This is a genomic window from Nonomuraea longicatena, assembly GCF_039525605.1.
In the GTDB taxonomy this organism is placed as follows: Bacteria; Actinomycetota; Actinomycetes; order Streptosporangiales; family Streptosporangiaceae; genus Nonomuraea; species Nonomuraea longicatena.
The window spans coordinates 55284-170626 of the sequence record NZ_BAAAHQ010000035.1 but is presented as its reverse complement, the minus strand read 5'-3'; the positions used below and the strand labels follow the sequence as shown (position 1 = coordinate 170626).

General features: G+C 70.6%; 101 protein-coding genes (1 of these 101 only partly in view). 62 read left to right on the top strand and 39 right to left on the bottom strand.

The features are described from left to right. On the top strand, positions 1 to 2488 hold the 3' portion of the coding sequence (locus ABD120_RS28350; RefSeq protein WP_343953180.1) for an AfsR/SARP family transcriptional regulator. It extends 596 nt beyond the left edge of the window; the window shows 2488 of its 3084 coding nt (coding positions 597–3084); its start codon lies off the left edge, out of view; the stop codon is at positions 2486 to 2488. A 3-nt stretch (positions 2489 to 2491) separates the two neighbouring features. On the opposite strand, the gene ABD120_RS28345 is transcribed toward ABD120_RS28350, so the two are convergent. Beyond that, positions 2492 to 2935, bottom strand: a complete 444-nt coding sequence (locus ABD120_RS28345; protein WP_343953179.1) for an SRPBCC family protein — start codon at positions 2933 to 2935, stop codon at positions 2492 to 2494. Positions 2936 to 3015: 80 nt separating this feature from the next. Continuing rightward, on the bottom strand, positions 3016 to 3981 hold the full coding sequence (locus ABD120_RS28340) for a hydroxyacid dehydrogenase (RefSeq protein WP_343953178.1): 966 nt from the start codon (positions 3979 to 3981) through the stop codon (positions 3016 to 3018). A gap of 84 nt (positions 3982 to 4065) precedes the next feature. On the opposite strand from ABD120_RS28340, the gene ABD120_RS28335 reads away from it, so the two are divergent. The 12 genes from ABD120_RS28335 (at position 4066) to ABD120_RS28280 (ending at position 14911) form a co-directional block, all read left to right on the top strand. Next, on the top strand, positions 4066 to 5685 hold the full coding sequence (locus ABD120_RS28335) for a TIGR04028 family ABC transporter substrate-binding protein (protein WP_343953177.1): 1620 nt from the start codon (positions 4066 to 4068) through the stop codon (positions 5683 to 5685). After that, on the top strand, positions 5682 to 6584 hold the full coding sequence (locus tag ABD120_RS28330; RefSeq protein ID WP_343953176.1) for an ABC transporter permease: 903 nt from the start codon (positions 5682 to 5684) through the stop codon (positions 6582 to 6584). Before ABD120_RS28335 ends, ABD120_RS28330 begins: the two co-directional genes overlap by 4 nt. Beyond that, positions 6581 to 7348, top strand: coding sequence for an ABC transporter permease (locus ABD120_RS28325; protein ID WP_343953175.1), 768 nt, complete (start codon positions 6581 to 6583; stop codon positions 7346 to 7348). Before ABD120_RS28330 ends, ABD120_RS28325 begins: the two co-directional genes overlap by 4 nt. Next, positions 7345 to 8868, top strand: a complete 1524-nt coding sequence (locus tag ABD120_RS28320; RefSeq protein ID WP_343953174.1) for a dipeptide ABC transporter ATP-binding protein — start codon at positions 7345 to 7347, stop codon at positions 8866 to 8868. The genes ABD120_RS28325 and ABD120_RS28320 overlap by 4 nt, the downstream gene beginning before the upstream one ends. Next, complete coding sequence (locus ABD120_RS28315) at positions 8865 to 9854, top strand: putative FMN-dependent luciferase-like monooxygenase (protein ID WP_343953173.1); 990 nt, start codon at positions 8865 to 8867, stop codon at positions 9852 to 9854. The genes ABD120_RS28320 and ABD120_RS28315 overlap by 4 nt, the downstream gene beginning before the upstream one ends. Then, positions 9851 to 10420 (top strand): CMD domain protein, encoded by a 570-nt coding sequence (locus ABD120_RS28310; protein ID WP_343953172.1) that lies wholly within the window; start codon positions 9851 to 9853, stop codon positions 10418 to 10420. Before ABD120_RS28315 ends, ABD120_RS28310 begins: the two co-directional genes overlap by 4 nt. Then, positions 10417 to 10968 carry an alkylhydroperoxidase domain protein gene (locus ABD120_RS28305; RefSeq protein WP_343953171.1) on the top strand — a complete coding sequence of 184 codons (552 nt, stop codon included), beginning with the start codon at positions 10417 to 10419 and terminating at the stop codon, positions 10966 to 10968. The genes ABD120_RS28310 and ABD120_RS28305 overlap by 4 nt, the downstream gene beginning before the upstream one ends. Continuing rightward, positions 10965 to 11585, top strand: a complete 621-nt coding sequence (locus ABD120_RS28300) for a VOC family protein (protein ID WP_343953170.1) — start codon at positions 10965 to 10967, stop codon at positions 11583 to 11585. The genes ABD120_RS28305 and ABD120_RS28300 overlap by 4 nt, the downstream gene beginning before the upstream one ends. 69 nt (positions 11586 to 11654) lie before the next feature. Continuing rightward, positions 11655 to 12404, top strand: coding sequence for a hypothetical protein (locus ABD120_RS28295; protein WP_343953169.1), 750 nt, complete (start codon positions 11655 to 11657; stop codon positions 12402 to 12404). Then, positions 12404 to 13552, top strand: a complete 1149-nt coding sequence (locus ABD120_RS28290) for a sensor histidine kinase (protein ID WP_343953168.1) — start codon at positions 12404 to 12406, stop codon at positions 13550 to 13552. The genes ABD120_RS28295 and ABD120_RS28290 overlap by 1 nt, the downstream gene beginning before the upstream one ends. Beyond that, positions 13552 to 14190, top strand: a complete 639-nt coding sequence (locus ABD120_RS28285; protein ID WP_343953245.1) for a response regulator transcription factor — start codon at positions 13552 to 13554, stop codon at positions 14188 to 14190. The genes ABD120_RS28290 and ABD120_RS28285 overlap by 1 nt, the downstream gene beginning before the upstream one ends. 34 nt (positions 14191 to 14224) lie before the next feature. Continuing rightward, a complete protein-coding gene (locus tag ABD120_RS28280) occupies positions 14225 to 14911 on the top strand; it encodes a helix-turn-helix domain-containing protein (RefSeq protein ID WP_343953167.1) in 687 nt (228 codons plus the stop codon). 4 nt (positions 14912 to 14915) lie between these two features. On the opposite strand, the gene ABD120_RS28275 is transcribed toward ABD120_RS28280, so the two are convergent. Beyond that, complete coding sequence (locus ABD120_RS28275) at positions 14916 to 15815, bottom strand: sugar kinase (protein WP_343953166.1); 900 nt, start codon at positions 15813 to 15815, stop codon at positions 14916 to 14918. A 185-nt stretch (positions 15816 to 16000) separates the two neighbouring features. On the opposite strand from ABD120_RS28275, the gene ABD120_RS28270 reads away from it, so the two are divergent. The 3 genes from ABD120_RS28270 to ABD120_RS28260 all read left to right on the top strand — a co-directional run bounded on the left by ABD120_RS28270 (position 16001) and on the right by ABD120_RS28260 (position 17786). Continuing rightward, positions 16001 to 16720 (top strand): hypothetical protein, encoded by a 720-nt coding sequence (locus tag ABD120_RS28270; protein WP_343953165.1) that lies wholly within the window; start codon positions 16001 to 16003, stop codon positions 16718 to 16720. 88 nt (positions 16721 to 16808) lie between these two features. Further along, on the top strand, positions 16809 to 17501 hold the full coding sequence (locus ABD120_RS28265; RefSeq protein WP_343953164.1) for a maleylpyruvate isomerase family mycothiol-dependent enzyme: 693 nt from the start codon (positions 16809 to 16811) through the stop codon (positions 17499 to 17501). Between the two features lie 54 nt (positions 17502 to 17555). Next, positions 17556 to 17786 (top strand): DUF6343 family protein, encoded by a 231-nt coding sequence (locus ABD120_RS28260; protein WP_343953163.1) that lies wholly within the window; start codon positions 17556 to 17558, stop codon positions 17784 to 17786. A gap of 4 nt (positions 17787 to 17790) precedes the next feature. Here ABD120_RS28260 and ABD120_RS28255 read toward each other — a convergent pair whose 3' ends face one another. Together ABD120_RS28255 and ABD120_RS28250 are read right to left on the bottom strand one after the other, a co-directional pair. Beyond that, positions 17791 to 18033 (bottom strand): type B 50S ribosomal protein L31, encoded by a 243-nt coding sequence (locus tag ABD120_RS28255; protein WP_343953162.1) that lies wholly within the window; start codon positions 18031 to 18033, stop codon positions 17791 to 17793. 28 nt (positions 18034 to 18061) lie between these two features. Then, entirely contained in the window at positions 18062 to 18553 is a 492-nt protein-coding gene (locus tag ABD120_RS28250) for an SDR family NAD(P)-dependent oxidoreductase (RefSeq protein ID WP_343953161.1), read from the bottom strand. Between the two features lie 173 nt (positions 18554 to 18726). On the opposite strand from ABD120_RS28250, the gene ABD120_RS28245 reads away from it, so the two are divergent. From ABD120_RS28245 to ABD120_RS28235, 3 genes are read left to right on the top strand one after another with little or no spacing between them, the layout of a single operon-like run. Continuing rightward, positions 18727 to 19875, top strand: coding sequence for an MFS transporter (locus tag ABD120_RS28245; RefSeq protein ID WP_343953160.1), 1149 nt, complete (start codon positions 18727 to 18729; stop codon positions 19873 to 19875). 22 nt (positions 19876 to 19897) lie between these two features. Beyond that, positions 19898 to 21784 (top strand): DNA helicase RecQ, encoded by a 1887-nt coding sequence (gene recQ, locus ABD120_RS28240; RefSeq protein WP_343953159.1) that lies wholly within the window; start codon positions 19898 to 19900, stop codon positions 21782 to 21784. Then, a complete protein-coding gene (locus ABD120_RS28235; RefSeq protein ID WP_343953158.1) occupies positions 21785 to 22309 on the top strand; it encodes a carboxymuconolactone decarboxylase family protein in 525 nt (174 codons plus the stop codon). Positions 22310 to 22369: 60 nt separating this feature from the next. Here ABD120_RS28235 and ABD120_RS28230 read toward each other — a convergent pair whose 3' ends face one another. From ABD120_RS28230 to ABD120_RS28215, 4 genes are all read right to left on the bottom strand, one after another. Then, positions 22370 to 23764: an LCP family protein gene (locus ABD120_RS28230; protein WP_343953157.1), complete on the bottom strand. Its 1395-nt coding sequence runs from the start codon at positions 23762 to 23764 to the stop codon at positions 22370 to 22372. A 15-nt stretch (positions 23765 to 23779) separates the two neighbouring features. Further along, complete coding sequence (locus tag ABD120_RS28225; protein ID WP_343953156.1) at positions 23780 to 24775, bottom strand: LacI family DNA-binding transcriptional regulator; 996 nt, start codon at positions 24773 to 24775, stop codon at positions 23780 to 23782. Between the two features lie 316 nt (positions 24776 to 25091). Next, complete coding sequence (locus tag ABD120_RS28220) at positions 25092 to 25988, bottom strand: serine/threonine-protein kinase (protein ID WP_343953155.1); 897 nt, start codon at positions 25986 to 25988, stop codon at positions 25092 to 25094. A gap of 371 nt (positions 25989 to 26359) precedes the next feature. Further along, on the bottom strand, positions 26360 to 27610 hold the full coding sequence (locus ABD120_RS28215) for an N-6 DNA methylase (protein WP_343953244.1): 1251 nt from the start codon (positions 27608 to 27610) through the stop codon (positions 26360 to 26362). Between the two features lie 2007 nt (positions 27611 to 29617). Between ABD120_RS28215 and ABD120_RS28210 the strand changes: the two genes are divergently transcribed. The 3 genes from ABD120_RS28210 to ABD120_RS28200 all read left to right on the top strand — a co-directional run bounded on the left by ABD120_RS28210 (position 29618) and on the right by ABD120_RS28200 (position 32534). After that, complete coding sequence (locus ABD120_RS28210) at positions 29618 to 29992, top strand: hypothetical protein (RefSeq protein WP_343953251.1); 375 nt, start codon at positions 29618 to 29620, stop codon at positions 29990 to 29992. Positions 29993 to 30260: 268 nt separating this feature from the next. Beyond that, complete coding sequence (locus ABD120_RS28205; protein WP_343953154.1) at positions 30261 to 31031, top strand: PP2C family protein-serine/threonine phosphatase; 771 nt, start codon at positions 30261 to 30263, stop codon at positions 31029 to 31031. A 228-nt stretch (positions 31032 to 31259) separates the two neighbouring features. After that, positions 31260 to 32534: a CHAP domain-containing protein gene (locus ABD120_RS28200; protein ID WP_343953243.1), complete on the top strand. Its 1275-nt coding sequence runs from the start codon at positions 31260 to 31262 to the stop codon at positions 32532 to 32534. 421 nt (positions 32535 to 32955) lie between these two features. Here ABD120_RS28200 and ABD120_RS28195 read toward each other — a convergent pair whose 3' ends face one another. Next, positions 32956 to 33849, bottom strand: a complete 894-nt coding sequence (locus ABD120_RS28195; protein WP_343953153.1) for a dihydrodipicolinate synthase family protein — start codon at positions 33847 to 33849, stop codon at positions 32956 to 32958. 197 nt (positions 33850 to 34046) lie between these two features. Here ABD120_RS28195 and icmF point away from each other — a divergent pair, with 197 nt between their 5' ends. Both icmF and tpx read left to right on the top strand, forming a co-directional pair. After that, positions 34047 to 37250, top strand: coding sequence for a fused isobutyryl-CoA mutase/GTPase IcmF (gene icmF / locus ABD120_RS28190; protein WP_343953152.1), 3204 nt, complete (start codon positions 34047 to 34049; stop codon positions 37248 to 37250). Between the two features lie 52 nt (positions 37251 to 37302). Beyond that, positions 37303 to 37800: a thiol peroxidase gene (tpx, locus tag ABD120_RS28185; RefSeq protein WP_343953151.1), complete on the top strand. Its 498-nt coding sequence runs from the start codon at positions 37303 to 37305 to the stop codon at positions 37798 to 37800. On the opposite strand, the gene ABD120_RS28180 is transcribed toward tpx, so the two are convergent. Further along, positions 37793 to 38590, bottom strand: coding sequence for an SAM-dependent methyltransferase (locus ABD120_RS28180; RefSeq protein ID WP_343953150.1), 798 nt, complete (start codon positions 38588 to 38590; stop codon positions 37793 to 37795). The two genes, tpx and ABD120_RS28180, sit on opposite strands and share 8 nt — an antisense overlap. Before the next feature lie 109 nt (positions 38591 to 38699). On the opposite strand from ABD120_RS28180, the gene ABD120_RS28175 reads away from it, so the two are divergent. Beyond that, a complete protein-coding gene (locus tag ABD120_RS28175) occupies positions 38700 to 39464 on the top strand; it encodes a helical backbone metal receptor (RefSeq protein WP_343953149.1) in 765 nt (254 codons plus the stop codon). A gap of 39 nt (positions 39465 to 39503) precedes the next feature. Here the strand turns inward: ABD120_RS28175 and ABD120_RS28170 are convergent, their stop codons facing one another. From ABD120_RS28170 to ABD120_RS28155, 4 genes are read right to left on the bottom strand one after another with little or no spacing between them, the layout of a single operon-like run. Next, a complete protein-coding gene (locus tag ABD120_RS28170) occupies positions 39504 to 40667 on the bottom strand; it encodes an ROK family transcriptional regulator (RefSeq protein ID WP_343953148.1) in 1164 nt (387 codons plus the stop codon). A gap of 2 nt (positions 40668 to 40669) precedes the next feature. Then, positions 40670 to 41515, bottom strand: coding sequence for a carbohydrate ABC transporter permease (locus ABD120_RS28165; RefSeq protein WP_343953147.1), 846 nt, complete (start codon positions 41513 to 41515; stop codon positions 40670 to 40672). Beyond that, a complete protein-coding gene (locus ABD120_RS28160; protein WP_343953146.1) occupies positions 41502 to 42407 on the bottom strand; it encodes a carbohydrate ABC transporter permease in 906 nt (301 codons plus the stop codon). The genes ABD120_RS28165 and ABD120_RS28160 overlap by 14 nt, the downstream gene beginning before the upstream one ends. Further along, positions 42404 to 43780, bottom strand: coding sequence for an ABC transporter substrate-binding protein (locus ABD120_RS28155; protein ID WP_343953145.1), 1377 nt, complete (start codon positions 43778 to 43780; stop codon positions 42404 to 42406). Before ABD120_RS28155 ends, ABD120_RS28160 begins: the two co-directional genes overlap by 4 nt. A gap of 698 nt (positions 43781 to 44478) precedes the next feature. On the opposite strand from ABD120_RS28155, the gene ABD120_RS28150 reads away from it, so the two are divergent. The 4 genes from ABD120_RS28150 to ABD120_RS28135 all read left to right on the top strand — a co-directional run bounded on the left by ABD120_RS28150 (position 44479) and on the right by ABD120_RS28135 (position 49093). Next, complete coding sequence (locus ABD120_RS28150; protein ID WP_343953144.1) at positions 44479 to 45264, top strand: sugar phosphate isomerase/epimerase family protein; 786 nt, start codon at positions 44479 to 44481, stop codon at positions 45262 to 45264. Next, the gene (locus ABD120_RS28145; protein WP_343953143.1) at positions 45261 to 46583 is read left to right on the top strand and encodes an MGH1-like glycoside hydrolase domain-containing protein; all 1323 of its coding nucleotides are present in this window, start codon (positions 45261 to 45263) and stop codon (positions 46581 to 46583) included. The genes ABD120_RS28150 and ABD120_RS28145 overlap by 4 nt, the downstream gene beginning before the upstream one ends. A 420-nt stretch (positions 46584 to 47003) precedes the next feature. Beyond that, positions 47004 to 47942 (top strand): glucosyl-3-phosphoglycerate synthase, encoded by a 939-nt coding sequence (locus tag ABD120_RS28140; protein ID WP_343953142.1) that lies wholly within the window; start codon positions 47004 to 47006, stop codon positions 47940 to 47942. Beyond that, positions 47939 to 49093 (top strand): glycosyltransferase, encoded by a 1155-nt coding sequence (locus ABD120_RS28135; protein WP_343953141.1) that lies wholly within the window; start codon positions 47939 to 47941, stop codon positions 49091 to 49093. Before ABD120_RS28140 ends, ABD120_RS28135 begins: the two co-directional genes overlap by 4 nt. Here ABD120_RS28135 and ABD120_RS28130 read toward each other — a convergent pair. Next, positions 49043 to 49840 (bottom strand): universal stress protein, encoded by a 798-nt coding sequence (locus ABD120_RS28130; protein ID WP_343953140.1) that lies wholly within the window; start codon positions 49838 to 49840, stop codon positions 49043 to 49045. The two genes, ABD120_RS28135 and ABD120_RS28130, sit on opposite strands and share 51 nt — an antisense overlap. Before the next feature lie 123 nt (positions 49841 to 49963). Between ABD120_RS28130 and ABD120_RS28125 the strand changes: the two genes are divergently transcribed. The 3 genes from ABD120_RS28125 to ABD120_RS28115 all read left to right on the top strand — a co-directional run bounded on the left by ABD120_RS28125 (position 49964) and on the right by ABD120_RS28115 (position 52258). Further along, positions 49964 to 50221, top strand: a complete 258-nt coding sequence (locus ABD120_RS28125; RefSeq protein WP_343953139.1) for a hypothetical protein — start codon at positions 49964 to 49966, stop codon at positions 50219 to 50221. 107 nt (positions 50222 to 50328) lie between these two features. Then, a complete protein-coding gene (locus ABD120_RS28120; protein WP_343953138.1) occupies positions 50329 to 51285 on the top strand; it encodes a phosphatase PAP2 family protein in 957 nt (318 codons plus the stop codon). Between the two features lie 55 nt (positions 51286 to 51340). Then, entirely contained in the window at positions 51341 to 52258 is a 918-nt protein-coding gene (locus ABD120_RS28115; RefSeq protein WP_343953137.1) for a threonine ammonia-lyase, read from the top strand. A 95-nt stretch (positions 52259 to 52353) separates the two neighbouring features. On the opposite strand, the gene ABD120_RS28110 is transcribed toward ABD120_RS28115, so the two are convergent. Continuing rightward, complete coding sequence (locus tag ABD120_RS28110; protein ID WP_343953136.1) at positions 52354 to 52926, bottom strand: hypothetical protein; 573 nt, start codon at positions 52924 to 52926, stop codon at positions 52354 to 52356. A 578-nt stretch (positions 52927 to 53504) separates the two neighbouring features. On the opposite strand from ABD120_RS28110, the gene treY reads away from it, so the two are divergent. The 8 genes from treY to ABD120_RS28070 all read left to right on the top strand — a co-directional run bounded on the left by treY (position 53505) and on the right by ABD120_RS28070 (position 65547). Next, on the top strand, positions 53505 to 55886 hold the full coding sequence (gene treY, locus ABD120_RS28105; protein ID WP_343953135.1) for a malto-oligosyltrehalose synthase: 2382 nt from the start codon (positions 53505 to 53507) through the stop codon (positions 55884 to 55886). Continuing rightward, positions 55876 to 57654, top strand: a complete 1779-nt coding sequence (gene treZ / locus ABD120_RS28100; protein ID WP_343953134.1) for a malto-oligosyltrehalose trehalohydrolase — start codon at positions 55876 to 55878, stop codon at positions 57652 to 57654. Before treY ends, treZ begins: the two co-directional genes overlap by 11 nt. 162 nt (positions 57655 to 57816) lie before the next feature. Next, the gene (locus ABD120_RS28095; protein WP_343953133.1) at positions 57817 to 58794 is read left to right on the top strand and encodes an ABC transporter permease; all 978 of its coding nucleotides are present in this window, start codon (positions 57817 to 57819) and stop codon (positions 58792 to 58794) included. Position 58795: 1 nt separating this feature from the next. Next, entirely contained in the window at positions 58796 to 59641 is an 846-nt protein-coding gene (locus tag ABD120_RS28090; RefSeq protein ID WP_343953132.1) for an ABC transporter permease, read from the top strand. Beyond that, complete coding sequence (locus ABD120_RS28085) at positions 59638 to 61707, top strand: ABC transporter ATP-binding protein (protein WP_343953131.1); 2070 nt, start codon at positions 59638 to 59640, stop codon at positions 61705 to 61707. Before ABD120_RS28090 ends, ABD120_RS28085 begins: the two co-directional genes overlap by 4 nt. Beyond that, complete coding sequence (locus tag ABD120_RS28080) at positions 61704 to 63407, top strand: ABC transporter family substrate-binding protein (RefSeq protein WP_343953130.1); 1704 nt, start codon at positions 61704 to 61706, stop codon at positions 63405 to 63407. Before ABD120_RS28085 ends, ABD120_RS28080 begins: the two co-directional genes overlap by 4 nt. A gap of 321 nt (positions 63408 to 63728) precedes the next feature. Continuing rightward, on the top strand, positions 63729 to 64652 hold the full coding sequence (locus tag ABD120_RS28075; RefSeq protein ID WP_343953129.1) for a hypothetical protein: 924 nt from the start codon (positions 63729 to 63731) through the stop codon (positions 64650 to 64652). A 124-nt stretch (positions 64653 to 64776) separates the two neighbouring features. Next, positions 64777 to 65547: an SAM-dependent methyltransferase gene (locus tag ABD120_RS28070; RefSeq protein WP_343953128.1), complete on the top strand. Its 771-nt coding sequence runs from the start codon at positions 64777 to 64779 to the stop codon at positions 65545 to 65547. Here the strand turns inward: ABD120_RS28070 and ABD120_RS28065 are convergent. Further along, positions 65498 to 65773: a hypothetical protein gene (locus ABD120_RS28065; RefSeq protein WP_343953127.1), complete on the bottom strand. Its 276-nt coding sequence runs from the start codon at positions 65771 to 65773 to the stop codon at positions 65498 to 65500. The two genes, ABD120_RS28070 and ABD120_RS28065, sit on opposite strands and share 50 nt — an antisense overlap. A gap of 377 nt (positions 65774 to 66150) precedes the next feature. On the opposite strand from ABD120_RS28065, the gene ABD120_RS28060 reads away from it, so the two are divergent. The 3 genes from ABD120_RS28060 (at position 66151) to ABD120_RS28050 (ending at position 68395) form a co-directional block, all read left to right on the top strand. Next, positions 66151 to 66915, top strand: coding sequence for a GntR family transcriptional regulator (locus ABD120_RS28060; protein ID WP_343953126.1), 765 nt, complete (start codon positions 66151 to 66153; stop codon positions 66913 to 66915). Between the two features lie 22 nt (positions 66916 to 66937). After that, on the top strand, positions 66938 to 68023 hold the full coding sequence (locus ABD120_RS28055) for an alanine racemase (RefSeq protein ID WP_343953125.1): 1086 nt from the start codon (positions 66938 to 66940) through the stop codon (positions 68021 to 68023). A 171-nt stretch (positions 68024 to 68194) separates the two neighbouring features. After that, on the top strand, positions 68195 to 68395 hold the full coding sequence (locus ABD120_RS28050) for a DUF397 domain-containing protein (RefSeq protein ID WP_343953124.1): 201 nt from the start codon (positions 68195 to 68197) through the stop codon (positions 68393 to 68395). Between the two features lie 194 nt (positions 68396 to 68589). Here the strand turns inward: ABD120_RS28050 and ABD120_RS28045 are convergent, their stop codons facing one another. From ABD120_RS28045 to ABD120_RS28000, 10 genes are all read right to left on the bottom strand, one after another. Further along, positions 68590 to 69789, bottom strand: a complete 1200-nt coding sequence (locus tag ABD120_RS28045) for a serine hydrolase domain-containing protein (protein WP_343953123.1) — start codon at positions 69787 to 69789, stop codon at positions 68590 to 68592. 4 nt (positions 69790 to 69793) lie between these two features. After that, entirely contained in the window at positions 69794 to 70678 is an 885-nt protein-coding gene (locus ABD120_RS28040) for a serine hydrolase domain-containing protein (RefSeq protein ID WP_343953122.1), read from the bottom strand. A gap of 471 nt (positions 70679 to 71149) precedes the next feature. Next, positions 71150 to 71479: a hypothetical protein gene (locus ABD120_RS28035; RefSeq protein WP_343953121.1), complete on the bottom strand. Its 330-nt coding sequence runs from the start codon at positions 71477 to 71479 to the stop codon at positions 71150 to 71152. A 41-nt stretch (positions 71480 to 71520) separates the two neighbouring features. Further along, a complete protein-coding gene (locus ABD120_RS28030; RefSeq protein ID WP_343953120.1) occupies positions 71521 to 71811 on the bottom strand; it encodes an MTH1187 family thiamine-binding protein in 291 nt (96 codons plus the stop codon). A gap of 77 nt (positions 71812 to 71888) precedes the next feature. After that, positions 71889 to 72206, bottom strand: a complete 318-nt coding sequence (locus ABD120_RS28025; RefSeq protein WP_343953119.1) for a hypothetical protein — start codon at positions 72204 to 72206, stop codon at positions 71889 to 71891. Between the two features lie 10 nt (positions 72207 to 72216). Beyond that, entirely contained in the window at positions 72217 to 72894 is a 678-nt protein-coding gene (locus tag ABD120_RS28020; RefSeq protein WP_343953118.1) for a uracil-DNA glycosylase, read from the bottom strand. 73 nt (positions 72895 to 72967) lie between these two features. Further along, complete coding sequence (locus ABD120_RS28015; protein ID WP_343953117.1) at positions 72968 to 73849, bottom strand: carbohydrate ABC transporter permease; 882 nt, start codon at positions 73847 to 73849, stop codon at positions 72968 to 72970. After that, positions 73846 to 75186 (bottom strand): carbohydrate ABC transporter permease, encoded by a 1341-nt coding sequence (locus ABD120_RS28010; RefSeq protein ID WP_343953116.1) that lies wholly within the window; start codon positions 75184 to 75186, stop codon positions 73846 to 73848. The genes ABD120_RS28015 and ABD120_RS28010 overlap by 4 nt, the downstream gene beginning before the upstream one ends. A gap of 12 nt (positions 75187 to 75198) precedes the next feature. Beyond that, the gene (locus ABD120_RS28005; RefSeq protein ID WP_343953115.1) at positions 75199 to 76512 is read right to left on the bottom strand and encodes an ABC transporter substrate-binding protein; all 1314 of its coding nucleotides are present in this window, start codon (positions 76510 to 76512) and stop codon (positions 75199 to 75201) included. Between the two features lie 7 nt (positions 76513 to 76519). Next, positions 76520 to 77761 carry an ABC transporter substrate-binding protein gene (locus ABD120_RS28000; RefSeq protein WP_343953114.1) on the bottom strand — a complete coding sequence of 414 codons (1242 nt, stop codon included), beginning with the start codon at positions 77759 to 77761 and terminating at the stop codon, positions 76520 to 76522. 113 nt (positions 77762 to 77874) lie between these two features. Between ABD120_RS28000 and ABD120_RS27995 the strand changes: the two genes are divergently transcribed. From ABD120_RS27995 to ABD120_RS27985, 3 genes are read left to right on the top strand one after another with little or no spacing between them, the layout of a single operon-like run. After that, positions 77875 to 78381: a PadR family transcriptional regulator gene (locus tag ABD120_RS27995; protein ID WP_343953113.1), complete on the top strand. Its 507-nt coding sequence runs from the start codon at positions 77875 to 77877 to the stop codon at positions 78379 to 78381. Next, complete coding sequence (locus ABD120_RS27990; RefSeq protein WP_343953112.1) at positions 78378 to 79103, top strand: ABC transporter ATP-binding protein; 726 nt, start codon at positions 78378 to 78380, stop codon at positions 79101 to 79103. Before ABD120_RS27995 ends, ABD120_RS27990 begins: the two co-directional genes overlap by 4 nt. Further along, positions 79100 to 81370, top strand: a complete 2271-nt coding sequence (locus ABD120_RS27985; protein ID WP_343953110.1) for an FtsX-like permease family protein — start codon at positions 79100 to 79102, stop codon at positions 81368 to 81370. Before ABD120_RS27990 ends, ABD120_RS27985 begins: the two co-directional genes overlap by 4 nt. Before the next feature lie 600 nt (positions 81371 to 81970). On the opposite strand, the gene ABD120_RS27980 is transcribed toward ABD120_RS27985, so the two are convergent. Further along, positions 81971 to 82450: an ATP-binding protein gene (locus tag ABD120_RS27980; RefSeq protein ID WP_343953109.1), complete on the bottom strand. Its 480-nt coding sequence runs from the start codon at positions 82448 to 82450 to the stop codon at positions 81971 to 81973. 322 nt (positions 82451 to 82772) lie between these two features. On the opposite strand from ABD120_RS27980, the gene ABD120_RS27975 reads away from it, so the two are divergent. Beyond that, positions 82773 to 83603 carry a helix-turn-helix domain-containing protein gene (locus ABD120_RS27975; protein ID WP_343953108.1) on the top strand — a complete coding sequence of 277 codons (831 nt, stop codon included), beginning with the start codon at positions 82773 to 82775 and terminating at the stop codon, positions 83601 to 83603. Further along, entirely contained in the window at positions 83588 to 83821 is a 234-nt protein-coding gene (locus tag ABD120_RS27970) for a DUF397 domain-containing protein (protein ID WP_343953106.1), read from the top strand. Before ABD120_RS27975 ends, ABD120_RS27970 begins: the two co-directional genes overlap by 16 nt. 110 nt (positions 83822 to 83931) lie before the next feature. On the opposite strand, the gene ABD120_RS27965 is transcribed toward ABD120_RS27970, so the two are convergent. After that, the gene (locus ABD120_RS27965) at positions 83932 to 84657 is read right to left on the bottom strand and encodes an ABC transporter permease (protein ID WP_343953105.1); all 726 of its coding nucleotides are present in this window, start codon (positions 84655 to 84657) and stop codon (positions 83932 to 83934) included. Then, on the bottom strand, positions 84654 to 85574 hold the full coding sequence (locus ABD120_RS27960; protein ID WP_343953104.1) for an ABC transporter ATP-binding protein: 921 nt from the start codon (positions 85572 to 85574) through the stop codon (positions 84654 to 84656). The genes ABD120_RS27965 and ABD120_RS27960 overlap by 4 nt, the downstream gene beginning before the upstream one ends. 134 nt (positions 85575 to 85708) lie before the next feature. Between ABD120_RS27960 and ABD120_RS27955 the strand changes: the two genes are divergently transcribed. Both ABD120_RS27955 and ABD120_RS27950 read left to right on the top strand, forming a co-directional pair. After that, complete coding sequence (locus ABD120_RS27955; protein WP_343953103.1) at positions 85709 to 86821, top strand: sensor histidine kinase; 1113 nt, start codon at positions 85709 to 85711, stop codon at positions 86819 to 86821. Next, on the top strand, positions 86818 to 87408 hold the full coding sequence (locus tag ABD120_RS27950; protein ID WP_343953102.1) for a response regulator transcription factor: 591 nt from the start codon (positions 86818 to 86820) through the stop codon (positions 87406 to 87408). The genes ABD120_RS27955 and ABD120_RS27950 overlap by 4 nt, the downstream gene beginning before the upstream one ends. Here ABD120_RS27950 and treS read toward each other — a convergent pair. Continuing rightward, positions 87405 to 89096 carry a maltose alpha-D-glucosyltransferase gene (gene treS, locus ABD120_RS27945; RefSeq protein WP_343953101.1) on the bottom strand — a complete coding sequence of 564 codons (1692 nt, stop codon included), beginning with the start codon at positions 89094 to 89096 and terminating at the stop codon, positions 87405 to 87407. The genes ABD120_RS27950 and treS overlap by 4 nt on opposite strands. A gap of 269 nt (positions 89097 to 89365) precedes the next feature. Beyond that, positions 89366 to 91012, bottom strand: coding sequence for an asparagine synthetase B family protein (locus ABD120_RS27940; RefSeq protein ID WP_425564046.1), 1647 nt, complete (start codon positions 91010 to 91012; stop codon positions 89366 to 89368). A 95-nt stretch (positions 91013 to 91107) separates the two neighbouring features. On the opposite strand from ABD120_RS27940, the gene ABD120_RS27935 reads away from it, so the two are divergent. The 6 genes from ABD120_RS27935 to ABD120_RS27910 all read left to right on the top strand — a co-directional run bounded on the left by ABD120_RS27935 (position 91108) and on the right by ABD120_RS27910 (position 98270). Further along, the gene (locus ABD120_RS27935) at positions 91108 to 92946 is read left to right on the top strand and encodes a hypothetical protein (protein ID WP_343953099.1); all 1839 of its coding nucleotides are present in this window, start codon (positions 91108 to 91110) and stop codon (positions 92944 to 92946) included. 4 nt (positions 92947 to 92950) lie between these two features. Continuing rightward, on the top strand, positions 92951 to 93550 hold the full coding sequence (locus ABD120_RS27930) for an anticodon-binding protein (RefSeq protein WP_343953098.1): 600 nt from the start codon (positions 92951 to 92953) through the stop codon (positions 93548 to 93550). Positions 93551 to 93665: 115 nt separating this feature from the next. Continuing rightward, entirely contained in the window at positions 93666 to 95048 is a 1383-nt protein-coding gene (lysA, locus tag ABD120_RS27925) for a diaminopimelate decarboxylase (RefSeq protein WP_343953097.1), read from the top strand. Further along, entirely contained in the window at positions 95045 to 96325 is a 1281-nt protein-coding gene (locus ABD120_RS27920; protein ID WP_343953096.1) for a homoserine dehydrogenase, read from the top strand. The genes lysA and ABD120_RS27920 overlap by 4 nt, the downstream gene beginning before the upstream one ends. 296 nt (positions 96326 to 96621) lie before the next feature. Further along, a complete protein-coding gene (locus ABD120_RS27915; protein WP_343953095.1) occupies positions 96622 to 97107 on the top strand; it encodes a cation:proton antiporter regulatory subunit in 486 nt (161 codons plus the stop codon). A gap of 8 nt (positions 97108 to 97115) precedes the next feature. After that, the gene (locus ABD120_RS27910; RefSeq protein ID WP_343953094.1) at positions 97116 to 98270 is read left to right on the top strand and encodes a cation:proton antiporter; all 1155 of its coding nucleotides are present in this window, start codon (positions 97116 to 97118) and stop codon (positions 98268 to 98270) included. Here the strand turns inward: ABD120_RS27910 and ABD120_RS27905 are convergent. Beyond that, positions 98245 to 99219 carry a hypothetical protein gene (locus tag ABD120_RS27905; RefSeq protein ID WP_343953093.1) on the bottom strand — a complete coding sequence of 325 codons (975 nt, stop codon included), beginning with the start codon at positions 99217 to 99219 and terminating at the stop codon, positions 98245 to 98247. The two genes, ABD120_RS27910 and ABD120_RS27905, sit on opposite strands and share 26 nt — an antisense overlap. Before the next feature lie 112 nt (positions 99220 to 99331). Between ABD120_RS27905 and ABD120_RS27900 the strand changes: the two genes are divergently transcribed. Further along, complete coding sequence (locus ABD120_RS27900; protein WP_343953092.1) at positions 99332 to 100531, top strand: sensor histidine kinase; 1200 nt, start codon at positions 99332 to 99334, stop codon at positions 100529 to 100531. After that, the gene (locus tag ABD120_RS27895; protein WP_343953090.1) at positions 100528 to 101172 is read left to right on the top strand and encodes a response regulator; all 645 of its coding nucleotides are present in this window, start codon (positions 100528 to 100530) and stop codon (positions 101170 to 101172) included. Before ABD120_RS27900 ends, ABD120_RS27895 begins: the two co-directional genes overlap by 4 nt. Positions 101173 to 101187: 15 nt before the next feature. On the opposite strand, the gene ABD120_RS27890 is transcribed toward ABD120_RS27895, so the two are convergent. The 5 genes from ABD120_RS27890 to ABD120_RS27870 all read right to left on the bottom strand — a co-directional run bounded on the left by ABD120_RS27890 (position 101188) and on the right by ABD120_RS27870 (position 108635). After that, positions 101188 to 102861 (bottom strand): glycosyltransferase family 2 protein, encoded by a 1674-nt coding sequence (locus ABD120_RS27890; RefSeq protein ID WP_343953089.1) that lies wholly within the window; start codon positions 102859 to 102861, stop codon positions 101188 to 101190. Then, positions 102858 to 104735, bottom strand: coding sequence for a glycosyltransferase (locus tag ABD120_RS27885; protein ID WP_343953088.1), 1878 nt, complete (start codon positions 104733 to 104735; stop codon positions 102858 to 102860). The genes ABD120_RS27890 and ABD120_RS27885 overlap by 4 nt, the downstream gene beginning before the upstream one ends. After that, positions 104732 to 106228, bottom strand: a complete 1497-nt coding sequence (locus ABD120_RS27880) for a glycosyltransferase family 2 protein (protein WP_343953087.1) — start codon at positions 106226 to 106228, stop codon at positions 104732 to 104734. The genes ABD120_RS27885 and ABD120_RS27880 overlap by 4 nt, the downstream gene beginning before the upstream one ends. After that, complete coding sequence (locus tag ABD120_RS27875) at positions 106225 to 106653, bottom strand: hypothetical protein (protein ID WP_343953086.1); 429 nt, start codon at positions 106651 to 106653, stop codon at positions 106225 to 106227. The genes ABD120_RS27880 and ABD120_RS27875 overlap by 4 nt, the downstream gene beginning before the upstream one ends. A 437-nt stretch (positions 106654 to 107090) precedes the next feature. Further along, on the bottom strand, positions 107091 to 108635 hold the full coding sequence (locus tag ABD120_RS27870) for a glycosyltransferase family 2 protein (protein ID WP_343953085.1): 1545 nt from the start codon (positions 108633 to 108635) through the stop codon (positions 107091 to 107093). Positions 108636 to 109007: 372 nt separating this feature from the next. On the opposite strand from ABD120_RS27870, the gene thrC reads away from it, so the two are divergent. The 4 genes from thrC to ABD120_RS27850 all read left to right on the top strand — a co-directional run. Next, on the top strand, positions 109008 to 110066 hold the full coding sequence (gene thrC, locus ABD120_RS27865) for a threonine synthase (protein WP_343953084.1): 1059 nt from the start codon (positions 109008 to 109010) through the stop codon (positions 110064 to 110066). Between the two features lie 566 nt (positions 110067 to 110632). Then, positions 110633 to 111538, top strand: a complete 906-nt coding sequence (gene thrB / locus ABD120_RS27860; protein WP_343953083.1) for a homoserine kinase — start codon at positions 110633 to 110635, stop codon at positions 111536 to 111538. A 457-nt stretch (positions 111539 to 111995) separates the two neighbouring features. Next, positions 111996 to 113987, top strand: a complete 1992-nt coding sequence (gene rho / locus ABD120_RS27855; RefSeq protein ID WP_343953082.1) for a transcription termination factor Rho — start codon at positions 111996 to 111998, stop codon at positions 113985 to 113987. Positions 113988 to 114230: 243 nt separating this feature from the next. Next, the coding region (locus ABD120_RS27850; RefSeq protein WP_343953081.1) for a sensor histidine kinase at positions 114231 to 115343 on the top strand (1113 nt) is incomplete at its 3' end.

Genomic DNA, 115343 nt, shown 5'->3' with positions numbered 1-115343 from the left:
CGCCTACGCCGAACTGCGCGAGCGGCTGTCGGACGAACTCGGCCTCGACCCGTCGCCCGAGCTGGCCGAACTGCAGGAGCGCATCCTGCGCCAGGACCCGGAGCTGAACGGCCCGGTACGTCGCTCGCTCAGCAACCTGCCCGCCGCCGTCACCGAGCTGATCGGCCGGGAGGAGGCCGAGACCGGCGTGGTCGACCTGCTCGGCAGGAGCAGGCTGGTCACTTTGACCGGTTCCGGCGGCGTGGGCAAGACGAGCCTCGCGCTGTCGGTCGCCACCGGCCTGAGCGCCGCCTCCGACGCGCGTTTCGCCGACGGCGCGTGGCTGGTGGAGCTCGCCGCCTACGACAAGGACACCGACTCGCTGGCCGACGCGGTGCTGAGCGCGCTGGACATCAGGGACGGCGGCGGCGCCGGCGACGCCCTCGACCGGCTGGTCGACGCGCTGCGCTCCCGGCGGCTGCTGCTGGTGCTCGACAACTGCGAGCACGTGGTCGACCAGGCGGCGACGCTCGCCGACCTGCTGCTGCGCGCGGCTCCCGGGCTGCGCATCCTGGCGACCAGCCGCGAGCCGCTGAGCGTCGCGGGCGAGGCGCTGTGGAGCGTGCCCCCGCTCGACCTGCCGGAGGGCGAGGACATCGCGCAGGTCGAGAAGTCCGACGCGGTGCGGCTGTTCATGGCCAGGGCGACGGCCTCGGCGCGCGGTTTCGCGCTCGACGAGGGCAACGCGGCGGCCGTGGCCCAGTTGTGCAGGCGGCTCGACGGGCTGCCGCTGGCGCTGGAGCTGGCGGCGACGCGGGTGCGCTCGCTCGGCGTGCACGAGCTGGTGGCGCGGCTGGACGACCGCTTCAAGGTGCTCGCCGGGTGGCAGCGCGGGGTCTCCGACCGGCAGCAGACGCTGGTCGGCATGATCGACTGGAGCTGGAGCCTGCTGTCGGAGGAGGAGCGGGTGGTGCTGCGGCGGCTGTCGGTCCACGCCGACGGGTGCACGCTGGAGGCGGCCGAGGCGGTGTGCGGCGGCGACGGGCTCGACGTGCTCGACCTGCTGGTCAGGCTGGTCGACCGGTCGCTGGTCGGCGTGGTCGAGGGCGCCGCCGGGGTGCGCTACCGGCTGCTGGAGTCGGTGGCGGCCTACTGCAGGCGGCGGCTGGAGGACTCGGGCGAGGAGGCGAGCGTGCGCGCGGTCTTCGTCGAGCACCACACGCGCCTGGCGGCGCAGGCGGAGGGCATGTTGCGCGGGCCGGAGCAGGCGGAGTGGCTGCGCAGGCTGGACGCCGAGGCCGCCAACCTGCGCGCCGCGCTCGACGCCGCCCCGGGCCCCGTCGGGCTGCGCCTGGTCAACGACCTGGCCTGGTACTGGTTCCTGCGCGGACGGCTGCGCGAGGCCCGCAGGGCCTTCGACACCGCGCTGGCCGTCCCGGCCGAGGACGGCGCCGATCCCGCAGACCGCGAGCAGGCGGCCGCCTGGCGGGCCGGGTTCGCGCTGCTGCTGGGCGAGGACGTCGACTGGCGGGCCACGCTGAAGATCACCGACCCGGGGGTGCGGGCGCGGGCGGAGTTCTTCTTCTCGCTCGGCCAGGCAGCCCTGCCCGCCAGCCGCGAGCTGACCGAGGACGCGCTGGTGACCTTCCGCGAACTCGGCGACAAGTGGGGCGAGGCCGCCGTTCTCAGCAGGCACGCCCGCGACGCCTTCGCGGTGCGCGAGATGGACCTGCTCGAACAGGTCGGCGGAGAGAGCGCCCGGCTGTTTCGCGAACTCGGCGACGGGTGGGGGCTGCTGCAGGCGACCGAGTGGCTGGGCGGGCTGGCCGAGATGCGCGGGCGCTACGACGAGGCGGTGCGCACCTTCGGCGAGGCGCTGAGCGTGGCCCAGGACCTCGGGCTGTGGTCGGACGTCGCGCGCAGACTGGCGTGGCTGGGCTGGCTGACGATGCACCACGGCGAGTACGCCCGCGCGATGGACGTGTGCGAGCAGGCGCTGGCCCTGGCGGTCGGCCAGGGCTACCTCGACGGCCAGTACTTCTCCCGCATGGGGCTGGCCTTCGCCGCCCGCCGCGCCGGCCGGCTGGAGCTCGCGGAGGAACACCTGAACCGGATGCTGCACAAGGTCTCGCGTGATCCGGCGGCCGAGCCGCCGCTGTTCATGCCGAGCGTCCTCGCGGAACTCGGCTACGTGCAGGAACGGCGGGGCGACGCGGACGGCGCCCGCGCGTTGTTCCTCGAAGCGCTGGCGGCGGGCCGCAAGATCGGCGACCCGCGTTCGCTGACCTCGGTCACCGAGGCGCTGGCCGTGGTCTCCCCGCCCGCTGAGGCCGCCCGCCTGCTGGGCCTCGCGGCCGCCGCCCGTTCGGCGGGCCGCAACCCGGCCAGCGTCTCCGAGCAGGCCGAGCTCACCCGTACGGCCGAGCGCGCGATCGCCGCGCTGGGCGAGGCGGAGTTCGAGGCGGCCCGCGCCGGCGGCGCGGCGCAGACCTTCGACGACGTCCCGTGAGGGTCAGGGGCGCGAGAGCTGCTCGTCGAGGCGCTCGAAGAACTCCAGCCACCCGGCCCTGGACTGCTCGGCGTGGGAGGTGCTGGTGTTGACCCCCCGCTGCCGGAAGGTCATCACGGTCACGTCGCCCCGGTCGGTGAAGCCGACCGTCACCACGGAGGCGGGTCCGTCACCGGGCGCCTCGGGGTCGCCCGTGGTGAACACCAGCCGCTCGGGCGGGCACACCTCGCGGTAGACGCCGTCCAGTGTCAGGGAGTAGCCGTCCTCGCCGACCAGCGTGGCCTGCCATTTGCCGCCCGGCCGGCAGTCGAGGACCACCCGGTCGGCGGGGGTGGCGAAGATCCTCGGCCCGAACCAGCGGGCGAACCGCTCGGGGGTGGTCCAAGCGGCGTACACGCGTTCGCGGGAGGCGGCGAATTCGCGGACGATCTCGTAGTCGGATGTCATCTGTCCCTCTTGTGGCGGTTGTCGGCGATGACATGACGATCCGTGAATCCGCTTATGCTCCCCTTCCCGCGGCCTTAAGGTCAGGCGAGCAGTGCCGCACTCCGCTCTGTCAGTGCGTGGCGCAGCGGCTCGCCGGCGAGGAACCGGGCCAGTTCGTCCACCACGAGTTCGCCGAGCGCGCCCCGCTCGCCGCCGAGCGCCCCCGCGATGTGCGGGGTGAGCATCACGTTCGGCAGGGTGAACAACGGTGAGCCGGGCTCCGGCGGTTCCGGGTCCGTGACGTCGAGGGCGGCGAACAGGTCGGGCCGCTCGGTAAGCACGTCCACCAGCGCGTGCTCGTCGATCACCGCGCCACGCGCGGTGTTGATCAGCGTCGCGCCCAGCTTCATCGAGTCGAGCAGTTCCCTGCCGACCAGCCCGCGTGTGGCGGGCAGCAGCGGGGTGTGCACGCTGACCACGTCGCAGGTGGCGAACAGCTCCTCGATCCCGACCAGGCGTACCCCCGGGTAGGAGCGGGCGTAGGGGTCGTGGGCCAGTACCTCGACGTTGAACGGGCGCAGCCGGTCGGCCACCATCCGGCCCACGGCGCCGAGTGAGAGCAGTCCGACGCGGGAGCCGTACAGGCCGGGGCGCTCGACCAGGGTGGCGGGGGCGCGGTCGGCGCGGGCGCGCAGCGCGTACTGGAAGGCGCCCTTGAGCGCCAGCGTGATCTGGGCCAGCGTGAAGTCGGCGACCGGTACGGCGTTGCCCTGGTAGGCCGACACCAGCGGGATGCCCCGGGCCCAGAACTCCGGGGTGGTGATCGCGCGGACGGAGCCGGCGGCGTACAGGACGATCTCCAGCCTGGGGGCGGCGTCGAGCAGCGTCTGGTCGAGCACGGGCGCGCCCCAGCTGCTGAACAGCACGCGCACGTCGGCCATGTCGGCGGGGTCGATCGGGCCAGGGGGTTCGTGCATCACCTCGGTCATCGTGCGGATCCGGGCCATCGACGGGCCGTAGACGTCGTCGAAGACAGCAGGGCTAAGGACAAAGGCCGCTTTTCGCACGAGTGAGATCTTATATTTGCCTACTATTCCGGTAGGTATTAGGGTTTTGTCGGGTAAGGCCGCAGAACGAAGGGTTGTCGTCCCATGTCCTCATCCAGACCCGCGATCCTCAGCGTCGCAATGCTCGCCGTCGTGGGACTGCTGAGCGCCTGCGGCGCCGCCCCCGCCCCGCGCGCCGCGGCGGCGGACGGCACCCCCGTCCGAGGCGGCACCCTCACCTACCTGGAGCATCAGCCGCCCACCTGCCTGTACCTGCCGGCGGCCGGCTTCTATCCCAACGGCGGCGTCCTCAACCAGCTCACCGACAAGCTCACCTGGCAGAACCCGCAGACCCTCGCGGTCGAGCCGTGGATCGCCACCAAGTGGACGGTCGACGACGACGCCACCGAGTACACCTTCCACCTGCGCGACGGCGTGACCTTCAGCGACGGCAGCCCGCTCGACGCCTCGGCGGTCGCGGCCAACTTCGACGTGTACGGCAAAGGCGACGCCCGGCTGAAACTGCCGCCCGCCGAGTTCGTCAGCAACTACGCGCGCAGCGAGGTCGTGAACCCGCGCACGGTGAAGTTCTTCTTCGACCGGCCCTCGCCCGGCTTCCTCCAGGGCACCTCCGTGATCGGTGCCGGCCTCGTGTCGAAGAAGACGATCGGCCTGCCGTACGAGGAACAGTGCCAGCTCAAGAACGTGATCGGCTCCGGCCCGTTCACCGTCGCGGGCCAGGTCGTGGACAAGGAGATCGACCTGCGCGCACGCGAGGACTACGACTGGGCGCCGCCGTCGTCGCAGCACCAGGGCCGCGCCTACCTCGACCAGATCAAGATCATCGTCACGCCGGAGGACAGCGTCCGCGTCGGCGCCCTCACCAGCGGGCAGGCAGACTACGTCCGCTACGTCCAGGCATATGACGAGCGCACGGTCGCGGCGGCCGGGTTCACCGTACGGGCCGAGCCGACGCGCGGCGTCAACAACGGCCTCTACCTGCGTCCGGACAACGAGCTGCTGAAGGACGCCCGCGTCAGGAAGGCACTGGTCAAGGCCACCGACGCCAAGGAGGTCGTGGACACGCTCTTCACCGCCAACTACCCGCAGGCCACCTCGGTGCTCAGCCACCTGGCCCGAGGCCACGTGGACCTGTCGAAGGACCTCGCCCACGACCCGGCGCAGGCCGCGCGGCTGCTCGACGAGGCCGGCTGGACCAAGGGCGCGGACGGCCTGCGGGCCAAGGACGGCCGGCCGCTGAAACTCGGCGTCTTCGTCTCAGGACCGCAGCCGCTGTCCAAGCAGACGCTGGAACTCGTCGCCCAGCAGTGGGCCAAGCTCGGCGTCACCCTGGAGATCCGCCCCGCCGACGCGGGCACCCAGGCCGTGGACATCAAGGACGCCCAGAAGACCGCCGTCAGCCACAGCATGGTCGGCCGCGCCGACCAGGACGTGATCAAGAGCCAGTTCCACAGCGAGAGCCGCGACGTGCTGCTGTCCACGGACAAGCGCCTCGACACGCTGCTGGAGGAGCAGTCGGCCCTCGCCGACCCCGCCGCGCGCGACGCCAAGGTCGGCGAGATCCAGCGCTACCTGGTCGAGCACGCCTACGCGATCCCGCTGTTCGAGGAGCCCCAGGTGTACGGCATCGCCCCGCACGTGCGCGGCGTCGCGTTCGAGGCGGTGGCCCGGCCCAGCTTCTACTCCGTCTGGCTCGCCAGATGACCGCGCACCTGCTCAGAAGGACGGGGCAGGCGCTGCTCGTCCTCTGGGCCGCCTTCACCGCCGCCTACCTCCTGCTCCAGGCCATGCCGGGCGACGCCGTCCTGATCAAGTTCCAGAACCCGGAACTCGGCCTGTCGCCCGAGCGGATCGCCGAGATCCGCTCCTACTACGACGGCGGCGGCTACCTGCACACGCTCCTCGGCTTCCTCCAGGGCGACTTCGGCTACTCCGTCGAGACCGGGACCCCCGTGCTCGACCGGCTGGCCGAAGGGCTGCCCGCGACCGCCGAACTCGCCGGTGCCGCGTTCGCGCTCGCGGTGCCGCTGGCCGTGCTCATCGCCTTCGCCTCCTGCCACAGCACCCGGCTGCGCGGGCTGCTGCTGGCCGTGCCGTCGCTGATGGTCTCCGTGCCGGTGTTCCTGCTCGGCATCCTGCTCGTCCAGCTCTTCTCCTTCCGGCTCGGCCTGGTGCCTGTCATCGGCGGCAGCCGGGCTCAGCAGCTCGTGCTGCCGGTGCTGACGCTCGCCGTGCCGGTGTCCGCGCCGATCGCCCAGGTGCTGGCCCGCGCCCTGGACCACGCGCTGGCTCAGCCGTACGTGCCGGTCGTGGCCGCCAAGGGCGCCTCGCGCTCGCGGATCCTGTGGCGCCACGCGGCCCGCAACGCGCTGCCGCCCGCGCTCACCGTCGCCGGGCTCACCTTCGGCGAACTCGTCGCCGGATCGGTCGTCACCGAGACGGTCTTCGGCCGCAACGGCGTCGGCCGCCTCACCGAACAGGCCGTCGACAGCCAGGACACCCCGGTGCTCCTCGCCGTCGTCGTGCTCGCCGCCGCCGTCTTCGTGCTCGTCAACCTGCTGGTGGACGTGCTGTTCCCGATCCTCGACCCGAGGCTCGCATGAGGGCGCCGGCCTGGCTGACGCTCGCGCTCGCCGTCCTGTGGGCCCTCGTCCCCGGCCTGTTCACCGGCCACGACCCGCTCAGCGGCGTCCCGGCCGACAAGCTGCTGCCGCCGAGCGCCGAGCACTGGTTCGGCACCGACGCCGTCGGCCGCGACCTGTTCGCCCGCGTGGTCCACGGCGCCGCGCAGTCGCTGTCGGGCGCCGCCGTGGCCGTCGCCGTCGGCCTCGTGCTCGGCACCCTGCTCGGCCTCGCGGCGGGTACGGCCGGCGGCCTGCTCGACGGGCTGGTCATGCGGCTCATGGACGTCCTGCTGGCGGTCCCCGGACTGCTCCTCGCCCTGACCGTGATCGTCCTGCTCGGGCCCGGCACCGTGAACGCCGCCGTCGCGGTCGGCGTCGGCTCCGTCGCCGCCTTCGCCCGGCTCACCAGGGCCGAGGTCGTCCGCGTGCGCGGCAGCGACTACGTCGAGGCCGCCTACGGCAGCGGCGGCACCGTCACCGCCGTCCTGCGGCGGCACGTGCTGCCCAACTCCCTCGGCCCCGTGATCGCCTTGGCCGCCCTCCAGACCGGCGTCGCCGTCCTCGCCCTGTCCACCCTCGGGTTCCTCGGCTACGGCGCCGAGCCGCCCACCCCCGAATGGGGCCTGCTGATCGCCGAGGGCCGCGACTACCTGGCCACCTCCTGGTGGCTGACCACGCTGCCGGGCGTCGTCGTGGTCGCCGTGGTCCTGGCCGCCGGGCGCCTGTCGAAGGAGCTGCGATGACCCTGCTCGACGTCAGGGACCTGCGGGTCCGCCACGGCCGCAAGGAGGTCGTCAAGGGCGTCTCCTTCACCGTCGAGGAGGGCGAGTGCGTCGCCGTCGTCGGCGAGTCCGGCTCGGGCAAGACCACCACGGCCGGCGCGCTGCTCGGTCTGCACCCACCGGCCGGCGGCCGGGTCCTGCTGCACGGCACCGACATCGCCCGCTGGTCGCAGCGCCGCCTGCGCGCCGTCAGAGGCACCGGCATCGGACTGGTCCCCCAGGACCCCGGCGCCTCGCTCGACCCGGTCATGCGCGTCGGCCACCAGATCGGCGAGACCCTCGCCATCCACCGGGCAGGCGACCGCGCCGCGATCCGCCGCCGCGTGCTCGACCTGCTCGACCGCGTCGGACTCGACGACCCGGCCCGCCGCGCGAGGCAGTACCCGCACGAGTTGTCCGGCGGCATGCGCCAGCGGGTGCTGATCGCCGCCGCCGTCGCGCTGCGGCCCAGCCTGCTCATCGCGGACGAGCCCACCAGCGCGCTCGACGCCACCGTGCAGCGCCGCGTCCTCGACCTCCTCGACGACCTCAGGCACGAGTACGGCACCGCCGTCCTGCTCGTCACCCACGACCTCGGCGTTGCGGCGGCCCGCTCCGACCGGCTGGTCGTCATGCGCGACGGCCGGATCGAGGAGAGCGGCGGCACCCCCGAGATCCTCGCCGCACCGGCCGCCGAGTACACCCGGCGGCTGCTGGCCGACGCGCCCGCCCTCCGCGCCGGCGACTTCCGCGAGCCGCCCGTGAGCGGACCCGCCGTCGTCGTGGCCGACCTGGTCAAGCGGTTCGGGGACCATACGGCCGTCGCCGGGGTGTCCTTCGAGGTCCCGAGAGGAGGCACGCACGCGCTGGTGGGGGAGTCCGGCTCCGGCAAGACCACCACGGCCAGGATCGTCGCCGGGTTCACCCGGCCGACCTCGGGCGCGGTCACGCTGCCCAGGGCGCCGCAGGAGCGGGCCTTTCGCAGGCACGTGCAACTCGTCCACCAGAACCCGTACGGCTCGCTCGACCCCCGCCAGAGCGTGGCCGCGATCGTCGAGGAGCCGCTGCGCAACTTCCGCCTCGGCGACCGGGCCGCCCGCAGGCGCCGCGTGAAGGAACTGCTCGACCGGGTAGCACTCCCTGCGGAGCTGCTGGAGCGCAGGCCGAGGGAACTGTCCGGCGGGCAGCGGCAGCGGGTGGCCATCGCCCGCGCGCTGGCCGTCGAACCCGAGGTGATCGTGCTCGACGAGGCCGTGTCCGCGCTGGACGTCACCGTGCAGGCGCGCATCCTCGACCTGCTGGAGGAGCTCCAGCGCGAACTCGGCCTGACCTATCTGTTCATCTCGCACGACCTCGCGGTGGTGCGCCGGATCTCGCACACCGTTTCCGTCATGAGCAAGGGACGCATCGTGGAATCAGGAACGACCAGACAGATCTTCGACAGCCCTCGGCACGCCTACACCCGCGAGCTGCTCGACGCGGTGCCGGAGCCCGCCCGATGACCCGCCTCGGCTTCTTCACCCGGCTGCTCGACGACGCGCCGCCCGCCGAGCGCTACCGCCTGGCCACCGAGCAGATCACGCACGCCGAACGCCTCGGTTTCGACACCGCCTGGGTCGCCCAGCACCACTTCGACGGCGCGGAGGGCGGCCTGCCCGCACCGCTGGTCTTCCTCGCCCACGCCGCCGCCCGCACCGAGCGCATCCGGCTCGGCACCGGCATCATCACCCTCCCGCTGGAGCAGCCGGTACGGGTCGCGGAGGACACCGCCGTACTCGACCTGCTGTCCGGCGGCCGGCTGGAGGTCGGCGTGGCGGGCGGCGGCACCCCGTCGGCGTTCACCGCCTTCGGCAAGGACCCCGCCGAGCGCGCCGCCGTCTACGCCGAGCACCTGGACGTGCTGCTGCGCGCCTGGTCGGGCGAGGACCTCGGCGGCGGCAAGCGGCTCTACCCGCCCGCGCCCCGGCTCACCGGCGCGCTGTGGGAGGCCACGTTCTCCGCGAGCGGCGGCGCACGGGCGGGCCGTGCCGGGCACGGGCTGATGCTCTCGCGCACCCAGCCGCGCCCGGACGGCGCCCCGCACCTGTCGCTGGCCGACCTCCAGCGGCCGATCGTGGAGGCCTACCTCGCCCACCTGCCCGACGGGGTCGCGCCGCGCATCATGGCCTCGCGCACCGCGTTCGTGGCCGACACCAGGAAGGAGGCGCTGCGCTGGGCCGCCGCCGGCCTGTCCAGGCCCGGCCTGCCGCAGCCCGACGGCGGCGGCGTGGACGAGCTGATCGCCGCATGGGACGCCCACGTCGGCACCCCGGAGGACGTCGCCGCCGGGCTGCGCGCGGACCCCACCCTCGAACACGTCACCGACCTGGTCTTCCAGGTCCACTCCATCGACCCGCCGCACGAACTCGTGCTGCGCTCAGCCGAACTGCTGGCCACCGAGGTGGCCCCCGCCCTGGACATCGCCCCCGCGAAGGGATCCGCCCTGTGACCGCCGACCTGATCGACCGCCTGGCCGGAATCCGGCCCGGCTCCCGCCTCGACACCCTGCGCGGCCGCCGCCCCGACACCCGCGAGCACGCTCAGCACGCCTACGAGGCGCTGTTCTGCCCCGACGTCGAGGACGACGTCACCATCGTCGAACGCGACGCCGTCGCCGCCTTCGTCACCGGACTGCACGGCGAGAGCGCCGTCGCCGCCCACTACGCGGAAAGACTCGGCGAACTCGCGCCCGACCTGCTGGCCAGAGTGCGGCAGGAGATCGACGCCGGCCGCACCAGAGGACCCTACGGCGCCTACAGCGACCCGGAACTCGCCGGTGAGAGCACCGTCGGGCCCTCCCACGTCTCCAAGCTCGACGGACGGCTGGCCGCCGCCTTCCAGCACGCCCACCTGCTGGTGTTCCGTCCCCGCGAGGCCCAGCGGGAGGACCTTCGCGCCCTGCTCGACGCGGGCTGGAGCGCCACCGCCGCGATCACGCTGTCGCAGCTCGTCTCGTTCCTGTCCTTCCAGGTCCGCGTCGTCGCGGGGCTGCGTCTGCTCGGAGGCACCGCGTGAAGTTCACCCTCGACCGCCTGTCCTGGACGCCCTGGCTGGAGCCGCCGGAGGAGGACGCGCTGACCGACGAGCAGCTCGACGCGCTCGTGGACCGGGCGCGGGCGGCTTCGCCGTACTTCCGGCTGCTGGCCCGCGACCCGCACGTCCTGCACGCGCGGACCATGACCGACAACGACATCTTCTACAACGCCGACGGCGGGTTGCCTCGCGCCGAGCGCGAACTGGCGGCGACCGCGACCTCGCGGCACAACGGGTGTGTCTTCTGCGCCTCCGTCCACGCCCGCTTCGCCGCCCACTACGGCAAGCGGCCGGAGGACGTGCGGCGCCTGCTGGACGACGGCGTGGACGCGCCCCAGGACGAGCGCTGGCGGGCGATCGTCGACGCCGCCGTGGCGCTGACCGCGACCCCGTCCGCGCTCGACGCCGAGCACCTGGCCGCGCTGCGCCGCGCCGGGCTGGACGACCTGGCCATCGCGGACGTGATCCACTCGGCCGCCTTCTTCAACTGGGCCAACCGGCTCATGCTGTCGCTGGGAGAACCGGAGTGAGCGCCCTCGACCACCTCGTCTACGCCGTCCCCGACCTGCTCAAGGGGGTGGCCGACCTCGTCGAGCGGACCGGGGTCGCGCCCGTGCCCGGCGGCGCGCACCCCGGCGGCACCGCCAACTACCTGCTCGGCCTGGGGGAGGGCGCCTACCTGGAGGTCATCGGCCCCGACCCGGACGCCGGGGGTGAGCGTCCGCGCGCCTTCGGGCTCGAAACGCTCACCGCGCCCGCGCTGGCCGCCTGGGCGGTTCGCACCGGCGACCTCGACCAGGCGGTACGGCGGGCACGGGCGGCCGGGTACGACCCGGGTCCGGCCGAGCCGCTGTCGCGCCGCAGACCCGACGGGACCCTGCTGGAGTGGCGGCTGACCCGCCGCGAGGACCCGGCGGCCGTGCGGCCGGTGCCGTTCCTCATCGACTGGGGCACCACCGCGCACCCGGCGGACTCCGGCCTGCCGGAACTGTCCCTCGTCTCCTTCACCGCCACCCACCCCGACCCCGGCGCGCTCCGCCGCGACCTCGCGACCGTGGGCGCCACCGCCCTCACCGTGGCGCGCGGTGACACCGTGGCGCTGCGTGCCGTCCTCGCCACCCCGCGCGGCGAGGTGGTGCTGGAGTAGAGGTTCTTCTACCCCGGTCCGGTGAAAAGCTCCATGGCCGCCGCGCCCGGCGGCCGTGAAGATCGGGACATGGACGAATCCCAGGAGATCGCCCGCGTCAAGCGGCAGCTCAGGCAGACCCGCATCCTCATCGGCGGCATGTTCGCCGTCGTGGTCACCGGCGGGGTGATCTTGGCCACCGGCGGCACCGCCGTCGCGGGCGGCGACGGCAAGGCCCGCTTCGAGGAGATCGACGTACAACGGATCAACGTTCTGGAGGCGGACGGCAAGCCACGGATGGTCCTCGCCAACAAGGCGAAGTCACCCGGTGTGATCATCGACGGGCAGGACCTGGGCAACGCAGGGCAGCGGGCGGGCATCGCCTTCTACAACGGCGAGGGCGACGAGGCCGGCGGCCTGGGCACCGACAGCGGTGTCGTGGACGGCACGAAGCAGGCGCACGGGATGCTCGCCTTCGACCAGCACAAACAGGACCAGACCCTGGTACTGCAATACGCCCAGAACGGCACCGCCCGAAGCGTCGGGCTGCGGGTCCAGGATCGGCCGGAGGCCGGGATGACCGAGTACGTGCGCGAGTGGAAGCGGATCGAGCAGATGCCGCCGGGGCCGGAGAAGGACGCCGCCATCGCCGACCTCAAGAAGCGCTACCCGAGCCCGCAGCGCGTCTTCATCGGCAAGGAGCCGGACAAGGCCTCGGCCGTCACCCTCGCCGACGGCAAGGGCATCCCCCGCATCGTGCTCCGGGTGGGCGCGAACGGCGATCCGCGCATCCAGTTCATGGACGCCGACGGCAAGGTGACCCGTACGATCAAGGGCTGATGAACGCCTGGCAGACGATCACGAGCGACCCACTGCGGTTCCTCGTCTCCGCGTGGCCGTGGCGGGCACTGCTCTACCTGCTGACCGGCCTGCCGGGCGGTCTGGCCTGGATCGTGATCGTCGTGAACGGGCGGCAGGCCGGGATGGTCACCGCGAGCGCCGTCCTGCTGGTCGCCGCCTGTGTGCTGAGCCGTCCCATCGCCGCACTGGAACGGCGGCGGCTGCGCTTGGTCGACCCGGAGGGGCTGCCCCCGCCGCCCGCCCGTGCGGGGCTCGCGAGCCCCGCCACCTGGCGTGAGATCGGCCACGCGCTGCTGTGGGCGACGCTGCTTCCCACCGCCAACGGCACGATCTTCGTGCTGGTGGGGCTCACGGTCCACTCCTACGTCCTGGCGCTGCCCGCCGTGTTGTCACCCCTGTTCGTCGTGGCGACCGCCGCCGGGTGCGCCTACCTGTTCACCGTGCTCGCCGTGGCGCAGGCGGCGCTGGCCCGCAGCCTGCTGGCGGCACCGGAGGAGGAGAGCCTGGTCGAGCTGACCCGCTCGCGGGCCCGCCTGGTGGACGCCTTCCAGGCCGAGCGGCGGCGCATCGAGCGCGACCTGCACGACGGGGCGCAGCACCGGCTCACCGCCGTACTCATGCACCTCGGTCTCGCCCGGCTGGACGTCGAGGAGGACCCCGTGCGCACGGCACAGGCCATCGGCCTCGCCTACGAGCACGTCCAGGCCGCCCAGGAGGAGCTGCGCCGCGTCATCAGGGGCATCCACCCGTCGGCGCTCACCGACCGGGGGTTGTGCGCCGCGCTCACCGACCTGGCCCGCCACTGTCCCCTGCCGGTGGTCCTCGATCTCGACGTGCCGCGCCGCCCGTCCGCCGGGGTGGAGGCCGCGGCGTACTTCTGCGTCGCCGAGAGTCTCACCAACGCGGTCAGGCACAGCGGCGCCGGGCGGGTCACGATCACCGCCCGTGAGTCCGGCGGGCTGCTCGTCGTCGAGGTGGGCGACGACGGCGTCGGCGGCGCCGACCCGGCGGCGGGCAGCGGCCTGGCCGGGCTGGCCGACCGGCTCGCGGTGTTCGACGGCACGTTGTCGTTCAGCAGTCCGAGAGGAGGCCCGACGGTGGTCAGGGTGGAGTTGCCGTGCGCGTGATGATCGCCGAGGACTCCGTCCTGCTGCGGGAGGGCCTCACCGGGATCTTCACCCGGTTCGGCCTGGAGGTGACGGCCGCCGTCGGCAGCGCCGTCGAACTGCTGCGCGCGGTCGCCGAGGACGTGCCGGACGTCGTCGTGGTGGACGTGCGCATGCCGCCGGACTTCACCGACGAGGGCCTGCGGGCCGCGATCCGGCTGCGCGGCGAGCATCCCCGGCTCGGGGTCGTGGTGCTGTCGCAGTTCGTCGAGGCCGCCGCGGCGGGCGAACTGCTGGAAGCGGGGGTACGCGGCGTCGGCTACCTGCTCAAGGACCGCGTCGGCGCCGTGTCCGGGTTCGTCGAGTCGGTGCGCGCGGTGGCCGGCGGCGCCACGGTCATCGACCCGGACGTGGTGCACCAGCTCCTGGTCCACCGCCGCGCCCACGACCCCCTCGACGTGCTGTCGCCGCGTGAGCGTGAGGTGCTGACGCTGATCGCCGAGGGCAGGTCCAACGGCGCCATCGCCGGGCGCCTGTACGTCTCGGAGGCGGCCGTGGCCAAACACGTTACCGGCGTGTACACCAAGCTCGGACTCGGCCCCGACCCCGGCGACCACCGCAGGGTGCTGGCCGCTCTGACGTACCTGCGTTCACGGTGATATCCCGATCTGGCGTGAAGTATGGTGACCAGTCGTGACCGAACTCAAGATTCAGGTGCGAGAGCTGCGCATCCAGGGCAAGTCCCCGAAGGAGATCGCCCGTGCGCTCGGCGTCAAGCCGTCGGTGGTCGCACCCCTGGTCCGCGAGATCGCGGCAGAGACCGCCACGACCGCCGAGCCCGAGCTGATCGGCTGCTGGATCAGCACCGGCTGGAGCGCCGGCCTGTCCTTCGACCCCGCCCACGGCTGGCACGACGAGGGGGCGGGACAGTCGGTCATGCCCGGCTGGGTCAGCGTGCTCGTCGCCCGCAGGCACGGCCGCGACCGCGCGTCCATCGCCGGGTTCCTCGCCGACGTCCACTGCCTCGGCGTCAAGTTCACGCACGGCCCCGAGGTCATGGACGAGGTGCAGTTGCGCAGCGCCCGCGACTTCGTCTTCAGCGACTACCCCGGCTACCAGGAAGCGCCCATCGAGCTGGCCAGGCAACTCGTGTGGGGCTCCACCGCGTACGCCGAGAGCCTCGGCTTCGAGGCCCACACCGACCTGCCCGAGCTCGCGGGTCACCTCGGCGCCCTGGAGGGGCCGTCGGTGATCACGTTCGGCCGCGACGGCAGGCCGTTCTACACACCGAGCCCGCAGGACGACGCCGACAAGGTCGTCAGGAGGCTCCGGTCGAGGGTCGGCGACGACTTCGGCTACGTCGTCCTCGACGCCGGATAACGCATCAGAGGGGTTTCTGCGGTGAGAAGCGGCGCAGGTCGGCACGGGCGGGCAGGGCCTGCCACTCGCTGGCGGCCGTCGTGGCGGCGGCGGCCAGGTGCGTGGCCCGCCGCAGGCGCTCGGACGGCGTGAGGCCGTCCAGGGCGCCCGAGATGTAGCCCGCGCAGAACGCCTCCTCCGCCCCGGCCACGTCCACCACCGGCACCTGCACCATGGGCACGTCGTAGCGGATGCGGTCGGCGCGGACGCTGGCGCCCTTCGCCCCCCTGTTGACCACGACCTCGCGCTCGCCCGTGAGCGCGGGCTTGACCAGGTCGAGTTCGTCCTGGTTGACGAACAACAGGTGGGAGGCGAGCGCGAACTCGCCGAGCACCTTCTCCGCCTCGCGGACCGAGGCCCAGAGCTCCGGCCGGTACGTCACGGAGAAGGACACCATCACCTCGGCGTTCCTGGCCGCCGTGACCGCCGCCCGCATCGCCTCCAGCACCTCGGGTCCGAGCGCCGCCGACAGCCCGGTCAGGTGGAGCATGCGGGCGGCGCCGATCCGGTCGATCGGCACGTGCCCCGGCGTGAGCCGGGAGCCCGCCGAGCCCGCGTGGTAGTAGGACGTCAGCACCGGGTAGCCGACCCGCGACTCCTTGACCAGCAGGCCCGTGATCGCGTGCTCGTCCACGCGCAGGTCGGCGATGTCCACGCCCTCGCCGCGCAGCACCGACAGGATGCGCGAGCCCAGTTCGTCGGCGCCGACCTTGCCGAGGTAGGCGACCGAGTGACCGAGCCTGGCCAGCCCGACGGCCAGGGTGAACTCCGGTCCGCACACGTCGAGCCTGGCCTCGCTGTCATGGCGGATCCGGCCGCTGGCGACCACGCCCAGCGCCGCGCCGAGTGTGTAGACGTCGGTCATGGGGCCTGACTGTATCCGGCCTGCGCGATAATTCGGATTTTTCGCCGTCTCTGCAGGTCAGCTCCATGATCAAATAATTTTCGCGATTTTAGTCAACCTTTTCCCGATCCTGAGCCTCAAAGTAGTAGAGCGGATCGGCAATCCCGAGTCGATCCCGCGATACGGGGAGAGGACTCAGCACCCTCATGAAGAAGATCGCACTTGGGCTGGTCGCGGCCACCGTCGGCGGCGCCATGCTCCTTTCCGGCGGTTCGGCTCTGGCGCAGCAGCGCACGTCCAGCGTCGAGATCAAGGACATCACCCCCAACCCGGTCAGCGTCAAGCAGGGCGGGGAGACCACGGCCTACTTCAAGGTCGGGGCCAGCAGCGACGTCGACAAGGTGACCCTGCGGGTGCGCCTGGACGGCCAGTTCAGGACGCTCAGCGAGAAGACCGTCAGCGACCGCAACTGGCGCTTCTCCGTCGACTTCAACGACAGCGACGAGGGCCGGTGGACCGCCATCGCCGAGGCCTTCAAGGACGGCAAGAAGGTCGCCGAGGACACCGCGGCGTTCGCCGTCGAGGTCGAGGACGCCGGCAAGGCCGACACCCGGATCACGCGCTTCACCGCGGACCCGTACAAGGTCCGCAAGGGCAAGTCGATCCACATCTCCGGCCGCCTCCAGGCCGACGAGGACGGCTGGGAGGGCGCCAGCGGCGAGAAGGTGGGCATCTACTACCGCGCCAACGGCAACAGCGGCTGGAAGCACATCGGCACCACCACCACCAAGTGGGGCGGCAAGTTCAACGCGAGCACCCGCGCCTGGAAGTCCGGCAGCTTCAAGGCCGTCTTCGAGGGCACGGACGAGCTGAACGGCTCCGAGAGCGGCTCCGACTACGTCCGCGTGTACAAGCGCTGGCACTGACACATCACCAGGTAGCGCCCGGTCCCCGCACCTCGGGGGCCGGGCGCCGCTTCTTTTGCGGCTGTTCTGAGCGGGTAGCGCTCAGGGTATGGACCTGCTGAAACGCTACGACCCGTTCGACATCTTCGACTTCGAGGCGGCCCGGCTCGACAGCTTCTTCGCCGGGCTCGACGCCGAGGGGTGGGCCCGGCCGTCCCGGTGCGAGGGGTGGACGGTGCGCGACGTGCTCGGGCACCTGGCGGGCGAGGAGATGTACAACCACGCCGCCCTCGACGGCACCGTGAAGCAGCTCATGGGCCGGATGAGCAGCGAGGGCATCACCGGGTTCAACGAGTTCAACGAGTGGTGTGTGGCCGGGCGGCGCGGTCTGCCCGTCGAGGAGGTCCTCGCCGAGTGGCGGGAGAAGAACGCGCAGACGCGGGCCCGCATGCGCGGGCGCGGGCGCGACGGCACCCTGGACACGATGGTGGGCGACTACCCCGTGGGGGCGCAGGCGTTCCACTACGACTCCGAGTACGCCACCCACGCCGACGACGTCGGTGCCCCGGTCTCCGGCGAGGAGCGGGCGGCCCGCGACGCGTGGCGGGTGGCCGTGGGCCGCTTCGCGCTGGCCGAGCAGGAGGCCGAGGTCGAGATCGAGCAGACGGCCGACCAGGTCAGGGTACGAACGGACGGCGCCTCCGCCGACCTGTCGTACCCGGAGTTCGTGGCGGCGACGGTGGGCAGGGCGGGCGACGCGCTCGACCCGCGCCTGGCCGCCGCGCTGCGCTGCCTGGCCTGACGGGGTCGCCTGGTCTGAAGCCGGGTCGCCCGGCCTGAATGGGGGGAGGCGGTCATGGGGCGACGGGACCGTGAGGGCAGCGAGCCACTGAACGCCCGCAGCCCGGTGCGCGCCCGGCGGATCATGTCGGTGATCGCGCTGGTCGTCTTCACCGCGCTGGGGGTGTTCTTCGTCGTGCGGGCCACGGCGACGGGGCAGCCGGTGTGGAGCGTGGAGGCCGTCATCGCCGGTGTCGCCGCCGTCGTCGCGCTGATCGACCTCGTCGTCCTGCGGGGCCGCTGCTGACCGGCTACCCGCCGTAGCGGCGCTTGAAGCGCTCGACCCGGCCCGCGGTGTCGAGGACCCGGCCCCGGCCGGTGTAGAAGGGGTGGCTCGCCGACGAGACGTCCACGTCCACGACCGGGTAGGTGCGGCCGTCGGTCCACACCACGGTCTTGTCGCTGGTCAGCGTTGAACGCGTCAGGAACGCGTAGTCCGCGCTCGGGTCGCGGAAGACGACGGGGCGGTACTCGGGGTGCAGGTTCTTCCTCATGGCCCCTGCAACCGAGGCGCAATGGTTTTCATTCCCGAATGGGTCGGGCTTCCGGATCGAGGCCGAGCACCGTGCGGCCGCCGTCCACGGGGACCGTCGCGCCGTTCACGAACGAGGCGGCCGGTGAGAGCAGGAACACCACCACCGCCGCGATCTCTTCCGCCCTGGCCACGCGGCCGAGCGGGTGCAGGCGGGCCATCTCGGCCTCGACCTGGGGGGTGACGGTCTCGGTGTACCTGCCGGTCGCGACGGAGCCGGGGGCGACGGTGTTCACCCTGATCCCTCTGGTGCCGTACTCCACGGCCAGAGACCTGGTCAGGCCCTCGACGGCGGCCTTGGCCGTCGCATAGGGCAGCGCGCCGGGTACCGCGCGGGCGGCCTGGTGGGAGGTGAGGTTCACGACGGCTCCGGCCGTACCGGCCGCGAGAAAGGCCCTGACCGCGACGCCGCAGCCGACGACGGCGAGGTCGAGGTTGGCGGCGATCAACCGCCGCACCTCCGCGAGCGGGGCGTCATGCACGGAGGCGTCGCTATCGCCTGGCCGATCCCCTTTCCTCCTCCGGTGACTACATGGGAAGAACTCATGAGGTGATGCATATCACCGTATAAGTGCATTTGTGGTTGGGAAGGGCTTCTGGTGTGATCGTTAGGGTCCGTCCGGGGTGTGTTCCGGAGGTTCCGGGCGGGCGGCGGATGGTCCTGGCGCTGGCGATCACACAAACTGCCGGATACGGCGTGCTTTATTACGCTTTTTCGGTGTTTATTACCCCGATGGCCCGGGAGCTCCGTACCGGGGTTCCGCAGGTCACCGGGGCGATCACCCTCGCCGTTCTCGTGTCCGGACTGGTCGCGCCGCTCATCGGCGGCAGACTCGACCGGCGCGGCGGGCGCGGGCTGATGACCGCGGGCTCCGCCCTGGGCGCCACGGCCGTACTGGCCTGGTCCCAGGTCCAGGATCTCGTCCAGCTGTACATCGTGTGCGCGGTGCTCGGGGTCGCGTCCGCGATGACGTTGTACGAGGCGGCGTTCGCGGTCATCGTGGCCTGGTTCGACGGTGCGCGACGGCCGCGCGCGCTGCTCGCCGTCACCATCGTGGCCGGATTCGCCTCCACGGTCTTCCTGCCGCTCACCGGGTTCCTCGTCGAGCGGTACGGCTGGCGGGCCGCGCTGGTGGTCCTGGCCGTGCTCTACGGGGCGGTGACCGTACCGCTGCACTGGTCGGCCGTGCGCGGGAGCGGCACCGGCGGGCGGCCCGCCGCCTCGCGGGCGGCGGTGCGCGCGGCGCTGGGCGAGCGGCCGTTCTGGCTGCTCGTGCTGGCCTTCCTCACCCAGACCGGCGCCGTCGCCGTCATGGGCGTGCTCCTCGTCACCTACCTGATCGGGCTCGGGCACCCGCCGGTCTTCGCCGCCGCCGTCGCCGGGCTGCTCGGCGTGCTGTCCGTGACCGGCCGCGTCGTCACGACCGGGCTGCAGAGCAGATTCCCTGTCGCGCTGGTCGCGGCGGCCGTCTTCGCCCTCCAGGGGCTCGCCGCCGTCCTGCTGCCGCTGGTCGGGCGCGGCCAGTGGGGCGCCGTGAGCGCGGTGGTCCTGTTCGGGCTGGGGTTCGGCGTGGCCACGATCGCGCGGCCCGCGCTGCTCGCCGAGAGGTACGGCACCGCCGCCTTCGCCGCCGTCAGCGGCGCGCTCACGCTGCCCGTCACGGTGTCCAAGGCGCTCGCCCCGCCCGCCGCGGCCCTCCTCGGATTCCCGCTCGCCATGGGCGCCGTCGCGCTCTGCTGCCTGGCCGGGGCCGCCGCGCTGGTCGCCTACGATCGCCGTGGGCGAACTCGCGGTCCAGCCTGACCGACCCACATAAGGTAGCCGCATGGATACGCCCCTCGACGCCCTCCGCCGTGTCTTCGGCTACGACTCCTTCCGGCCCGGCCAGCAGGAGATCATCGAACATGTGGTGGCGGGCGGCGACGCGCTCGTCCTCATGCCGACCGGCGGCGGCAAGTCGCTGTGCTACCAGATCCCCGCCCTGGTGCGTCCGGGCACCGGCGTGGTCGTCTCGCCGCTCATCGCGCTCATGCAGGACCAGGTCGACGCGCTGACCGCCCTGGGGGTCAACGCCGGATTCCTCAACTCCACACAGGACTTCGGCGAGCGCCAGCGCGTCGAGGCGGCCTTCCTGGCGGGCGAGCTCGACCTGCTCTACCTCGCGCCCGAGCGGCTGCGCGTCGAGGCCACCCTCCGCCTGCTCGAAAAGGGCGACATCGCGCTGTTCGCCATCGACGAGGCCCACTGCGTCTCCCAATGGGGCCACGACTTCCGCCCCGACTACCTGGGCCTGTCCGAGCTGCGCGAGCGCTGGCCCGAAGTGCCGCGCATCGCCCTCACCGCCACGGCCACACCCGACACCCACGCCGAGATCTCCACCCGCCTCGGCCTCGACCGGGCCCGCCACTTCGTCGCCAGCTTCGACCGGCCCAACATCCAGTACCGCATCACCCCCAAGAGCGAGCCCAAGAAGCAACTGCTCGACTTCCTGCGCACCGAACACGCGGGCGACGCCGGAATCGTCTACTGCCTGTCGCGGTCCTCGGCGGAGAAGACCGCCGAGTTCCTTTCCGAGCACGGCATCCCCGCGTTGCCCTACCACGCCGGGCTCGACACCCGCACCCGCGCCCTCCACCAGTCCCGCTTCCTGCGCGAGGAGGGCATGGTCGTGGTCGCCACGATCGCCTTCGGCATGGGCATCGACAAACCGGACGTCCGCTTCGTCGCCCACCTCGACCTGCCCAAGTCCGTCGAGGGCTACTACCAGGAGACCGGCCGCGCAGGCCGCGACGGCCAGTCCGCCACCGCCTGGATGGCCTACGGCCTGCAAGACGTGGTCCAGCACCGGCGGCTGGCCCTCGAAGGCGACGAGATCCACCGCCGCCGCCAGTCCCTGCACCTCGACGCCATGCTCGCGCTCTGCGAAAGCGTCACCTGCCGCCGCGCCATCCTGCTCGACTACTTCGGCGAGCGCGCCGAGGGCTCCTGCGGCAACTGCGACACCTGCCTCGCCCCGCCCGAGACGTGGGACGGCACGGTCGCCGCCCAGAAGGTGCTGTCCACGGTGGTGCGCCTCGACCGCGAGCGCAGGCAGAAGTTCGGCGTTGGCCAGGTGGTCGACATCCTGCTGGGCAAGAAGACCGCCAAGGTCGAGCAGTTCTCCCACGACTCGCTGTCCGTCTTCGGCATCGGCACCGAACTGACGGCCGCCGAATGGCACAGCGCCGTCCGCCAGCTCCTGGCCAGAGGACTGCTCGCGGTCGAGCCGCAGTATGGCGCGCTGGTCCTCACCGACGCCAGCGCCGAGGTGCTGCGCGGTCAGGAGAAGGTGCCGCTGCGGCGCGACCTGAAGCCGCGCACCTCGCGCTCCTCCTCGACGGCCAAGTCCGCCCGCCCGGCGGCCGAACTGCCGCCCGAGGCGGCCCCGGTCTTCGAGCGGCTGCGCGCCTGGCGCGGCGCCACCGCCAAGGAACTGGGCGTTCCCGCCTACGTCATCTTCCACGACGCCACCCTGCGCGAGATCGCCACCCACCGGCCCACCAGCCTGTCGGCCCTCAGCGCGATCAGCGGCGTGGGCGACTCCAAACTCGCCAAATACGGCGACCAGCTCCTCGAAGTCCTCGGCACAGAGGGCGGCGATCAGCTCCTCGAAGTCCTCGGCACGGAGAACGGCGATCAGCTTCTCGATGTCCTCGACACGGAGGAGCGCTAGATGACGCGGCTGCCCGCCTTCGACCCCGCCCGCCTCGGCCCCGAGGCCCGCGCCGTCCACCGGCGCATCACCGCCGGGCCGCGAGGGGCGTCCGCCGTTGACGCCGACGGGCGGCTGGTCGGGCCGTTCAACGCGATGCTGCTCAGCCCCGCGCTGGGCGGTCCGCTGCAGGAGCTCGGCGCCGCCGTCCGCTACGGATCACGGCTGAGCGACCGGTGCCGCGAGATCGCCGTCCTCACCGTCGCCGACCACCAGGCCAGCGCCTTCGAGTGGGCGACCCACGAGGCCGTCGCCCGCTCCCACGGCATCACCGACGCCGAACTGGCCGCCCTCCGCTCCGGTGAGTCACCGTTCGACGACCCGCAGGAGGCCGCCGTGCTGCGCGTGGCGCGGGCGCTGACCCGCAGGGGCGACCTCGACGACGACGAGTACGGGCTGCTCGACCCCGACCTCGTCTTCGAGCTCACCACCCTGGTCGGCTACTACACCACGCTCGCCCTCCAACTACGGGTTTTCCGTGTCTGAGGCACACCGGGTCGCGGGTGCACGGCTGCGGTTCGAAGGTCTCGGGCCGCAGCTTCGTGGTCACTTGCAGGGGTCGGTGTTGCTGTCGATGACCTTGTCCTTCATCGAGTCCGGGATCGTCGACAGCACCCGCACCCCCGGCCAGTCGGTGCCGATGACGAGCTGCACCAGCGGGGTCTTCAACGTAGCGGGCGCCTTCTTGTAGACCTCGCGGGTCTGCGGCCTGACCATCCCGGCCACCGGGGTGCGCTTGTCCTTCGACAACCGGGCGGACACCGCGTCGGCGTACGGCGCGGCGTCCGCCCGCTTCTTGCCGTACCGGATCGAGGTCTCGGCCGTGGTCGGCACGTTGCCCGTCTCGACCACCACGAAGCCCTGTGCGGTCAGTTCCTCGGCGATCCGGCCCGCCCGGCCGCTCTCGCCGGTGCCGTTCAGCACCTGGACCCGCACCTGGTCGCGGGCGATCTTCGGCGCCGCGCTGGCGCCGGTGGTGGCCGGCGGCGTGACCTCGACGTCGTTCACGATCCGCTGGAAGAAGTCCTTGGCGTCCGGCTCCTTGAACTGCACCAGCGCTTCTGGTTTGGGGGGGTATGCCTCGACCGGCACGGTGGTGCCCTTCAGCTCCTTGGCGGTCAGGCCGCTGACGCTGTTGGCGATCTCCAGCATCCGTTCGAACGTCAGCTCGCTGTCGACCGTCACCGCCTTCGTGGCCGCACGCAGGAACCCGTCGAGCCGCACGGGGTTGGTGAGCAGGCCGCCGCTGGTCGCCTTCGCCATCACCTGGTTGAGGAAGATCTGCTGGCGCTCGATGCGGCCGAGGTCGCTGCCGTTGCCGAGTTGCTTCCTCGTGCGCACGTACCCGAGAGCCTGCTCGCCCTTCACGACGTGCTTGCCCGCGCCGAGCACCAGCTTCGCCAACGGGTCGTTGACCGGCTTGGGCAGGCAGATCTCGATGCCGTCCAGCGCGTCGACGATGGCCTTGAAGCCGCTGAAATCGACCTTGATGAAATGGTCGAGGTGAATGCCGGTCAGCGACTCGATCGTCCGCATCGTGCAGTCGATGCCGCCTTCGTTGAAGGCCGAGTTGATCGCCCTGACCCCGGCGGGGACCGTGCCGCACTGCGGGATCAGCACCATCGAGTCACGCGGAAAGCTGACCATGGTGGCGTTGTCGCGGTTGGGGGAGATGTGCAGGACCATCATGGTGTCGGTCCGCTCGCTCAGGTCGGTGGTCGTGGCGCCGTACTTCTTGTTGGCGCCCTTACGGGAGTCCGAGCCGATCAGCAGGATGTTGAGCGCGCCCGTCTCCTTCGGGCGGGGGCCCAGGTTGCCGACCACCACCCGTTCGATACCGCTGTCGATACTCCGGTAGTAGACATATCCGCCGATGGAGCCCAGGGCCACCAGGCCCACCAGACCGACGGCCACCCACTGCCAGACAAGCAGATGTTTCATCACCGTTGTTTCCGTTCAGGCTGATTGGCGGACGACCAGCTCCGTGGGGAGGATCACCGGGTCCGCAGTGCCGTTCTCGTAGAGGCCGAGCAGCAGCCGCACCATGGCCGAACTCTGCTCGAAGATCGGATGCCGCACCGTGGTGAGCGGCGGTTCGGTGTACTCGGCGGCCTCGATGTCGTCGAAGCCGATCACCGCGACGTCGTCGGGGACCCGCCGTCCCGACTGGCGCAGCGACCGCAGCGCACCCATGGCCATCAGGTCGTTGGCGGCGAAGACCGCGTCCAGCCCCGGATCGGCGGCCAGCAACCGCCGCATCGCCGTCGCGCCGGATTCACGGGTGAAGTCGCCGACCGCCACCGACGGGCGGCCGTCTCCGTCACGCAACGCGTTCCGGTAACCCGCCAGACGGTCCTGGCCGCCGACCATGTCCTGCGGACCGGCGATCGTGGCGATCCGGCGCCGTCCCGCGCCCAGCAGGTGCCGCACCGCCGCCTCGGCGCCGCCGACGTTGTCGTTGTCGACGTACGGGAGGTTCGCCGGGACGGGCGGGCGACCGTACGAGACCACGGGGACGCGCAGCCGGGACAGCGCGGTCGGCAACGGGTCGGCGCCGTGCATGGAGATCAGCATGACGCCGTCCACATGACCGCCCGCGATGTAGCGCTCGACCCGCGCGTGGCTGCGCGCGGATCCGGCCAGCATCAGCACCACCTGCCGGTCCGCCGCCTCCAACGCCATGCTCGCGGTACGGATCACCGTGGAGAACAGCGGGTCGTCGGAGAAGACGCGGGTGGGCGATTCGGAGACGACGAGGGCGATCGAGTCGGTTCGCTGGGTGACGAGACTGCGGGCGGCCGGGTTGGGAACGTACCCGAGGTCGTCTATGGCGCGTAAGACGGTGTCGCGGATTTTCGGCGCCACCGTCGTCTGCCCGTTGACGACCCTGGAGACGGTGGCGCGGGAAACACCCGCATACGCGGCGACCGCCTCCAGAGTGGGACGTTTCATCACGAGAGGAATCTACAGGTCAAATGAGAAGTTGATCTCTGGATGGGCGGGGTGGTGCAGGGGAACAGGGCGCTGTGCCGATGCCGCTGCGAACAGTTCCACCATACGTTTATGCAGGTCGTCTGGGTATCGGCAGGCGGGATGGGGGTGGGTTGCATGGGCGCGATCGACAATATTGAGACATTCGGTGATCACCCCCCGTCGGTCACTGCGCTGCGCGCGGACCCGGCTTCAGCGACCGACCACCCAAGTCGAGTCTCTGGATAAGGTCGGTCGTCAGGGGTTGGGGACGACTACCTGGGGACGGGGGCGGTCGTCAGGGGTTGAGGACCCGGCCGACCATCCGGGCGTACATCCGCCCCGGGCTCGGCGCCACCGTCAGAAACCCCGGCAGAATCGGCAGATCAACAGCGAGCGGGGCCAACCGCTTGTACATCTCCACCGCATCGGGCGGCCGATGCTCCGGCCGTTTCTCCAGCAGCGCCCGCAACAACCCGGCCAGCTCCGCAGGCAGGCCGGGTATCGTCGGCGGCTCCTCCTTGACCTGCTTCTCGAAGACCACGTAGTCGGTCGGCCCGGTGAACAACTGTCGGCCGGTCAGCATCTCGTGCAGCACGCACCCCAGCGAGTAGAGATCACTACGCGGATCCGCCAGCCCTCGCTGTATCTGCTCAGGAGCCATGTACGCGGGCGTGCCCAGAATCTGGCCGATCCTGGTGAACTGCGTGACATCGGCATCGCGCAACATCGCCAGCCCGAAATCCAGCACCTTCACACTGCCGTCGGGGCAGAGCATGAGATTGGTCGGCTTGAGATCGCGGTGGCAGATGCCGACCTCGTGGGCGGCCGACAGCACCGCCGCCGCCTGCGCCGTGATCGCCGCCGCCCACGGCACCGGCAGCGGCCCGTGCTCGCTCACCACGTCGGCCACCGTGACGCCCTCGATGAACTGCATCACCTGGAACAGCCGGTGCTCATGCGTACCGAAGTCATAGAGCACGGGCGCCCCCGGATGCTCCAGCCGGGCCAGAATCCGCGCCTCGCGGACGAACCTGCGCTCCAACTCCTCATCCGGCGAGCCGAGCCCGCGCAGATGCAGAAGTTTCACCGCCACCCTGCGGTCGAGGTGCCGATCGTGCCCGCCGTAGACGGCGCCCATGCCGCCCTGGCCGAGCGGGAGGTCTTCGAGCTCGTATCGGTCGCCGATGACCATTCGCCCCTCCCAGCAGCTCTTCCGGAAAAACTACACCGTTCGTGTGACTGGTGATCACCCTCCAGAAGCGCTCCTCCTGTGCACACCACCCTTCACCACACCTAAGGGGGTCTGCCACTTTCACCTCTTTTACGGACAGACCTTCTAGCTCTTTCCACCCCATCCATAACCATCGATCACCTGCACCCCGCCCAAGCCGGGCACCGCTCAGAACCTCGGCACCGCACCGGCGACGACGACACCTGGCGGGAGCGACTCACCGAACGCACGGACGGCCGCTCCCTCCTGCGAAACGCGTGGTGACCCGAGCCGGACGGTGGCTTCCGCCGAGTCAGCGGCCCGATCAGCACGGCCCGGCCTGTCGTGCCGGGTCAGGAATCCTCCGTCGCGTCCTGACCGTCGATCGGGCGTAGATGACCGTCGATCAGGCCGTCGAGCCCGAGTTGGATCAAGGTCTGCCCGAGCACCGTGGTCTCCCGGAGCGCATCCTCCATCGCCGCCAGTTGCCGGAACGCCGCGCCGTACACCCTCTGCTCCTTCAACGGGATGCGCGGCAGTCGCGTGCGGCGCGCGTCGAAGCGGCTGGACCCCGTCGTCGTCCGCCCCCCGGCGCCTCGCAGAAAACCGGCCAGGAAATGCGGATCGACCCGCCGCGCATCCACCCGGTACAAGGTCAGATGCGGCCCCAGCACCCCGGCCGACCCGGACATCACCCGAATGCTGGAGTACGAGGCCACCACGTCACCGGCCTCCACCCGCACCAGCCCTTTGGTCCGGGCGGTCCGCGCCGACGGCCGCGCGCCCGAGGCCACGTCCTCGGCCGTCAGCACCGGCAGCTCACCTCCGGAGACCGCCATCTTGGGCGGCGCCTGCAGCGCCGTCACCAGACCCTCTTTGATCAAATCGCCGAGCGTGGTGACAGGCAGGTCCGGCGGCCGCTCCAGAACCTGCAGATCCGGCGGTACGGCAGACGCCGCCAGGAACCGCTCCCGCGCCTCCACGAACGCCCGCCCGAGATCCTGGCTGCGACGATGGCGCGCAGGCGTCATGTCGATCTCGTCGGCGAACAGGTCGATGATGCGTACCGCCTGCTCCGACGTCCCCGCGAGATGCGCCCGCCAGGCGGGCTCGACGATCGACAGGTCCTCGCTCGCGTCCAGGATCAGCACGTCGGCGGGTGGCCGTTCACCCGCCACGGGGCGGCGCAGCAACCACAGATCGGACCCCGGCAACGCGATCACCGCGCGAAGCGCACCGGCGCGCAGCAGATTGGCCCTGATCCGACGCCCCGGCTTCCGGCTGGCGGCGGCCGGGGGCATCAGCACGGCCACCATGCCTCCAGGCCGCGCGTGGGTGAGACAGTGCTGAACCCAGGCCAGTTCGGACTCCCCTCGCGGCGGCAGCCCGTACTCCCACCGCGGGTCGCCCGTCAGCTCCTCGTATCCCCAGGCCCGCTCGTTGAACGGCGGATCACACACGACCGCGTCCACCTTGGTTCCGGCGAACCCGTCCTGCCGCATGGAGTCGCCGCTGGCTATGACGGCCTTGACCCCGCGAATCCGCAACCGCGCCGCGGCGATCAGCGCTGACGACTCACTGAGATCCTGCCCCAGCACCCGCACACCCGCATGCCACCTGCCCGCACCAACACGATCCGTCGCATCACCCACCCCCAACCCGACCCCCGACCTCGAAGGGTCTCCCGATTCCGAGGGGTTCCCCGGTCCCGAAGGGTCTGCTGACCCCGTAGGGTCTCCCGACTCCGAAGGGTCTCCCGACCCACCCCCCGCAGCCTTCCCCCAGCCGCCGACACCACCAGATCTGCCATCCGGGCCGACCCCGGTGTCCGTATCCCCGCCCACACCTGTTCCTGCGGCCACATCGGCTCCCGCACCCGTAGGCGCACTTCCCTCGACACTGCCGCCCGCGCCTGCGGTCGTCCTTGTGTGTCCGCCCGCCCTTGTGCTCCCGCCCGTGCCTAGGCCCCCGTGCGTGCCCGTGCCCATGCCTGAACTCGCGTCGACTGCTGACGAGGCCGCGTCTCTGTCTCCTGTGTCTCCGCCCGTGCGAGTGTCGTCTCCAGCGTGCGCGTGCGGCTTGTCGCCGGCATGCGCATTCGGCGCGGCACTCGCGCCTGGACCTGAGCCGATGTCGGCGTTCGAGCCGGTCGTGCCATGTCCTGCACCGACCTGCTCATACCCGGCAGTACCTCGCCCGCCGCCCTGGCCATCGCCGTTGACCGCACCGGCGGCGCTGTCCGCGTCACCGCTCGCAGCGTGGCCGGGAGCGATCCGCGACGTGACGGCATCCTTCGAACCGCCACCTCCACTCAGGCCGAGAGCTCCCGAGCCTGCCCCTCCGCGAGAACTGCCGTCTTCACCAGCTCCATGGAGTCGACCGGCTTCGTGATCCCGCCGTGGATCCGGTGACCCGCTGCCCTCACCGGGCCGATAACGGCCCTGTGCGTCCGCGCTCTCATCGGCTCGTGCGCCACCCGCATGCACGTCGCCTGCCGTCCCCGTGGCATCGCCAAGGGCGGCGCGGCCACTTGCGCCGGCTCCATCACCCTCCGCACCGTCGGGGACAGGCGGTGAGGAGGCTTCATCATCTGCCTCCGCACCGCTGGAGACAGGCGGTGAGGTCGTCGCGTCGTGGTGGAGGTCGTCATGTGCGTGTGCCCTGGCGCTCGCGAGAAGGAGCGTTCCCACCCCACAGGCAGGATCGAGGACGGTCCCCCCGTTCGGCACAGCGAGGCGCACCATCAACTCCGCGACATCGGAACGCGTCACCGAGAGCTGCCTGGAGTGGGCCTCCAGATAGCGCTCACACAGGAAGTCGTACGCCGCGGCGGCGCCGTCCTTGTCGGCCCACTCGACGATCATCTCCGCCAGAGAGGCTTCCAGCAGGCTCTCCCCGGACCTGACAGCGTCCCGCAGCCCCGCACCCGAACCGACCGCGGCCCCCACAGGACCGACACGCACGCCGGTGACCACACTGGCAGCAGCTGCGGCGAACAGCACGTCAACGGACGCCTCGGCCGCCGATCCCCCTGCGAGCGGTACGGCGACGACCGGCGGCCCCGCCGCGCCTGCCTGGCCAACTGATCCGTTCTGACCTGTCGTGTCCGTCTGGTCGGGCTTTCCACCCTGACCCGCTACATCCGTCCGGTCGCGCCTTACATCGTGGCCCGCCACGTCTGCCCGGCCAGGCTCGCCGCCTCGACCCGCCATGTCCGTCTCATCTGGTCCGCCGCTCGGGCTCGCGCCGCCGCTCTGGCTCGCGACACTGCCCTGGCTCGTGGCGCCGTCCTGGTTTGCGACGCCGCCCTGGCTCGCGCCGCCGCTCGGGCTCGTGGCGCCGCCTTGGCCCACGCCGTCGCTTGGGCTTGCGACGTCGTCCTGGCTTGGGGTGTCGATATGGTCCGGTGTGTCCGTCGCGTCGTCCTGGCCTGGGGTGTCCGTCTGCTCTGCGGTGCCGGATCGCTTCGGCGTACCCCTTCGGAGTGCCACGCTCGCGTCGGCCTGGTCTGCCGTACTCGCATTCCGACCGGTCTCCGGGTCGCCGGATCCGTGTTCGGTCGTCTGGGGCCGAGAGCCCTTCTCGGTGCCCGCGCCGGACGGGACCGATCCATGGACGTCCCCGGCGCCCTTCCCCGAAACCACGCCGTCGGCCGCCACCACAGGATGGACGGCCTGGCCGGGCGGCGAGTCATGCGCAGGGGACGGCGACGTCTCAGCGGGTGTCGACGTCTCGGACGCCTGCTGTTCCGGTGGCAGCGCCGTACCGCCGAGGTGACGGGCCGAGCCAGGGTCGGCGGGTGGGGACCCGCCGGGTCGAGGCGTGTCGTCTCCTGCGGAGCGCAGGGCGAGACCAGGTGCATCGGGGACGGCCTGCCGAGGAGCGGGGAGCCTGCTGGAAAGGAGGGCGCCGGCCTCGGCCACGAGGTCGCCCAGACGCAAATCTCCGGCCGCCTTCAGGCGTTGCCACACCCGGTCGGCGAGTGACACCTGGTAGGACTTCCCGTAGCGTCGCAGCCAGTCTTCGACCTCGTGAAGGAGGAAGAGAGGCTGGCTGGCGGTGCCGCCGACCGGCGTGGGGAAGTCGTCGTGGCGGCGGCGCCAGTTGCTCACCGCGGCACGCCCGACACCGGCGAGCCGGGCGATGTCCCCGGCGTTGACGGTGGGGTCGTGGCTCATGAGGGTCACAGTAGTTCACACGAGTCTTCAGCGCATCTGCTTGTGAAGTCTTTCAACCAATGATTTACTGCATGCCATGAAGCAGAACATCCGCTATGCCGCCGGATCAGATGTCGGCCGTCGCAGAGAGCAGAACGAGGATGCGGGCTACGCGAGCGGCCGTCTGCTCGTGGTTGCGGATGGCATGGGCGGACACGCGGCGGGCGAGCTGGCGAGCTCGGCCGCGATCGCGGTGATGCGGGAGCTGGACGTCTCGCTTCCCGAGGCGGGCTGCGACCTTGAGGCGGCGCTGGAGGGCGCGGTGCACGAGGCGGCGCGCAGGCTTTCCGAGCTGGCCGACCTCGATCCCGCGCGCAGGGGGATGGGCACCACGGTGACCGCCACACTGTGGGACGGCAACCGCTTCGCGCTGGCTCATCTTGGCGACTCCCGCGGATACCTGCTTCGCGATGGTGCTCTGTACCAGATCACCAAGGACCACACCCTAGTGCAGTCAATGGTGGATGAAGGCCGCATAACCGAGGACCAAGCGGCTGTTCACCCACGCCGCTCGATGGTGCTGCGAGTGCTCGGCACCGAGGGCCGCGCAGAGCCCGACATGTCCTTGCGCGAGGCCGACCAGGGTGATCGCTACCTGTTCTGTTCGGACGGCCTGACCGGTGTGCTCGGCCCGGAGATCCTGCACGAGGTGCTGTCGACGGTGATCGACCCTGCGGTCGCCGTGCAGCGGCTCATCGATCTGGCGAACCAGGGCGGGTCGCCCGACAACGTGACCGTCATCGTGGCCGACGTCGTGCCGCCTGGGGAGGGCGAGGCGACGATCTACCGTGTCGGCGCCGGTTCCTGACGAGGACCGGGCGTCCCGGGAAGCCGAGGATCTCAGGCCGGGAGCTTTCAAGCTCCAGTTCGTACGACGTGGCCCTTTTCGAGCACGACAGCGGGTGAATCGGAAATAGGTTGACGCGGGTCACTGGAGTAACAAGGACGGATTTTCGGCTCTTTAATGGACAACCTCGTGATGTGTGGAGTGTGATGGGTTTGGTGCTACTGCAGTCCATCGTGATCCGCCGGTTATCTGGGAGGAGTCATCCTGGACCCGATCGCACGAGATCTTCTTGCTGAAGTACGCCCGGAGCTCGGCTACCGGGAAAAGAGTGGCCAGTTCACCAAGTTCGGCAAGTGGTATGCGGAACGCCTCCAGGATCCCCAGTATCGCAATGCGCCCTGGTGCGACATGTTCATCGCATGGGCGGCGGACAAGGCGGGTGTAGGAGAGTACGTCGGGCAGTTCGCCTGGACACCGTCCCATGCCGCCTGGTTCATCAAGCAGGGCGCCTGGTCCGACAAGCCGGAACCGGGCGCACTCGTCTTCTACGACTGGGGCGGCGGCAAGAGCTACAAGGGCATCGACCATGTGGGCATCGTGGAGAAGGTCGACGGCAAGAAGATCCGAACGATCGAGGCGAACGTCGACAAGGTGTGGCTCAAGCGGAAATTCCGCGACACGGAGAAAGTCGTCGGGTACGGTCTCCCGCGCGTCGTGAAGCAGAAACTCGCGCAACAAAGTCAGGCCCGCCCCACCGAACAGCCGGTGATATCCGCTCCGAGCCTGAGCCCCCGCACCGAGGTCGCCGCCGACCGAGGTTCACCGCTCGACGTACTCGGGACACCCCAGGCATTACTCGCCGCCATGGTGTTAGCCACCGTGGTCATCTCCATTCGGCTGGCCGGTCGCCGCCGCGGCACCCACCGGCGCGGCCTCCGCGCCCTCTTCGGCAAGGACACCTCGACGGTCACGATCGCCCGGCCCAGCCCTCGGGCCGACAACCCCAGAGCCGCTCGGCGCCGTGCGAGCACCGATTACGGCGATACCGACATCGGCCTGGTCTCCTCCGCTGCCGGAGTCAGCTGGTCCGACGGCGAACCCGTCCCTCACCGCAGGGCCGCCCGCCGAGCCGCCGCCCATGACGATGTCTCCCACCCGCGCGGCAGCCGCCGCCACGAGCCGAAGGCCGGGCTCGAAGAGCGCCTCGACGCCTTCTTCGGCTCGCCCGACCCGGGCTCACCACTCAGCCGGTACGGTCACCCGAGCGAAGCCGAACGCCGCGCCAGAGACGCCCACGCCCGACAGGAGGCGCGTCGGAGAGCCGAGGCGAAGGCGAAGGCCAGAGCGGAACGGGCCAGACAACGAGTGAACGCGGCCATGCCGGCCGGCTCCGCTGATCAACCTGAAGGGCCGGCTCGCTCGGAGATCCGCCATCTGGTGCCGACAGGTCCCGATCCGATCCCTTCGGCCGGCCGTGAACCGTACGAAGGCGGGGCACCCGATCCCTTCGACCGAGCCTCGTAGACCACTCCCGAAGCACCCGCCAAGCCCAGCGGCGCCCCCCAGCGAGGCCCCAAGGCCACGTGCGCAGCTCGTGCGAGCTTGGCGGGCAGTGGCCGGGCACACGGTGGATGGCGGGCCCGCGATGGGCACATCCGCGAAAAGGGGGGCCTGCGTCACGCGGCGGGTCGTCACGGGAAGCGAGGCCCGGGGTGGTAGGGGCGGTGAGTCAGGAGCCGAGGCGCAAGCTGGCAAGGGCGGTGAATCAGGAACCGGGGCCCAGGGTGGTAGGGGCGGTGAATCAGGAACCGGGGCCCAGGGTGGCAGGGGCGGTGAGTCGGGAACCGGGGCCCAGGGTGGTAGGGGCGGTGAATCAGGAACCGGGGCCCAGGGTGGCAGGGGCGGTGAGTCGGGAACCGGGGCCCAGGGTGGCAAGGGCGGTGAATCAGGAAGCGAGGCCCAGGGTGGTGAGGACGGTGATGAGGCCATGGCGGGCGTCGGGGCTGAGGCCGTGCAAGGGCAGGGGGAGGTTCGGTTCGCCGGTGAGTCCCAGGTGGGACGCGGCGGCGGACATCACTCGCAAGCTGCCGTACTGCCTGAACAACTGCCACAACGGTTCCAACCGGTCGGACGCGGCCACGGCCTCGGCCGTGTCGCCGCGCTGGGCCGCGCGGGTGAGGGCGAGCGCGACATCGGGAAACAGGCCGCCGACCACCGAGTACCAGGAGTCGCATCCGGCGTTCAGCCCGGTCGCCGCCGTCCAGTCGCCGCTGACGCCGATGGTGACCGTCGCCGGGATCTGCGTCCGCAACGTCGCCACACGCGTCCGGGCAGCGGCCGGATCCGCAGGGACCGGCGGGATCTTGATGGAGGCGACCTGTGGCAGCCGGGCGATGCGGGCGTGGAGTTCGTCGGTGAAGTGCACGTGGGTGGTGCCCGGGTTGTCGTAGACGCACAACGGCACCGAAAGCTCCCGGGTGACGTCCTCGTACAGGCCGAACACCTCGTCCTCGGCGAGCGGCTGGTACGTCATCGGAGCCAGCAGCACCGCCGACGCGCCCGCCTGTTGGGCATCCTCGGCGAGCGCGAGGACCTGTGCGGTGCGCAGCGCCCCGATTCCCACCATGACCGGCGTCCCGTCCGCCGCGTCGACGGCGACCCGCGCCACTTGGGCGCGCTGCTCGCGGGACAGATAGGCATAGCCGCCGGTCGAGCCGAGCGCCCCGATGGAGTCCACCCCGGCCCGGGCCAGGCGGGCGACGAGCCCCGCGTAGGCACGATCGTCGATGCCGGACTCGGTGGTGGGAGTGAGCGGGAAGGCGCTGAGGCCGGTGAACATGACAGAAGGTCCTTTCCCGGGGGGAGTGTCGAGGCGGTGTTCGCGATCTGCGCCGGCCGTCGTCCCCTGATCGGCCTCATGTCCATCCGTTTGTCCTAGGACATCAAGAGTATCGGCAAAAGGACGGCTCCACTCTGGGCATTTAGTAGGACGTCCTAGTACTTTGGTAGGTGAGTCCTTACAAAGGAGTGATCTGCGTGCACGTCCCGGTTCACCCTGTCCGCTTCGTGACTGCGGCCGCGCTGTTCGACGGCCACGACGCCGCGATCAACATCATGCGGCGCATCCTGCAGTCACAAGGCGCCGAGGTCATCCACCTCGGCCACAACCGCTCGGTGGACGAGATCGTCACCGCGGCCATCCAGGAGGACGTCCAGGGCATCGCGATCAGCTCCTACCAGGGCGGCCACGTGGAGTACTTCACCTACCTGGTGGACCTCCTCAAGGAACGCGGCGCCCCGCACGTCAAGGTGTACGGCGGTGGCGGCGGCGTCATCGTCCAGGACGAGATCGACCTGCTCCACTCCCGGGGCGTCACCCGCATCTTCTCCCCGGAGGACGGCCAGCGCCTCGGCCTCCCCGGCATGATCAACAAGCTGATCGAGGAGTGCGACGTCGAACTCGGCGGCATCCCCGAGGTGGAGGCGGTGCTGTCCGGCGACGACGCGGCCCTGGCGCGGGCCATCACCCTGATCGAGAGCGAGCGCGCCCCCGCCGCCCTGCTGGACGGCCTGCGCGCGGCCGGGCGCAGTGCCCCCGTCCTGGGCGTCACCGGCACCGGCGGATCCGGCAAGTCCTCCCTCACCGACGAACTGGTCCGCAGGTTCCGGGTGGACAACGACGACAAGTTGCGCATCGCCGTCATCGCCATCGACCCCACCCGGCGCAGGGGCGGCGGCGCGCTGCTCGGCGACCGCATCCGCATGAACAGCCTCGGCGCCCAGACCTACTTCCGCTCCCTGGCCACTAGGGGAGCCGCGGCCGAGGTGCCCGCCCGCCTCGACGACGTGATCACCGCCTGCCGCGCGGCGGGCTACGACCTGGTCATCGTGGAGACCCCGGGCATCGGCCAGGGCGATGCCGGAATCGTCCCCCACGTCGACGTCCCGGTCTACGTCATGACGCCGGAGTTCGGCGCCGCCTCCCAGCTTGAGAAGATCGACATGCTGGACTTCGCCGAGGCCGCGGTGATCAACAAGTACGAGCGGCGCGGCGCCGAGGACGCGCTGCGCGACGTGCGCCGCCAACTGGTGCGCAACCGCGAGGCGTTCGGCGCGCGTCCCGAGGACATGCCGGTCTTCGGCACGATCGCGGCCCGCTACAGCGACGCCGGGGTCACCGCGCTCTACCACCACGTCAAGGAGCTCCTGGTGGACAAGGGACTCCAGGCCCAACCCGGACTGCTGCCGCAGGTGGAGGGCCGCACCTCGCGCACCTCCGCCGCCATCGTGCCGCCCGCCCGGGTGCGCTACCTGGCCGAGATCGCCGACACCGTCCGCGGCTACCACACGGAGACGCTCGCACAGGCCGGGACGGCCCGCCGCCGTCAGCAACTGGCCGCCGTCGAGGACCTGCTCGACGACAAGGCAGAGGTACGGCGGCTGCGCGAGCGTGCCGAGGCCGAGCTGAGCGAGGAAAGCACCGCCCTGCTCGCCGACTGGCCCGCGACCAAGGCCGCCTACCAGGCCGACGAACTGGTGGTGAAGATCCGCGACAAGGAACTGCACACCCCGCTGTGGCGCGAGACGCTGTCGGGCAGCCGCATCCCGCGAGTCGCGCTGCCGAGGTCTGCGGACCACGGCGACCTGCTGCGGTTCCTGCGCAGCGAGAACCTGCCCGGCAGGTTCCCCTTCACGGCAGGGGTCTTCCCGTTCAAGCGCGACGACGAGGACCCGACCCGGATGTTCGCCGGGGAGGGCGACCCGTTCCGCACCAACCGCCGCTTCAAGCTGCTGTCGGAGGGTCAGCCCGCGACCCGGCTGTCCACGGCCTTCGACTCGGTGACGTTGTACGGCCACGACCCCGACCTGCGCCCCGACATCTACGGGAAGGTCGGCACCAGCGGGGTCTCCATCGCCACCCTGGACGACATGAAGGCGCTCTACGACGGCTTCGACCTCGCCGCGCCCAGCACCTCGGTCTCCATGACGATCAACGGCCCGGCCCCGACCATCCTGGCCTACTTCCTCAACGCCGCCCTCGACCAGGCCGTGACCGCCTTCCAGGCCGAGCACGGCCGCCTGCCCGACGAGGGGGAAGAACGCGAACTGCGCGCCCGCACGCTGGCGACCGTGCGGGGGACCGTACAGGCGGACATCCTCAAGGAGGACCAGGGGCAGAACACCTGCATCTTCTCCACCGAGTTCTCGCTGCGCATGATGGCCGACGTCCAGGAATGGTTCATCCGGAACGGTGTGCGCAACTTCTACTCGGTCTCGATCTCCGGGTACCACATCGCGGAGGCCGGGGCGAACCCGATCAGCCAGCTCGCGTTCACGCTGGCCAACGGCTTCACCTACGTCGAGGCGTACCTCGCGCGCGGAATGCGGATCGACGACTTCGCCCCGAACCTGTCGTTCTTCTTCTCCAACGGCATGGACCCCGAGTACTCCGTCCTCGGGCGCGTGGCCCGGCGCATCTGGGCGGTGGCGATGCGCGAGAGGTACGGCGCCGGCGAACGCTCCCAGAAGCTCAAGTACCACATCCAGACCTCGGGCCGCTCGCTGCACGCCCAGGAGATGAACTTCAACGACATCCGCACCACGCTGCAGGCGCTGATCGCCGTCTACGACAACTGCAACAGCCTGCACACCAACGCCTACGACGAGGCGGTGACGACCCCGAGCGCCGAATCGGTCCGGCGCGCGATGGCCATCCAGTTGATCATCAACCGCGAGTGGGGGCTGGCCCGCAACGAGAACCCGTTGCAGGGCGCGTTCGTCATCGACGAGCTCACCGACCTGGTGGAGGAGGCGGTGCTGAAGGAGTTCGAGCGGCTGTCCGACCGGGGCGGGGTGCTCGGCGCGATGGAGACCGGCTACCAGCGCGGCCGCATCCAGGACGAGTCCATGCTGTACGAGACCAGGAAGCACGACGGCTCACTGCCGATCATCGGTGTCAACACCTTCCGCTCCGCCGCACGGGAGGAGGCCGAGCCCCCGCGCAAGCTGGAACTGGCCAGGGGCACAGCGGAGGAGAAGCGCTCCCAGCTCGACCGTCTGTACGCTTTCCACGAGCGCCACCGCTCGGAGGCCCCCGCGGCTCTGGCCCGGCTGCGCGAGGTGGCCATGTCCGACGGCAACGCCTTCGAAGTCCTCATGGACGCCGCCCGCGTGTGCTCGCTCGGCCAGATCACCGAGGCGCTGTTCGAAGCGGGCGGGCAGTACCGCCGCAACGTCTAGCGGGGGCGGCATAGGATCGCCTGCTGGTAGCGAAACCAACTGGAGGCTTCTCATGTCCGTCACTTTCCGGGGCACCCCCATCACCGTGGGCGGCTCCTTCCCCCAGGTCGGCGACACCGCGCCGGGCTTCCACCTGGTCGGCAAGGACCTGTCGGACGTCTCGCTGGCCGACTTCGACGGCAAGACCAAGGTGCTCAACATCTTCCCGAGCGTCGACACGGGAGTGTGCGCCGCCTCGGTCCGCCGCTTCAACGAGGTCGCCGCCGAGCACCCCGAGGCCGTGGTCCTGTGCGTCTCCGCCGACCTGCCGTTCGCGCAGGGCCGCTTCTGCGGCACCGAGAACCTGGAGAAGGTGGTCACGCTGTCGCTCATGCGCGGCCGCGAGTTCCTCGCCGACTACGGCGTCGCGATGGAGTCGGGCCCGCTGGCCGGTCTCGCCGCCCGCGCGGTGGTCGTGCTCGACGGCGAGAACAAGGTGATCCACTCCGAGCTGGTGCCGGAGATCACCCAGGAGCCCGACTACGACGCCGCTCTGGCCGTCCTCAAGTAGCCCCCAGGCGTCCGACGCCGCACAGCAGCAGCGCGTCGGCCGCCGATTCGGGGAAGTCGAGGCCGCTCGTCTGGTCTGGCTGCCACTCCGGCAGCCAGACCAGGCCGGGCGGGACGAGGTCGAAACCGGTGAACAACGCTTCGATCTCCGTACGGCTGCGCAGGGTTATCGAGGCCGAGGCCGAGGAGTACACCTCGCCGGCCTTGGCGACGGCGGCTCGGCGCGCGTCGCTGGTGCCGTGGGACATCACGAGAAAGCTGCCCGGCGGCAGCGCCTCGCGCAGCGCCGTCATGATCCGCGCCGGGTCGTCGGCCTCGGCGACGTAATGCATGACCGCCACCAGCAGGACGCCGACGGGTTCGGAAAAATCGATCCCCAGATGCCGGTTTTTCAGTATCTGATGGGGCTCGCGCAGGTCGCCGGGAATGACGGTGATGTCGTTATCCCGGGCCAGCATCGCCCGCCCGTGCACCAGCACCACCGGATCGTTGTCCACATACGCGACGCGGCTCCCCGAACCCGCGATCTCATGGACGTTCCCCCAGCTCGGCAGGCCCGCGCCGATGTCGAGGAACTGCCGTATCCCCCGGTCGGCCAGATAGCGGACGGCCCGGCCGAGAAACGCCCGGTTGGCGCGGGCCGCCGCCCGTACTTCCGGAGCCACCCGCAGAATCTCCTCGGCCGCCAGGCGATCTGCGGGAAAATGATCCTTGCCACCCAGGTAATAGTCATAGAGTCGGGCGACGTTCGGCGTATTCGGATCAAAGCCCGCCGATCCCCAAATGTCCAACAGACGTTCCCCCGCTCACGAGAAGTCCGCCACTCAACCGAATACTACGTACATATCATCCAGTCCGGCGAAAGATCCGCAATAATTCGCAGGAGAGAGGCGGGACGCCATGTCCGATGACACCGGATACTACGCTCCGGTGCCCGCCCGGGTGGGCCGGATCGTGTCGCTGGTCCCGTCGCTCACCGAGTCGGTCGCCGCCACGGTCCCCGAAGCCCTCGTCGGCGCCACCGACTGGTGCTCCCACCCGGCCGATCTCGACGTCGCCAGGGTGCGCGGCACCAAGAACCCCGACCTCGCCGCCGTTGCCGCGCTGCGCCCCGACGTCGTGCTCGCCAACTTCGAGGAGAACCGCGCCCAGGACCTCGCCGCCCTGCGTGCCGCCGGTCTGGCCGTCTGGGTGACGCGGATCCGCACGGTGGAGGAGGCGTTCACGTCGCTGGCCCGCATGTTCGAGCATGCCTGCCGGGTGGAGCGGCCCGCCTGGCTCGACGCCGCCGAGCGCGCCTGGGACCTCCCGGAACCGGCCGTGCGCCGTACGGCCGTCGTCCCGATCTGGCGCCGGCCCTGGATGGTGGTCGGCAGGGACACCTTCGCCGGCGACGTGCTGCGCCGCCTCGGTGTCGACAATCTGTACGCCCATCACCCGGAGCGCTACCCCAAGATCCCCCTGCCCGAACTCGTGGACCGCGATCCGGACCTCGTGGTGCTGCCGGACGAGCCGTACGCGTTCTCCTCGGCGGACGGTCCCGAGTGCTTTCCCGGCCTGCGCTGCGCCCTGGTCAGCGGTCGGCTGCTCACCTGGTACGGCCCCTCCCTGATCACCGCCCCAGCCGAGCTGACGCGGTCGCTCACCGACACCCCGCCCGGGTGAGCCACGGCCACGAGTCGGCTCGGGCGATCGCAGCCCCGGTCACCGCCGCTGCGGAGCCGGCCCGGCGACGTCGAGCGCGGCGTCGACCACCGACGGGGACAGTACGTGCTCCATCACCAGCACCGCCGTGCCCACGATGCCCGCCTGCTCGCCCAGCGCGGTCGTCACGATGTCCAGATTGCGGGTCGTGTACGGCAGGCTGCGGCGGTAGACGCTCTCCCTGATGCCGGTCAGATAGTGCTCGCGGGTCTCGGCCATGTCGCCCGCCAGCACCAGCACCCCCGGGTTGAGCAGGCTGACCGCCGTGGCCAGCACCACCCCGAGCGTACGGCCGGCCTCCTGGGTGCGGGCGATGGCCGTCGGGTCGCCCGCGTGGACCAGCCGTACCACGTCGCGGCTGGCCGGGCGGCCGAGGTCGGAGGCGACCGCGAAGCCGCTGGCCAGCGATGCGACGCAACCCCGTGAACCGCACGTGCATACCCGGTCGTCGGTCTCGCTCAGCCGTACGTGGCCAATGTTCCCCGCCGCCTCCTCGACGCCTCGGTAGATGCGGCCGTCGATGACGATCCCGGCGCCGATGCCGGTCGAGACCTTGACCAGCAGCAGCGAGCGGCTGCGGCGCCAGTGCGACCACCACTCGCCGAGCGCCATCGCCTTGGCGTCGTTCTCGACCAGGATCGGCACCTCGAACCCGGCACCGACGGCCTCCCTGACCGGGTGGCCGTTCCAGCCCGGCATCAGGAACGAGCGCAGCACCGTGCCCGAGGCGTGGTCGACCGAGCCCGGCAGGTCGAGGCCGATGCCGCACACCTGCTCCGGGTCGCGCCCGGCGCGGTCGAGCAGCCGCCGGAACGCCTGCCGTACCCAGGACAGGACCGCGTCGGGGCCGAGTTCGATGCGCATCGCCCGGGACTCCTCGGCCAGCGGCCGGGCGGCGAGGTCGGTCAGCGCCACCCGGGCATGGCTGGCGCCGAGGTCGGCGACCAGGACCAGGCGGCTGGTGGCGTCGACGTCGAGCACCGAGGGCGGCCGCCCGCCCCCGGAGCTGGCCACGCCGGACTCGTGGATGTATCCGGCCTCGATCAGCCGGTCCACCCGGTCGGTGATCGTGGACCTGGACAGCCCCGTGAACTCGATGAGGTCTTTGCGCGTGCGGCAGGTGCCATTCCTGATCAGCTGAAGGACGTGCCCTGCCGTCAGCATGGTTATCCCTTCTCCGCTCCTGCTGTGAGTCCCTCGGTCAGCAGACGTTCGCCGGCGAAGAAGACGATCACGATGGGCAGTGTCAGAACCACCGATCCTGCCATGAGAACGGTGGTGGGGATCTCGATACTGCCCGCCAGCTGAGACAGTCCGAGTGAGACCGTCCAGCTTTCCCGCCGCTCGACGAGGAAGAGCAGCGCGAACAGGAACTCGTTCCAGGCGATCATGAAGGCGTACAGGCCGGTCGCCATCAGGGCGGGCTTCGACAGCGGCAGCACGACCCGCCAGATCGTCTCCACCCTGCCGCATCCGTCGATGGCGGCCGCCTCCTCGACGCCGACCGGCACGGTCTCGAAGTAGTTGCGCAGCATGTACACGGTCACCGGCACCGTCTGTGCGATGTAGACGAGGATCAGCCCGATCATCGAGCCGCGCAACCCCATCATCGTGAACAGCACGAACAGCGGGATCGCGAGCACGATCGCGGGGAACAGGTAGACGGCGAGGAACAGGAAGTGCACCTGCCTGCGCCCGAAGAAGCGCAGCCGGGCCACGGCGTACGCGCCCGGGATCGAGATGAGCAGCGTCACCGCGACGGAGGCCACCGCGACGAGGGCGCTGTTGCCCATGAAGCTCAGGAAACCCTGCTCGCCGAGCACCCGCGCGTAGGTGTCCAGGGTGAAGACGCGCGGCCACAGCGAGCCCGGTTCGAGGATCAGTTCCTGGATGTCGCGCACCGACAACATCACCATGTAGAGGAACGGGAACGCGGTGACCGCGAAGAGCACCGCGATCACCAGCGGCCGCAGCACGGCGACCAGCGCCCGTTCGAACCTATCCCTGCTCACGCTCACCTCCGGCGAAGAAGCGCAGATAGACCACGAGGAAGACGACCAGGACCAGCGCCATCACCACGGCCTGCGCGGCCGAGGCGCCGATGTCGTCGCGGGCGGTCAGGAAGTCGTAGACGCGCACGCTCACGACCTCGGTGCCCGCGCCGCCGCCGGTCAGCAGGTAGACGTCGTCGAACTTGGTGAAGGTGAACACGAACCGCAGCACCGCGAGCAGCGCGACGACCCGCCACAACTGCGGCATGATCACGTGCCGCAGCCGCTGGCTGGGCGTGGCCCCGTCCACGATCGCCGCCTCCTCCAGTTCGCCCGGCATGGCCTGGATCCGGGCGAGGACGAACAGGAAGGCGAACGGGAAGTACCGCCATGCCTCGAAGGCGATGACGGTCAGCAGCGCCACCGGCACCTCGACGCCGAGCAGGGTGCCCCGGGCCTGGGTGAGGAAGGCGACGGGCTCGGCGAGCCAGGTGTTGACGATGCCGAACTGCGGGTTCAGCATCACCTCCCACAGGAACGCCGCGGCGACCACCGGCGCGACGTACGGCACCAGGATCGCGGCCCTGACCAGGGTGCGGCCCCGGAAGCGGCGCCGCAGCGCGAGCGCCGCGACCAGCCCGATCGCGATCGACAGCGCGGTGCCGGCGACGGTGTAGGCGAGGGTGTTGGCCAGCGACGACCAGAACCCCGGCTCGCCGACGACGTAGAAGAGGTTGTCCAGCGTGTAGTCGCCGAGCAGTCCCTTGCGCCTGATGTCGATCAGGCGGACGTCCTGGAAGGCCAGCATCACCGCCCACAGCAGCGGCAGCACCACCACGACCAGGGTGACGACCAGGGTGGGGGACAGGAGCGCGAGCCCCGCGCGGGACTCGCGCTGACGCAGGGTCCTCACCGGCGGATCCCGCGCTTGATGGTCTCGACCTCGCTCCTGGCCTGCTCGGCGGCCGCCTGCGGGGTCAGCGAGCCGTCCACGATGCCGCTCAGCGCCTTGGGCACCGGCAGTTCGCCCATGATGGCGCCGACGAGTTTGCCCTGCCCCTGGGGGATGCCCCAGCGGGCGAAGGTGCCGGGGCTGGCGCGCAGCGCGTCGAGGACCTCGGCCGGGTAGACCTCGGCCAGTGGCTTCTTGGCGTCCACCCCGGCGGGCAGCTTGCTCCACTGCTCCTCGAACCCCTTGCGGGTGGGGAACTTGCCCTCCGGCGCCATGCCGAGCCACCGGGCGTAGCCCTCGTTCATCAGATAGGAGACGAACGCCGCCGTCGGCTCCTTCGCCGCGTCGCGGGTGATCGCCCAGGAGACGATCTCGCCGTACTGCGCGGGTGCGCTTCCCGCGGGCCCCTTCAGCGCGGTGACGACCCCGGTGTTGCGGGCCAGCCACTGCCGGTCCGTACGGCACCGCGCGCACGACGGGAGCACATCGTTCCGCAGCCCGGCCAGTTCGTCGAGGATGAACGACGACCAGATCGTCATCGCGGCCTTGCCCGCGAAGTAGGTCGCCCGGGTCGAGTCGACGTCCTGCTTGCCCTTCACCGAGTACTTCGTGATGAGATCGGCGTAGAACCCGAACGCCTGCGCGCAGCCCGGCGTGCCGAGCGCGACCGCGCCCACCGGGTCGACGAGTTCGCAGCCGTTGGCCAGCGCGAGGTGCTCGAAGCTCTGTGCGGTGAAGGAGTCCTTGGGCGCGATGGCCATGGTGATGCCGGCGACGCCGTCGCTGTTGAGTTCGGCGGCTGCGGCCCGCAGCCGTTCGTAGGTGTCGGGTGGTTCGAGGCCCGCGGCCTCGAACAGGTCCTTGCGGTAGAGGAGGAGTTGCGCCCACCCGTCGGACGGAACCGCCAGCAGCTTGCCGCCCGAGGTGTTCAGCTCCAGCGGGCGCGGCGAGAAGGAGTCGCGGCCGAGCCGGTCGACGACCTGGCCGGGCGTCTCGGTGTCGAGCAGGTCGTTCGCCTCCATCTCCCGTACGGCGGCCAGCGGCAGCGCCCCGATGGCGTCGGGCAGTTCGCCGGCCGCGGCGGCCGCGGTCAGCGTCTGGCTGAACTGGTCCTCGGCGACGCCGACGAGCTTGACCCTGATCCCGGTCTTCTGCGTGAACTCGGTGACGATCCGCTGCTGGACGGCCATCCGGTCGGGCAGGTTCTCCTCGGTCCATACGGTGATCTCGTCGGCGGCGGCCTGTGGCTCGTCCCCGCCGCAGGCGGCGGTCAAGCTGACGGGCAGGGCGACGAGCAGGGCGGTGGAGAGGACGGTGGTGACCTTACGTGGCATCGCACGCTCCTCGGGGGACCCGGTAAGGGGGATGTTGGCCGACTTACCCCCTGACGGAGGGTCGCAACGGGTGGTGAGCGATTCCGAGACCGGTCTGTACCCTCTCCGTGCTCCCGATCCCGGCGCGGCCGTCCTTCTCCGTTGCGGTGAAACGGTCTAGGCTGGTGGAATTTCGGACATCCGTTGCGGGCCGGCCGGGGAGCTCCGGGGCCGCGATCCCCGAGGCGACGACCTGGTGTGCGATGTCGGAAAGGCGACTTTCCGGAAGACACGCAGCCAGGAATCCCAATTTCATCAGCTACCTCCGGCAGAAGTCGTAGACTTACGAGTGTTATTGACGCAACTATCGCGTGCAGAACAACGCTAAATCTTTGACTTCTGTCTGATCCACAAGCGTAAGTGTGGGGCATGCACGTCATCACCATTCGAGAGCCGGGTGCGGGCCGCGTTTGCGAGGAGGCATCGGGTGAGCTGAGTCCGGGTCGTGTGCGCATTCGTACGATCTGCTCCGGGTTCACCGCATATAGGGTCACAAACCCCTACTCGTCCCGAAAATGGGACAACGGACGACGATTGTTCGTGGCGGGCATCACCCACGCCTGGCCGCTGAGCGTCCATCCCGCCGTGCGTCGTGGTGTTCCCGAACACGGCGGTGCAGCGCCCCATCGGCTCGTCCTCGGATCCGAGAAGGGGGAACCGTGAAGCTGGCCGTTCAGGAGCACCTGCTGCCGGGGCGCAGCCTGCAGGAGAAGTTCGTCTTCGCCCAGGAGGCCGGGTTCGACGCCATCGAACTGCGGGGCAGGGGCGACTTCCACTTCGCCGGGCGGCTGACCGAACTCAAGCGGGCGCTGGCCGACGGGGTCGTCATGCCCACCGTGTGCGTGGACATGCCGCACTTCATCGGCGATTTCGACCCGGCGAGACGGACGGACGCGATCCAGCAGTTGCGCTCGCAGCTGACCGTCATCGCCGAACTGGGCGGGCTCGGGGTCGTCACCCCGGCGTCGTGGGGGCAGTTCTCCCGGCACCTGCCGCCGTTCGAGCCGCCGCGCGGCCCGGCCGAGGACCGCGCGGTTCTCGGCGAGGCCCTCGCGGTGCTCGGCGAGCACGCCCAGCGCAACGGGGTGCTGATCATGCTGGAACCCCTCAACCGGTATGAGAACCACCTGGTCAACACCCTCGCCGAGGCCGTGGCGTACTGCTCCATGGAGTCCGTCAAGGTGGCCGGCGACACCTATCACATGAACATCGAGGAGGACGATCCCTGTCGCTCGCTGGCAGAGGCGGCGCCGTACCTGGCGCACATGCAGGTCAGCGAGTCCAACCGCAATCAGCCCGGCAGCGGGCATCTCGACTGGGCCGCGCAGCTGGCCACACTCGACGCCATCGGCTACGACGGCTACCTCGCGCTCGAGTGCCGCCTGCGCGGCGAGCCCGAGATCGTCCTGCCGCAGACCGCCGCATTCATCAGGAAGTTCCTGTGACCATCCTCCGAGAGGCCGTTCGCGTCCTCGTCGCGAACTGGGACGGCAGCTACACCGTTCCCTCACGGCGCCTCTACCCCCACCAGTGGAGCTGGGACTCCGCCTTCATCGCCCTCGGCAACGCACGCTGGTCCCCCCGGCGTGCCAGAGCCGAACTGCTGTCGCTGTTCGGCGCGCAGTGGCGGGACGGCAGAGTGCCGCACATCGTGTTCAACCCCGAGGTGCCGGAAGGCGCCTACTTCCCGGGGCCCGAGTTCTGGGACGTACGGGCCCCGTCGGGCACCGCGACCTCGGGCATCGTGCAACCGCCCGTCCACGCCCTCGCCGCCTGGCGGGTGCACGTGGGCGAGCCCGACCCGGCGTTCCTGCGCCGGATCTACCCCCGGCTGGTCGCGCAGCAGGAGTTCCTGCGCACCGCGCGGCGTTCGCCCGAAGGGCTGGTCTCGATCGTCCATCCCTGGGAGTCGGGCATGGACAACAGCCCGGCCTGGGACGAGCCGCTGGCCGCCGTACCCGCCACCTCGATCGGCGCGCAGCGCAAGGACCTGCGCCACGTCAGCGCCGACGAACGCCCCACCGACCGCGACTACGAGCGCTACACCGCGCTCGCCCGCGCCTACCGCGACACCGGCTACCGCCGCGCGGGCGCCTTCGCCGTCGAGGACCCGCTGTTCAACACCGCCTACGGGGTCGCGGAGATCGTGCTGGCGCGCATCGCCAAGGCCATCGACCTCGACCCGGAGCCCCACCGGCGCGAGGCCGCCGCGATCACCTCGGCCATGGTCGAGCACCTCTACGACGACGGCCTGTTCCACGCCCGCGACCTCAACACCGGCTGCCTGGTGCGCTCGCACAGCGCCGCCGGCCTGGTCCCGCTCATGCTGCCGGACCTGCCGCGCGAGGTCGCCAACGCGCTCATCGGCACCGCGCTCGACCGCTTCGAGATCAAGAGCGGCATGCTGCCGAGCTTCGCGCCCGGCGCGGAGGAGTTCGACCCGGCCCGCTACTGGCGCGGGCCGAGCTGGATCAACCTGACCTGGCTGGTCTGGCAGGGCCTGCGGCACCGCCGCTCCGACCTGGCCGACCTGCTGGCCGAGGGCATGATCGGGGCGATCAAGGCGAGCGGGTTCCGCGAGTACTTCAACCCGTTCAACCTGGCCGGGCACGGCTGCCGCGACTTCAGCTGGTCGGCCGCGCTGATCCTGGACATCGCCGCGGAGCACGGCCTGCACGGCGCGTCCGCCTCGCGCGGCGACCTTGCCAAGGAACTGGGAAGCCTCACCGGAGCCGACGACCTCGGCGACCACGTGCTCGCGTAGCACCCGGATCGCGGTGCCAGGGCCGGTGCTCGGGGCCGGTCCTGGCACCGTTCGCGTTGGATCCCCGCGTCCAAACGTTCTGCGGCGCGGGGATCCAGTAACAACGCTTTTTCTATGAAGATAGGGATATTCAGCGACAAAACATCCTCATTCGGGTTACGGTTCGCAAAGGCGGCACACAGCCATAGATCGCATCGAGTTGTCCGGGCATACAGAACGGCGGGCGACTCAGGCAATCGAAGCGTCGGTGAAACCTGAGAGGACGTCAGCGTGACGCGCGACGACATTTTCTGCACCGATGATGCCCATGCGACTATTTGACGGCACCGCACGACGCATCCCACATCTTGGGCAAGCCAATCAGGCGTGCCCAAAATTCACTAGCCGGGACAAAGTTCCGATTGGGATCGAGGTGAGTGCATGAGCACAGACCTGCGGGTCACGCAATGGTACGGCCGACGCACCAGCACCGCGTCGGACTGGCCACTGGACACACTCGTCGACGCGAAGGGCACGACCAGAATCAGTGTCGTCCTACCGGCCAGGAACGAGGAGAGGACCGTCGGCGCCATCGTCACGGTGATCAGGCGCGAACTCGAACACCTCGTGGACGAGATCATCGTGGTCGACTCCCGCTCCACCGACTCCACCGCCGAGGTCGCCGCAGCGGCCGGAGCCACCGTCGTCCACCAGGACGCGGTCCTGTCCCACCTGCCCGTCCTGTCGGGCAAGGGCGAGGCCCTGTGGAAAGGTCTCGCCGCCACCACCGGCGACATCGTCGTCTACGCCGACGCCGACGTCAGCAACTTCGGCTCCCACTTCATCACCGGATTACTCGGGCCGCTCCTGACCGACCCCGAGGTGCACTTCGTCAAAGGCGCCTACGAGCGGCCGCTGAACGGGCGCCGAGGCGAAGGCGGACGCGCGACGGAACTGGTCGCCAGACCCCTGCTCAACCAGTGGTGGCCGGAACTGGCGGGCTTCGTCCAGCCGCTCGGCGGAGAGTACGCCGCCCGGCGGGAGGTGCTCCAGCGGGTGCCGTACGTCACCGAGTACGGCGTCGAGTTCGGCCTGCTGGTGGACCTGCTCGACCTCATCGGCCTCGACGCCATGGCCCAGGTGGACCTGGGCTCCCGCGACCACGGCCACCAGAACACCCTCGCGCTCGGCCGGATGGCCGGGCAGATCATGGTCACCGCGTGGTCCAGGCTCGCCCGGCAGGGACGGCTGGTGGCCGCAGAGCCGCCCTCGCCGTCGCTGCTGCAGTTCGACCTCGACCGGCAGGCCGAGTGGGTGGACGTCTCCGTCGCGGAACGCCCGCCCCTCGCGAGCCTGGTCGCCGAAGAGGACGTGGTATGAGGATCCTGATGAACGCGGGCCCCTGGCTCCGGGTGCCGCCACCCGGACACGGCGGCGCCGAGCACGTCGTCGCCACCCTCGTGCCCGCCCTGCGAGAGCGTGGCGTCCACGTCACCCTCGCCACCGTCGGCGCCAGCACCACCAGGGCCGACCGGGTCATCGGGGTGTACGCCGACGGGCAGTACACGGCACTCCGGAAACCGTACAACCAGGCCATGGGCATCGCCCACGCGCACCAGACGCGGGTTGCCGCCGAGGCGCGCGACGGCGACTACGACCTCGTCCACGACCACCTGGAAGTCGTCGGCCCCGCGGTACTCGCGACGCTCGACGGCCCCCCGGTGCTCCACACCCTGCACTGGGACCTGCGCAGGCACCCGGCCTTCTACGCCCGCTGGCCGGAGGACGTCGCGGTGAACAGCGTCTCCTACGCGCAGTTCGAACAGGCGCCCGCCGCCCTCAGGTCCGCCTCGCTCGGCACCGCGCACCTCGCCACCCCGCTCACCGGCCGCGAGGTCCGGGGGCTCGGCGGCGACCACGTCGTCGTCATGGGCCGCATCGGCGCCGCCAGGGGCCAGCACGTCGCCGCCCGCCTCTGCCAGAAACTCGGGCTGCCGCTCGTCCTCGCCGGGCCGGTCAGCGGTCACGACGATCCGGACGAACTCGCCAGGCTGCTCGCCAACCCCGACCACACCCTCCACCGCCATCCCGACGTCCGCTACTACTTCGACGAGGTCGCCCCCTACCTGGACGGTGACCGGATCCGCTGGGCGGGCGGCGTCGGCGGCCACGAGCGGGAGCGCCTGTTCGCCGCCGCCCGCGCCGCGCTGTTCCCCACTACCTGGCCGGAGCCCGGCGCCACCGCCGTGGTCGAGGCCCTCGCGCTCGGCGTGCCCCCCGTGGGCCTGCGCCGGGGTTGCCTGCCAGAACTCATCGACCACGGACGCACCGGGTTCCTCGCCGACAGCGAAGAAGAACTCGCCGACTGGCTCCTGCGGATCGACGACCTCGACCCGGAGGAATGCCGCCGTGAGGCCCGCACCAGGTTCAGCCCCGGCGCCATGGCCGAGCGCTACCTGCGCCTCTACGAGGCCACCCGATTACGAAAAGCCGCGCGGCAACACCGCCACCGGGCACGCGGCAGCACGTAGCACCTTCATCGCCACCTCGCCGAGGAAGACCCGGTGAGGCTGCGCGTCCTCACTGGCCGCGCAGACCAGCAATTCGCCTGGAGGCCATTCGACGTCCGCCAGCGCCGCCGCGACGTCGAAGCCCTCCGCGATCTCGGCCTCCGCCTCGATCCCCGTGGCCTCCCACGCCAGCCGTACGGCCAGCGCCAGATCGTCGCGCAGCCGGCTCGGATCCTCCGTACGCAGATCGAGAGTGATCAGCCGCAACGGCACCTCCAGCCGCAGAGCGGCCCGCGCCACCTGCTCGACCGCCTCGTCGCACTGCGGCCGGTGCACATACCCCAGCGTCAGCCGTGACGGTTCCTCCGGAGGCTCGTAGCCCGCCGGGGCCAGGATCACCGCCTCCGGCGACAGATGCAGCAGATGGGCCGAGGTGCTGCCGACCGAGATACGCCCGTGCTGCCCGCCGCCCGCCGAGCCGACCGCGATCAGGTCCGCCTTGATCCTGCTGGCCAGCACCGCGAGCCCCCGGCCCGCGCCCCGGCTCTCGAACGCGATGTACTCCGCCTGGACGTGCTCGCCCAGTTGCTCGGCCGCGTGCGCGAGATTGGCCTGCGCCTCGACCGCCTGACCCGGGCTGCCCGGCGGGTAGATCGTCGCCACCGTCAGCTCGCCGCCGGTCACCCTGCCGATCGCGGCGCCGAGCGCCAGCGCGTCGCGCCCCCCGGCGTCCCCCGTGTAGCCCACGATCACGTGCTCTCCGATCACGCACCCTCCTCTACCCGCCGTGAACTGGGAATACGCGGTCGTTACCGGGAGTTGTACACCATCGGAGGCGGTTGCGACGTGAAGATCACATCAGATACCCGGTTCAACGGCTCCCATGGTCAGGTGACCCTCCGCGAGGCCGTCCGGCATCTTCGATCGCGCGAACTGGACTGCACGATCTCCCGCGAAACGCTCGACGGCAAGGCCAGGTTGTTCGTGGAGTGCGTGGAACACGGCTTCACTCCGTTGCGCGGCGAGATCATGGCGGCGTACTACGTGGCGGAGACCGCGGCGGCGGCCGAGGCGTACGCGCGGGGGCTGATCACCGGCGAGGAGCTTCGGCAGAAGGAACTCGACCTCGCCCGTATCGTGACAAGCTAGTCCTTGCCCGACGATCGGCGGGGGATATCGGTCCTTTGACCGAGTCCTGAGGCAGGGCCGATCATTAAAGTCGTGTCCAACGCCTCTTCATGGATTGGACTTCCCCCTTGTACCGCGACATCGTCGACTTCGCGCTCTCCACACCGAGGTGGGTGCACACCTTCGCCGAGGTGGGTACCGATGCCGGGCTGTTCGTCTTCGCGGCGCTGTTCGTGCTGTGCTGGTGGCGTGCGCGCAACGCGTCCGACCGGGTGCTCGCGGTCGCTCTGACCGGGCCCGCCGGTGTCGTCGGCACCTACGTGGTGAGCGAGATCATCAAGCTGGTCATCCAGGAGGACCGGCCCTGCCGCGGCATCAGGACCGTGGCGGCCTGTCCGCCGCTCGACGACTGGTCCTTCCCCAGCAACCACTCGGCCATCGCGGCGGGGGCGGCCGGTGCGCTGGTGCTGGCGTGGCGGGCGCTGGCGTGGCTCGTGATCCCGCTGGCCGCCGTCATGGCGTTCTCCCGGGTGTTCGTGGGGGTGCACTATCCGCACGACGTCGCCGCCGGGTTCACGCTCGGGCTGGTGCTCGCGCCGGTGTTCACGCTGATGCTCGTGGGGGCGGCCACACCGGTCGTACGGATGCTCCGGGCCCGCCTCCGCTGGGCCCAGCCCGCAGACCGGCCGCAGCCGCAGCAGCAGGCGTTCGACCAGCCCGTCGCGCAGCCCCAGGCGTTCGGGCAGACCCAGGTCCTCGGACAGTCGCAGCCCTACGAGCAGCCCCACGAGCGGCCTCAGCAATACGGTCAGCCCCAGCCTTACGGACAGACCCGCCAGTACGGCCAGTCCCAGCAGTACGGCCAGTCCCAGCAGTACGGCCAGCCGCAGCAGTACAGCCAGCCGCAGTCCCAGCCCCGGCCGCAGGTTTACGGGCAGGAGCCGCAGGCGCCCACTCAGACCTACTCCCGCGCTCAGCCGGGCCCCCACTCCCAGGGCGAGCCCCAGGCCGGCCCTCACTCGCAGACCGGTTCTCACTCGCAGGGCGAGTCCTATCCACAGGCCGATCGGCGTCCCCGGCAGTGACCCGGGCCCTGTGATTCCATGGGTCCTCTACGGCGTCGGAACGGGGAGGAAGCCGATGGATCTGGTCACGCTGCAAGAGATCCGGAAGGCGGCGGCGCGCATCGCCCCCGTCCTGGTCAGGACGCCGCTGGTGCCGGTCGGTGACTCGCTCTGGGTCAAGCCGGAGAGTCTCCAGCGTGTCGGCTCGTTCAAGATCCGAGGGGCGTACAACGCCGCACTCCAGGTCGAGCCGGGCACCGGCGTCGTGACCCACTCCTCCGGCAACCACGGCCAGGCCCTCGCCTACGCCGCCCATCGTCTCGGGCTGTCCTGCGTCGTGGTCGTCCCCGAGGGCACTCCGGCCGTCAAGTCCGACGCGATCGTCGGGTACGGGGCCGAACTCGTCGTCGTGCCACCGCCCGAGCGGATCGCCGCAGCCGAGCGGCTGGCCGGGGAGCGCGGCCTCACGATGGTGCCGCCCTACGACCATCCGGCCGTCATCGCCGGTCAGGGCACGATCGGCCTGGAGATCCTGGCGGAGCTGCCGGACGTCGAGGTCGTCCTGGTGCCGGTGAGCGGCGGCGGCCTGGCCTCCGGGATCGCGGCCGCGATCAAGGCTCTCGACCCCCGGGTCCGGGTCGTGGGGGTGGAGCCGGAGCTGGCCGCCGACGCCGAGGAGAGTCTCGAAGCGGGCTATCCGGTCTCCTGGGACACCTCGCGGACCTTCCGCACCATCGCCGACGGTCTGCGCGCCGACCTGTCGCAGCTGACCTTCGCCCACCTGCGGGCGCACCTCGACGGCATCGTCACGGTCACCGAGGACGAGATCCGCGCCGCCATGCGCCTGCTGGCCGGGGCCGGGCGCCTGGTCGCCGAACCCAGCGGTGCGGTCGCCACGGCCGCCTGCCTCGCGGGGCGGGCGCCGCAGGGCCGTACGGTGGCGATCCTGTCGGGCGGCAACGCCGACCCGGCGCTGCTGCGAGCGACGTTGTGACCCGCCGCTGACCGCCGCCCACGCCGGGCGGTGACGCTTGTGAGCCGCGTCCGGCCGCCCACGTCAGGTGGGTGACGCTGCGGGCCGGGCCGCCGTCAGGCCGTCCAGGGCAGGCGGGTCAGGAAGGAGCGGTCGCCGGTGGCGTACTCGCGGAAGGCGCGCTGCACGTCCGGGAGCTCCTCCACCATCGTGCTGCGCATGTCGCCTTCCTTGTACTCCAGTTCGTAGCCGGGCGACACCTGCAGGAAGTGCATGCCGAAGTTGACCAGGGCCACGAACGGGTTCTGCGCCGACAAGGTGGCGAGCACGTCGTGGATGAGGCCGAGGTCGGGGTCGGTGACGATCATGCCGTCGCCGGTGTGGAGCTGCATGCCGACGTAGACGCCGAGCGGCCCCATGTTGTGGACCAGGTCGCGCTGGGGGTCGTAGCAGACGAGGTCGTGCTCCTGTGCGAGCTCGAAGACCCTGCCGGACATCTCGTCCATGGACTCGGGGTCCATGGAGATCAGCACGTGTTCGGGGTAGACCGTGATGAGACCCGGCAGCTCCTTGGCGTAGTCGGGCTGGTCACCGCCCGGCTGCGTCTTCTTGACCGCCAGGTACACCGTCCGGGCCCGATCCCTGGTGATCGGTTCCGGTTCCTGCCAGACCATCAACTCAACGCTCACTAGCCCATCTTCCCGGACGATCGTCCCAGTCTGGGCGTTACGCCGTCATAGGCGGCAACAACCACGTGCCAGCCGTGGCTCATCCGCGTGGCGTCATCGTCCCGCACTCGTCCACTGCATCGGTCACTGCATCGGTCACTGCATCGGTGTTCGCGCGCTGTGCACGGGCTTCAGTACATCCGAGCCGTCCCTCCAGCGGCGAACCGCTTCTTACATGGTACGGCGGACGCCGACGGGGGGCATTTCCCGGGCCCGCGCACTTCATCGGAGGCGAGCGGGGTTGTGGGCCGCGGTCGGGGAACAGAACATGGGGGAGACCGCGAGGGAGCGCGCGATGGCCGAGACCTGGTCAGAAGATCCGTATCCGCGGGCCGTGACCGGCGGCGCCTCTGCCGACGTGCCCGGATGTTTCACCCTGTCCAGGGTGTGGATTTGGGCATCGCATAACGCATCGCATAACAACGGGCGACGCGTGGCGGGGTACCATCGTCCGGTCGAGATCAGCCCGCGTCCTTCGGTTTCCATGCGGTCGCCATACGTTCCGGCAACACGCCGACGCGGCGGGCCGAGGTCGTGCCGTGTCTAGGCCGATCTCCACCTACCGCCTCCAGCTGACCCCCGACTTCGGCTTCGCCCAGGTCGGCGAGATCGCCGCGTACCTACGCGACCTCGGCGTCAGCCACGTCTACCTCTCGCCGATCCTCCAGGCGAAGCCCGCCTCCGCCCACGGCTACGACGTCACCGACCACTCCCGGATCCGGGCCGAGTTCGGCGGCGCCCAGGGGCTGCGCGAACTCGCCGGGCGACTGGCCGCCCACGACCTGGCCGTCGTCCTCGACCTCGTGCCCAACCACATGGACACCGCCAACCGGTGGTTCCGGGCGGTGCTGCGCGACGGGCCCGCGTCGCCGTACGCGCGCTGGTTCGACCTGCACTGGAACAACGGCGAGATCGCGCTGCCGGTCCTCGCGGCGGGCGCGGCCGAGCCGCGGCCCGACGGCGACGTGCTGCGCTACCACGAGCACGAGTTCCCCCACCCCGGCCACTACCGGCTGGTCCCCTTCACCGAGGGGCCCGGCTACCGGCGCTTCTTCGACGTGTCGTCGCTGATCGGGTTGCGGGTGGAGGAGCCGGAGGTGCTGTTCGCGACCCACGAAGTGATCTTCTGGCTGCTCGACGAAGGGCTGGCCGAGGGGCTGCGCGTCGACCACCCGGACGGGCTGGCCGACCCGCGCGGCTACCTGGAACGGCTGCGCGAGCGCTCCGGCGGCGTCTGGACGGTCGTCGAGAAGATCCTGATCGGCGAGGAGCGCCTGCCCGGCGACTGGGCCTGCGACGGCACCACCGGCTACGACGTGCTCAACCGCGTCAACGGCCTGTTCGTCGACCCCGCCGGAGCCCGGCCGCTGACCGAGTCGTTCACCCGGTTCACCGGGCAGCGGGGCGACTATCCCGAGGTCGTCAGGCGCGCCAAGCACCAGGTGATCGAACTGTTCTTCGGCGCGGAACTGTCCAGGCTCGCGGCGGCCGCCGGCTGCGACCCCGCCGTGGTCGGGGAACTGCTCGTCGCCATGCCCGTCTACCGGGCCTACGTCGTACCAGGGGAGGATCCGCCCCCGCACTCGGTGGCGGTCGTGGAGGCCGCCGCCCGCCGCGCCCGCGCGGCGCTCCCTGAGGAGCGCTCGGCGGAGCTCGCCCGGCTGGTCCGAACGGTCCTGTACGGCCCCGCTGCCCCGGTCACCGCCTTCCAGCAGCTCTGCGGCCCCGTCATGGCCAAAGGCGTCGAGGACACCGCCCTCTACCGCTGGTACCCGCTGGCCTGCCTCAACGAGGTGGGCGGCGAGCCCGACCGGTTCGGCTGGTCCGTCGGCGAGTTCCACGACTTCTGCGCCGACCTGCGCCCTCACACGATGACCACGCTGTCCACCCACGACACCAAACGCTCGGAGGACGTGCGGGCACGGCTGTCGGTGCTGTCGGAGCTGCCGGAGGAGTGGGCCGAGGCGGTCGCGCGCTGGTCGAGGGTGCTGTCCTTCGATCCTCAGCTCGACTACCTCGCCTGGCAGGACCTGGTCGGCGCCTGGCCGATCTCGGCCGAGCGGTTCGCCGACCACCTGCTGAAGGCGGCCAGGGAGGCCAAGCTCCGGACCTCGTGGATCGCTCCCGACGCCGGTTACGAGGAGGGGGTCAGGGAGTTCGCCGCGAAAGCGGTCACGATGCCGGTGGGGGAGTTCGTGGCCACGGTGGACGAGTTCGCCCCCGCCAACTCGGTCGGCGCCAAGGTCGTGCAGCTGATGATGCCGGGGGTGCCCGACGTCTACCAGGGCAACGAGACGACGGACTTCTCGCTCGTGGATCCGGACAACCGGCGGCCCGTGGCCTTCCCCCGGCAGGCCGCCACGGAGTGGGACGCGCTCAAACTGCTCGTCACCGGCCACGCGTTGCGGCTGCGTCGCCGCCTGGGGGACGCTGCGCCGTACCGGCCGCTCTATGCCTCGGGGGAGGCGGCCGGGCACGTGATCGCCTTCGCCCGAGGGGGTCATGACGCGCATTTTCGGAGAAACGACGCGGGCGCCGGTAACGCCGAGGGCGATCAGGGAGATACCGGTGATGGTGCCGACGGCTGCGAAGACTCTGGCGGTGGCGCGAGAGTTCACGGGTACGCTCGCGCCGCCGCCGTCAGCATACGTGAGAACGCCGCTCGGGGGAGTGGCGTGAGCGCGCGGCCGGCCGATCGGGGCGTCGGCGGGGGAGACGGCCGAGGGCACGGGGCGGTCGTGGTGGCGACACGGCTGCCGGCAGGGCTGGCGCGTCGCGGTGGCTGGGGGGCCACCACGCTGACGCTGCCTGCCGGTCTGTGGCAGGACCTGCTCACCGCGAACCGCTACACGGGCCGCGTCCCGCTGGCCCACCTCCTGGCTCGCCACCCTGTCGCACTCCTGGAGAGACATGCGATTTGACGTCTGGGCTCCGAAGGCCACCTCCGTCGAGATCGAGCTTCCCCCTGGCAGCGCCTCCTCCCGTCGTCCGGACCCGCCGGTCACGCAGCCGGACCCGGTCACGGGCGAGGCGCGTCGCCGTCCGATGGCCGAGGGCGAGGGCGGGTGGTGGACGGTCGAGGTGCCGGAGGCCGAGCACGGCACGACGTACGGTTTCCGGGTCGACGGCGACGGCCCCTACCCGGACCCGCGTTCCCGGCGCCAGCCCGACGGCGTCTTCGGCCCCAGCGCCGTCTACGACCACGCCCACTTCACCTGGGGCGACCACGAGTGGACCGGCCGCGACCTGCGCGGCGCGGTGATCTACGAGCTGCACATCGGCGCCTTCACCCCGCAGGGCACCTTCGAGTCGGCGATCACCAGGCTCGACCACCTGGTCGAGTTGCAGGTCGACTTCGTCGAGGTCATGCCGGTCACCCCGGTCCCGGGCGGCCGCAACTGGGGCTACGACGGCGTCGACGTCTACGCCGTCAACGAGACGTACGGTGGCCCGGACGGCCTGAAGTCGTTCGTCGACGCCTGCCACCAGCGCGGTCTCGGCGTGATCCTCGACGTCGTCTACAACCACCTCGGCCCTTCGGGCAACTTCCTGCACCCGTTCGGGCCGTACTTCACCGGCCGCCAGGGGAGCTTCTGGGGCGAGGGCGTCAACCTGGACGGCCCGCTGTCGGACGAGGTCCGCCGCTACTTCGTGGAGAACGCGCTGCAGTGGCTGCGCGACTTCCATGTGGACGGCCTGCGGTTGGACGCCGTGCACGCGCTGCGCGACGGCCGGGCCACCCACCTGCTCGCCGAACTGGCGGCCGAGGTCGACGCGCTGGCCTGCGCGGTCGGCAGGCCGCTGACGCTGATCGCCGAGTCCGACCTGAACGACCCGCGCGTGATCACCCCGCTGGAGGCCGGCGGCCTCGGCATGACGGCGCAGTGGAACGACGACTTCCACCATGCCCTGCACTCGGCGGTGAGCGGCGAGAGCCACGGCTACTACGCCGACTTCGCCGACCTGACCGCCCTGGCCAAGGTGCTGACCGGCGGGTTCTTCCACGACGGTGGCAGGTCGGGCTTCCGAGGCAGGTCGCACGGCGCTCCGGCCGGGCACGTGCCCGGCCACCGCTTCGTCTGTTGCCTGCAGAATCACGACCAGGTCGGCAACCGGCCGCAGGGCGACCGGCTGTCGCTGGCGGCGCTGAAACTGGGCGCGGGCCTGCTGCTGACGGCGCCGTTCACACCGATGCTGTTCATGGGCGAGGAGTGGGGCGCGCGCACGCCGTTCCTGTTCTTCTCCGACCACGTGGAGCCCTCGCTGCGCGAGAGCGAGGGCGCGCGCCGGGCGCGGGAGTTCGCCGGGTTCGGGTATGACTGGGACGCCCCCGACCCCTCCGACGAGGAGACCTTCCACCGCTCGAAGCTCGACTGGGACGAGTTGAAGGACGAGCCGCACTGGTCGCTGCTGTGCTGGTACCGGGATCTGATCGCGCTGCGCAAGGCGCTTCCCGAGCTGTCGGACCCGAGGCTGGACCGGGTTCGCGTCGAGGTCGACCCTCTCAACCGGTGGTTGACGCTGTGGCGGAGTTCGCTCTGTGTAATCGTCAATTTTTGTCCGGATTCCGTGACAGTGTCCGTTCCTCCGGGTGTGGTGCTGATCGCCGCCGATGATCCTGTTTCTGCTGGCCAGGGCAGTCTGCACGTCCCCGGCCAGACGGTCGTGATCTACCGCGCGGTGATCTGACCGTTATCGCGACGTTGCTGGCCGTTACGTTCTTGCAGATATTCTGCAAATCGGTCGTCATCCCCGCGTCAAGTGATTTTCCTTGGCTTTTGACGACTTTTTCGTTGCGGGGGCGACACCTCCTTACCTGACCCTTCGCCCCTGTTCCGTGAACGGAGGGCAATGGGCAAGTACCTGCTGCGCAGGTTGGCGATCAACGTCATCCTGGTGGCGATCGCCGCGAGCCTCGCCTACCTGCTCGCCGCGTCGAGCCTCAACCCCCAGGTCAACTTCCAGGGCCGCAACCCGCCCATCCCCCAGGCGACGATCGACAAGACCCTCGACGGGTACAACATGAACCCGAAAACGCCCCTGTTGGAGCGTTACACAACCTGGGTCGGCGGCGTCGTGCGCGGCGACTTCGGCAAGACCTGGGAAGGCGACTCGGTCAACGAGGAGATGGGCCGCCGCATCGGCGTCAGCCTCCGGCTGCTGCTCATCGGCACGGTCCTGGGCTCGGGGCTGGGCGTGCTGGTCGGCGCCTTCGCGGCGATCCGCCAGTACAGGCCGAGCGACCGCATGATCGGAGTCGGCTCGTTCGTGATCATGGCCGTGCCCGTCTTCGTCATGGCGACGATCCTCATCCTGGCCGCGACCAGGCTGAACGAGGCCACAGGCAGCAAACTGATCGAGTTCGTCGGAGAGTACTCACCGGGGCTCACCGGCTGGGAGCAGTTCACGAACCGGCTGGTCCACCTGATCCTGCCCACGATCTCGCTGTGCCTGGGGCAGATCGCCTTCTACAGCCGCATCCAGCGCAACATGATGCTCGACGTGCTCGGCCAGGACTTCGTGCGGACCGCGATGGCCAAGGGGCTGCGGCGCCGTACCGCCCTGTTCAAGCACGCGCTGCGCACGGCGCTGATCCCCGCCGCGACGTACTTCGCCTTCGCCTTCGGCACCCTGCTGACCGGCGCGACCTTCACCGAGAAGATCTTCAGCTGGCACGGTATGGGCGCCTGGCTGGTCGACTCGATCCACCAGCACGACGTGAACGCGGTCGCCGCCGTGAGCACCTTCGCCGCCGTCTGCGTGCTGGTCGCGGGGTTCCTGTCCGATCTGGCGGTCGCCGCCCTCGACCCCCGAGTGCGGGTGAGCTGACATGCGCAACAAGGTCGTCCTCAGACGGCTGATCAGGAACAGGAACACCCGCTACGGCCTCGTCGGCGTCGCCGTCCTCCTGCTCCTCGCCTACGTCGGGCCGCTCGTCGCGCCGTACGGCTGGCAGGAGAAGGACTTCACGGCCTTCATGGAGCCCCCCGGCCCCGACCACTGGTGGGGCACCACGCAGACCGGCGGCGACGTGTTCGCCGGCACCCTGCGCGGCCTGCAGAAGTCGCTGGTCATCGGGTTCCTCGCGGCGCTGATCTCCACCGGGCTGGCGGCCCTCGTGGGCGCGACGGCCGGGTACTTCGGCGGCTGGGTGGACCGTGTCCTGATGTGGGGCGTCGACCTGCTGCTCGTGCTGCCCAGCTTCCTGATCATCGCGATCCTCTCGCCGCGCCTCCAGGGCGGCACCTGGCTGCTGTTCGTGGTCCTGCTCGCGCTGTTCGGCTGGATGATCACCTCGCGGGTGGTCAGGAGCATGACGCTGTCGCTGCGCGAGCGCGAGTACGTCCTCGCCGCCAAGTACATGGGCGTGCCCGGCTGGAAGATCATCCTCCGGCACGTGCTGCCCAATCTGTCGTCGCTGCTCATCATCGACGCGACGCTGAACGTCAGCGGCGCGATCATCACGGAGACCTCGCTGTCCTTCTTCGGCTTCGGCGTCCAAGCGCCGGACGTGTCGCTCGGCACCCTCATCGCCGACGGCTCCGGCACCAGCACCGTCATCACCTATCCGTGGCTGTTCCTGTTCCCGGCGGGCGTGCTCGTGGCGCTGGTGCTCAGCGTCAACCTCATCGGCGACGGCCTGCGCGACGCCCTCGACCCGGGGAGCAACCCGTGAGCATCCTTGAGGTGAGAGACCTCACCGTCACCTTCCCCGGCGGCATCCAGGCCGTGCGCGGCGTCGACTACGCGGTCTCGCGCGGCGAGGTCCTCGGCATCGTCGGAGAGTCCGGCTCGGGCAAGTCGGTGACGTCGCTGGCCGTCATGGGCCTGCTGCCGCACAACGCGAAGGTCAGCGGCTCGGTCAAGCTGCACGGCCGCGAACTGCTCGGCATGCCGGAGAGCGAGCAGATCAAGGTCCGGGGCAAGACCATCAGCATGATCTTCCAGGACCCGCTGTCGGCCTTCACCCCCGTCTACACCATCGGCGACCAGATCGCCGAGGCGGTACGCGTCCACCAGGACGTGAGCAAGGCCCAGGCCGCCAAGCAGGCCGTCGAACTGCTCGACCTGGTCGGCATCTCGAATCCGGACGTACGGGCCAGGTCGTTCCCGCACGAGTTCTCCGGCGGCATGCGGCAGCGCGCCATGATCGCGATGGCCGTCGCCAACGACCCCGACCTGCTCATCTGCGACGAACCCACCACGGCGCTCGACGTCACCATCCAGGCGCAGGTCCTTGAGGTGCTCAAGACGGCCCAGCGGGAGACCGGCGCGGGCATCGTCATGATCACCCACGACCTCGGCGTCATCGCCGGGATGGCCGACCGGGTGCTGGTCATGTACGCGGGCAAACCGGTCGAGCAGGGGCCGGTCGACGAGGTCTACTACCGGCCGAGGATGCCGTACACGATGGGGCTGCTCGCGTCGATCCCCCGGATCGACGGAGAGGAAGGGCCGCTCGTGCCGATCGAGGGCAACCCGCCCTCCCCGGCGGCGCTGCCGCCGGGCTGCCCCTTCGCGCCGCGCTGCCCGATGCGGATCGACGCCTGCCACGAGGAGGAGCCCGGACTCGTCACCGTCGGCGCGGGCAGGCAGGCGGCCTGCCTGCGCGCCCACGAGATCGAGCACCGGGGCCTCACCGGCGCCGACGTCTACCCCGTGCCGGTCATCCCGGCCGCCGAGGTGGTACGGGTGCCGCGCGAGCAGCGGCCCACCGTCCTCGAACTGAACGACCTGGTGCGGCACTACCCGCTCATGAAGGGCGCGGTCTTCAAGCGCCGGGTCGGTACGGTGCACGCCGTCGACGGCATCAGCTTCGACATCGCGGAAGGCGAGACGCTGGCGCTGGTCGGCGAGTCCGGATGCGGCAAGACCACGACCCTCCAGCAGATCATGCAGTTGGAGGCCCCGCAGAGCGGGCGGATCGTGGTCCTCGGCCAGGACAGCGCCGAACTCGGCAAAGCCGGGCGAAAGGCGCTGCGCCGCGACCTGCAGATCGTCTTCCAGGACCCGATGGCCGCCCTCGACCCGCGCATGCCCGTCGGCGACATCGTCGCCGAGCCGCTGCGCGCCCACGGCCGCAAGAACGTGGACGCCAAGGTCGCCGAACTGCTCACCCTCGTGGGACTCACGCCGGACAGCGCGGAACGCTACCCGCAGCAGTTCTCCGGCGGGCAGCGGCAGCGCGTCGGCATCGCCCGCGCGCTCGCGCTGGAGCCCAGGCTGCTGGTGCTCGACGAGCCCGTGTCCGCCCTCGACGTCTCCATCCAGGCGGGTGTGATCAACCTGCTGGAGGAGCTGAAGAACGCTCTGGGTCTGTCGTACCTGTTCGTGGCGCACGACCTGGCCGTGGTACGGCACCTGGCCGACCGCGTCGCGGTCATGTACCTCGGCCGCATCGCCGAGATCGGCACCGTCCGAGAGGTCTACGACCACCCGGCGCACCCGTACACACAGGCGCTGCTGTCGGCCATCCCCCTGCCCGACCCGGAGACCGAGCGCAACCGCAAGCGCATTCTGCTCGAAGGAGATCTGCCGAGCCCGGCCGATCCGCCCTCGGGCTGTCGCTTCCGTACCCGTTGCCCGAAGTTCGCCCGCCTCGGTGCGGCCGAACAGCGGCGCTGCGTGGACGAGGAGCCCTTGGTGGCACAGCTCGCGAACGCCGACGATCACGGCGCCGCCTGCCACTACGCGGAGCAGATCGAGGTCATCACGGCCTCGGAAAATCAGGAGGAAAAGTGAAGGTGCGTTACCGGGCGACGGCGGGGCTCGCGGTCCTGGCCCTGGCCGTCGCGGCCTGCGGTGGCGGCGGCGGCGACAAGAAGCCGAGCGCCGAGCAGTCCCAGCAGGCTCAGCAGCAGGCGGCGGCGCTGCCGGAGATCCAGATCAACGAGACGCCGCTTGAGCAGGTGCAGGACGGCGGCACCGTGAAGCTGGCGCTGCAGTCGTGGCAGACGCAGTGGAACTACCACCAGACGCAGGGCACCAAGGGCGACGTCCGTGACGTCGTCAGCTCGTTCATGCCCGACCTCGGCACCGCCGACAGCAAGGCCGAGGTGCGCAACAACCCCGACTACGTGACCGAGTGGAAGAGCGAGGTCGTCGACGGCAAGCAGACCGTCACGTACAAGCTCAACGACAAGGCCAAGTGGTCCGACGGCAAGCCGATCACCTACAAGGACTTCGTGGCCCAGTGGAAGGCTCTGAACGGCAAGGACAAGGACTACCTGATCTCCTCGCCCGACGGGTACGACCGCATCGAGTCCGTGGAGAAGGGCGCCACCGACCACGACGTGATCGTGAAGTACGCCAAACTGTGGCCCGCCTGGCCGGACATGTTCACCCCGCTCTACCCGGAGTCGGTCAACGCGAGCGCCGAGAGCTTCAACAAGTCGTACCTGAACGCCGCGCCCATCACGGCCGGGGCGTTCAAGGTCGGCAAGATCGACCAGACCGCCAAGACGTTCACCGTCGTCCGCGACGACAACTGGTGGGGTCAGAAGGCCAAGCTGGACTCCATCGTCTACCGGGCCATCGATCTGTCCGGCCACGTGCCGGCCTTCGCCAACGGCGAGATCGACGCCGTGACCGTGGGCGCGGACGGAGCCAAGTTCCAGCAGGCCAAGGGCGTCGCGGGCACCGACATGCGCAAGTCGGCCGGACCGATCTGGCGGCACTTCACCTTCAACGGCGCCGGTGAGGCGCTGAAGGACAAGAACGTCAGGCACGCGATCTTCGTCGGCATCAACCGGCAGCCGATCCTGCAGTCCGACCTCCAGGGCCTCGACTGGCCGATGCAGACGCTGGACAACCACGTCTACATGAACACGCAGAAGGGCTACCAGGACAACTCCGGCGGTCTCAACACCTACAACCCGGAGAAGGCCAAGCAACTGCTCGACGCGGCCGGGTGGAAGCTCGAAGGCGACGTGCGCAAGAAGGACGGCAAGGAGCTGAACCTGCGGTTCATGTACTCCTCCGACCTGGCGGTCGCCAAGCAGGAGGGCGAGCTCACCCAGGCGATGCTGAAGGAGATCGGGGTCAAGGTCACGCTCGACGCGGCCGTGCCCGACAAGTTCTTCGACCGGATCAACGAGGGTGACTTCGACATCACCCCGTTCGTGTGGGAGGGCACGCCGTTCCCGCTGGGCAACCTCTTCCAGCTGTACGGCAACCCGCCGGACGAGAAGCTGTTCAACAACAACTTCACCTGGCTGGGCAGCGCCGAACTGGACGCGGCCATGGAGGCGGCCTCGTCCGAGGTGGATCCGGTGAAGGCGGTCGAGCTGGGCAACCAGGTGGACAAGCTGGTGTGGGACCAGGCCGGGGTGCTGCCGCTGTTCCAGCGGCCGAACATCGTCGCGGCCAAGTCGACGCTGGCCAACTACGGCGCGTTCGGCTTCGCCGACCGCGCCTGGGCCAAGATGGGCTTCAAGAAGTAGCCCCTCGTACGCTCCCGCCCCGGCCGGTGCCTTTCCGGTCGGGGCGGCCGTCACGGCGGGCCCGCTCGCTTACCCGTTCGGCCTGATCGCGGGCGTGACGGGCGCGCTGGCTCACCGGTTTGGCCTGGCCAGTCCTGGCGGGTTCGCCGGGGCGCGGGTCTACCGGCTCGGCTTGGTCGCAGGCGTGGCATCGAGAACTGAGGACGGCTGTCCACAGCCCGGCATCTCGGCTCCCCGTCATCCACAGAATGCCGTTCGGTTCCCCGTCCGCCGCCCCACCTTGGCGACCCTGGTGTCCCGCACAGACCCAGGAGCCCCGTCGTGAAGATCACGCTTCCCCTGCCCGCCACCCTGACCACGATGTTCGTGGTGGCGATCGAACACCTGGCCTTCGACCTCGAAGGCGTCCTGCCCTGGCGCATCGGCCGCCCGCACAGAAAGGCGGCGCTCCGCGCCCTCGGCACCCCCGGGCTCACCCTGTCCTGCGTCCCCACCGCCTGGAGGCCGAGGGGGATCGATCTCACCGACGCCGACCGCCGCCTGCTTCGCCGCACCCGCCGCCACGTCCTGGTCTCCAGTACGGCGCCGCCGCATGCGTTGCCGGAGACCGTACAGGTGGCCAGGGCCGCCGCCCGGGTGATCGCAGAGGAATGCTCCGGGGTGGTCGTCGACCCGCTGACCGCCCGCGTCCTGCCCGGTGAGAGCGGCGAACCCTCGGCATTCCGGCCGGCCGACGACTGGCTCGGCTGGCGGGTGGACGTCCACGACCTCGCCACCTGCCCTCCGTGGAATCCCGCCGAGACCCGCGCCTGCGGCTGTCTGCGCGTCACCTCTCGGGGCCTGCGGCGGTTCGCGCTGCCCGAGGTGACTCTCGACGGGGCGGCCTGCGCCCACAGCCTGTGCGCCATCGACCTGTTGCGCGCGGTCGCCCAGCGCCTGCTCATCGACCATCTGGCGTTCCTGGGCGCCCACCCGGAGGCATCGCAACGCACGATCGACGCACATCTTCTCGTCCACGATCACGAACCGCCCGTCAACGCCTGGCCGTACGATCACGCCTTCGGCGTGAGCCTGACGCCGTGCGACGACCGGGCGCCCAGGCGGCTGAAGGTCGGCCCGGAGCCTGGATCCGGGCAGGTCAGGTGCTTGAGGGTGGGGCCGCCGCCCGGGTTCACCGGAACGATGAACGACTGGCTCTGCTCGACGCAGGCCGTACCGGTCACGAATCGATTGCTGGCGGCATAACGGGTGTTACCCCGAGTTATTGGTGATCAGTATGGAAAGGTGTCTTTGATGCGTGAATCAGCCCTTACCTGGCTGGGTTACCAGTGAGTAGGGTTGGTGCTGGGGGAGACGGCGAGGAGAGTCCATGAGCGAGACCGCACCCGCGGGCATCGACGTACGCACGGCGAACGTCGCCCGGATCTACGATTTCATGCTCGGTGGCAAGGACAATTTCGCCGCCGACCGCGAAGCCGCAGAACAGATCGCCAAGGCGTTCCCCGAGTCCCGCGACGGGGTGCGGCTCAACCGGCGGTTCCTGGGCGAGGCCGTACGCTACCTGGCGGCCGAGGCGGGCATCCGGCAGTTCGTGGACGTCGGCGCGGGTCTGCCGACACAGCAGAACGTCCACGAGGTCGCCCACTCGGTAGACCCGTCCGCCAAGGTCGTGTATGTCGACAACGACCCGGTGGTCTGCGTCCACGGCCGCGCTCTGCTGGCCAACACCTCGACGGTCGCCATGGTGGAAGCCGACCTCCACGAACCCGAAACGCTACTCGCCCAGGTCGCGGCCACCGACCTGATCGACTTCTCCCAGCCGGTCGCACTGCTGCTGGTCTCGGTGCTCCACTTCATGGACGACCCGTACGCCCAGGTGACCGAACTCCGGCAAGCACTCGCCCCGGGCAGCCACCTGGTGATCAGCCACATGTCCATGAAGGACGAACGCAGCGGCGACACCGACTCGGTGCGCGAGATCTACTCCCGGACCCGCACCGGCGTCTTCCCGCGCACGGTGGCGGACATCCGACGCTTCTTCGGCGACTACGAGGTCCTCGACACCAGCCGCTTCGTCACAACCTCGGAGATCAAACGCTTCGCCGTCCTCGGCTGGGCAGGCGTAGGCCGCTCCCGGTGAACAGGCCTCCCACCAGCCCCTCGCTGGCCTGCCAGGGGTCTCCGACGTCGACCGGCACCATCTCGCGCTCCGTGAAGAGACCGAAGGTGGCGAGCACCGTCAGGTAGAAGATCGCCAGTAGCGGCAGCGCCACAGCCGGAACCTCTTCTCGGACCTGCGCCGCCACACCGGACGCGACGGTCACGAACCCGACCGCCGCGTCTCGGACCGACGTACAACGGCTCATCACCCTCCTCCAGGGCGACTGGTCCGGTGATGGGTACCGACGGGAGGGTGAAGCGACGACAAGCGCCGGGCGCGTCCGTCAAGCCGGTCGGATACAGGGCCTTCCGGGGAAGTATCGCCCGACCTCAGCTTCGCCGCAGACGACGCACCCACCACCCGGACAGAGGTTGAATCCCCAGGTGTGGGCCAGGTCGGCCACGAGGCACAGCCCCCGTCCACCCGTGTTCCAGGGGTCGAGCGAGGACTCCCGCACCGCAGGGAACCCGTCAGACCCCTGATCGTGCACAGCCACTACCAGCACCGGCCGCGTACCGTCCACCTCCAGCCAGAGTTCCAGCCGGACTTCAAACGATTGACGTTTCGACGGAGGGAGATGCTATGGAGCACACGACCAAGTTGAGCTACCGTCAGATCGCGACGCGGCTTGGTGACGACATCGTCAACGGCGCCTATCCGCCCGGAAGCCTTCTTCCGCCTGAGCCGGAACTTGCGGAGCGCTTCGGCGTGAGCCGAAGCCTGATAAATCGAGCGTTGACGGTCCTCGCCAGCGAAGGCAAGGTCAGGGCCAAGCAGGGCAGCGGAACCCGAGTGACCTGGCTCCCGCCAATCCTCCACAGCTCAGCGCGGTATAGACAGGACCTGCGTGAAGCCGAGGGTGCGCGCGGTGCCTTCGATGCTGAAGTCCGAGCCCTCGGGCTTGACCCCATTCACGAGATCACTACGCAGCGTGCAGCAGCGCCCGACCACATTGCGGAACTACTCGGCCTCGAACCGGGACAAATCAACTGTCTGGCCCGTCGCCGCAGGCTGCTCGCGTCGCACATCCCAATGCGGCTCAACTGCACCTGGATTCCTCTCGACATCGCCGGAGGCACGGTCCTTGAGGACTCCGACGCAGTTCTCGTCGGTGGGGTCAAGTCCACTCTCGCTGAGCTTGGCTTCAGGCAAACCGAGGCTCTTGAGCGTTGGTTCGTGCGGCGTCCAACCGAGCCCGAGGCGATCTCCCTGGAGATCAGCCCAGACCGTAGCGTGCTCGACCTGATCCATGTCGGACAGACGGCAGACGGACGCGCGGTCGAGGTAACCACCACGGTCACACCGGCCGACACCCAAATCATCGAATACCGCTTCCCCCTCTCGTGAACACACAAGGAGTAAGCATCTGATGACGACCACAGCGACCATTGGCCAGACTCCCAGAATCGACCGGTACCCGGCGTACGTCTACGACCTGCCTGCGCTCCGTGACCACATGGCCCAGATCAGGCAGCACCTCAAGGGCATCGAGATCTACTACGCGGTCAAGGCCAACCCCGATGTCGAGCTTCTACGAGTTCTTCATGACTATGTCGATGGGTTCGAGGTCTCATCCGGTGGCGAGCTATCCCACGTGCAAGCTCACTTCCCTGACAAGCCTCTAGCGCTGAGTGGGCCGGGAAAGACGGATGCGGAACTCTCCAGCCCGGGAGTCACCCGGCTACATGTGGAGAGCATCGGAGAGCTTCAACGGCTGATCGATTCAGGCCGGTCAGCCGACATCCTGCTTCGGGTAAATCTCGCTCTGCCCGTCGAGGGAGCGAGCCTCACCATGGGCGGAGGTGCCACGCCGTTTGGGATGGACCCCGACACTGTGAACGAGGCCATGACCCTGCTTTCAGCTCAGGACGCGGTACGGGTCCACGGCATCCACGCTCACCTCGCCAGCGGGCTTGACGCCCCGCACATGCTCAAGCTCGCGGCCGAGATCCTGGCATATGCACGGAGTCACGGGTTCTCGGAAATCAACCTCGGCGGCGGTATGGCAGTCTCCTACGCCGATCCAGGGAAGCGCTTCGACTGGCAGATGTACGGTGAGGGGCTTCGCGAACTTCGCCAGTCCGGCGAGGTTCTGCGCATCGAGCCCGGACGGTCGATCACTGTCTACTGCGGTGAGTACGTCGTCCAGGTCATCGACGTCAAGCGCGTTCACGGCGAGTCATTCGCCATCGTGACCGGCGGCACGCATCACATCCGCACACCTGCCACCAAGAATCACGACCAGCCCGTAGTGATCACAGGCGAGGACGAGGACGAGCCCGTTACCCTCGTGGGCCAACTCTGCACGCCCAAAGACACGCTCTCACGCCGAGTCCACATCAACGTGAAGCCGGGAGACGTGGTCCGCTTCGCGATGGCGGGAGCTTACGCCTGGAACATCTCGCATCACGATTTCCTCATGCACCCGCACCCTGAGTTCCACTACATCAGGTAGCGGCTCAGCCGGTATGCGCAAGCTCCCGGCTGCTCGATGGAAGGGGAGGCGGAGCTAATCCGGCGTAAAAATGACATTTGAACATCTTCGTGCTGTAGCGCTCAGCCCATCCGACACGCTGACGCTGCTTGCAGCCCTCATCAACGAAGATCATGAGTGAAAGGAACTGGGATGCATCCCGACCTTTCCGATGCCGCATGGCACAAGAGCAGCCTCAGCGGCGACGGCCCAAGCTGCGTCGAGGTGGCGATCGGCAAGAGTGTGATCGCGGTTCGAGACACGAAGGATCGTGAGGCGGGCATGCTCATGTTCACTCCGGATGAGTGGCAGGCGTTCATCGGAGGCGTGAGGCTGGGCGAATTCGACCTCTGAGGCGCCTGCGAGTTCAACGGAGCCCGCACGTGAAGGCCCCTTCTCCGCTTTCGGGGAAGGGGCCTTCACGTGTTCGAGGCAAGGGGTGTGCTTCGCTCAGAACGCCGAACAGGTCAAAGGGAAGGCTGTGGTGTGGTCACCAGGAACTGGCAGGCGCATCCACGCTTTCATTCGAAGGCAGGGCTGTGGCGGGGTCAGCGGGAGGTGGGCGGGCACATCTCCGCTTCCATCGCCTTGGTGAGGATGCCGAACGCCGCGCCCCAGTCGCCGTTGATGTTGGTGACGACCATGTGCTTGCCGTCGCGGGTGCCCATCGCGTAGGTCCAGGAGCCGTGGATTCTGCCGCCGTTGCCCCAGATCGTCACGCCGCAGGACAGTTTCTGGGAGAAGACGCCGAGTCCGTAGGCGGTGTTGTCGATCCACGGCACGCCCTTGGTGGAGACGGTGGTGAACATCTCCTCCTGCAGCGCGGGCGGCAGCAGTCGGCCGCTCAGCAGGGCCCGGTAGAAGGTGTGCAGGTCGTCGGCGGTGGAGACGATGCTGCCTGCCGCGCCGGCCCAGGTGGGGTTCATGTCGGTGAGGTCGTAGGGCGTTGTGGTGTCCTCGCCGACCAGGAACTTGACGTAGTGCTGTGCGTGCGGCTCGGGCAGCTTGGTCCGCTCGCCCGGCAGAGACGTTCCCCGCAGGCCGAGCGGGCGGATGATGCGCCGGGTGACCTCCTCGGCGTACGACCTGCCGGTGACCTTCTCGATGATCATCTCGGCGACCGTGAAGTTGGTGTTGGAGTAGCCCCACCCCTTGCCGGGCGCGAAGGAGGCCGGGTTGCGCATGGCGATCCTCACGAGTTGCTCGGGGCGGTAGCTGGTGAAACGGTCCTGGAGGAAGGCGGTGCTCCACTGCTTGGTCGCCAGGTCCATGTCCGAGGTGTAGGGGAAGATGCCGCTGGTCTGGTTGAGCAACTGCCGGATGGTGATCTTGCTGCCGTCGTGGCCGTTGCCCTGCACCACGCCGGGCAGCCACTTCTCCACGGTGTCGTCCAGGCTCAGGCGGCCCTCGGCGACCAGTTTCAGTGCCACCAGTGCGGTGAACGTCTTGGTGACACTGCCGGCGCGGAAGTGTTCCTGCTGGCTACGCTTGCGGCCGGTCTCCGTGTCGGCCACGCCTTCGGTGCTGAACCACTTCTCGCGGCCGTCGCGGACGTCGGCGAAGATGCCGGGCATGCCGTCGTCGGTGACGGCCTGCTCCAGCACCCGCTGGAGCCCGGCGTGATCGTCGGCCCGGTTGCCGGTGTGGGTGTCGGCCACCGCCGCCGAGGCGCCGGCGGTCACGGCGACTGCGGCGGCGAGCAGGCCGACAGCGGTACGCAGCGCCTTGGCCAGCAGGGTCTTGGTCATGGGTCTATCGCCTTTCCGGCAAGTGGTGTGTTCGTGCAAAGGGAGATGTGCGGGCCAACTGGGAGACACGGTTGAGCAGGCTGTCGCCATGGGTGAGGCGAGCGCGGAGCTCGGTGGTGGTGCCGGTGCGCTGGAACGCGTGGATGCGCAGGTTGGCTTCGGTGAAGAAGGGGCGGCGGCGAGCGGCTGGCTTACGCGCCGACGGAGATGCCGAACTCCGCTTCGACGATCTTGAAGATGGTGTCCCAGGTCTTCCATTCGGTGTTGGTGTGCACGGCGATCGTGTGCCGGCCGTCGGGGGTGCCGATCGCGAAGCAGTGCGAGCCCCAGAAGCTGCCGCCGACGCCGCGCAGGGTCCGGCCCCGCCGGTCGCCTGCTTGTCGAACTCGAACATGCCCAGGCCGTAGCGGGCGTGCGGCATCCAGTGGCCGCCCTCGGTGGAGACGGTGGTCCACATCCGCCGGTGCTGGGCGGGCGGCAGCAGGCTGCCGGTGGTCATCGCGGTGAAGAAGCGGATCAGGTCCGTCGTGGTGGTGACGACGTTGCCGGCCGCGTACGCCGAGGAAGAGCTGAGCTCGGTGACGTCCAGGGGCGGCAGGCCGGGCTCCTCCATCAGCGACTGCCAGTTCTCCGGGGTGACCGCTGCGGGGTCGGCGCCGTCCTTGAGGAACTGCTGCGAGTAGGCGCGCGGGTGCGGGGCCGGGTAGCCGGTCTCGGTGGTGGGTTGGACCCTGGTGTGGGTCAGGCCGAGCGGCTGGATGACCCGGCGGTCGACCTCCTCGGCGTAATCGTTGCCGGTGACCTTCTCGATGATCGCGCCGGCGATGTAGAAGCCGCCGTTGGCGTACTCGAAGCGTTCGCCGGGCGCGCCGACGGGCGGCTGGGACACCGCGATCCGACCTCGGCGACGCTTCGGTCGAGTACCTGCTGCACGTTCTCGTTCGCTGCCATCTCACTGCCTTCCGGGCGGTTCGTTCGATGTGCTCAACGATGTCCGGCAGCGCTGCCAGGCGGCTTTTATCACGCTTCCAGGCACACTGGATGGCTGTAAGGGACTGCTCGACGGATACGGGGTACCGTCCTAGTCGAGTTCGACGTGTGGGGCGCGGGCTGCGGGGTCGTGCCGTCGCGGTGCGGAGTCTTCGAGGGCCGCCAGATCGTCGCCGGGTTCGCTGAGGATCGCGGTCGAATGGTCGCGATGCCTTGAACGTGCGGTCGTGGGGTCTCGGTGAGATGTCCTGGATTACGGTCGTGGGGCCTCGGGTGAGATGCCCTGAATGCGCGGCCGTGGGGTCCCGGGGAGGCGACGGTTCTGCTCAGGGCATACGGCGGGCGAGGTTCGCGAGCCGCCCATCGGCGGTCAGGGCGCCTGCGGGGCGTTGCCGGATGGCGGGCCGTGAAGGTCGGGGGTCGTTCCGTCAGGTCCGGGCGGCGGGTTCTGCAGGTCGGGCGTCGTCACACCGGGCCCGGACGGCGCCCCCGGTGGAATGGGCGCCGTTTCAGCAGGCCCGGACGGCACCGGCGCGGAACCCGGCTGAGACACGCTCGCCGTGGGCAGCGGTTGCCGTTTGTCCGGATCGACTGTCGCGGTGCGGGCCGTGAACACCGTCACCAGTACCACCGCCGCCGCCCCCAGAAAGACGAGCAGCAGGCCCCCGATGACGATGGGCACCACCGGGGAACTCCGCACTCGCGATATCTAACACGCCCCGAAAGCCCGGCGAAACCCCTCTACCGCAAGTGTTGCTCAAGCGATTCGATCTTGCTCGTCATCCCGTCGGTGACACCTTCGCGCAGGTCGGCCTTGAGGACCAGGCTCACCCGAGGCGCCACCTCCGCCACCGCGTCGACGGCCGCCTTGATCACCGGCATGACCTCGTCCCATTCACCCTCGACGGTGGTGAACATGGCATCGGTCCGGTTCGGCAGCCCGCTCTCGCGGACGACCTTGACCGCCCTGGCGACCGGCTCGGCGACCCCTTCGCCGACGCCGAGCGGGGTGATGGAGAACGCGACGATCACGTGATGCCTCCTTCAGACGGTGGTCGGACGGCGTGACGGCCGCGGCGGCGATCAACCGCCGCGGCCGTCAGGCGCGATCAGTGGTCGTGCTCGTGCTCGTCCTCGTCGCTGGGCGCGTCGGACGGCTCGACACCGAGCACCGCCTCACGAGGCTCGATCTCGTCGATGTGGTTGACGAGTTGGAGCACGTGATCCGGCTCGATCAGCCACTGCAGCGCGGTCGCCCCGGTCTCGTCGGCGTTGACCAGCGCGATCTGCTCCTTGCGCTCCTCGTCCGAGAGGTCGGCCTCAGGGTGGCGGATCTCGCCCAGCGCCGCGGCCTGCAGCGCGTCGATGTCGAGCACCTCGACGGTCAGCTCGACCGTGAGACGCAGGAACTTTCCTTCATCGCTCATGGTGACGACTCTAGGGGAGCTTCCACTCGACAGGCGTCGCGCCCTGCTGGATCAGCAGCTCGTTGGCCCGGCTGAACGGCCGCGAGCCGAAGAAGCCGTTGCGCGCCGACAGCGGCGACGGGTGGGCGGACTCGATGCGCGGCACATGGCCGAGCATGGGGGCGAGGTTGCGCGCGTCGCGGCCCCACAGGATGGCGACCATGGGCTTGCTGCGGGCGGCGAGGGCGCGGATGGCCTGTTCGGTCACCTCTTCCCAGCCCTTGCCCCGGTGGGAGGCGGGCTTGCCCGGCATCACGGTCAGGACCCTGTTGAGCAGCAGGACGCCCTGCTCGGCCCACGGGGTGAGGTCGCCGTTGGCGGGGCGGGGCAGGCCGAGGTCGCTCTCCATCTCCTTGTAGATGTTGAGGAGGCTGCCGGGAATCGGCCGCACGTCGGGGGCGACGGAGAAGGACAGCCCGATCGGGTGCCCGGGGGTGGGGTAGGGGTCCTGCCCCACGATCAGCACCTTGACGTCGTCGAAGGGCTGGTTGAACGCGCGCAGCACGTGCGCGCCTGCGGGGAGGTACTGCCGGCCTTCGGCGATCTCCTTGCGGAGGAACTCGCCCATGGTGGAGATACGCTCGGATACGGGCTCGAGTGCCTGGGCCCAGCCGGCCTCGACGATTTCGTTCAGGGGACGTGCTGCCATGGCCGATGAGCCTATCCAGCTCCGGTACGGCTTGCGCCCGAAACAGCAGGCACAAGCCGTACCAAATCGATCTCTACTTCACCGAGCCCGCCATCATGCCCTGCACGAAGTACCGCTGGAAGGCGAAGAAGAGCGCCAGCGGGACGAGCAGGGAGAGGAACGCGCCCGGAGCGATGATGTCCACGTTCGTTCCGAACTGCCGCATCTCGGACTGCAGGGCCTTCGTCATCGGCTGGGAGTCGGTGTCGGCGAACACCAGCGCGATCAGCAGGTCGTTCCAGACCCAGAGGAACTGGAAGATGCCCAGGGAGGCGATGGCGGGTTTGGCCAGGGGGAAGACGATCGTCGCGAAGATCCGCCATTCGGAGGAGCCGTCCATGCGCGCGGCCTCAAGCAGCGAGGCCGGGATGCCGGCGAAGAAGTTGCGGAGCAGGAAGATGGCGAACGGCAGGCCGAAGGCGATGTGGAACAACACGACGCCGCTGATCGAGCCGAAGACGCCGAGCTGGCCGTACAGGGCGGCGATCGGGATCAGCGCGATCTGGACGGGGACGATCATCAGCGCGACGACGACGAGGAACAGCACGTCGCGGCCGGGGAAGGTCATCCAGGCGAAGGCGTAGGCGGCCATCGCGGCGATGCCGATCACCAGGACCGTCGTCGGCACCGTGATGAGGACGGTGTTCCAGAAGGAGGCGGTGAACCCGGTGGCGAGCAGGCTGCTGTAGCTGTCGATCGTGAGCTGGGCGGGCTTGGTGAAGACCGTCCACCAGCCTTCGGCGGCGTTGACGCTCTCGTCGCGGAGAGAGACGACGAGCAGGCCGAGGGTCGGCACCAGCCAGAACAGGCCGATGAGGAGCATCACGGCCTGGGCGAGCCCACCGCCGACCGCGTCCGCCAGGCGGCCGACCGGGCCGCGCCGGACCGCGCCCGCGTGATCGGCGTGAGCAGTCATGAAGCCTCCCTCCTGAATCGGCGGATATTCATGATCATGAAGGGCAGGACCAGCAGGAGCAGGAAGATCGCCAGCGCGCTGCCGAGGCCCTGGTCACCCTCGGCGAAGGAGACCCGCCACATCTCCAGCGCGATCACGTTCGCCTGCGGCTGCACGGACGGCGGGGCGATGATGTACACGAGGTCGAAGACCTTCAGCGTGTTGATGATCATCGTGACGAAGACCACGACGAGCACCGGCGACAGCAGCGGCACGGTGATCTTCTTGAACACCTGCCACTCGCTCGCGCCGTCGATGCGGGCCGCCTCCAGCGCGTCGCGGGGGATGGCCGCGAGCCCGGCGGCGATCAGCACCATGGCGAATCCCGCCCAGACCCAGACGAAGGCCATGACGATCGACAGCGTCACGATCGACAGTCCCAGTTCAGGTGCGAAGACGGGGGCGGGGCCGAGCCAGTTGACACCGCTGTAGGCGGCGCTGAAGTTCTCCTTCGGCAGCCGTACCTCGGCGGGGCCGTTCACCCCCTGGAGGCTGAAGGTGCCGTCGTCGGCGGTCGTCGCGCTGGCGACGACCCGCCCGTCCTGGACCGCCTCCACGGTCATCCCGGGCAGGCCCCGCTCGGGGGCGTCGATCTGCCCCGAGGTGCCCTGCCCGCCGGGGCTGAAGTCGAACCAGACCGTGCCCGCCAAGCCGCCGCCCTGGGCAGGAGCCGCGGGCGCGGCCGGGCGGGCGGTCTCGGGCATGTTCTGCTGCTTGATGCCGACGATCGGGATGAGCACCGGCTGCCCCGGCTGCGCGGGCGCGGTGGTGACGATCGCGCCGTCCCTGGAGGTGAGCGCGTCGCTCTCGCGCGGGCGCGCGTCCGGGTAGCCCTCGCTGGAGAACGGGCTCGCGACCGTGGTCAGTACGGCGTTGGCCACCCCCCGGTCCGGCGCCTGCTCGTACACGAGCCGGAAGATCACGCCCGCGGCCATCAGCGAGATGGCCATGGGCATGAAGACGATCAGCTTGAACGCCGTCGCCCACCTGATCCGCTCGGTCAGGACCGCGAAGACCAGCCCGAGTACGGTCACCACCACCGGCGCCAGCACCACCCACCACAGGTTGTGGATGATCGTGTAGAGCGTGGTGTCGTCGCCCAGCAGCGTCCCGTAGTTGGACAGCCCGACGAATCCGGTGCCCGGCGCGTCGAACAGGCTGCGGACGACGGAGTAGACGATGGGGTAGACCACCCACACGCCGAGCAGGACGGCGGCGGGGAGCAGGAACAGCAGGCCCACGAGCGGGCCGGGCCCGAGGCGGCGGACCCGGGCCGGTTTCTTCGACCGTTCGGTCACGGCCTGCTCCCTCTACTTCTTCCAGGCCTTCTTGGCCTCGGCTTCGAGTTGCGACTGGATGTCCTTGATGTCGCCCGGGTCGCGCAGCAGGTCCTGGAGCAGCTTCCATTCGCCCTTGCTGTCGGTGCCGCCGAACGCGCTGGGCGCGAGGTCGGACATGTCGTAGCGGACCGCCTCCCCTGCGGCGACGATCGTCTGGCCGAGCTGCTTGGTCAGCGGGTCGGGGTACAGGTCGGGGGAGACGTTGCGGTTGGCCGACAGGTAGCCGGGCAGCTTCGCCCAGATCTCGCCGCCCTCCTTGGAGGCGAGGAACTCGATGAGCGCCATCGCGCCGGGCGAGTCCTTGAGCGCGACCGCGACGTCGCCGCCGAGCACGACCGGTGCGGTGTCGCCGACCTTGGGGAACGGGAAGGTCTTGGCGTCGCCGCCGACCGTGGCGCCGGCGTCGACGGCGGAGACGGCGACGAAGTCGGCCTCGATCACCATGGCGGCCTTCTTCTGGCCGTAGACGTTGGTGACGCAGGTGGGGAAGTCGGTCTGGAGGGCGCCGGCGCTGCCGCCGTTGACGAACTCCTTCTTGCTGAAGATCTCGGACATCTTGGTCAGGGCGGTGGTGACCGACGGGTCGGTCCAGGGGATCTCGTGCTTGGCGAGCTGGTCGTACTTCTGCGGTCCGGCGGTGGACAGGTAGACGTTCTCGAATAGGTCGGTGAGGGTCCAGCCGGAGGCGCCGCAGAGGGAGAAGGGCGGGGTGCCGGAGTCCGCGATGGTCTGGGAGATCTTCAGGAGCTCGTCCCAGGTCGCGGGCGGCTGCACGCCCGCCTCGTCGAAGGCGGGCTGGCGGTACCACACCAGCGACTTGTGCGCGGCCTTGACGAGCACGCCGTACGGCTGGCCCTCGGCCGAACCGAGTTCCTTCCAGTAGTCGGTGAAGTTGTCGTCGAGCTGCTTGACGACGGCGCTGTTGAGCGGCTTGAGCGCCTTCTGCGCGGCGTACTGCTGCACCAGGCCGGGCTGGGGGAGGATCGCGACGTCGGGCGGGCTGCCGCTCTGGATGCGCGGGCCGAGGAAGGCCCCGGTGTCCTCGCCGGTGGAGGCGTAGGTGACCTGGGCGCCGGTCTTGTCGGAGAACGCCTTGAGCACCTGCTCGAAGTTGCGCTGCTCGGAGCCGGTCCACTTGGCGGCGACCTCGATCTTGACGCCTTCGAGGGTCTTGCCGGGGGCGCCGGAGGAGGCGGGGGCGGCGGGGGTCTCGGTGGTGGGGGCGTTGCCGCAGGCCGCGACCGCTACCGCGAGTCCCGCGACGACGAGGGCTGTTTTTCGCATGACTGCCTCACTGGGGGTTCAACGATTCCTTGAGGTCCGCCGTGAGCGCCGTCACGACGGCGCCGGTGGACTGCTCGGACGGCGAGCCGATCGCCTTGGCGACCGCGCTGGCGATCACCAGGCTCAGCTGGTTGTAGTTGGGGGTGGCCGGCCGCAGCTTGGCGGCCAGGATGCTCTCCTTGAGCACGGGCAGGTACGGATAGCGCCGGATCAGGGCGGGGTCGTCGTAGATCTCGGCGAGCACGGGCGCGAACGAGCCTTCGGTGAGCACCCGTCGCTGGTTGTCCGGGCCGGTGAAGTAGGCGATGAAGTCCTGGGCGGTCTTCTGGTGCTTGGAGTAGGCGCTGACGGCGAGGTTGAGGCCGCCGAGCGCGCTCACGCCGGGGCCGTCGGGGCCGGGCAGCCTGGCGACGGCGACGCGGTCGCCGAGCTTCTCCCTGGCGGGGCCGTAGGCGTGGGGCCAGTTGCGGGCGAAGGCGAGTTCGCCGTTCTGGAAGGCCAGGCGCGACTCCTCCTCCTTGTAGGCGAGGGCGTTCCTGGGGATCCAGCCTTCGGTCACCCCCTGGCGCAGGAAGTCGAGCGCGGCCCCGGCGCGGGCCGGGTCGAGGGTGACCCGGCCGCCGTCGGGGCTGAGCACCTGGCCGGAGACGGCTTCGGAGAAGTTCACGGTGAGTCCCTCGTAGGCGAGGAACTGCCCCGCGTACCCCCCAATTTCATGATTTTTCGTGATTTTGATGGCTTGTTCGCGAAGTTCCGCCCAGGTCGTGGGCGGCTCGCTCACGAGGTCGGTGCGGTAGTAGAGCAGACCCGCGTTCGTCGTGTACGGCACCGCCCACAACTTGCCCTTGTAGGTCGCCGTGTCCACGACCTGCGGCAGGAACGTGCCGAGCGGGAAGCGGCCGCGCTCCAGCGGGATGATCCAGCCGTTGTCCGCGAACTCGGCGGTCTGGATCACGTCGAGGCCGAGCACGTCGTACCGGTCGCTGCGGGCCTGGAGGTTGGAGACCATTTGGGCGCGCTGCTCGTCGGCCTCCTCCGGCAACTCGATCAGCGAGATCTCCTCGCCCGGGTGGGCGCGGTTCCAGCGGTCGAGCAGGGGTTGCAGGTAGGCGGTGGTGTCGCGCCCGGTGGCGAAGGTGATCGGGCCGGTGCCGTCGGCGACGTCCGCCCCGCCCGCCTCGTCGCCGCCCGAGGCCGCGCAGCCCGCGGCCAGGACGGCGGCGATCAGGACAGGCAGCACGCGGAACACCGGGCACCTCCGCAGTCGGGGGCTACATACGTGTTAGGTAGATGCATTCATGTTATGCACACAGGTAATCTGGAGGTCAATAACGCGTTCGTAACGTGCGTGGAGGTGGTGCGGTGCGGCTGCACCTGTTGGCACTCCTGGCCAAAGAGCCGGCCCACGGCTACGAGCTCAAGCAGGCTCTCGAACATACTTTCGGTAGCGCCTATCCCTCGCCCAACATCGGCCAGATCTACGTCACGCTCGGCAGGCTGGAGAAGGACGGCCTGGTCAGAGCCGTCGACGTCGAGCAGTCCAACCGGCCCAACAAGAAGGTCTACTACCTCACTGCCCAGGGCAGGGACGTTCTCACCCAGTGGGTGGACGAGCCCACCGAGGGCCCCCGAGTCCGCGACGAGTTCTTCATGAAGCTCGTCCTCGCCCCGCTGACCGGCATCGCCGACCGTGCGGCCCTCATCAACCGCCAGCGCCGCCACTATCTCGCGCTCGTACGCGACCTCGACGACCTCCTGGAGCGCACCGACCCGGCCAACCGGATCGCCTGCCTGCTGATCGAAGGGGCCATGTTGCACCTCCAGGCCGACCTCGACTGGCTGCAGCGCTGCCAGGAGGACCTGCTGTGATCCTGAAGACCGTCAACCTGGTGAAGATCTACGCGGGCGGCGCGGTGCCCGTGCCCGCCGTCAGAGGCGTCGACCTGCACGTCGAAGAGGGCGAGTTCGTCGTCATCATGGGGCCGTCCGGGTCGGGCAAGTCCACCCTCGTGCACATGCTCGGCGGCCTCGACGCCCGCACCAGCGGCGAGATCTGGCTCGGCGGCAAGCGCGTGGACACCCTGTCCGAGTCGGCCTGGGCGATGCTGCGCCGCAAGCGGATCGGCTTCGTCTTCCAGTTCTTCAACCTGGTGGCCAGCATGACCGTGGCCGACAACGTCGAACTGCCCGCGCTGCTCGCCGGGGCCACGCCCAAGGAGGCGCGCGAGCGCAGAGAGCACCTGCTCGACGCCCTCAACCTCACCGAGCGCGCCGACGCGCCGCCCGCCCGGTTGTCCGGCGGCGAGCAGCAGCGGGTCGCGCTCGCGCGGGCCCTCGCCAACCAGCCCACGCTGCTGCTGGCCGACGAGCCCACGGGCAACCTCGACAGCCGCAACACCCGCGACGTGCTGCGCCTGCTCGGCCGGGTGCACAAGGACGGCCAGACCATCGTCATGGTCACGCACGACGCCCGGGTCGCGAGCCTGGCCGACCGGTGCGTCAGCCTGCTCGACGGGGAGGTCGTCGACGACGGGCGCATCGCGCGGCGGCGCCGTACGGGGACCGTGGGCGAGGTCATCGAGCTGCGATGAGCTCATTCCGGGCGGGCGCCAGGTGGATCAGGGCCGACCTGCGGGCACGGCGCGGGCAGGCGCTGCTCACGGTGCTGGCCGTCGCCGGGATCGTGGCCGCGCTGATCATGGCGGCCACCCTTTTGCAGGAGGGCACCAATCCGTGGCGCAGCCTGTTCGCCCAGACGGGCGGGGCCCACGTGTGGCTGCACACCAAGGACAGCCCGCAGATCGGCGACCTGCGGGCGATCGACGGGGTGGTCCAGACGGCCGGGCCGTACCGGTCGGCGGCCGTGACCGTCGTGCGCGACGGTGAGAAGGCGCCCGCCGCGCTGCGCGCCTTCGCCTCCACTCCGCCGGAGGTGGCCCACCCGGTCGTGACCGAGGGCCGCTGGCTCGACCCCGCCCAGCCCGACGGCGTGGTCGTCGAGCAGTCCTTCGCCGAGGCCCTCGGACTGCGGGTCGGCGCGGCCGTCACCGTCACCGCGCTGAACGGCGCCCGCCACACGATCTACGTGCGCGGCGTCGCGGTCTCCGCGGAGCAGGGCTTCTACCCGCGCTGGACGCCCGGACTCGGCTGGGTGCTGCCGGGACTGCTCGCCCGCATTGAGCCCGTCCTCGGTCGCAGTGAGTGGGTGACCGGCCTGCGGCTGTCCGACCCCGAGGCGTCCCAGGTGGTCGCGCAGCGGGCCGTGGTCGTGCTCGACGACCAATTGCAGCGCCTCTACACCTGGCGGCAGGTGCGCGCCGCCATGGAACTCGACAACCGGCTGCTCGGCACGCTGCTGGCGCTGTTCGGCGTGGTCGGACTGGTCGGGGCCGCGCTCGCGCTCGCCAACGCGGCGGGCGGCCGGGTGCTCGCGCAGCTGCGCGACCTCGCGACGCTCAAGTCGATGGGCTTCACCCGCGCCCAGATCGCCGGGCTGCTCCTGGTCGAGCACGGTGCGCTCGGGCTGTCCGGCCTCGCCCTCGGTACGGTCGCCGGGCTCACGGCCGCCACCGTGGTCCTCGGCACCGGCTCCGTCGCCCCGCTGCCGGTGCTGGCCATCGTGGGCGGGACCGCGTTCGTCGTGCTGGCCGCAGTGGGCCTGCCCGCCTGGCGCGGCGGGCGCACGCCCCCGATCCCCGCCGCCCCGGCCGCGCCGCCGCGCGGGCGCCTGTCGCGGCTGGCCCGCCTCGCCCTCCTCGTACGGTTGCCGCCCGCCCTCGTCCTCGGCACCCGGGACGCCTTCAGCAGGCGGGTGCCCGCGTTCCTGACGGTGTTCGGCGTGGCCGTACCCATGATGATGATCACCATCGGACTGGGGGTGTGGGCCACCCTCGACGATTTCACGAAAAATCCGGACTCGGTGGGGCAGAGGGCCGCTCTCCACGTCCGCCCCGGCAAGCTCGCCCCCGCCGACGCCGAAGCCCTCGCCCGCCGCGACCCCGGCGTGGCCGCCGTCTACCCCGGCAGCGACGTCAACGCGCTGGCCCCCGGCCAGGCCCGCTCGGTCAGAGTCCGTGCCCTCGGCACCTCCTTCGACCCCTACCCCTTCCCGGTGGTCGAAGGCCGCATGTACGCCCGGCCCGGCGAGGCCGTGGCCGGGCAGGGCCTGCTCGACCTGCTCGGCGTCGGCGTCGGCGACCGGGTCCGGCTCACCGTGGGCGGTACCCCGCTGATCGTGCGCGTCGTCGGCCGGACGATCGAACCCGACCTGGACGGCGAGGTCCTCTCGCTCGGCCTCGACAGCCTGGAGGACAAGGACGCGGTGCCCCCGGCGTACTACGCGCTCTCCCTGGCCGGTGGCGCGGACCCGGCGCAGGTGCGGGCCCGGCTGCTGGAGACCTCGGGACAGGCCCTGGAGGTGCAGCGGGTCGTCAACCCGGCCGACCGGCTGGCCGTGATCCGGGTGGTGATCGTGGCGCTGGTCGTGGTGCTGACCCTCATCGGCCTGGCCAACCTGCTGACGGCCAGCGCACTCGGCCTGCGCGACCACGCCCTGGACCTCGCCGTCCTGAAGGCCATGGGCCTGACGCCGCGCCAGCTCACCGCGACCCTGGTGACGGGCACCGGGCTGCTCGTGGTGCTCGGCGTGGTGGCGGGGGCCGCGGCGGGCGCGTCGGCGGCGACGAGCCTGATCGACCTGCAAGGCCACGCCAGCGGCGTCGGCGCGGGCATCGGCCGCCCGCCGTCGGCGACCACACTGGCCCTCGCCGTCCTCGCCGCCGTGGGCGCCTCCCTGGCCGTGGCCCTCCTCCCCGCCAGAAAAGCCGCCCGCGCCCAGGTCCCGACAGCCGCCCGCTGACCGGGCCGTCCGCGCGTAGGTGTCGCCAGGCGCCCGCTGGGGGCCGTGCGTAGGTTGCGACGGACGCCCGCTGCCCATACTGGCCCGCCCGTTCTCGGGTTCGAGCAGGGCACCGGACACCTGTGATGGGGCCTGATAAGGCTGAGCGATCAGGGTCCCGCGCGCGCGTCAGCGGCGCCAGCCACGAACACTGCATACACGTACGCGGATGCGACGCCGACCACGGCATCGGCCGACTCCCCTGCCACACCCCTCGGGCGGCCAGCCCGCACAACGTCGGGAACGACTGCCCCGGACGCGGCGGGTAGGCGAGCGCGTGGAGCACCCGCCCACGGTCACCCGTCACCCCACAGGACAGGATCTCCACATACCGGACGGGCTGCTCGGGCGGCGTCCACGGCTCCAGGTCTAGCAGCGAGATCACCCAGAGCAGGCGCAGGTCCACTGCCTGATCCAGGCGCACCCGAGCCCATGAGTCACCCCGAACCTCGCGCACCACGCCGTGCATGCCGACAAGCTGCTCGGCCCAATCCCGCGCCGCCACCGTGTCGCCGTCCGAGATGCGCACGACCATGACCCAGTCGCCCGGCTCGATGGTCGTCACCGGACGCCCGCCCGTACGCCCGCAGGCTCGGGGACGAAACCGTCGCCGGACGCACCTGCGACGCCGGACACCAGTTCAGCCCAGACGACACGAGCGTGTGTCGCGCCCGACTGATGGAAACCCCAGCGGTGCGCCAGCGCGGCTACCAGCATGAGCCCCCTCCCGCCGCCCGAGGTGTCCGAGACCGGCCGCACCACGGGGCACCCGTCTTCCGACCCCTGATCGTGCACGGCCACCGTTACCAGCACGCGCGCATCACGTGCCTCCGCCGAGACCTCCAGGATGAACGTGCCCCTCGGATCTCCTGACGCCGTATGACGGACGGCGTTGGCGGCCAACTCCGCCACCAGCGTCTCCGCGCTCTCGACCACCCCCGGGGAATGGCCCAGACGGCGCAGCACCAGTGCCGCGCACTGCCGGGACAGCCGCACAGACAGCTCCGTCCCAGGCAAGGTCAGCTCCACGATCGGCCTCATCGCCACCCGACCTCCCTTCGCACGGTCAGGGGCGCCCGCCGTGTGTCCGGATCGCGGCTGAACGCGGTGATACTTCCGTGCTGCCACGGCATGAGCGAGGCTCTAGTCTGTTCCACGGGTCGCACCTCCGTGCGATCAAGGCCCCGGCCGGTGGTTGGCTCACCGCGTCCGGGGCCGCTTCGATGTCGGACCCTGAGAAGCTCGGGTCTTGCCCTCCCCAAGGGTGCCCGCGAGGATTACCGTAGGTAGGGAAACGACTACGACAGCCAGCCTCGTCACCCGGCTGTCGCCCGCCTGTCGGACCCTGTTGGATGGAGTCGTGATGCCCCCCGCACGAGACCTCGACGGTGGTGCGAGCCCGCTCGCGTACTTCGGCGCCGAACTACGCCGTCTACGGGTTCAAGCCGGACTCTCACAAGATCAGGTAGGCGAGGCGGTGTTCTGTTCCGGGTCTCTGATCGGCCTGATCGAGAACGCCAAGCGATCACCCTTGCCCGACCTGGCGCAACGGTGTGACGAACTGCTTAAGACCGACGGAGTGTTCACCCGGCTGCTGCCACTACTTCGTGTTTCGAGTCATCCCTCGTGGTTCCGTTCCTGGATTGACGTGGAACGAGAAGCACGGACCCTGTGTACTTGGGAACCGCTGATCATTCCTGGTCTGTTGCAGACCGAGGAATACGCTCGCGCGATTCTGAGCAGGCAACCGGGGATCTCGCCTGATCGCATCGAGGAGCAGGTTGCGGCAAGACTCGATCGCCAAACGATCCTCGTACGTGATGATCCTCTGCTCTTGTGGGCAGTACTGGACGAAGGCGTTCTCCATCGGCCTATCGGCGAACCGCATGTGATGCGCGACCAGCTCGACGCGTTGATCACAGCGTCTACTCGCACCCACATCACGGTGCAAGTCGTTCCCTTGGACGCGGGTCTGAGCTGTGGCTTGGTGGGTGCCTTTGCGATTGCGAGCCTCCAGGGAGGCCCGGATATGGTGTACCTGGAATCAGAACGTGAGGGGCGCGTTACCGACCTCCCGGACGATGTCGCAGCCGTCACAAACCGTTACCGGGCTATTTGCGCAGATGCTCTGCCTGCTCGGGCGAGCATCGACCTCATAGAGAGAGTGATAAAAGAGAAATGGACGCAGACCTGAGCAACGCCACGTGGCGAAAGGCGCGCCGCAGTGGCAACAACGGCGGTAACTGTGTCGAGGTGGCGCTAGTGGATGGGGCCAAGGAAGGCCAGACTCGCGTCTACGCCATGCGTGACAGCAAGAACCCTGCCCCCGACAAGGTGCTGATCTTCACGTCCGCTGAGTGGGATGCCTTCCGGCTCGGCGTGAAGGATGGCGAGTTCGACGACCTGAGCTGATCGCCTGGCTCAGTCGCCGATCCCCTGATTCGCGCCTGACTGGAGCCCCGTCCATCCGACGGGGCTCTTTGTCGTCCGGCGTGGCTCCACCGACCTGTGCGGGTGTCCGCTCAGCCTCGGGGTTCCCAGCGGAAGGCTGTGGCGGCCACGGCGATGGACACGACGGTGACCAGCAGTGACATGGCGATCGCGAGCAGAATCCCGGACGGGCTGCCGCCGCCGTCCCAGCCGTAGCGGGCCAGTTGGGCGAGGGCGCCGCCGGGGACCGCGAGTTGCTCCGGGCCGATGTCCTCCGGCGAGGTGGTCAGCGTCCAGATCAGTCCGGCGGCCACCACCACGAATGCGGGCGCCGTGGTGAACTGCGCCGCCTCGGGGGAGGAGGTGAACGCGGCGGTCAGGAAGGCCAGCGCCGCGAACATCGCCCCGCCGACCAGCACCGCGAGCACCAGCAGCGCGGGCTGGGCGGGAACCTGTCCGGCCACCGCCCCGGTCAGCCCGAACAGCACCGCCGCCTGCACCAGCGCCAGCAGTACCAGCGGCAGCATGAGCCCGGTCACGATGCCGAGCACGGAGGCGCGGGAGGAGCGCAGCCGCTTGAGGTAGAGCTGCTGGCGGCGGGCCGACAGCGTGGTGGTGCCGGTCAGGTACACGGTGAACGACAGCAACATCCCCATCTGCACCACCGCGAGGGCGGAGGTCCCCTCGCCGACCGGCGAGTTCTGGCTGAACGACAGCCCGGCGAACAGCAGCGGCAGCGCCAGGGCCATGAGCGCGGTGGTCCGGTTGCGCAGGATCAGGCGCAGCTCCGCGCCCGCCACGGCCGCCCAGCCGTTCATCGGACCCCCTCCAGTTCGGCGGCCGCGCTCTCGGCCCGGACGCTCGCGAACACCTCGGCCAGCGACGCGTCGGCGGCCGACAGCCGTCCGAGCTCGTGGCCCTCCCTCTCCGCCCATGCCAGCAGCCGGTGCAGGTCCTGCTGGAGACGGCGGGTCCACACGGTGAGCAGTCCGCCGTCGAGGACGCTCTCGCCCTCGAACGGCGGCAGCGGGCCCGCGCCGGGCGGGAGCGCGCAGCGGATCCGGGCCGCGTGCGAGGCCACCACCTCGGCCAGCGTGCCGCTGATCGCGATGGTGCCACGGTCCATGATGGACACCCGGTCGGACAGCGCCTCGGCCTCCTCCAGGTAGTGGGTGGTGAGCAGGATCGTGCGGCCCTCCGCCCGCAGGTCGCGCAGGATCCGCCAGGTACGCTCCCGCGACGCCGGGTCCAGTCCGGTGGTCGGCTCGTCGAGGAACAGCAGCTCGGGATCGGTCGAGACGGCGAGCGCCAGGTCGAGCCGCCGCCGTTCACCGCCGGAGAGCTGCTTGACCCGCACGTCGGCGCGGTGGCCGAGATCGACCAGCGCCAGCGGGTCCGGCGGTCCCGAACGGCCGGGGTGCAGCCGCTGCCACAGCCGCAGGGTCTCCGAGGCGGTCAGGTCGCCCGCGAAGCCGGACTCCTGGAGCACGGCCGACACCCGGCCGGTGAGCCGCCGCCGGTTGCGGAAGGGGTCGAGGCCGAGGACCCGGACCTCGCCGCCCTGCGGGCGCCGGTGGCCTTCCAGGGTTTCCATCGTGGTGGTCTTTCCTGCCCCGTTGGTGCCGAGCAGGGCGAAGATCTCGCCCTGCCGTACCTGGAGGTCGATGCCGGCCACGGCGGTGAAGTCGCCGTAGACGGAGGTGAGGCCGTTGACCTCTACCGGGTTGGTTGACATGCCTCCAGCCTGGTGCGGGCGCGGGCGGCGGCGTAGTGCCGTAAGCGCACCGGGGCGGGTGGCGATGTCACGGGTCCCGATGACATCCGTCATAACGAGCGGGGGCAGCGGCCGACAGAAGGCACAATACGGACATGAGTCCGCCCCCGCTGACAGCCCTGCGCCGGTACACGCTCTGGCTGCTCATCGCCCCGCTGACGATGCTCTGGGCGTTCTCCCTGCCGCCTCTGTTCGTCAAAGAACTCACGGCGCCCTCGCTGGTCGCGTTGCTCACGCTGTCCACGCTCACCTTCGCCGCCTCCGTGCTCCTGGTGCTGTACGCCGCAGGAGGCGCCGGCAAGCCCATCGCGGTGAAGGCGGCGATCTGCGGTGGCGGCGCCCTGGTGGCGGAGCTCCTGCTGTCTTCCGCCGTGGGCACCTTCCACATGCCGGAAGGCATACTGTACGGCGCCTACGCCGGGGCGATCACGATCTGCGCCCCCCTCGGACGGCGGATGGCGGTGGGGCTGGCCGCGCTCGTTCCGATCGGCCTCATCAGCTGGCTGAACCCGCTGCCCGTCCCGGAGGCGCTGCTCGTCGTCGCGATCTCGGCCGTGCTCATCTCGGCCTGCGCCACCCAGTGGTGGACCTACGAGGTGGCGGCCCGCCTGGAACAGGCGCGCAAGGTCGCCGGTGAGCTCGCGGTCGCGGAGGAGCGGCTGCGCTTCGCCGCCGAGCTCCACGACATCCAGGGCCACCATCTTCAGGTCATCGCCCTCAAGAGCGAACTGGCGGCCAGGCTGGGCCACAGCCGTCCCGAAGCGGCCGTGGAGCTGATGCGCGAGGTGCAGCAGCTCGCCCGCGAGGCGCTCACCGACACCAAGGCCGTCGTGGGCGGCTACCGGCAGGTCTCCTTCCGCACCGAGCTGTCCAACGCCGTCAAGGTGCTCAGGGCCGCCGGGATCACGACCCAGGCCGACTTCGCGACGGCCCCGGAGGGGGAGACCGGGCGGCTGTTCGGCCTGGTGGTCCGCGAGGCGACCACGAACATCCTGCGCCACTCCCAGGCGAGCTCGGTCTCGCTGCGCCTGGCCCTCCACGACGACCGGGCCGAGCTGATGGTGTCCAATGACGGGGCGGGAGCCGCAGCGGGGGACGGCGGCGGGCTGAGAACGCTCGCCCGGCGCATGGACGAGGCCGGCGGGCGGCTGCGCTGGGCGGCCGCAGACGGGCGCTTCACGGTGACGGCGACGCTGGAGGCGGCGTGATCAGGGTGCTGGTGGCCGATGACGAGGCGCTGATCAGGGGCGCGCTCGTGGCGCTGCTCGGGCTCGAACCCGACCTTGAGATCGTGGCCGTCGAGGAGACGACGACGGGCGCGGTGGCGGCGGCCCGCCGTACCGGGCCCGACGTCGCCGTCCTCGACCTGGAGATGCCGCCGGGCGACGGGCTGGTCGCGGCGGCGGGCATCGACGCGCCCGTGGTGCTCGTGACCAGGCACGCCCGGCCGGGCGTGCTGCGGCGGGCGCTCGCCGCCGGAGTACGCGCGTTCGTGCCCAAGACCACCCCGGCCGAACGGCTCGCGGAGATCATCCGCGAGGTGCACCGCGGCCGCAGATACGTCGATCCGGAGATCGCCGCCTCCGCGCTGACCGAGGACGACTGCCCCCTCACCGCCAGGGAACTGGAGGTGCTGCGGGCGGCCCGCTCGGGCGAGTCCGTCGCGTGGATCGCCGAGCGGGTGCACCTGGCGCCCGGGACGGTCCGCAACTACCTGTCATCGGCGATGAGCAAGATCGGCGTCACGTCCCGGCACGCGGCGGCCAGGTTCGCCTGGGAGCAGGGCTGGATCTAGCCGAACTTCAGCGCGAACCAGTAGAAACCGTGGCCCGGCAGGGTCAGCAGGTACGGCAGCTCGCCGATCTCCGGGAACGGCACCCCGCCCCTGGCCTCGACCGGCGTCATGCCCTTGAAGCGGCGCAGGTCGAGCTCGACCGGCTGCGGGAACTTCGACAGGTTGTTGACGCAGAGCACCAGGTCGTCGCCCTCTTCGCGGACGAAGGTGAGCACGCTCGGGTTCGACGACCACATCTCGGTGTAGGCGCCGGTGCCGAAGACCGGGTGCTCGCGACGGATCTGCAGCATGCGCCGGGTGAAGTGCAGCAGCGACGCCTCGCTCTTCTGCTGCGCCTCGACGTTGACCGCCTGGTAGCCGTAGATCGGGTCCATGACCGCGGGCAGGTAGAGCCGTCCCGGGTCGGCCTGGGAGAACCCGGCGTTGCGGTCGGGGCTCCACTGCATCGGCGTGCGCACCGCGTCGCGGTCCTCCAGCCAGATGTTGTCGCCCATGCCGATCTCGTCCCCGTAGTACATGACGGGGGAGCCGGGCAGCGACAGCAGCAGCGCGGTGAACAACTCGATGCGGTCGCGGTCGTTGTCGAGCAGCGGCGCGAGGCGGCGGCGAATGCCCAGGTAGGCGCGCATGCGCGGGTCCTTGGCGTACTCCGCGTGCATGTAGTCGCGCTCCTCCTCCGTGACGGTCTCCAGGGTGAGCTCGTCATGGTTGCGGAGGAAGATGCCCCACTGGGCGGTGTCGGGGAGTTTGGGGGTGCGCGACATGATCTCGGAGATCGGCTCGCGGGTCTCCTTCTTCACCGCCATGTAGATGCGCGGCATCAGCGGGAAGTGGAAGGCCATGTGGCACTCGTCGCCGCCGACGGTCGGGTCGCCGAAGTACTCGACGACGTCCTCAGGCCAGCCGTTCGCCTCGGCGAGCAGCACCCGGTCGGGGTAGAGGCGGTCGATCTCGGACCTGACCTTGCGCAGGTAGGCGTGCGTCTCCGGCAGGCCGGAGCAGGCCGTGCCCTCGCGCTCGAACAGGTACGGCACCGCGTCCAGCCGGAAGCCGTCGATGCCGAGGTCGAGCCAGAAGCGCAGCACCTCCAGCATCGCCTCCTGCACCGCCGGGTTGTCGTAGTTCAGGTCCGGCTGGTGGTGGAAGAAGCGGTGCCAGTAGTACTGCTTGCGCACCGGGTCGTAGGTCCAGTTGGACTCCTCGGCGCCGATGAAGATGATCGGCGCGTCCGGGTAGCCCGTCGGCTCGTCGGCCCAGACGTAGAAGTCGCCGAACGGCCCCTCGGGGTCGTGGCGGGAGGCCTGGAACCAGGGATGCCGGTCGCTGGTGTGGTTCATCACCAGGTCGGTGATGATGCGCAGGCCACGCTCATGGGCAGACTCGATCAGCTTCACGAAGTCGCCCAGGTCGCCGAAGGACGGCAGGATCTTCATGTAGTCGGAGATGTCGTAGCCGCCGTCGCGCAGCGGCGACTCGTACAACGGCAGCAGCCACAGGCAGTCGACGCCGAGCCATTCGAGATAGTCGAGCTTGTCGACCAGGCCGCGCAGATCTCCGGTGCCGTCGCCGTTGGAGTCCTTGAACCCCCGGACCAGGACCTCATAGAAAACAGCCCGCTTGTACCATCGCGGATCCGCTGACACGAAGTCCTCGGACACCGGCTCAGGCGCAGGGGATGCGTTGATCATAGTTTCGCTCACAGAAGGAGATGTGGGCAGGACCAAAGCCACCGGTTGCCCCGGCGATGTGTGTTGTGGTGACCGCGCCGCGCTGGAGTCGACATCCCTGCGATCTCCACGCCCTGAGCCGACCCGGATTCGTGGTCCGGTGCCCGCTGTCTCGGCGGCGCTTACGGGCCGAACACTACCAGTCCGTCGGCCTTCCGGAGCCCGCTTGTGCTGTGCTCGCTGTAATACCCGTGAGATCGACGCGTAATCGCGATGTTACTTAGCGTTCGCTAGAAAGGTGGCCGCAGTTCGCCGAGATCGCTCTCGAAATCGCTCAGCCACACGCCGAACAGCACCAGCCCGCGCGCCCAGAACCGGTCGTTCCAGCCGCTGAAGCGGGTCAGCGCGTCCGGCCCGCCCGCGATCACCTCGTGCAACTCCTCCGACAGCAGCGCGGGCACCCGTTCGGCAACCTTGGCGAGCATCCGGTGGGAGTAGGCGCGCGCGGGCGCGGCGGTCGAGCGCAGCGGCACCCGCCGCAGCGGCTGCTTGATCACGTTCGTGGACGGCAGCGCGGCCACACGCGGGTTGGCGGCGTGCAGCAGTTCGCGGTAGAAACGCCCGCCCGCCTTGCGGGCGACGCCGACCGAAAGGGCCGCGTCGAAGAAACCGGGATGGATGAACGGCGCCGCGAACCCGGCCTCCGGTCCCACCAGGTTGACGGCCGAGCGTGCGATGCCGCGCACCGTCCGCGTGTGCAGCACCGACAGGGGCAGCTCCGCCTTGTGCCCGTGCAGCATCGAGGTCGCGGCGGCGAACTGATCGCGGACGGTCTGCGCGACCCAGGCGTCCGCCTCCGGCGACAGGAACGGCTGGGACGGCGTGCCGAGCGACAGCGACTTGAGCACCGCCGCCGACCGCTCCGCCTGCGTGGTGGCCTCCAGCGCGGCCCCGCTGACCATGAAGTTCTTCAGCAGCGGCCCGCCCGCCAGGCCGTCCACGAGCACCCGCCCGGCGCCGTGCACCTCCTTGGCGAACGGCGCGTACCAGGCGTGGTGCGGCGTGAGGTACTCAAGGCGCCTGGCCACCTCCAGCGCGTCGTCCGGATAGGCGGCGGCGTCCTGGGTGACGACCCGGTGGGGGATGCCCAGCTCGCGGGTGATCGAGCGGGCGAAGGCGATGTCGGTGTCCGTGCCGTCGTCGGGGCTGGTCGTCCACGACTCGACATCGGAGCCGCGCGCCACCGCCACACTGGCCAGCAGCCGCGAGTCGTAACCGCCGCTCACCGGCACCAGCAGCCGCCGCCCGTCGTAGTCGGCGTAGACCTCGTGCAGGATCGCGAGGATCTCCTCGGCGCTGGTCCACGCCTCGTGCGGCTCCTGCCGCAGCCAGCGCGGCAGCAGCCGTTCGGTGCTGAGGCGCTCGCCGTCGAAGACCAGTGCGGCCGAGCCGGGCAGCCGCTTGACCTCCGTGTACGGCGTCGCCTCCCCGAGCGGGAAGGTCACCTGGATGATCGACGCCCACGCCGCCCAGTCGATCTCGACGGGCACCAGCGACAGCAGCGGCTGGATCAGTGAGGAGAAGTAGACCGCCTCGCCGATCCGGACGTGGTAGACGTCCACGAGGCCGAGCGCCCCGGCGTGCAGCGTGACGCGGGAACCCTCGCCGATCAGCCCCGGGGTCTCGTACGTCTCGGCGACCGCCATCCACGCACCGGAGCGCTCGTCGGCCGGATCCGGCCTGCGCTCCCCCCAGGAGAACGCGAAGCGCCCCTCGGCCCGGCGGTAGGGCGGCAGGGGCGCGGTGCTGTACAGGACGGCGTGCTCGGACTGGAGAGCGGGCCGGCACCGGGGACCGGCGGCGGCGAGTTTGGCGACGACGACGGGGTCGATCCGCCCCAGGGCGCCGCAGACATAGGGCCGCACATTGAACTGCACCGGTTCCATCCCTTCCTGCCGCTTACCGGTTGAAGGGTATCCTTTGGCCTCGTGAGCGAGGGCAGCGAGCGAGTCAGAATGACGGGGCCGGGCCGATGACGGAGCTGGAGAGCACCAGGCGCGCCCTGCGCGACGCCGTCGCACAGGCCGAGCGCGCGGGCGAGCTGGCCCGCCTGCTCGAAGACGCCCAGGCGCGGCTGGCCGAGGCCGAGAGCGGCACCGAGGAGCTGGCCGCGCTGACCGCGCGCCTGGCCGAGGCCGAGGAGCTGCTTGAGGACGAGCGCGAGGCGGCGGCCAGGCTGCGCAAGGAACTCGCCGAGCAGCGCTACCAGGCCGAGGTCGCCCAGTGGAAGCTGTCGTCGATCAAGGTGGCCCGCTGGAACCGCCTCGGCGACGCCATCAAGTCGGGCAAGTCCAACCCGGTGCGTCTGGCCAAAGGGCTGCGCAGCGTCTCCAAGGCGGTCAAGCGCCCGGTCGCGCCCAAGCGGCGGCCGGTCGCCGACAAGCCGCAGGCCGAGCGTCCGGGGGCGGCCTTCCAGGCGACCGCCTCCACGCGGACCGTCGGCGGGGCCTCGTTCCGGCTGAAGCCGTTCCGGGTGCCGACCGGCCCCAACACCCGCCCGCACCTGACCGCGGCCGTGATCGCCGACCCGCACGCCGAGGCGCTGCTGCGCTACGAGTGGCGGCAGACGACCGGGTTCACCCCGCGCGACTTCGCCAGGGTGCTGCCGCTGGAGATGCCGCACCTGCTCGTGGTCGAGTCGGTGACCGAGGGGCCGTGGGCGGAGGAGATCGCCGGCGAGCCGGGCGAGGGCCTGCGGGCGCTGCTGGCCTGGTGCGCCGAGCACGGCATCCGCACCGTCTTCTGGCACACGCAGGGCGACCCGGCCGAGTACGCGGCCACGGCCGGACTGTTCGAGCACCGCTTCAGCGTCGAGTCCGCGAGCGGCTGGCCGCGCCTGGCGTACGGGGTGCAGCCGCGCGTGCACAACCCGCTGCCGTTGCCCGGCGGTCGCGTCGACCGGGTGCTCACGCTGGAGCAGTTGCTGCCGCCGCATCTGAGCTACCCGGACGTGCTCACCTCCTACCGGTGGCCGGCCGCCGTCGAGTGCCCGCCGGGCACCCCGGCGTGGCGCATGGCCGAGATCGCCGCCTGCGGCACCTCGATCGGCGCCGAGCCCGACTCCCGCCGCGCGCACGCCGCCCTGCGCCGCGCCTACGCCTCCGGCACGATGACCGAGCGGGTGGACGAGCTGCTGGAGCGCATCGGCCTGCCGAGCGCCCGCGCCACGCTCGACGTGTCCGTCATCCTGCCCGTCACCGACCGCGCGCTGGCCGAGCACGCGCTGGCCCAGGTCGCCAAGCAGTCCGGCATCGCCCAGCTGATCCTGTTCGGGCCGCCGGGCCTCGGCGAGCGCGCCGAGGAACTGGTGCCGGGCGCCGAGGTGGTCTTCCGCGAGCCGCACCCGGCCGAGACCGTGGGCGCCACCCTCAACCGGGGCCTCGACCTGTGCGAGGCCGACCTGGTCGCGGTCATGGACCAGCGCGACGTCTACGGCGCCCACTACCTCACCGACCTGCGGCGGGCGTTCCTGTTCTGCACCGCGGACCTGGTCGGCAAGGCCGCCTTCTACGCCCACCTGAGCAAGCCGCAGGCCACCGTGCTCAAGCAGCCCGGCGCCGAGTACACCCACACGCCGGAGATCGCCGGGGCCACCCTGCTGGCCCGCCGTAACCCGATGCGGGAGCTGGGCTTCCCCGATCTCACCGACGACTGGGACCAGGTGCTCATGCGGCGCTGCCGCGCCGACGGGGTGAAGGTCTTCTCCGCCGACCGGTTCGGGTACGTCCGGGTGCGCGAGGAGGACCCCGCGCTGCTCGGGTCCGCCCAGCTCGTCGAGTACGGCTCGGCCGAGCCCCACGCCCTCATCTGAGCCCGTGCGCCTGGCCCGTGCCGCCGAGATCCTCGGCGAACCGCCGGTTCCCGAGGGGGACTGGCGGGAGGAGGCCGGGTACGTGTCCGGCGCCGCGCTCCGGCGCCGGTGCGACCCGGCCGAACTGGCCGCCGCCATCCCGGGCGCCTCGGTGCTGCCGCCGGGGCTGGTGCGGTTCGTGCTCGCCGAGCCCGCCGAGGTGCTGGGCGAGGTGTCCCCGGTGCCCGACCAGGGGTGGGACGACTTCCCCCGCACCTTCGCCAACCCCGGGTTCGTCGTGAGGTACGCCCGCGCGCGGGCGGTCGCCGTCGGGCGGTGGGCGGCCGAACTGGGGGTGCCCGCGCTGCCGTTCGAGCCCGCGCTGCTGGACGCACCGCAGGACCGGGCGGTGCTGCGGGTGCTGGCCGAGCTGCCGGGCAGGCGGGTCAGCGCGGCCCCGGGATGGGGGCCCTGGCTGGTACGGCTGGCCGCCGCCTACCACGACGCCTTCGAGCACGCCCCGGCCGTGCCATGGGGGGACGAGCCGGTGCGCGGGGTGCACACGGCGCGGGTCAGGCTGGCGGGGGCCGTACAGGAAGTCCTTCCCGGACCCGACAGAATCTGAAATTTCACGCCATAAGGCGTGAAAGTGCGGAAAACCTCTGTGAAATCAGGGGGCGGCGTCTCGACAGGTGGGCAGTGTGTCCGGCGCCACCTCCTGTTCCGATAGCCTGCTTTGGGTGAGTCGATTCGCCCACCCTGCAGGGGACAGGCACGCCGAGATGCTGCCCCACGAGCGCCCTCCGCTGGCGCCCGCCGACCTCAACCGGATCAACCCCGCGATCTGGCCGCGAACGTCGAGCAGGACCGAGGGCGCGCTCACGGTCGGCGGCGTCGACGTCCGCGACCTGGCCGGCGAGTACGGCACCCCGCTCTACGTCCTCGACGAGGCCGACGTGCGCTCGCGCATGCGCGACTACGCCACCGCCTTCGCCGGATCCGAGGTCCACTACGCGGGCAAGGCGTTCCTCTGCAAGGAGATCGTGCGCTGGCTCGCCGAGGAGGGCCTCGGCCTCGACGTGGCCAGCGGCGGTGAACTCGCCGTCGCGCTCAGCGTCGGCTTCCCCGCCGAGCGCATCACCTTCCACGGCAACAACAAGTCCGTCGCCGAACTCACCCGCGCCCTTGAGGCCGGGGTCGGGCACGTCGTGGTCGACTCCTACGCGGAGATCGACCGGCTCGGCCGCCTGGCCGCCGAGCACGGCGCCCGGCCCAAGGTCATGATCCGGGTCACCACCGGCGTCGAGGCGCACACCCACGAGTTCATCGCGACGGCGCACGACGACCAGAAGTTCGGGCTCTCGCTCAACACCGGCGCCGCCGCCGAGGCCGTCCGCCGTATCCTCGCGCTGCCGCAGCTCGAACTCGTCGGGCTCCACTCCCACATCGGCTCCCAGATCGTCGACACCGCCGGGTTCGAGGTGGCCGCGCGGCGGCTGGCCGCGCTGCTCGTCGAGATCAAGGACGAGCACGGCGTCGTGCTGCCCGAACTCGACCTCGGCGGCGGCTACGGCATCGCCTACGTCGAGGGCGACGAGGCCCCCGACATCAAGGAACTCGCCGACGGCCTGCGGGAGATCGTCTCCCATGTCTGCGCCGACGCCGGGCTACCGGTGCCCAGGCTCACCGTCGAGCCCGGCCGCACCATCGTCGGGCCGGGCGGCATCACCCTCTACGAGGTCGGCACCGTCAAGGACGTCGAGGGCCTGCGCGCGTACGTGAGCGTCGACGGGGGCATGAGCGACAACGTGCGCACCGCCCTGTACGGCGCCGAGTACACCGCGGTCCTGGCCGGGCGCGAGAGCGCCGCCGAACCCATGCTCAGCCGCCTGGTCGGCAAGCACTGCGAGAGCGGCGACATGATCGTGCGCGACCTGCACCTTCCGGCCGACATCGCGCCGGGCGACCTGGTCGCGGTGGCCGCCACCGGCGCCTACTGCCGGTCGCTGGCAAGCAACTACAACTACCTGCCCAAGCCGGCCGTCGTCGCCGTCTCGGGTGGCAAGGCCCGGGTCATCGTGGCGGGCGAGACCGAGGACGACCTGTTGAGGGGGCAGATATGAAAGTCGCGCTGCTGGGATGCGGCGTCGTCGGCTCACAGGTCGTCAAACTCCTGCACGAGCAGGCCGACGACCTCGCCGCGCGCATCGGCGCGCCGCTGGAACTGGCCGGGGTCGCGGTACGCAGGCTGGGCCGCAAACGCGACATCGACGTCGATCCGGCGCTGCTCACCACCGACGCCGAGGCCCTCGTCACCCGCGACGACGTCGACCTCGTGGTCGAGGTCATCGGCGGCATCGAGCCCGCCCGCTCGCTGATCGTCGCGGCGCTGTCCAGGGGCAAGGCCGTCGTCACCGCCAACAAGGCGCTGCTGGCCGAGGACGGCGCCACCCTGCACGAGGCCGCCCGCGCCGGAGGCGGCGACCTGTACTTCGAGGCCAGCGTCGCGGGCGCCATCCCGCTGCTGCGCCCGCTGCGCGAGTCGCTGGCGGGCGACCACGTCCGCCGGGTGCTCGGCATCGTCAACGGCACCACCAACTACATCCTCGACCAGATGGACACCTCCGGCGCCTCCTTCACCGACGCGCTGGAGGAGGCCCAGGCGCTCGGGTACGCCGAGGCCGACCCGACCGCCGACGTCGAGGGCTTCGACGCCGCCGCCAAGGCCGCGATCCTCGCCGGGCTGGCCTTCCACAGCCGGGTGACCGCCGAGCAGGTGCACCGCGAGGGCATCACCGAGATCACCGCCACCGACGTCGCCTCGGCCAAGGCCATGGGGTACGTCATCAAGCTGCTGGCCATCTGCGCCCGCTCCGACGACGGCTCGTCCGTGGGCGTGCGCGTGCACCCGGCGATGATCCCGCGCACCCATCCGCTGGCGGGGGTGCGTGAGGCGTACAACGCGGTGTTCGTCGAGGCCGAGTCGGCGGGCCAGCTCATGTTCTACGGCAAGGGCGCGGGCGGCGCCCCGACCGCCTCCGCCGTGCTAGGCGACCTGGTCGCGGTCGCCCGCAACCGGCTGGCAGGGGCGCGCGGGCCGAGGGAGTCGACCTACGCCTCGCTGCCCGTGCACCCGATGGGCGAGACCGTCACCCGCTGCCACGTGGCGCTCGACGTCGCCGACCGGCCCGGCGTGCTGGCCCGGGTGGCCGAGGAGTTCGCCCAGCACGACGTCTCGATCCAGACCGTACGCCAGGAGGGCCACGGCGACGACGCCCAACTGGTGATCGTCACCCACCGGGCGACGGACGCGGCGCTGACGGCCACGATGGAGTCGCTGCGCAAGTTGGAGTTCGTGCGCGCCGTGGCCGGGGTGATGCGGGTGGAGGGCGACGAGTAGTCGCTGTGCCAGTCCCTGCGCGGGCCCGCGCGCGAGCGGCGGGCCCGTCAGCTCACCCCTCCGACAGCAGGTACTGAGCCCAGATCGGGGGCCGGGCCGTCGAGAGGGCGTCGAAGCAATCGCAGTTGCCGCATCCAGGGAACATCGGGGTCTCCTCGTTTCGGGCGATTGCCCATGTACCCCTGTCCAGCCTGTCCTACTCTGACCCGCAAGCGTCAGTTACGTGATGGTTTTCCGCTTGCCCGCCAATAGTATGGTTTTTTGTAAAACGTACTAGAAGAGCGGGTGAGTGGACGATGGAAGTCGAGCAGACGGCCCTGCCCGGCATCGGCCTGCGGCACGAGTTCACCACCCAGTCAGGGCGCCGAATCGGGGTGGTCTCCCACCGCACCGGCCGCCGCGACCTCGTCATATACGACAAATCTGACCCCGATCAGGCGTGCGAGGCGGTCAAGCTCAACGACGAGGAGGCCGACGCCCTCTGCGAGCTGCTCGGCGCGCCCCGCATCGTGCAGCGCCTGAACGAGCTCCACCGCCAGGTCGAGGAGGGCCTGGTCAGCCTCCAGCTTCCGATACTGCCCGACGGGCCGTACGCCGGACGCACCATGGGCGAGGCGCGCATCCGCACCCGCACGGGCGCCTCCGTCGTGGCCGTCGTGCGCGCGGGCCGCGTCTTCGCCAGCCCCGGACCCGACTTCGGGCTGGACGGCGGCGACGTCGTGGTCGTCGTCGGCACGCCCGAGGGCACCTCCGCCGCATCTGACATCCTCACCACGGGATAGGGCCGCGGGTGCACGGAATCCTCCTGCTTGAGCTCGGCGCTGTCGTCCTGGGGCTCGGCGTACTCGGCGCGCTCGCCCTCCGTGGGGGCATCTCTCCCATTCCCCTCTATCTCATCGCAGGTCTGGCGTTCGGTACCGGAGGCATCCTGCCGCTGGCCACCAGCCAGGAGTTCATCGCCGTCGGCGCCGAACTCGGCGTCATCCTCCTGCTGCTCACCCTGGGCCTGGAGTACAACGCCGACGAACTCGTCACCAGCCTGCGCAGCAACGCCAGAGGCGGCCTGGTAGACCTCGTCCTCAACGCCGCGCCGGGCGCCATCGCCGCGCTCCTGCTCGGATGGGGGCCGGTCGCCGCCGTCGCGATGGCCGGAGTCACGTACGCGACCTCCTCCGGCATCACCGCCAAGGTGCTGTCCGACCTCGGCTGGCTCGGCAACCGGGAAACCCCCGTGGTGCTGTCCCTGCTGGTCTTCGAGGACCTCACCATGGCCCTCTACCTGCCGATCCTCACGGCGGTGCTGGCCGGGGCGAGCCTCATCGGCGGCGCGGTCACGGTCGCCATCGCCCTCGCCACCGTGAGCGTCGTGCTGCTGGTCGCGCTGCGGTACGGCCGCCTCATCGAGGCGTTCGTCCGCAGCCCCAACTCCGAGGTGCTGCTGCTCAAGGTCGTCGGCCTGGCCATGCTGGTCGCCGGTATCGCCCAGGAACTGCAGGTCTCCGCCGCCGTCGGCGCCTTCCTCGTCGGCATCGCGCTGTCCGGCGAGCTGGCCGAGGACGCCAGGGCGCTGCTGGCGCCGCTCCGCGACCTGTTCGCGGCGGTGTTCTTCGTCTTCTTCGGCCTGCAGACCGACCCGGCCGCGATCGTCCCCGTCGCCGGTCTGGCCGCCCTGCTGGCCGTCGTCAGCATGATCACCAAGCTGCTGACCGGTGCCTACGCGGCCCGCCGCGCGGGCATCGCCAAGGCCGGTCAGGCCCGTGCGGGTATCGCGCTGATCCCGCGAGGAGAGTTCAACATCGTCATCGCGGGACTCGCGGTCGCCGCCGGGGCCCACCCCGACCTCGGCCCCCTCGCCGCCGCCTACGTCCTCATCCTCGCCGCCTTCGGCCCCTTGGCCGCCCGCCTCGTCCAGCCCCTCATCACCGCCATCGCCCGGCGTACGTAGGAAGGGCCCGGCCTCCGGCCGGCCCCTCCAGGCGGCGGACGTGGTGGTAGGCGAGCGTCGCCAGCCCGAGCGCGAGCCCCCACGGCAGCCACAGGAGCCCCACCCCGCCGGTCGCGAAATGGGCCATGCCGGTGCCGAGCGACGAGCGCCAGCTCGCCAGCCCGGCCACGGTCACCGCCACGGTGACCAGCGAGGCGGGCACCACGGCCAGCGCCTCCGGCACCGCCCTGCCGCCCAGGAGCGGGAGCCGTCCGGGGAACACCCGTCCCCACCGCTGCGCGAGCCCGAGCGTGAGCAACGACCCGCCGAGGCAGGCCAGGGGCAGCATGTAGGCCGTCACCCCGGTCATGCCCTTCGCGTCGAAGTCGGCCAGGAGCGCGGCGACGTACGCCTCGTCCACGCCCAGTGGAATGCCGGCCGACCAGGCCGCCCGCTGGATCCCGTACGGCAGCGGCGCCACCCCCGCCACCGCCGTGGCCCACCGGCCGATCCGGCGCCAGTCCGCCGACGGCGTACGGACCGGGGCGGCCCGCAGCGCGGCCCCGGCCCAGAGCGCCCCGCCCGCGACGCATACGAGCTGGTTGAGCACCGGCCAGTCGACGAGCCCGAAGTGGCCGCCGAGCGCGTAGGCGAGGTTCTGCAGCAGCCGAACGTCCGGGAGGACGAACAGCAGCGTCGGCCCGGCCACCCACCCGAAGCCCGCGACGAGCCGGGCGGGCATCGGCCGCCACCACAGCGCACCTGCGGCGACCAGCGCCCCGGCGGCGCACCCCACGGCGAGGAACGGCGCCATCGCCTGCGCCGTGACGCCGGTGAACAGGCTCATCCCGGTCTCGGCACGCGGATCACCGAACGGGAATCCGCCGCCGCCCGACCACCAGTGGACGCCGAGCGCCCCGTAGACCGCGCTCCACAGCAGCGTGCCGTACAGAACCAGGCGTTGTCTCATCGTGTTCTCTCCTGTCGCCTCGGAACGACGCCAAGTCTGTGCGCCCGCCGAGGCCGGGACATCTGCCGATCGGCAGATTCGGCACCCGCCGCGATGACCTACAGTGCGGTCCATGAACAGGGTGATGACGTGCGGTGCCGTACTCGCTGCGGCGGTCGCGGCGGCGGCCTTCACCCGCGCGCTGCCGAGCCCGCTGATCGTGGGCCCCGCGCTGCTGACGATGACGGCCACCGCCTCGGTGGTGGCGGGCTGGCCGCGCACCCTGGGTGCGCTCGCGCCGGTCACGGCCGGGACCGGGCTGGTGAGCGCGGCGGGCACGCTGGCGTGGCTGACCGCGCCCGGCGGTCCCGGCATGACCTGGACGTACCTGCACACGCTCGCCCTGCTCACGCTCATCACGCTCACCGTGCGCCGGGTCCGCCCGTCGCTCGCGATCCCCGCCACCGCCGTGGCGGCGGTGGCGGAGGCGCTGCTGGCGCAGCAGGTCACGCAGCCGGTCTCGACCGCGCTGGACGCGGCCCTGTTCGGGCTGTTCTGGTCCCTCGGTACGGCCGCCGCCGTCGGCCTGGGCCTCTACCTGCGGGCCCTCGACGTCCACCGCGAGCACGCGGTCCTCGACGCCCGCCGCGCCCAGCGTGTGCAACTCGCCCGCGACCTGCACGACTTCGTCGCCCACGACGTCAGCGCCATGGTGGTCCAGGCGCAGGCGGCCCGCGTCCTGCTGTCCCGCGCGCCGGAGGAGGCCGACGCGGTGCTGCGGGAGATCGAGCAGGACGGCACCCGCGCCCTGGCCGCCATGGACCGCACCGTCCGCACCCTGCGCGAACTGGAGGGCGACGGGGTGAGCGCGGAGCCGCTGCCGGGCCTCGACGACCTGCCCGAGCTGGTGTCGCGCTTCGCCGGCACCGGCTTCCCCTCGGCGGAGCTCGTGATGACGCCGCCGGGGCCGGTGCCGCGCGAGGTGGGGACCACCGTCTACCGGGTGGTCGTGGAGGCCCTGACCAACATCCGCAAGCACGCCCTCCCCGGCTCCGACGTCACCGTCGCTGTCACCGGGGACCCCGGCGGCGTCCGGCTGACCGTGGCGGACCGTCCGCCCGCGAGCACGCCGCAGCCCCTTCCCACGACAGCGCCGGTGAGCGCAGAGGAAGCGGTGAGCACGGCCGGGAGCGTGCGGCCGCGCCCGCTCACGGGCGCGCGGGCCGGGCTGGGGCTCGTGGGGCTCGCCGAACGGGTCACCGCACTGGGCGGCACCTTCGACGCCGGGCGGGCCGCAGACGGCGGCTGGGCGGTCACGGCGGTCTTCCCGTGATCAGAGTGCTGGTGGCCGACGACCAGCCCGCGGTACGGCGCGCGTTCCGCACGATCCTCGGCGCCGAACCCGACATCGAGGTCGTCGGAGAGGCCGCGGACGGGCAGGCCGCGCTCGCCGCCGTCCGCGAGCTGCGGCCGGACGTGGTCGTGGCCGACATCCGCATGCCGCGCATGGACGGCCTCGAACTCACCAGGCTGCTGGCCGGTCCCGGCGTCGAGGAGCCGGTCCGGGTGATCGTGGTGACCACCTACGACCTCGACGAGTACGTGCATACGGCGCTGCGCTCAGGGGCGTGCGGGTTCCTGCTCAAGCACGCGGGAGCGGCGCTGCTGGCGGAGGGGGTGCGGGCGGCTGCCGCCGGTGACGCGCTGATCAGCCCGTCGGTGACCGTACGGCTGCTGCGGCACCTCACCCCCTCGCCCGAACGCGCCGGTGTGCCGGGGGAGCAGCCGCTGAGCGACCGCGAGCTGGAGATCGTGCGACTGGTCGCCCTGGGCCGGTCCAACCCGGAGATCGGCGCCGAACTGTTCATCTCCTCCGGCACCGCCAAGACGCACGTCGCCAACATCCAGCGCAAACTCGGCGTCCGCAACCGGGTCGGCATCGCCGCCTGGGCCTGGGAGCACGGCCACGCCTGATACCCGGGCGCGGGGTCAGTCGCCGGGGAAGGCGAGGTCGCGGACCTTGCGGACCGCGCGCTTCAGCATCGTGCGCTCGCGGGCCCGCGACAACCGCACCGCCTCACGGCGCCACGCCTCGGCCTTGTCCCGCCACCGCGCGGCGTCTCTGCGTCCCTTGCCGGCCTCCCGGCGCAGTTGCTTCATCTCGGACTGCAGCGCGGCCGCCCGCTGCCGCAACGCCGCGACCTCCTTCTCGTGCTCGGCGGCCACCCGCTCCAGCTCGGGCACCGGCCGCCGCCGAGGCGGATACACCCTGGGACGCCGCCGGAACCCCCACGACTCGCCGTCGCTCCACTCGACCCCGAACACCTCGTGCACCACGTCGTCCAGCGGCTCACCCGGCTCGGCCAGCAGTTCGGCCCGCGCCGTCGCCGCCGTCCGCTCCAGCCGCGCCACGACGACCCCGCGCTCGTTCTCGTCGAGCGCGACGCACAGCAGCCCGAGCCCTTGCTCGTCCAGATGCTCCACCATCGCCTGTACGGTCCCCGCCTCCGGCACCCACCCCGGCGGCACGGTCAACCGGAACGGCGCCGAACCGGGGGCGAACGCGCCCGCCAGCCGTACCCTCGGGTCGTGCTCGAAGCAGGCGTGGACCAGCCGCAGGTCCAGATCGGGGTCCTGCAGCGGGGGGCGCCGGTCGGCGCGCAGCCGCTCCCACGGCCCGACCACGCTCACCCGCACGTCGGGCAGCGTGCTCGCGAGCAGCCCGTCCACGGTGGCGCGCACGTCCTCGTAGCCCGCCGGGGCCACGGCGCACTCCACGTACGGCACCAGCCACTGCCGCCCCTGCTCCTCCCGCAGGTAACGCCGGTACGGCACCCGGTCGGCCACGAACGGGTCGTTGTAGCGCTTGAGCGCCGCCCATTCGCGCATCGCGGTGGGCAGCCCGACGTGCCAGGCCCGCGACCGCCGCTCGGGCACGAACACCGCCCCCGCCTGCACGAGCCGGAAGCCGAGTTCGGTGTCCTCCGCCAGCACCAGCGAGGTGTCCATGCCGCCCGCCCGCCGCAGCAGCGCGGCCGGGTAGGAGACGGTGGCGCCCACGTGGACCCGGGAGGCGAGTTCGCCGGAGGCGGCCCGCAGCCCGTCGGTGGCGGAGATGATCTCCTCGGCCCAGTCGTGCCGGTGGGGGGACAGGCGGAAGAGTTTGTCCTCGTTGCCCGCGTCAAGCGCTTCGCGCACCTCGGAGGGCGCGGGCAGCACGGTGTCGCAGGTGAAGTCGATCCAGCCGAGCACCACCAGGTAGGGGGCGACGTGGTGCCAGCGGAGCTGGGCCTCGACGTGCTCGCGGTGCGGCACCATGTCGTTGTCCAGTACGAACACGACGTCTCCGGTCGCGGCGTCCACCCCGGCCTGTACGGCCCAGGCCCGCCCCCACCCGCCGGGCGGGCTGGCGATCAGCCGGGTGCGCGCGGGCGCCACCGGCGGTGATGTGAGCGGCGGCGCGCTGCCGTCGTCCACGACGACCACGTCGAGAAGGTGCGCGGGGTAGCTCTGCGCCGACAGCGCCGCCAGCGTCAGATCGAGCGTCTTCTGCCCGCCGTGGGCCGGGATCACCACCGTGACGGTCAGCGTCGGCGTCCACGAACCGAGTTCCGGCACCCTGAGGACGCCGTGGTCGTTGCCGTTGACGCGGGGAACGCTCACAGCTGTGCGCTTCCTTCGAGCTCCATCAGCGTGCTCGGCCGGAAGCCGCGCCACTGCCTGCGGTTTCGTTGCAGGAACGTTCCGATCGGCTCCTGCCAGGTGTGGTTGGCGGCCGGTCCTCTGCGCAGGATGTAGCCGAGCCCGTGGGTGCGGTAGATCTGCCCGCCGGCCGCCTGCATGGCCTCCTGGAACTGGGTGTCGACCGAACGCCGCAGCGGCCGGAAGCCGCCCAGCGCCTGGAAGGCCGAGCGCTCGACCAGGATGGTGCCGCCCGCGACGAAACTGGTGATCTGCTCGGTGATCTGCCTGCGGTGCACGGTCACGTCGATGGCGGCCAGGTAGACGAACTCCGGGACCGTGCCGACGACCTGGGCGCCGGAGTAGGAGTGGGCGAGCAGCAGGTCCGCCAGGAAGTCGGGACCGTACCAGTCGTCGTCGTCCATCTTCAGCAGGAACGCGCCGGAGGCCCTGGCCGCGGCCTCGTTCAGCACCTCGCCGAAGATCTTCTCGACGGGCGCCTCGTACACGTGGACGTACCTGCCGAAACGGCGCAGCGCCTCGGCCACCGACGGGTGCCGCGCGCTCACACCGTGCAGGGCCAGGATCACCTCAAGCTGGACGTCGCGCTGGCGGGCGATCTGGTCGAGCGCGAACCCCACCATGTCGGCCCGCCGCGTGGTCAGCAGCACCGAGGTCAGCGGCGGCGCGGCGGGCGGCGCGCCGAGCTGCTCCCAGCGGGCCGCGACCCCGTGCGTGCGCAGGGCGGCGCGGCGCAGCCGGATGCTGTGCTCCTCGCGGCGCAGTTCGTCCGACAGCTCCGGAGCCGACTCGATCAGCTCCACCAGCGGCTCGCCCAGCGCCCGCGCCCACGGCGGCACCGACCGGGCGACCAGCGGCACCCCGGCCGCAGCCAGCCCCGCCAGCACGCGGACCGCAGCCAGCGGTCCGCTGTGCGCGTGCTGCCAGTCGACCTCGACGCCCCGCAGTTGCCGCAGCCTGCCGACGTCGGCGTCCGTCACCCCGCCGGACTCGGCGAAGGCGACCACCACCTTGCCGTCGAGCACCGCCGCCCAGCGTCCGTCGCGCTCGGTGAGCACGGCCGTGCCGCGCGATGGTGTCGTCACGAAGCCCTGCGGGTTGACCAGCCGCTCGTCCACCGGCGGGATCATCGACGGCCGGGCCAGTACCTCGGGATCGGGGAGCGGCACGTCGGCGCCGCCGGGGCGGCCGAGCCGCTCCCAGCTCGCCGCCTTCGCGGTCGGCCGCTCGACCGGCCGCTCGCCACCCTCCCACGGGTGATCCTCTGAACCGGTACGGAGCACCACGTCGCTGCCCGGTGCCCCCACCCGTTCCGGAACCGGCCCGCCCACCTCGGCCGGGGTCGCGTTCGGGTCGCCGGGACGCCAGTCGGCCGCACCGATCCCGGCGAGGGCGGCGGCCGGTGCGGCGATCACGTCGAGACGGTGGCCGGCGAAGGCGCGGGCGGTCGCGGTGACCGTACGGCCGGCCGGGGTGTGCTTGGAGAAGCGCGCGTCCACCACCCACACCCGGTCCTTGGGGCGGTGCACCCGCAGCTCGGACAGCGACCGCCACCGGTGCGCGGGAGTCGGCGTCGGCACCGGCGCCGGGTGCGAGGCGGGGGTGTCGAGCACGGCCACGACCACCCGGCGGGCCTCGGGCAGCAGCTTGTGCAGGGTCGCGGCCCTGCGCAGGTCGGCGGGCGTGCGGGCGATCACCAGGACCTCGTCCGCGGGCTCGTCGCCCGCAGTGGGGGAGAGCAGGTCCCGGTCGAGGTCGACGCCGGTGCCCGCACGGTCGATCCCGACCAGGAAGACCCGGGCCTTCGGGAGGTCGGCGACCAGTTGCGCGATCATGACGGGCTCCTCAGCTGCCTCACCAGCGCGGACAGCTTTCCGCCGCCCTTGTCCGGCTCCGGTTCGCTCTCCTTCGGCGCGGCCAGTTCGGCGCGCAGCCGTTCGACCTCCGCGCTCAGTTTCTTGACCTCGGCGGCGCGGCTCGCGGCCAGCGCCCGCCACTTGGCCGCATCGCCCGCCAGGGGCTCCTTGTCCTCCTCCGGCACGAAGCCGTACTCGGCGCCGCTCACCCACAGCACCCCGAAGAGTTCGTCCACCAGATCGTCCGGCTCGCCGTTGTGGAAAGCGGCGCGGGAGAAGGCGGCCGTGCGTTCCAGCCGGGCGGCGGCCACGCCGTCCCGTGTCTCCGCCAGGGCGATCGAGACCAGGCCGAGCAGGTCGTCCTCGGCCGTCTTCACCAGCCGCGCGAGCGTGTCCGCGCCCGGGACCCAGCCGGGCGGCACCCGCAGCGCGAACGGCGCGGGGAACACCGAGGCGGGCTGCCGTACGGCGAAGGAGACGCGGGGCTCGTGCGTGTACAGGTTGCGGAGCAGGCGCAGGTCGAGGCGCGGGTCGTCCAGGCTGGAGCGCCGCCCCTCGGTCAACGTGTCCCACGGGCCGACGACGGTGACGGCCACGTCGGGGACCGTACCGGCGAGTGCGGCGTCCACGGTGGCGCGCGTGCGTTCGTAGCCCGCCGCCTCTGTCACGACGCGCACGTACGGCACCCGCCACTGGCGGCGCGGATGCGAGCGCAGCCAGCGCAACTGGGGGAGGAAATCGCCCAGGAACGACCAGTTGTGCCGGTGCACCTCCTTCTCGCGGGTCATGACCGTCGAGGCGCCCACGTGCCAGCCCCTGGCCAGCGGCTCCGGGATGAACACCGCGCCCGCCTGCGCCAGCCGGTAGCCCAGTTCGGTGTCCTCCGCCATGTTCAGCGACACGTCCACACCGCCCGCCGCCCGCAGCAGCGCGGCGGGCACGGACGTGGAGGCGCCGGTGTGCAGCAGGTACGCGCCCGTCCCGGCGTCCTTGAGCATGCGCGTGGACTGGAGTTTCTGCTCCGTGTACGGCGTGCGCTCGCCCGGCTCTCCCAGCTCCTCGACGAACCGGGTGTCGCCGATGACCACCGCGTGGTCGAGCACATGGTGCCAGCGCATGTGCGCCTCCAGGTGCTCCTCGTGCAGGATCATGTCCGCGTCGAGCCAGTGGATCACCTCGCCCGTCGCCGCGAGCGCCCCCGTCTGGCGGGCCGCGCCGCGCCCCCAGCCCTCGTTCACCCGCACCACCCGCGCGCCCGGCGCGGCCAGCGGCGGCCTGCTCCCGTCGTCGGCGACGACGATCTCGGTCAGCCCCGCCGGGTAGCTCTGCTTGGCCAGGGCGACCAGCGTCCGGTCGAGGTCGTCCTGGCAGTCGTAGGCCGGGATGACCACCGACACCGACTTGACCGGCCGCCACCGGCCGACGGCCGGAGGCTCCAGGCCCCCGTAGTCGTTGTGCCTGATCCGCCTCATCGGGCGCCCAGCGCCCGCACCTGTTCGCGCAGCCGCTCGACTTCGCGTGCGTGGGTCATGGCGTTGACGCGGTCCTCGCCCAGGGAGGCCAGGATCGCGCCCAGGTCCTCGTCGCGCCGCGTGGCCGTCTTCTCGATGGCGGCCGCCAGGGTGTCGAGGCGGGCCTCCACGCGCTTGAGCGCGGCGGCGGTGGCCGCGTGGCCGCTCTCGTTCTTCTTGACCCGGAGGTCGATGCGGTGGGTCTTGCCGTCGAGGCGGCGGACGATGAGCACCAGGAAGGCGAGTGCCGCGAGCGCGACCGCGAATGCGCCGGTGACGGCGGCTCCGGCCAAGGCGAGCACACCGGTCAGGACGAGCGCCGCGAGGGCTGCGATCGCGACGATCGCGGCCAGCACGGCCGCCCTGCGGGGCGAGAGCATCCGCATAGCATTCCTTGTCAATACTTGGGAGGCGTCTGTGGATATTGACACCCTAATAAATGGATCCCACTAAACGTGCCATAAGTTCCTGAATGCAAACTGGGAGCGGGGTGTCCATGTGACCTGCGTCGCCTGGGCGGACAGGAGAGAACAGGGCCTCTTCGGGCAGGTAAAGGCGACGTAAGACAGCGGCTGCCTCCCGCCGCGCGGCGGGACCGATGACTGAGGACCCGATGCCCGCCAGGACATCGAGACGGTCCACCGGCTCGCGCACGTGCTCCTGCGGCCACCACCGCAGGAGCACCAGCTGACGACCTCACCGCGCCGCGCCAGAGCGCCCCGCCGGTGCTCGCGGGCTCAGCGGGAGCGGTGCTTGCGGGGCTCAGCAGGAGCTTTGCGGGGCTCAGTGGGAGCTTTGCGGGGTCACTGAGAGCTTTGCGGGGTCACTGAGAGCGGAGCGCCGCCCGCAGCCGCTTGAGCAGCGTCCGGTCCTCGACGGCGCCGGCGACCGGCGAAGGAGGCGCGGCCTCGGCCTTCGGCGGTGTGACGTCCGGTGGAGTGACGTCCGGTGGAGTGACGCCTGAGGGAGCGACGTCCGGCGGGGGAGCGGCCTCGGGACGCGGCGTCGGCGGCCAGTACCGCGCCGGGCCCTCGCGCCTGATCCCGTGCGTCGTCTCGATGACCGCGTCGAGATCGTCACCCGGCCCGGTCAGCAGCAGCGCCCGGGCGAGCGCCGACGTCCGCTCCAATCGAGCCGTCCGCCCGTCCTCCAACTCGACGACGAGCACACCCTCCAGATCCTTCTGTACGGTCTCCACCATCCGCTCCAGCGTCGCCCGGTGCAGCGGCACGTCCACCGGCCCCCGGTAACGGAACGGCGTGGCCCCGGGCGTCGGCGCGGCCTCGTCGATGAGCCGAACGCGCTCGTCGTGAGCATACGACTCACGCATCATCCGCAGCTCGAAGCACGGATCACCGAGCACGGACCGCCGCCCGTCCGCCATCATCGGCCACGGCCCGACGAGCGTGACGACCACGTCGTGCAGCTTGCCGTCGAGCGCCGCCGACACCGCCTGCCCGACCACCTCCGTGGAGGTGTCGCGCACGTCGTAGACCACCTCGACGTACGGCACCAGCCAGTTCCGCCCCCGCTCCTTGCGCAGGTCGCGGCGGAGCGGGATCCGGTGCGCGAGGTATGGCGCGACGGCCCGCACCGCCCGCTCCTTGTCCACCCGCTGCGACGGCAGTCCCAGGTGCACCGCCTGGGCCGCCGCGTCGGGCACGAAGACGACGCCGTGCATGGCCAGCCGGTAGGAGAACTCGGTGTCCTCCCCGCGCAGGACGTTCGGATCCAGTCCGCCCACGGCGTGGAAGACCTCCCTGGGAAGGGCGAAGGTCGGTCCTGTGCACACGTGGTACGGATTACGGCTCCTGCGCAGCCCGTCCGTCTTGGCGATCGTCGCCTCCGTCGAACTGGGGATCGCCGCGTCCAGGTCGAAGACCTCTCCCAGGTGTCCCGCCCGGAAGATCTGCTCGGCCTTGAGCGGCGGCGGCTCGACGAACTTCTTCATGCCGATGGAGACCAGGTAGTCGCCGGTGTGGTGCCATCGGGCCAGCGCCTCGATGTGTTCGCGGCAGGTGACCATGTCGGCGTCGAGCCGCTGGATGATCTCGCCGTCCGCCGCCTTGACCCCGGTGTTGACGGCGTTGGCGATGCCCCATCCCTCGGCGACCCTGACGACCCGCGTGTTGAAGGGGCGGATCTCCGGCAGTGTGATGGGCGGCTGGCTGCCGTCGTCGACGACCACGACCTCCATCAGATGGTCCGGATAGGTCTGCGCGGCCAGTGCGGCGAGCGTGAACTCCAGGTAGGGCCCCTCATGGGCCGGAATCACGACGCTCACCGACAGGCTCGGCGACCAAGCGCCCAGTTCGGGCGGTGTGAGCGGTGAATAGTCGTTCTGCCGCAGAGCAGGACGCGCGTTCATAATGGCTGACCCCCTGACGGAAAACCTTATCCGGGGTTGCTGAGTATTTCCTGAAAAATCAAGCCTGCCAGACCATCTGGCCCTTCTTCCCCACGGGTAACGCCGGCGGCGGGCGAGAGCCGGGACCGATCTCCGGGCGCGATCACGGCTCTCTGGGCTCGATCACGGCGCCGACACTGTGCTCGATCTCTGTGCTCGATCCCTGGGCCCGATCCCTGGGCCCGATCTCTGGGCCCGGTCGAAACGCCGGGTGACCGGGGCGGACACTGGAGAGTGTGCCGGGGGACGGCGTCCGGCATGTGGATGTGATCGGCGCGCAGGACCGGGGGACCGATACACTCGGTGCCCAACACCGCAGGTAGGGGAGTCATCATGGCTAGGTCGTGGCGTGGTCTCATCGAGGAGTACCGAGAGCGTCTTCCGGTCACCACGAAGACGCCCGTCATCACGCTGCTCGAAGGCGGCACACCGCTGGTGCCCGCGCACCGGGTCTCCGCGCTCACGGGCTGTGACGTCTACCTGAAGGTCGAAGGCGCCAACCCCACCGGCAGCTTCAAGGACCGTGGCATGACCATGGCCATCAGCAAGGCCGTGGAAGAGGGCGCCAAGGCGGTCATCTGCGCCTCCACGGGCAACACCTCCGCCTCCGCCGCCGCCTACGCCGTACGCGCCGGGCTGACCTGCGCGGTCCTCGTGCCGCGCGGCAAGATCGCGATGGGCAAGCTGGCCCAGGCGCTCGTCCACGGCGCCACCCTGCTCCAGGTCGAGGGCTCCTTCGACGACTGCCTGGAGATGACCAGGAAGCTGTCGGCCGAGTACCCGATCGCGCTGGTCAACTCCGTCAACCCGTTCCGGCTCCAGGGGCAGAAGACCGCCGCGTTCGAGATCGTCGACGCGCTCGGCGACGCGCCCGACATCCACTGCATCCCCGTGGGCAACGCGGGCAACATCTCGGCGTACTGGATGGGCTACAAGGAGTACGCCGACGACGAGGTGGCCGGCCGCCGTCCGCGTATGTTCGGCTTCCAGGCCAGCGGCGCCGCGCCCATCGTCAACGGCGCGCCCGTCGCGCACCCCCACACGATCGCGACCGCGATCCGCATCGGCAACCCGGCGTCCTGGCAGCTCGCCGAGTCGGCGCGAGACGAGTCCGGCGGCCTCATCCACTCGGTGACCGACCGGCAGATCGCGGCCGCGTACAAGCTGCTGGCGCAGGAGGAGGGCGTGTTCGTCGAACTCGCCTCCGCCGCCAGCGTCGCGGGCCTGCTGCAGGCGCACGCCCAGGGCCTGGTCGAGTCCGGCCAGCGCATCGTCTGCACGGTCACCGGCAACGGCCTCAAGGACCCCGACTGGGCCATCTCGGGCGCGCCCGCCCCGGTCACGATCCCGATCGACGCCCACGCCGCCGCCCGCGCCCTCGGCCTCGCCTGACCTCCGCCCCAGCCGGGTCCCACTTCAGAGCCCCAGCGGTTCAGAGCCCCAGCGGCGACGCCTCGGCGACGGGGTGGGACGACGGGGTGGGACTCGGCCATGGCGAGATCCCGAGGGCGGCGGCCACGGCGGCGACCTCTGTCGTGGCCATGGCGGCGACGTCCTGTCAGGGCACGTCCGGCCGACCCAGCCCATCCGCGCAGACCAGGAAGCCACTCAGATCCGCGTGTGTGCGGGGGTAGCTCGGGTCCACGCGCGTCCAGGGCTCTCGGCACATCGTGCAGGGCGTGTCAGATTCGCATAGTCCGACAAAACAGCATGAGGTCCCCGTCCCGCCGCCTACCGTGCGTCGTGGCGGCGCTCGGCCGGTGACGGTGGGTGGCGCGGGCGCGGCCGTGAGGGATGTCGGCGGGGCGTGATAGGGGTGGCTTCGCCGTGACAGAAGAGCGCCTGATAGGGGTGGCTTCGCCGTAACAGAAGAGCGCCTGATGGGGGTGGCTCTGCCGTGACAGAAGAGCACCTCATCGTGGTGAAGGTGTTGGCGAGACAGAGGAGAGCATCGACACGTGATCACCGTCAGAGTCCCCGCGACCTCGGCCAATCTCGGCCCGGGATTCGACTCCCTCGGCCTGGCCCTCACCCTGTACGACGAGGTGGACGCCGAACTCGCCGGTGACCGCGTCCACGTCACCGTCGAGGGCGAGGGCGCGGGGGAGCTCGACACCGGCGAAGACCACCTGGTCGTCAAGGCGATGCGCAGGGCCTTCGACCGCATGGACGTCCCGCAGCCGCCCGGCATCCGCCTCGTCTGCCGCAACCGCATCCCCCACGCGCGCGGCCTCGGCTCGTCCTCCGCGGCCATCTGCGCGGGCATCCTCGCGGCCAGAGCGCTGTGCCCTGAGCGAACACGAACCCTGTCCGACGAGCAGGTGTTCGCCCTCGCCACCGAGATCGAGGGTCACCCGGACAACGTCGCACCGTGCCTCGCCGGACAGCTCACCATCGCCTGGACGGACCACGCCGGAACTGCGCATATGGTGAAGTTGACCCCCGACGCGGGCATCCGGCCGGTCGCGATCGTCCCGGCGACGAGACTGTCGACGGAGACCGCCCGAGGGCTGCTTCCGAAGGACGTGCCCCACAAGGACGCCTCCTTCAACGCGGGACGGACGGCGCTGCTGATCGCCGCGCTGACCGGGAGTCCCGACAGAGCCGTGCTGCTCGCCGCCACCGAGGACCGTCTCCACCAGCACTACCGCGCGCCTGCGATGCCGGAGAGCGCGCGTCTGGTAGAACGTCTGCGTGCGGTGGGCGTGCCCGCGGTCGTCTCGGGTGCGGGCCCCACTGTCCTTGCGTTCTCCACCTCGGACACGCAGGATTTGATCGCACCAGAAGTGGGTAATGACTGGCACATCCAGCTAATGGACGTCGACCCGGATGGTGCGAACGTTCAGTTCCCCGAGACACGCTGATGCCTCTTTAGACCTTCAGGGAATAGCCGTGTGCGCTGGTGATGTTAGGCTGATAGCCGCACCAGATGCCCCCTTGTTGGGTGCGTGCATGTCAGCCACACATCGCTGCATCATGCTTCACGTCGCGAGGCGTGGGCAGCGCGGCTGTCTCCCCGGAATACGCCGTCACCCGTTGGCCTGCACCCGGTTGGTCCAACGCGAGACGACGCAGATGGGGATCTGCGCGTTCGAATCACCTCGACATCTGGCTGGCGACAGCAATCTGGGGGGTGTCGGCCACGCGCCACCGGCCTGTGGCGGCCTGGCAACACCTCTCCCCAATAGTGGCGGCCGCCCTGCGCGGCGGCCGAAGATCGCAGCGTGCACCGCGACCCGGTCTGTCCCGCCGGATCGACAGCACCTCCGGGACGCACGGTTCAGAAAAACCGGCGCCCGACCCCTGGGAAGGACCTTTTAGTTGAGCGACACCACCGAACTCCTCTCCGACGCATCGGGCACCTCAGCGCCCGCGTCCGGCGACACCCCCACTCGCGCCGCGGCCAAGCCGCGTGCGCGTCGCTCCGGCACCGGCCTGTCCGCCAAGGTGCTGCCCGAGCTGCAGAAGATGGCCGCCGAGCTCGGCATCAGCGGGACCGGACGGATGCGCAAGAGCCAGCTGATCGCGGCCATCCAGGAGAAGCAGGGTGGCGGTTCAGGTGACAGCGCCCAGGCGGCGCCCGCCGAGGCTGCGGCACCCGCCGCCGCCGAGCAGGCTCCCGCCGCCGAGCGGCCCACCCGTACGCGCAGGGAACGTTCCCGTGCCAAGAGCACCGAGGAGCCGAGCGCCCCGGCCGCCGAGCCGGTCGTCACCGCTCCCGAGCCGGTGGCGGCCGCTGCCCCGGCCGAACCGGTCGCGGCGGCTCCCGCCGTGGTCGAGCGTGCCGCCGAGCAGGACGCTGGCCAGGGCGGCGACTTCCGGGGCGAGCGCGGGGAGCGCGAGAGCCGCAGGGAGCGCCGCAGCCGTGGCGAGCGTCGCGAGCGCGGCGAGCGTTCCGACCAGCGCGGCGACCGCGGTGAGCGTTCCGCCGAGCGCGTGAACGACCGTGGTGACCGCGGCGAGCGCGGTGACCGTACCGACCAGCGCGGTGACCGTGGCGACCGGGGCGACCGTTCCGAGCGCACCGCCGACGCGGGCCGCCGTGACGCTGACCAGCGGCAGAGCGTCGGCCCCGACGACGACGACCGTCGTGGCAGGCGGGGCCGCTTCAGGGAGCGCAACCGTGGCCGTGGCCGCGACCGCTTCGACAGCAACGAGCCCGTGATCGGCGACGACGACGTGCTCATCCCGATCGCCGGCATTCTCGACATCCTCGACAACTACGCGTTCGTGCGCACGAGCGGGTACCTGCCCGGCTCCAACGACGTGTACGTGTCGCTGGCGCAGATCCGCCGCAACGGCCTGCGCAAGGGCGACGTCATCACCGGCGCCGTCCGGCAGCCGCGCGACGGCGAGCGCCGCGAGAAGTTCAACGCCTTGGTCCGCCTCGACACCGTCAACGGCATGGACCCCGAGCAGGCGCGCAACCGCCCCGACTTCAACAAGCTCACGCCGCTCTACCCGCAGGAGCGCCTGCGTCTGGAGACCGAGGCGAACATCCTGACCACCAGGATCATCGACCTCGTCTCCCCGATCGGCAAGGGCCAGCGCGGCCTCATCGTCTCGCCGCCCAAGGCGGGCAAGACGATGGTGCTGCAGTCGATCGCCAACGCGATCACCCGCAACAACCCCGAGTGCCACCTGATGGTCGTGCTCGTGGACGAGCGGCCCGAGGAAGTCACCGACATGCAGCGCTCGGTGAAGGGCGAGGTCATCCACTCGACCTTCGACCGTCCCGCCGAGGACCACACCACCGTCGCCGAGCTGGCCATCGAGCGCGCCAAGCGCCTGGTGGAACTGGGTCACGACGTGGTCGTGCTGCTCGACTCGATCACCAGGCTGGGCCGGGCCTACAACCTGGCCGCACCGGCCTCCGGCCGCATCCTGTCGGGTGGTGTCGACTCGACGGCGCTCTACCCGCCGAAGCGTTTCTTCGGCGCCGCGCGCAATATCGAGAACGGCGGCTCGCTGACCATCCTCGCCACCGCGCTGGTGGAGACCGGGTCCAAGATGGACGAGGTCATCTTCGAGGAGTTCAAGGGCACCGGCAACATGGAGCTCAAGCTCAACCGCTCCCTGGCCGACAAGCGCATCTTCCCGGCGGTGGACGTCGACGCGTCCGGCACCCGCAAGGAAGAGATCCTCATGGCCAAGGACGAGCTGCAGATCGTCTGGAAGCTGCGCCGGGTGCTGCACGCGCTCGACATGCAGCAGGCGCTGGAGCTTCTCCTGGAGAAGATGAAGGAGACGAAGTCGAACGCGGAGTTCCTGATGCAGGTCCAGAAGACCACCGTCAGCAACGACCGCGACTAGGCGGACCTCTCCGTAGGGCGGCGGGTTTCCCGCCGCCCTACGGGCGTCTTCAGGCACTTTCACGGCCCAGCCGCCCCCACCGCCCCCCGCCGCCGTCACCCCCGCCCGCGCCCCCGCCACCCGCCGCCCCGGGCACCGCGCCGTGACGCCGCCAGGTGAGGCGCCCGAAGGGGGGATAGCCCTACCCCGCGACGCCGGGTCGCTCCATTCACCGGGGCGGCGGTCGTCGCCAGGATGGATGACATGAAAAGTGAGACGGTGCGCCTCAGAGCGCCGTTCCGGGCCTTGGTCGATCCGCTGACCTGGCGGGCCGTCCCGTATCTGCTGGTGACCATGGGGTTCGGGCTCTTCTGGTTCATGACCGTCGCGGCGGCCGGCTCGATTGCGGCGATCATGACCCTGATGTGGGTCGGTTTCCCGATGCTGGCGATGCTGATGCTCCTGTGGCGAGGAGGGGCGATGGCCGAGCGACGGGTGCTGCGCAGACTGTTCGGCGTCGACATCAAGGATCCCTACCGGCCGCGTCCGCAGAACGCCCGTGTGATGGATCGGGTCCAGTGGTTCGTGAAGGACCCGGCGACCTGGCGGGACCTGTGCTACCTGCTGCTCCTCATGCCGCTCGGCATGGTCGAGTCGCTCCTCATGCTGGTGCTCGTCGTCATCTCCCTGACCCTGCTTGCCACGCCGGTGATGGGCGAGTTGTTCGGTACCCACGCCACCGCGTTCGGCGAGCTGATCGACGCTCCCCATGAGTACGCCCTCTGCCTTCTCGCCGGGCTGGCGGCGGCGATGGTGACGGCGAACGTCGCCCGCCCGCTGATGCGGATGCACCTGAAGGTCGCGACGGTCCTGCTCAGCGGTGACGAGGCTGAGCGGCTGCGGGCCAACCGCGCCCGTGGCATCGACGCCGCCGAGGCCGAGCGCCGCCGGATCGAGCGAGACCTGCACGACGGCGCCCAGCTCTCGCTGCTGACGGTGGCGATGGACCTGGGCCGCGCCCAGACCAAGCTCGACTCCGACCCCGAGCAGGCCAAGGACCTGCTCGCGCAGGCGTACCACGGCACCAGGGCGGCCATCGCCGAGCTGCGCGACCTGGCCAGGGGCATCCATCCGGCGATCCTCACCGACCGGGGGCTGGACGCGGCCCTGTCGGCGCTGGCGGCCAAGTCGCCGATCCCCGTGGACGTCTCCGTCGAGCTGTCCAAGCGGCCGCCCACCGCCGTCGAGAGCATCGCGTACTACATGGTGTCCGAGTCGCTGGCGAACATGGGCAAGCACTCGGCGGCGACGGAGGCGTCCGTGCAGGTCCGCAGCAGGGGCGGGGTCGTGATCGTGGACGTGTGGGACAACGGCGTC

Excerpts from the sequence above, each read along its gene's own strand:
- ABD120_RS28345 (WP_343953179.1), bottom strand. The coding sequence starts at position 2,935 with ATGACATCCGACTACGAGATCGTCCGCGAATTCGCCGCCTCCCGCGAA.
- ABD120_RS28335 (WP_343953177.1), top strand. The coding sequence starts at position 4,066 with ATGTCCTCATCCAGACCCGCGATCCTCAGCGTCGCAATGCTCGCCGTC.
- ABD120_RS28330 (WP_343953176.1), top strand. The coding sequence starts at position 5,682 with ATGACCGCGCACCTGCTCAGAAGGACGGGGCAGGCGCTGCTCGTCCTC.
- ABD120_RS28325 (WP_343953175.1), top strand. The coding sequence starts at position 6,581 with ATGAGGGCGCCGGCCTGGCTGACGCTCGCGCTCGCCGTCCTGTGGGCC.
- ABD120_RS28320 (WP_343953174.1), top strand. The coding sequence starts at position 7,345 with ATGACCCTGCTCGACGTCAGGGACCTGCGGGTCCGCCACGGCCGCAAG.
- ABD120_RS28315 (WP_343953173.1), top strand. The coding sequence starts at position 8,865 with ATGACCCGCCTCGGCTTCTTCACCCGGCTGCTCGACGACGCGCCGCCC.
- ABD120_RS28295 (WP_343953169.1), top strand. The coding sequence starts at position 11,655 with ATGGACGAATCCCAGGAGATCGCCCGCGTCAAGCGGCAGCTCAGGCAG.
- ABD120_RS28290 (WP_343953168.1), top strand. The coding sequence starts at position 12,404 with ATGAACGCCTGGCAGACGATCACGAGCGACCCACTGCGGTTCCTCGTC.
- ABD120_RS28285 (WP_343953245.1), top strand. The coding sequence starts at position 13,552 with ATGATCGCCGAGGACTCCGTCCTGCTGCGGGAGGGCCTCACCGGGATC.
- ABD120_RS28275 (WP_343953166.1), bottom strand. The coding sequence starts at position 15,815 with ATGACCGACGTCTACACACTCGGCGCGGCGCTGGGCGTGGTCGCCAGC.
- ABD120_RS28270 (WP_343953165.1), top strand. The coding sequence starts at position 16,001 with ATGAAGAAGATCGCACTTGGGCTGGTCGCGGCCACCGTCGGCGGCGCC.
- ABD120_RS28265 (WP_343953164.1), top strand. The coding sequence starts at position 16,809 with ATGGACCTGCTGAAACGCTACGACCCGTTCGACATCTTCGACTTCGAG.
- ABD120_RS28260 (WP_343953163.1), top strand. The coding sequence starts at position 17,556 with ATGGGGCGACGGGACCGTGAGGGCAGCGAGCCACTGAACGCCCGCAGC.
- ABD120_RS28255 (WP_343953162.1), bottom strand. The coding sequence starts at position 18,033 with ATGAGGAAGAACCTGCACCCCGAGTACCGCCCCGTCGTCTTCCGCGAC.
- ABD120_RS28245 (WP_343953160.1), top strand. The coding sequence starts at position 18,727 with ATGGTCCTGGCGCTGGCGATCACACAAACTGCCGGATACGGCGTGCTT.
- recQ (WP_343953159.1), top strand. The coding sequence starts at position 19,898 with ATGGATACGCCCCTCGACGCCCTCCGCCGTGTCTTCGGCTACGACTCC.
- ABD120_RS28235 (WP_343953158.1), top strand. The coding sequence starts at position 21,785 with ATGACGCGGCTGCCCGCCTTCGACCCCGCCCGCCTCGGCCCCGAGGCC.
- ABD120_RS28230 (WP_343953157.1), bottom strand. The coding sequence starts at position 23,764 with ATGAAACATCTGCTTGTCTGGCAGTGGGTGGCCGTCGGTCTGGTGGGC.
- ABD120_RS28225 (WP_343953156.1), bottom strand. The coding sequence starts at position 24,775 with ATGAAACGTCCCACTCTGGAGGCGGTCGCCGCGTATGCGGGTGTTTCC.
- ABD120_RS28220 (WP_343953155.1), bottom strand. The coding sequence starts at position 25,988 with ATGGTCATCGGCGACCGATACGAGCTCGAAGACCTCCCGCTCGGCCAG.
- ABD120_RS28210 (WP_343953251.1), top strand. The coding sequence starts at position 29,618 with ATGGACGTCCCCGGCGCCCTTCCCCGAAACCACGCCGTCGGCCGCCAC.
- ABD120_RS28205 (WP_343953154.1), top strand. The coding sequence starts at position 30,261 with ATGAAGCAGAACATCCGCTATGCCGCCGGATCAGATGTCGGCCGTCGC.
- ABD120_RS28195 (WP_343953153.1), bottom strand. The coding sequence starts at position 33,849 with ATGTTCACCGGCCTCAGCGCCTTCCCGCTCACTCCCACCACCGAGTCC.
- tpx (WP_343953151.1), top strand. The coding sequence starts at position 37,303 with ATGTCCGTCACTTTCCGGGGCACCCCCATCACCGTGGGCGGCTCCTTC.
- ABD120_RS28175 (WP_343953149.1), top strand. The coding sequence starts at position 38,700 with ATGTCCGATGACACCGGATACTACGCTCCGGTGCCCGCCCGGGTGGGC.
- ABD120_RS28170 (WP_343953148.1), bottom strand. The coding sequence starts at position 40,667 with ATGCTGACGGCAGGGCACGTCCTTCAGCTGATCAGGAATGGCACCTGC.
- ABD120_RS28155 (WP_343953145.1), bottom strand. The coding sequence starts at position 43,780 with ATGCCACGTAAGGTCACCACCGTCCTCTCCACCGCCCTGCTCGTCGCC.
- ABD120_RS28140 (WP_343953142.1), top strand. The coding sequence starts at position 47,004 with ATGAGCACAGACCTGCGGGTCACGCAATGGTACGGCCGACGCACCAGC.
- ABD120_RS28135 (WP_343953141.1), top strand. The coding sequence starts at position 47,939 with ATGAGGATCCTGATGAACGCGGGCCCCTGGCTCCGGGTGCCGCCACCC.
- ABD120_RS28115 (WP_343953137.1), top strand. The coding sequence starts at position 51,341 with ATGGATCTGGTCACGCTGCAAGAGATCCGGAAGGCGGCGGCGCGCATC.
- treZ (WP_343953134.1), top strand. The coding sequence starts at position 55,876 with ATGCGATTTGACGTCTGGGCTCCGAAGGCCACCTCCGTCGAGATCGAG.
- ABD120_RS28095 (WP_343953133.1), top strand. The coding sequence starts at position 57,817 with ATGGGCAAGTACCTGCTGCGCAGGTTGGCGATCAACGTCATCCTGGTG.
- ABD120_RS28090 (WP_343953132.1), top strand. The coding sequence starts at position 58,796 with ATGCGCAACAAGGTCGTCCTCAGACGGCTGATCAGGAACAGGAACACC.
- ABD120_RS28070 (WP_343953128.1), top strand. The coding sequence starts at position 64,777 with ATGAGCGAGACCGCACCCGCGGGCATCGACGTACGCACGGCGAACGTC.
- ABD120_RS28065 (WP_343953127.1), bottom strand. The coding sequence starts at position 65,773 with ATGAGCCGTTGTACGTCGGTCCGAGACGCGGCGGTCGGGTTCGTGACC.
- ABD120_RS28060 (WP_343953126.1), top strand. The coding sequence starts at position 66,151 with ATGGAGCACACGACCAAGTTGAGCTACCGTCAGATCGCGACGCGGCTT.
- ABD120_RS28055 (WP_343953125.1), top strand. The coding sequence starts at position 66,938 with ATGACGACCACAGCGACCATTGGCCAGACTCCCAGAATCGACCGGTAC.
- ABD120_RS28050 (WP_343953124.1), top strand. The coding sequence starts at position 68,195 with ATGCATCCCGACCTTTCCGATGCCGCATGGCACAAGAGCAGCCTCAGC.
- ABD120_RS28045 (WP_343953123.1), bottom strand. The coding sequence starts at position 69,789 with ATGACCAAGACCCTGCTGGCCAAGGCGCTGCGTACCGCTGTCGGCCTG.
- ABD120_RS28025 (WP_343953119.1), bottom strand. The coding sequence starts at position 72,206 with ATGAGCGATGAAGGAAAGTTCCTGCGTCTCACGGTCGAGCTGACCGTC.
- ABD120_RS28020 (WP_343953118.1), bottom strand. The coding sequence starts at position 72,894 with ATGGCAGCACGTCCCCTGAACGAAATCGTCGAGGCCGGCTGGGCCCAG.
- ABD120_RS28015 (WP_343953117.1), bottom strand. The coding sequence starts at position 73,849 with ATGACTGCTCACGCCGATCACGCGGGCGCGGTCCGGCGCGGCCCGGTC.
- ABD120_RS28005 (WP_343953115.1), bottom strand. The coding sequence starts at position 76,512 with ATGCGAAAAACAGCCCTCGTCGTCGCGGGACTCGCGGTAGCGGTCGCG.
- ABD120_RS27985 (WP_343953110.1), top strand. The coding sequence starts at position 79,100 with ATGAGCTCATTCCGGGCGGGCGCCAGGTGGATCAGGGCCGACCTGCGG.
- ABD120_RS27980 (WP_343953109.1), bottom strand. The coding sequence starts at position 82,450 with ATGAGGCCGATCGTGGAGCTGACCTTGCCTGGGACGGAGCTGTCTGTG.
- ABD120_RS27975 (WP_343953108.1), top strand. The coding sequence starts at position 82,773 with ATGCCCCCCGCACGAGACCTCGACGGTGGTGCGAGCCCGCTCGCGTAC.
- ABD120_RS27970 (WP_343953106.1), top strand. The coding sequence starts at position 83,588 with ATGGACGCAGACCTGAGCAACGCCACGTGGCGAAAGGCGCGCCGCAGT.
- ABD120_RS27965 (WP_343953105.1), bottom strand. The coding sequence starts at position 84,657 with ATGAACGGCTGGGCGGCCGTGGCGGGCGCGGAGCTGCGCCTGATCCTG.
- ABD120_RS27960 (WP_343953104.1), bottom strand. The coding sequence starts at position 85,574 with ATGTCAACCAACCCGGTAGAGGTCAACGGCCTCACCTCCGTCTACGGC.
- ABD120_RS27955 (WP_343953103.1), top strand. The coding sequence starts at position 85,709 with ATGAGTCCGCCCCCGCTGACAGCCCTGCGCCGGTACACGCTCTGGCTG.
- treS (WP_343953101.1), bottom strand. The coding sequence starts at position 89,096 with ATGATCAACGCATCCCCTGCGCCTGAGCCGGTGTCCGAGGACTTCGTG.
- ABD120_RS27935 (WP_343953099.1), top strand. The coding sequence starts at position 91,108 with ATGACGGAGCTGGAGAGCACCAGGCGCGCCCTGCGCGACGCCGTCGCA.
- ABD120_RS27920 (WP_343953096.1), top strand. The coding sequence starts at position 95,045 with ATGAAAGTCGCGCTGCTGGGATGCGGCGTCGTCGGCTCACAGGTCGTC.
- ABD120_RS27915 (WP_343953095.1), top strand. The coding sequence starts at position 96,622 with ATGGAAGTCGAGCAGACGGCCCTGCCCGGCATCGGCCTGCGGCACGAG.
- ABD120_RS27905 (WP_343953093.1), bottom strand. The coding sequence starts at position 99,219 with ATGAGACAACGCCTGGTTCTGTACGGCACGCTGCTGTGGAGCGCGGTC.
- ABD120_RS27900 (WP_343953092.1), top strand. The coding sequence starts at position 99,332 with ATGAACAGGGTGATGACGTGCGGTGCCGTACTCGCTGCGGCGGTCGCG.
- ABD120_RS27885 (WP_343953088.1), bottom strand. The coding sequence starts at position 104,735 with ATGATCGCGCAACTGGTCGCCGACCTCCCGAAGGCCCGGGTCTTCCTG.
- ABD120_RS27880 (WP_343953087.1), bottom strand. The coding sequence starts at position 106,228 with ATGAGGCGGATCAGGCACAACGACTACGGGGGCCTGGAGCCTCCGGCC.
- ABD120_RS27875 (WP_343953086.1), bottom strand. The coding sequence starts at position 106,653 with ATGCGGATGCTCTCGCCCCGCAGGGCGGCCGTGCTGGCCGCGATCGTC.
- ABD120_RS27870 (WP_343953085.1), bottom strand. The coding sequence starts at position 108,635 with ATGAACGCGCGTCCTGCTCTGCGGCAGAACGACTATTCACCGCTCACA.
- thrC (WP_343953084.1), top strand. The coding sequence starts at position 109,008 with ATGGCTAGGTCGTGGCGTGGTCTCATCGAGGAGTACCGAGAGCGTCTT.